The 115,343-nt window shown below is 55.2% G+C and carries 95 protein-coding genes, 16 tRNA genes, 2 other RNA genes and 2 pseudogenes; 20 read left to right on the top strand and 95 right to left on the bottom strand.

The features are described 5' to 3' along the window. Window positions 1-30 precede the first annotated feature (30 nt). The 15 genes and pseudogenes from BLQ24_RS00570 to BLQ24_RS00505 form a co-directional block, all read right to left on the bottom strand. Window positions 31-1,323: a competence/damage-inducible protein A gene (locus BLQ24_RS00570; protein WP_090161512.1), complete on the bottom strand. Its 1,293-nt coding sequence runs from the start codon at window positions 1,321-1,323 to the stop codon at window positions 31-33. A gap of 95 nt (window positions 1,324-1,418) precedes the next feature. Continuing rightward, window positions 1,419-1,967, bottom strand: a complete 549-nt coding sequence (gene pgsA / locus BLQ24_RS00565) for a CDP-diacylglycerol--glycerol-3-phosphate 3-phosphatidyltransferase (protein ID WP_090161509.1) — start codon at window positions 1,965-1,967, stop codon at window positions 1,419-1,421. 3 nt (window positions 1,968-1,970) lie between these two features. Next, a complete protein-coding gene (gene rimO, locus BLQ24_RS00560; RefSeq protein WP_090161507.1) occupies window positions 1,971-3,296 on the bottom strand; it encodes a 30S ribosomal protein S12 methylthiotransferase RimO in 1,326 nt (441 codons plus the stop codon). Between the two features lie 51 nt (window positions 3,297-3,347). Further along, window positions 3,348-4,793: pseudogene (locus tag BLQ24_RS10460) on the bottom strand (DNA translocase FtsK); the annotation flags it as partial. Between the two features lie 1,014 nt (window positions 4,794-5,807). Further along, a pseudogene (locus BLQ24_RS10455) lies at window positions 5,808-6,275 on the bottom strand (DNA translocase FtsK 4TM domain-containing protein); the annotation flags it as partial. A 275-nt stretch (window positions 6,276-6,550) separates the two neighbouring features. Continuing rightward, entirely contained in the window at window positions 6,551-7,645 is a 1,095-nt protein-coding gene (gene asd, locus BLQ24_RS00550) for an aspartate-semialdehyde dehydrogenase (protein ID WP_090161503.1), read from the bottom strand. Between the two features lie 181 nt (window positions 7,646-7,826). After that, window positions 7,827-8,015 (bottom strand): 50S ribosomal protein L32, encoded by a 189-nt coding sequence (rpmF, locus tag BLQ24_RS00545; RefSeq protein ID WP_090161500.1) that lies wholly within the window; start codon window positions 8,013-8,015, stop codon window positions 7,827-7,829. A gap of 102 nt (window positions 8,016-8,117) precedes the next feature. Continuing rightward, window positions 8,118-9,251 carry a tRNA(Met) cytidine acetate ligase gene (locus BLQ24_RS00540; RefSeq protein WP_090161497.1) on the bottom strand — a complete coding sequence of 378 codons (1,134 nt, stop codon included), beginning with the start codon at window positions 9,249-9,251 and terminating at the stop codon, window positions 8,118-8,120. Then, window positions 9,248-9,820: an ATP synthase subunit B family protein gene (locus BLQ24_RS00535; RefSeq protein ID WP_090161494.1), complete on the bottom strand. Its 573-nt coding sequence runs from the start codon at window positions 9,818-9,820 to the stop codon at window positions 9,248-9,250. The genes BLQ24_RS00540 and BLQ24_RS00535 overlap by 4 nt, the downstream gene beginning before the upstream one ends. Window positions 9,821-9,888: 68 nt before the next feature. Continuing rightward, the gene (gene coaD, locus BLQ24_RS00530; protein ID WP_090161491.1) at window positions 9,889-10,401 is read right to left on the bottom strand and encodes a pantetheine-phosphate adenylyltransferase; all 513 of its coding nucleotides are present in this window, start codon (window positions 10,399-10,401) and stop codon (window positions 9,889-9,891) included. Then, window positions 10,370-10,951, bottom strand: coding sequence for a 16S rRNA (guanine(966)-N(2))-methyltransferase RsmD (gene rsmD, locus BLQ24_RS00525; RefSeq protein WP_090161488.1), 582 nt, complete (start codon window positions 10,949-10,951; stop codon window positions 10,370-10,372). Before rsmD ends, coaD begins: the two co-directional genes overlap by 32 nt. 73 nt (window positions 10,952-11,024) lie before the next feature. Then, window positions 11,025-13,070 carry an ATP-dependent DNA helicase RecG gene (gene recG, locus BLQ24_RS00520; RefSeq protein WP_090161485.1) on the bottom strand — a complete coding sequence of 682 codons (2,046 nt, stop codon included), beginning with the start codon at window positions 13,068-13,070 and terminating at the stop codon, window positions 11,025-11,027. Beyond that, entirely contained in the window at window positions 13,054-13,458 is a 405-nt protein-coding gene (locus tag BLQ24_RS00515) for an Asp23/Gls24 family envelope stress response protein (RefSeq protein WP_090161481.1), read from the bottom strand. The genes recG and BLQ24_RS00515 overlap by 17 nt, the downstream gene beginning before the upstream one ends. 122 nt (window positions 13,459-13,580) lie before the next feature. Continuing rightward, window positions 13,581-13,772 (bottom strand): 50S ribosomal protein L28, encoded by a 192-nt coding sequence (gene rpmB, locus BLQ24_RS00510; protein ID WP_090161478.1) that lies wholly within the window; start codon window positions 13,770-13,772, stop codon window positions 13,581-13,583. A 140-nt stretch (window positions 13,773-13,912) separates the two neighbouring features. Continuing rightward, on the bottom strand, window positions 13,913-14,470 hold the full coding sequence (locus BLQ24_RS00505; protein WP_176755837.1) for a GNAT family N-acetyltransferase: 558 nt from the start codon (window positions 14,468-14,470) through the stop codon (window positions 13,913-13,915). Between the two features lie 329 nt (window positions 14,471-14,799). Between BLQ24_RS00505 and BLQ24_RS00500 the strand changes: the two genes are divergently transcribed. Next, complete coding sequence (locus BLQ24_RS00500; protein ID WP_090161472.1) at window positions 14,800-16,272, top strand: zinc-binding metallopeptidase family protein; 1,473 nt, start codon at window positions 14,800-14,802, stop codon at window positions 16,270-16,272. A gap of 1 nt (window position 16,273) precedes the next feature. Further along, a complete protein-coding gene (locus BLQ24_RS00495; RefSeq protein ID WP_176755836.1) occupies window positions 16,274-19,762 on the top strand; it encodes a DEAD/DEAH box helicase in 3,489 nt (1,162 codons plus the stop codon). A 192-nt stretch (window positions 19,763-19,954) separates the two neighbouring features. Here BLQ24_RS00495 and BLQ24_RS00490 read toward each other — a convergent pair whose 3' ends face one another. Then, a complete protein-coding gene (locus BLQ24_RS00490) occupies window positions 19,955-20,860 on the bottom strand; it encodes a glycoside hydrolase family 25 protein (RefSeq protein ID WP_090161465.1) in 906 nt (301 codons plus the stop codon). Window positions 20,861-21,154: 294 nt separating this feature from the next. On the opposite strand from BLQ24_RS00490, the gene BLQ24_RS00485 reads away from it, so the two are divergent. The 3 genes from BLQ24_RS00485 to htpG all read left to right on the top strand — a co-directional run bounded on the left by BLQ24_RS00485 (window position 21,155) and on the right by htpG (window position 25,043). Then, window positions 21,155-21,228 (top strand) — tRNA-Arg (locus BLQ24_RS00485). A 178-nt stretch (window positions 21,229-21,406) separates the two neighbouring features. Beyond that, window positions 21,407-22,840 carry a L,D-transpeptidase family protein gene (locus BLQ24_RS00480; RefSeq protein ID WP_090161463.1) on the top strand — a complete coding sequence of 478 codons (1,434 nt, stop codon included), beginning with the start codon at window positions 21,407-21,409 and terminating at the stop codon, window positions 22,838-22,840. A 196-nt stretch (window positions 22,841-23,036) separates the two neighbouring features. Continuing rightward, the gene (htpG, locus tag BLQ24_RS00475; protein WP_090161460.1) at window positions 23,037-25,043 is read left to right on the top strand and encodes a molecular chaperone HtpG; all 2,007 of its coding nucleotides are present in this window, start codon (window positions 23,037-23,039) and stop codon (window positions 25,041-25,043) included. A 130-nt stretch (window positions 25,044-25,173) separates the two neighbouring features. Here htpG and BLQ24_RS00470 read toward each other — a convergent pair whose 3' ends face one another. Further along, window positions 25,174-26,190: an alpha-hydroxy-acid oxidizing protein gene (locus BLQ24_RS00470; protein ID WP_090161706.1), complete on the bottom strand. Its 1,017-nt coding sequence runs from the start codon at window positions 26,188-26,190 to the stop codon at window positions 25,174-25,176. 154 nt (window positions 26,191-26,344) lie between these two features. Continuing rightward, a complete protein-coding gene (locus BLQ24_RS00465) occupies window positions 26,345-26,695 on the bottom strand; it encodes a hypothetical protein (RefSeq protein ID WP_090161457.1) in 351 nt (116 codons plus the stop codon). Between the two features lie 255 nt (window positions 26,696-26,950). On the opposite strand from BLQ24_RS00465, the gene nadA reads away from it, so the two are divergent. From nadA to BLQ24_RS00445, 4 genes are read left to right on the top strand one after another with little or no spacing between them, the layout of a single operon-like run. Further along, window positions 26,951-27,880: a quinolinate synthase NadA gene (gene nadA / locus BLQ24_RS00460; RefSeq protein WP_090161454.1), complete on the top strand. Its 930-nt coding sequence runs from the start codon at window positions 26,951-26,953 to the stop codon at window positions 27,878-27,880. 1 nt (window position 27,881) lies between these two features. Continuing rightward, entirely contained in the window at window positions 27,882-29,270 is a 1,389-nt protein-coding gene (locus BLQ24_RS00455; RefSeq protein WP_090161451.1) for an L-aspartate oxidase, read from the top strand. Beyond that, window positions 29,245-30,102: a carboxylating nicotinate-nucleotide diphosphorylase gene (nadC, locus tag BLQ24_RS00450; protein ID WP_090161448.1), complete on the top strand. Its 858-nt coding sequence runs from the start codon at window positions 29,245-29,247 to the stop codon at window positions 30,100-30,102. Before BLQ24_RS00455 ends, nadC begins: the two co-directional genes overlap by 26 nt. Window positions 30,103-30,125: 23 nt before the next feature. Further along, window positions 30,126-30,680 (top strand): transcription repressor NadR, encoded by a 555-nt coding sequence (locus BLQ24_RS00445; protein WP_336433250.1) that lies wholly within the window; start codon window positions 30,126-30,128, stop codon window positions 30,678-30,680. Between the two features lie 27 nt (window positions 30,681-30,707). Here BLQ24_RS00445 and miaA read toward each other — a convergent pair whose 3' ends face one another. From miaA to murI, 46 genes are all read right to left on the bottom strand, one after another. Continuing rightward, window positions 30,708-31,736, bottom strand: a complete 1,029-nt coding sequence (gene miaA / locus BLQ24_RS00440; RefSeq protein ID WP_242869534.1) for a tRNA (adenosine(37)-N6)-dimethylallyltransferase MiaA — start codon at window positions 31,734-31,736, stop codon at window positions 30,708-30,710. A gap of 8 nt (window positions 31,737-31,744) precedes the next feature. Next, window positions 31,745-33,727: a DNA mismatch repair endonuclease MutL gene (mutL, locus tag BLQ24_RS00435; RefSeq protein WP_090161442.1), complete on the bottom strand. Its 1,983-nt coding sequence runs from the start codon at window positions 33,725-33,727 to the stop codon at window positions 31,745-31,747. 1 nt (window position 33,728) lies between these two features. Continuing rightward, window positions 33,729-36,353: a DNA mismatch repair protein MutS gene (mutS, locus tag BLQ24_RS00430; RefSeq protein ID WP_090161439.1), complete on the bottom strand. Its 2,625-nt coding sequence runs from the start codon at window positions 36,351-36,353 to the stop codon at window positions 33,729-33,731. 88 nt (window positions 36,354-36,441) lie between these two features. After that, window positions 36,442-37,641 carry a pyridoxal phosphate-dependent aminotransferase gene (locus tag BLQ24_RS00425; RefSeq protein WP_090161436.1) on the bottom strand — a complete coding sequence of 400 codons (1,200 nt, stop codon included), beginning with the start codon at window positions 37,639-37,641 and terminating at the stop codon, window positions 36,442-36,444. Between the two features lie 51 nt (window positions 37,642-37,692). Next, a complete protein-coding gene (locus BLQ24_RS00420) occupies window positions 37,693-38,523 on the bottom strand; it encodes a TlyA family RNA methyltransferase (protein WP_090161432.1) in 831 nt (276 codons plus the stop codon). A 6-nt stretch (window positions 38,524-38,529) separates the two neighbouring features. Next, window positions 38,530-40,383, bottom strand: a complete 1,854-nt coding sequence (gene dxs, locus BLQ24_RS00415) for a 1-deoxy-D-xylulose-5-phosphate synthase (protein ID WP_242869533.1) — start codon at window positions 40,381-40,383, stop codon at window positions 38,530-38,532. Window positions 40,384-40,390: 7 nt separating this feature from the next. After that, on the bottom strand, window positions 40,391-41,281 hold the full coding sequence (locus BLQ24_RS00410) for a polyprenyl synthetase family protein (protein ID WP_090161429.1): 891 nt from the start codon (window positions 41,279-41,281) through the stop codon (window positions 40,391-40,393). Between the two features lie 55 nt (window positions 41,282-41,336). After that, a complete protein-coding gene (gene xseB / locus BLQ24_RS00405; RefSeq protein ID WP_090161425.1) occupies window positions 41,337-41,603 on the bottom strand; it encodes an exodeoxyribonuclease VII small subunit in 267 nt (88 codons plus the stop codon). After that, window positions 41,596-42,819, bottom strand: a complete 1,224-nt coding sequence (xseA, locus tag BLQ24_RS00400; RefSeq protein ID WP_090161422.1) for an exodeoxyribonuclease VII large subunit — start codon at window positions 42,817-42,819, stop codon at window positions 41,596-41,598. Before xseA ends, xseB begins: the two co-directional genes overlap by 8 nt. Beyond that, on the bottom strand, window positions 42,782-43,855 hold the full coding sequence (locus BLQ24_RS00395) for a tRNA (adenosine(37)-N6)-threonylcarbamoyltransferase complex transferase subunit TsaD (protein ID WP_143004212.1): 1,074 nt from the start codon (window positions 43,853-43,855) through the stop codon (window positions 42,782-42,784). The genes xseA and BLQ24_RS00395 overlap by 38 nt, the downstream gene beginning before the upstream one ends. Window positions 43,856-43,857: 2 nt before the next feature. Next, window positions 43,858-44,265: a transcription antitermination factor NusB gene (gene nusB, locus BLQ24_RS00390; protein ID WP_090161420.1), complete on the bottom strand. Its 408-nt coding sequence runs from the start codon at window positions 44,263-44,265 to the stop codon at window positions 43,858-43,860. After that, entirely contained in the window at window positions 44,252-44,665 is a 414-nt protein-coding gene (locus BLQ24_RS00385) for an Asp23/Gls24 family envelope stress response protein (protein ID WP_090161417.1), read from the bottom strand. The genes nusB and BLQ24_RS00385 overlap by 14 nt, the downstream gene beginning before the upstream one ends. A gap of 2 nt (window positions 44,666-44,667) precedes the next feature. Further along, window positions 44,668-45,975 (bottom strand): hemolysin family protein, encoded by a 1,308-nt coding sequence (locus tag BLQ24_RS00380; RefSeq protein WP_090161414.1) that lies wholly within the window; start codon window positions 45,973-45,975, stop codon window positions 44,668-44,670. 3 nt (window positions 45,976-45,978) lie between these two features. Further along, window positions 45,979-47,208 (bottom strand): peptidase U32 family protein, encoded by a 1,230-nt coding sequence (locus BLQ24_RS00375; protein WP_090161700.1) that lies wholly within the window; start codon window positions 47,206-47,208, stop codon window positions 45,979-45,981. Window position 47,209: 1 nt separating this feature from the next. Further along, window positions 47,210-47,932, bottom strand: coding sequence for an O-methyltransferase (locus BLQ24_RS00370; protein WP_090161411.1), 723 nt, complete (start codon window positions 47,930-47,932; stop codon window positions 47,210-47,212). A 6-nt stretch (window positions 47,933-47,938) separates the two neighbouring features. After that, on the bottom strand, window positions 47,939-49,009 hold the full coding sequence (gene mltG / locus BLQ24_RS00365) for an endolytic transglycosylase MltG (RefSeq protein ID WP_090161408.1): 1,071 nt from the start codon (window positions 49,007-49,009) through the stop codon (window positions 47,939-47,941). A gap of 116 nt (window positions 49,010-49,125) precedes the next feature. Continuing rightward, window positions 49,126-49,689 carry an elongation factor P gene (gene efp / locus BLQ24_RS00360; protein ID WP_090161405.1) on the bottom strand — a complete coding sequence of 188 codons (564 nt, stop codon included), beginning with the start codon at window positions 49,687-49,689 and terminating at the stop codon, window positions 49,126-49,128. A 91-nt stretch (window positions 49,690-49,780) separates the two neighbouring features. Next, a complete protein-coding gene (locus BLQ24_RS00355) occupies window positions 49,781-50,125 on the bottom strand; it encodes a YlbF/YmcA family competence regulator (RefSeq protein WP_090161402.1) in 345 nt (114 codons plus the stop codon). Window positions 50,126-50,180: 55 nt separating this feature from the next. Further along, window positions 50,181-51,971, bottom strand: coding sequence for a ribonuclease J (locus BLQ24_RS00350; RefSeq protein WP_090161697.1), 1,791 nt, complete (start codon window positions 51,969-51,971; stop codon window positions 50,181-50,183). A 371-nt stretch (window positions 51,972-52,342) separates the two neighbouring features. After that, window positions 52,343-54,829: a leucine--tRNA ligase gene (gene leuS / locus BLQ24_RS00345; RefSeq protein WP_090161399.1), complete on the bottom strand. Its 2,487-nt coding sequence runs from the start codon at window positions 54,827-54,829 to the stop codon at window positions 52,343-52,345. 2 nt (window positions 54,830-54,831) lie between these two features. Further along, window positions 54,832-55,764 carry a bis(5'-nucleosyl)-tetraphosphatase (symmetrical) YqeK gene (gene yqeK / locus BLQ24_RS00340; protein WP_173558698.1) on the bottom strand — a complete coding sequence of 311 codons (933 nt, stop codon included), beginning with the start codon at window positions 55,762-55,764 and terminating at the stop codon, window positions 54,832-54,834. Next, window positions 55,727-56,350, bottom strand: coding sequence for a nicotinate (nicotinamide) nucleotide adenylyltransferase (nadD, locus tag BLQ24_RS00335; RefSeq protein WP_090161393.1), 624 nt, complete (start codon window positions 56,348-56,350; stop codon window positions 55,727-55,729). Before nadD ends, yqeK begins: the two co-directional genes overlap by 38 nt. 11 nt (window positions 56,351-56,361) lie before the next feature. Then, a complete protein-coding gene (aspS, locus tag BLQ24_RS00330) occupies window positions 56,362-58,131 on the bottom strand; it encodes an aspartate--tRNA ligase (RefSeq protein WP_090161390.1) in 1,770 nt (589 codons plus the stop codon). Window positions 58,132-58,217: 86 nt separating this feature from the next. Next, on the bottom strand, window positions 58,218-59,483 hold the full coding sequence (gene hisS / locus BLQ24_RS00325; RefSeq protein ID WP_090161388.1) for a histidine--tRNA ligase: 1,266 nt from the start codon (window positions 59,481-59,483) through the stop codon (window positions 58,218-58,220). A 16-nt stretch (window positions 59,484-59,499) separates the two neighbouring features. Continuing rightward, on the bottom strand, window positions 59,500-60,867 hold the full coding sequence (gene hemZ, locus BLQ24_RS00320; protein ID WP_090161385.1) for a coproporphyrinogen dehydrogenase HemZ: 1,368 nt from the start codon (window positions 60,865-60,867) through the stop codon (window positions 59,500-59,502). A 72-nt stretch (window positions 60,868-60,939) separates the two neighbouring features. After that, window positions 60,940-61,563, bottom strand: coding sequence for an MBL fold metallo-hydrolase (locus BLQ24_RS00315; protein WP_090161382.1), 624 nt, complete (start codon window positions 61,561-61,563; stop codon window positions 60,940-60,942). 18 nt (window positions 61,564-61,581) lie between these two features. Next, window positions 61,582-63,783, bottom strand: a complete 2,202-nt coding sequence (locus BLQ24_RS00310; RefSeq protein WP_090161379.1) for a RelA/SpoT family protein — start codon at window positions 63,781-63,783, stop codon at window positions 61,582-61,584. Window positions 63,784-63,899: 116 nt separating this feature from the next. Continuing rightward, complete coding sequence (secD, locus tag BLQ24_RS00305; RefSeq protein ID WP_090161376.1) at window positions 63,900-66,257, bottom strand: protein translocase subunit SecD; 2,358 nt, start codon at window positions 66,255-66,257, stop codon at window positions 63,900-63,902. Window positions 66,258-66,425: 168 nt separating this feature from the next. After that, the gene (yajC, locus tag BLQ24_RS00300; RefSeq protein WP_242869532.1) at window positions 66,426-66,887 is read right to left on the bottom strand and encodes a preprotein translocase subunit YajC; all 462 of its coding nucleotides are present in this window, start codon (window positions 66,885-66,887) and stop codon (window positions 66,426-66,428) included. A gap of 28 nt (window positions 66,888-66,915) precedes the next feature. Continuing rightward, a tRNA-Leu gene (locus BLQ24_RS00295) sits at window positions 66,916-66,999 on the bottom strand. A 31-nt stretch (window positions 67,000-67,030) separates the two neighbouring features. Continuing rightward, window positions 67,031-67,113, bottom strand: a tRNA-Leu gene (locus BLQ24_RS00290). 72 nt (window positions 67,114-67,185) lie between these two features. After that, window positions 67,186-67,800, bottom strand: a complete 615-nt coding sequence (gene coaE / locus BLQ24_RS00285; protein ID WP_090161373.1) for a dephospho-CoA kinase — start codon at window positions 67,798-67,800, stop codon at window positions 67,186-67,188. Between the two features lie 33 nt (window positions 67,801-67,833). Further along, window positions 67,834-70,518 carry a DNA polymerase I gene (gene polA / locus BLQ24_RS00280; protein WP_090161369.1) on the bottom strand — a complete coding sequence of 895 codons (2,685 nt, stop codon included), beginning with the start codon at window positions 70,516-70,518 and terminating at the stop codon, window positions 67,834-67,836. A gap of 86 nt (window positions 70,519-70,604) precedes the next feature. Further along, window positions 70,605-70,782, bottom strand: a non-coding RNA gene (ssrS, locus tag BLQ24_RS00275) — 6S RNA. 187 nt (window positions 70,783-70,969) lie between these two features. Then, window positions 70,970-71,701 (bottom strand): YebC/PmpR family DNA-binding transcriptional regulator, encoded by a 732-nt coding sequence (locus tag BLQ24_RS00270; RefSeq protein ID WP_090161366.1) that lies wholly within the window; start codon window positions 71,699-71,701, stop codon window positions 70,970-70,972. Window positions 71,702-71,806: 105 nt separating this feature from the next. Then, window positions 71,807-76,147, bottom strand: a complete 4,341-nt coding sequence (locus BLQ24_RS00265; RefSeq protein ID WP_090161362.1) for a 2-hydroxyacyl-CoA dehydratase — start codon at window positions 76,145-76,147, stop codon at window positions 71,807-71,809. Window positions 76,148-76,391: 244 nt separating this feature from the next. Then, window positions 76,392-76,736, bottom strand: an RNA gene (rnpB, locus tag BLQ24_RS00260) — RNase P RNA component class A. Window positions 76,737-76,748: 12 nt separating this feature from the next. Beyond that, on the bottom strand, window positions 76,749-77,558 hold the full coding sequence (locus BLQ24_RS00255) for a Nif3-like dinuclear metal center hexameric protein (RefSeq protein WP_090161359.1): 810 nt from the start codon (window positions 77,556-77,558) through the stop codon (window positions 76,749-76,751). Further along, window positions 77,555-78,313 carry a tRNA (adenine(22)-N(1))-methyltransferase gene (locus tag BLQ24_RS00250; RefSeq protein WP_090161356.1) on the bottom strand — a complete coding sequence of 253 codons (759 nt, stop codon included), beginning with the start codon at window positions 78,311-78,313 and terminating at the stop codon, window positions 77,555-77,557. The genes BLQ24_RS00255 and BLQ24_RS00250 overlap by 4 nt, the downstream gene beginning before the upstream one ends. 20 nt (window positions 78,314-78,333) lie before the next feature. Beyond that, window positions 78,334-79,650, bottom strand: coding sequence for an RNA polymerase sigma factor RpoD (rpoD, locus tag BLQ24_RS00245; protein ID WP_173558743.1), 1,317 nt, complete (start codon window positions 79,648-79,650; stop codon window positions 78,334-78,336). Window positions 79,651-79,668: 18 nt separating this feature from the next. Continuing rightward, the gene (dnaG, locus tag BLQ24_RS00240) at window positions 79,669-81,441 is read right to left on the bottom strand and encodes a DNA primase (RefSeq protein WP_090161352.1); all 1,773 of its coding nucleotides are present in this window, start codon (window positions 81,439-81,441) and stop codon (window positions 79,669-79,671) included. Between the two features lie 39 nt (window positions 81,442-81,480). Next, window positions 81,481-82,500, bottom strand: coding sequence for a deoxyguanosinetriphosphate triphosphohydrolase (locus BLQ24_RS00235; protein WP_090161351.1), 1,020 nt, complete (start codon window positions 82,498-82,500; stop codon window positions 81,481-81,483). Between the two features lie 35 nt (window positions 82,501-82,535). Beyond that, on the bottom strand, window positions 82,536-82,964 hold the full coding sequence (gene dut, locus BLQ24_RS00230; protein WP_090161348.1) for a dUTP diphosphatase: 429 nt from the start codon (window positions 82,962-82,964) through the stop codon (window positions 82,536-82,538). A gap of 7 nt (window positions 82,965-82,971) precedes the next feature. Continuing rightward, the gene (locus BLQ24_RS00225) at window positions 82,972-84,222 is read right to left on the bottom strand and encodes a M16 family metallopeptidase (RefSeq protein WP_090161346.1); all 1,251 of its coding nucleotides are present in this window, start codon (window positions 84,220-84,222) and stop codon (window positions 82,972-82,974) included. Between the two features lie 22 nt (window positions 84,223-84,244). Next, window positions 84,245-84,820 (bottom strand): hypothetical protein, encoded by a 576-nt coding sequence (locus BLQ24_RS00220; protein ID WP_090161344.1) that lies wholly within the window; start codon window positions 84,818-84,820, stop codon window positions 84,245-84,247. An 11-nt stretch (window positions 84,821-84,831) separates the two neighbouring features. Beyond that, the gene (murI, locus tag BLQ24_RS00215; protein ID WP_090161342.1) at window positions 84,832-85,650 is read right to left on the bottom strand and encodes a glutamate racemase; all 819 of its coding nucleotides are present in this window, start codon (window positions 85,648-85,650) and stop codon (window positions 84,832-84,834) included. A gap of 176 nt (window positions 85,651-85,826) precedes the next feature. On the opposite strand from murI, the gene pepF reads away from it, so the two are divergent. The 3 genes from pepF to BLQ24_RS00200 all read left to right on the top strand — a co-directional run bounded on the left by pepF (window position 85,827) and on the right by BLQ24_RS00200 (window position 89,438). Continuing rightward, entirely contained in the window at window positions 85,827-87,629 is a 1,803-nt protein-coding gene (pepF, locus tag BLQ24_RS00210) for an oligoendopeptidase F (protein WP_090161687.1), read from the top strand. A 70-nt stretch (window positions 87,630-87,699) separates the two neighbouring features. After that, on the top strand, window positions 87,700-88,539 hold the full coding sequence (locus tag BLQ24_RS00205) for an NAD(+)/NADH kinase (RefSeq protein WP_090161339.1): 840 nt from the start codon (window positions 87,700-87,702) through the stop codon (window positions 88,537-88,539). Continuing rightward, window positions 88,536-89,438, top strand: a complete 903-nt coding sequence (locus BLQ24_RS00200; protein WP_090161335.1) for an RluA family pseudouridine synthase — start codon at window positions 88,536-88,538, stop codon at window positions 89,436-89,438. The genes BLQ24_RS00205 and BLQ24_RS00200 overlap by 4 nt, the downstream gene beginning before the upstream one ends. A gap of 29 nt (window positions 89,439-89,467) precedes the next feature. Here the strand turns inward: BLQ24_RS00200 and BLQ24_RS00195 are convergent, their stop codons facing one another. Further along, complete coding sequence (locus BLQ24_RS00195) at window positions 89,468-90,310, bottom strand: DUF975 family protein (RefSeq protein WP_163427168.1); 843 nt, start codon at window positions 90,308-90,310, stop codon at window positions 89,468-89,470. A 113-nt stretch (window positions 90,311-90,423) separates the two neighbouring features. On the opposite strand from BLQ24_RS00195, the gene BLQ24_RS00190 reads away from it, so the two are divergent. Then, window positions 90,424-91,134 (top strand): thiamine diphosphokinase, encoded by a 711-nt coding sequence (locus BLQ24_RS00190; protein ID WP_090161330.1) that lies wholly within the window; start codon window positions 90,424-90,426, stop codon window positions 91,132-91,134. Between the two features lie 284 nt (window positions 91,135-91,418). Here the strand turns inward: BLQ24_RS00190 and ybaK are convergent, their stop codons facing one another. The 6 genes from ybaK to trmL form a co-directional block, all read right to left on the bottom strand. Next, window positions 91,419-91,913 (bottom strand): Cys-tRNA(Pro) deacylase, encoded by a 495-nt coding sequence (ybaK, locus tag BLQ24_RS00185; protein ID WP_090161327.1) that lies wholly within the window; start codon window positions 91,911-91,913, stop codon window positions 91,419-91,421. 10 nt (window positions 91,914-91,923) lie between these two features. Further along, entirely contained in the window at window positions 91,924-93,678 is a 1,755-nt protein-coding gene (locus tag BLQ24_RS00180) for a sodium/proton-translocating pyrophosphatase (protein ID WP_090161324.1), read from the bottom strand. Between the two features lie 88 nt (window positions 93,679-93,766). Continuing rightward, window positions 93,767-94,000 (bottom strand): preprotein translocase subunit SecG, encoded by a 234-nt coding sequence (gene secG, locus BLQ24_RS00175; protein WP_090161321.1) that lies wholly within the window; start codon window positions 93,998-94,000, stop codon window positions 93,767-93,769. A 69-nt stretch (window positions 94,001-94,069) separates the two neighbouring features. Next, window positions 94,070-96,004 carry a triose-phosphate isomerase gene (gene tpiA, locus BLQ24_RS00170; RefSeq protein ID WP_090161316.1) on the bottom strand — a complete coding sequence of 645 codons (1,935 nt, stop codon included), beginning with the start codon at window positions 96,002-96,004 and terminating at the stop codon, window positions 94,070-94,072. A 21-nt stretch (window positions 96,005-96,025) separates the two neighbouring features. After that, window positions 96,026-97,045 (bottom strand): type I glyceraldehyde-3-phosphate dehydrogenase, encoded by a 1,020-nt coding sequence (gap, locus tag BLQ24_RS00165; protein ID WP_090161311.1) that lies wholly within the window; start codon window positions 97,043-97,045, stop codon window positions 96,026-96,028. Between the two features lie 190 nt (window positions 97,046-97,235). Continuing rightward, window positions 97,236-97,706: a tRNA (uridine(34)/cytosine(34)/5-carboxymethylaminomethyluridine(34)-2'-O)-methyltransferase TrmL gene (trmL, locus tag BLQ24_RS00160; RefSeq protein ID WP_090161306.1), complete on the bottom strand. Its 471-nt coding sequence runs from the start codon at window positions 97,704-97,706 to the stop codon at window positions 97,236-97,238. A 216-nt stretch (window positions 97,707-97,922) separates the two neighbouring features. On the opposite strand from trmL, the gene BLQ24_RS00155 reads away from it, so the two are divergent. The 3 genes from BLQ24_RS00155 (at window position 97,923) to BLQ24_RS00145 (ending at window position 100,801) form a co-directional block, all read left to right on the top strand. Then, entirely contained in the window at window positions 97,923-98,456 is a 534-nt protein-coding gene (locus tag BLQ24_RS00155) for an SEC-C metal-binding domain-containing protein (protein WP_090161303.1), read from the top strand. 316 nt (window positions 98,457-98,772) lie between these two features. Continuing rightward, a complete protein-coding gene (locus BLQ24_RS00150; protein WP_090161300.1) occupies window positions 98,773-100,134 on the top strand; it encodes an ArsB/NhaD family transporter in 1,362 nt (453 codons plus the stop codon). Between the two features lie 61 nt (window positions 100,135-100,195). Beyond that, window positions 100,196-100,801, top strand: coding sequence for a cytidylate kinase-like family protein (locus BLQ24_RS00145; protein ID WP_090161297.1), 606 nt, complete (start codon window positions 100,196-100,198; stop codon window positions 100,799-100,801). Window positions 100,802-100,869: 68 nt separating this feature from the next. Here BLQ24_RS00145 and nth read toward each other — a convergent pair whose 3' ends face one another. Beyond that, window positions 100,870-101,496, bottom strand: coding sequence for an endonuclease III (nth, locus tag BLQ24_RS00140; RefSeq protein WP_090161294.1), 627 nt, complete (start codon window positions 101,494-101,496; stop codon window positions 100,870-100,872). A gap of 192 nt (window positions 101,497-101,688) precedes the next feature. Here nth and BLQ24_RS00135 point away from each other — a divergent pair, with 192 nt between their 5' ends. Then, window positions 101,689-102,402, top strand: coding sequence for a GntR family transcriptional regulator (locus BLQ24_RS00135; RefSeq protein WP_090161291.1), 714 nt, complete (start codon window positions 101,689-101,691; stop codon window positions 102,400-102,402). Between the two features lie 5 nt (window positions 102,403-102,407). Then, entirely contained in the window at window positions 102,408-103,202 is a 795-nt protein-coding gene (srtB, locus tag BLQ24_RS00130) for a class B sortase (RefSeq protein WP_090161288.1), read from the top strand. A 30-nt stretch (window positions 103,203-103,232) separates the two neighbouring features. On the opposite strand, the gene BLQ24_RS00125 is transcribed toward srtB, so the two are convergent. From BLQ24_RS00125 to BLQ24_RS00110, 4 genes are read right to left on the bottom strand one after another with little or no spacing between them, the layout of a single operon-like run. Next, entirely contained in the window at window positions 103,233-103,418 is a 186-nt protein-coding gene (locus BLQ24_RS00125; protein WP_090161285.1) for a hypothetical protein, read from the bottom strand. A gap of 17 nt (window positions 103,419-103,435) precedes the next feature. Then, complete coding sequence (locus BLQ24_RS00120) at window positions 103,436-104,188, bottom strand: nucleotide-binding protein (RefSeq protein WP_090161283.1); 753 nt, start codon at window positions 104,186-104,188, stop codon at window positions 103,436-103,438. A gap of 27 nt (window positions 104,189-104,215) precedes the next feature. Continuing rightward, window positions 104,216-105,475, bottom strand: coding sequence for a nitrogenase component 1 (locus BLQ24_RS00115; protein ID WP_090161277.1), 1,260 nt, complete (start codon window positions 105,473-105,475; stop codon window positions 104,216-104,218). Further along, entirely contained in the window at window positions 105,472-106,836 is a 1,365-nt protein-coding gene (locus BLQ24_RS00110; protein ID WP_090161274.1) for a nitrogenase component 1, read from the bottom strand. The genes BLQ24_RS00115 and BLQ24_RS00110 overlap by 4 nt, the downstream gene beginning before the upstream one ends. A gap of 180 nt (window positions 106,837-107,016) precedes the next feature. On the opposite strand from BLQ24_RS00110, the gene BLQ24_RS00105 reads away from it, so the two are divergent. Next, complete coding sequence (locus BLQ24_RS00105; protein ID WP_090161271.1) at window positions 107,017-107,580, top strand: NUDIX hydrolase; 564 nt, start codon at window positions 107,017-107,019, stop codon at window positions 107,578-107,580. On the opposite strand, the gene BLQ24_RS00100 is transcribed toward BLQ24_RS00105, so the two are convergent. Continuing rightward, complete coding sequence (locus BLQ24_RS00100) at window positions 107,556-108,836, bottom strand: glycosyltransferase family 4 protein (RefSeq protein WP_090161268.1); 1,281 nt, start codon at window positions 108,834-108,836, stop codon at window positions 107,556-107,558. The two genes, BLQ24_RS00105 and BLQ24_RS00100, sit on opposite strands and share 25 nt — an antisense overlap. A 152-nt stretch (window positions 108,837-108,988) precedes the next feature. Between BLQ24_RS00100 and BLQ24_RS00095 the strand changes: the two genes are divergently transcribed. After that, a complete protein-coding gene (locus BLQ24_RS00095; protein ID WP_090161265.1) occupies window positions 108,989-109,552 on the top strand; it encodes an HdeD family acid-resistance protein in 564 nt (187 codons plus the stop codon). A 115-nt stretch (window positions 109,553-109,667) separates the two neighbouring features. Here the strand turns inward: BLQ24_RS00095 and BLQ24_RS00090 are convergent, their stop codons facing one another. From BLQ24_RS00090 to BLQ24_RS00005, 18 genes are all read right to left on the bottom strand, one after another. Further along, entirely contained in the window at window positions 109,668-111,641 is a 1,974-nt protein-coding gene (locus tag BLQ24_RS00090) for a peptidoglycan amidohydrolase family protein (protein WP_173452012.1), read from the bottom strand. A 308-nt stretch (window positions 111,642-111,949) separates the two neighbouring features. Continuing rightward, window positions 111,950-112,198, bottom strand: a complete 249-nt coding sequence (locus BLQ24_RS10555) for a sigma factor (protein WP_090161260.1) — start codon at window positions 112,196-112,198, stop codon at window positions 111,950-111,952. Window positions 112,199-112,269: 71 nt separating this feature from the next. Next, complete coding sequence (locus BLQ24_RS00080) at window positions 112,270-112,617, bottom strand: arsenate reductase family protein (RefSeq protein WP_090161257.1); 348 nt, start codon at window positions 112,615-112,617, stop codon at window positions 112,270-112,272. Window positions 112,618-112,634: 17 nt separating this feature from the next. Then, window positions 112,635-113,486, bottom strand: a complete 852-nt coding sequence (locus BLQ24_RS00075; RefSeq protein WP_336433249.1) for a pirin family protein — start codon at window positions 113,484-113,486, stop codon at window positions 112,635-112,637. Next, window positions 113,483-113,935 (bottom strand): MarR family winged helix-turn-helix transcriptional regulator, encoded by a 453-nt coding sequence (locus BLQ24_RS00070; RefSeq protein ID WP_242869531.1) that lies wholly within the window; start codon window positions 113,933-113,935, stop codon window positions 113,483-113,485. The genes BLQ24_RS00075 and BLQ24_RS00070 overlap by 4 nt, the downstream gene beginning before the upstream one ends. A 150-nt stretch (window positions 113,936-114,085) precedes the next feature. Continuing rightward, window positions 114,086-114,158: transfer RNA gene (locus tag BLQ24_RS00065), tRNA-Phe, on the bottom strand. Window positions 114,159-114,177: 19 nt separating this feature from the next. Further along, a tRNA-Ile gene (locus BLQ24_RS00060) sits at window positions 114,178-114,254 on the bottom strand. A 12-nt stretch (window positions 114,255-114,266) separates the two neighbouring features. Beyond that, window positions 114,267-114,343, bottom strand: a tRNA-Pro gene (locus tag BLQ24_RS00055). A gap of 25 nt (window positions 114,344-114,368) precedes the next feature. After that, window positions 114,369-114,444: transfer RNA gene (locus BLQ24_RS00050), tRNA-Trp, on the bottom strand. A gap of 8 nt (window positions 114,445-114,452) precedes the next feature. After that, a tRNA-Ser gene (locus BLQ24_RS00045) sits at window positions 114,453-114,541 on the bottom strand. A gap of 32 nt (window positions 114,542-114,573) precedes the next feature. Then, window positions 114,574-114,659, bottom strand: a tRNA-Ser gene (locus tag BLQ24_RS00040). Window positions 114,660-114,691: 32 nt separating this feature from the next. Beyond that, window positions 114,692-114,767, bottom strand: a tRNA-Lys gene (locus BLQ24_RS00035). 5 nt (window positions 114,768-114,772) lie between these two features. Continuing rightward, window positions 114,773-114,844 (bottom strand) — tRNA-Gln (locus BLQ24_RS00030). A gap of 23 nt (window positions 114,845-114,867) precedes the next feature. Then, window positions 114,868-114,941 (bottom strand) — tRNA-Arg (locus BLQ24_RS00025). Window positions 114,942-114,954: 13 nt separating this feature from the next. After that, window positions 114,955-115,028, bottom strand: a tRNA-Gly gene (locus BLQ24_RS00020). Window positions 115,029-115,033: 5 nt separating this feature from the next. Further along, a tRNA-Gly gene (locus BLQ24_RS00015) sits at window positions 115,034-115,108 on the bottom strand. 4 nt (window positions 115,109-115,112) lie between these two features. Next, a tRNA-Tyr gene (locus tag BLQ24_RS00010) sits at window positions 115,113-115,197 on the bottom strand. A 14-nt stretch (window positions 115,198-115,211) separates the two neighbouring features. Continuing rightward, window positions 115,212-115,286 (bottom strand) — tRNA-Thr (locus BLQ24_RS00005). Window positions 115,287-115,343 lie beyond the last annotated feature (57 nt).

The following is a 115,343-nucleotide window of genomic DNA, read 5'->3' as shown; positions in this document are numbered from 1 at the left end:
ATCATACCACCGGCCCCGTGAATTGTCAAATTATTCCAGCTGAATATCTTTTCCCTCCGGATCCGTGAAATTTTCCTGCATCACCGGCCTTCCGTCAATGAGTCGGTTGACCGTGTCCAGCATCATGAGAACGGCGTACTTCCGGTTCCATTCCCGGCTGAAGTTCGGCGTCAGCAGTTTCTTCACCAGCGTTTTCCCCTGATACCGGCACCCGATATAGATGAGCCCCACCGGCTTCTCCGGCGTTCCGCCCCCCGGACCCGCAATCCCGGTGACTGAAACGCACACATCGCTTCCGGTTTTTTTCTGAAGACCTTCGGCCATCTGCCGGGCCACTTCCGGGCTGACGGCGGTCTCCCGCTCCAGCGTATCTTCCCGAACGCCCAGCTCTTCGATTTTTGCCCGGCAGGTGTAGGTCACAATCCCCCGCTCGAATACTTCGGAGATGCCCGGCACATCTGTCAGAGTTCCGGCAAACAGGCCGCCGGTGCAGGACTCCGCACAGGAAATCGTGATGTGCCGGTCAATCAGTTTACGGCCCACCACCTGTACGAGATCTTCGTCTTCCTCACTGTAAATATTGTCCCCCAGCCGTTCCCGGACTCTCCGGACCATCGCCTCCACTGCGTTCTTCGCTTCCTCCAGGGTCCGCCGCTTGGAGGCCACCCGAACGCTGCACTCGGCCATCTTTGCATATGTGGCAATGGTCGGATCCGTCTGGGCATCGATCAGATCCATGAGTTTTGTCTCCACCAGGGACTCTCCCTTCCCGAAGATGCGCAGCACCTTATAATAGATCACACTGTCCTGCTGCTTCGCCAGGTACGGATAGACGCACCGGCGAAACATCTCTGTCATTTCATACGGCGGCCCCGGCAGGCAGATGACGGTGGTCCCGTTCTTTTCCACTGCAAATCCCGGCGCCGTGCCGATTTCCGTCTGGAAAACCGTCGCATGTTCCGGCAGCAGATACTGCTTGTAATTATTCGTTGTGAACCGGTGTTTCCGGGCCTGCTGAATCTCCATGAGGATGTGTTTCGCTTCCTCGTCCTCCACCAGCTTCTCTCCCAGGAAATCACTGACCGTTTCCTTCGTCATATCATCCTCTGTGGGTCCCAAACCGCCGGTGGTGATGATCAGATCGCAGTCCTCTGCAGCCAATCCCAGAATCTCCCGCAGTCTGCCGTCGTTATCGCCCACGGTATAACGGTAAAGTACGTCTATTCCCAGCATATTCAACTGACGGGAAATATATACGGCATTCGTATCGGTGATCTGCCCCATCAGGAGTTCTGTTCCGACACTGATCACGGCACATTTCATTGATCACTTTCCTCCTTCTTCCAAACGAGAAACAACAGCAGAGGCAGAGCAGACGCAGTCTTCATGGACCGGTCCCGCTCTGCCCGAGAGAATTGTTATTCTGATTCCCGGAACACCCGGATGTTCTTCACTACATATTCAATACCGGAGTAGACAGTCATGATAATGGATGCCCACAGCAGCGCATAGGCAATCAGGCGTACCGGAGTGTACAGCCCGCTTTTCTCCGGCACCCCGTGGAAGAGCATGAGCATGATCACGGCAAACATCTGCAGAACCGTCTTGATCTTCCCGCTCATGGCTGCCGCAATGACGGTTCCTTCCGAAGCGGCCACTGTGCGCATACCGGCGATGGTGAACTCTCTGGCGAGAATGACGATGAGCATCCACGCCGGGATGGTCCGGTCGCCGATCATCAGGCAGAACGCAGAGTACACCAGGATCTTATCCGCCAGCGGATCCATGATTTTCCCGAAATTAGTCACCAGATGGTATTTCCGGGCGATTTTCCCGTCCAGCATATCCGTCAGGGATGCGGCGCAGAACAGCACCAGCGCAGGGATGTAATATCCCAGAATGTAGCACACAATGAAGAACGGAACTGCGATGATCCGCCCCATAGTCAGTTTATTCGGTAGATTCATTCCTTACACCTCTCTGCCTTCCAGATCATAGTCAAAGGCATCGAGAATCTCTACGGTGACGATGTCTCCCGGCTCATGATCGCGTACTGCCGAAAATATCACGGAATTGTCGATTTCCGGCGCATCCATCCGGGTGCGGCCCACATAGGATTCGCCGTCCTCGTCCAGACGGTCCACCATGACTTCCAGCTTCTTTCCGATGAGCGCCTGATTGTGTTCCAGGGAAATCTGCATCTGTTCCACCATCAGGGCATCCAGACGTTCTTCCTTCACCGCCTCCGGAATCTGATCCGTCCGCTCCGCCGCCGGTGTACCTTCTTCCCTGGAATAGGTGAATGCGCCCAGCCGTTCGAACCGCTGCTGTGCAACAAACTGCTGCAGCTCAGCGAAGTCTTCCTCTGTCTCTCCCGGGAAACCCACAATCAGGGTCGTCCGGATTGTAATGTCCGGCATCGCCGTCCGCAGTTTCCGGATCGTTTCGTCGATGGATGCCCGGGAGGAATGGCGGTTCATGTCCCGGAGCACCCGGTCACTGGCGTGCTGCAGAGGAATGTCGATGTAATGACAGATTTTCGGTTCTTCGGCCATGACCCGGATCAGCTCGTCCGTGATGTTATCCTCGTAGGCGTACATGATGCGGATCCATTCGATGCCGTCGATCCGGCAAAGCTCCTTCAGGAGTCCGGCCAGCATCGGGCGGCCTTCGATGTCCTTCCCGTAATAACTGGTGTCCTGTGCGATCAGGATCAGTTCTTTCGTTCCAGCCTGTGCCAGGCGGTTCGCCTCCCTGAGGATGCTCGCCTTCGACCTGCTGCGGTAATTTCCCCGGATGTGCGGAATGATGCAGTAGGCACACCGGTTGTCACAGCCTTCCGCAATTCTCAGATACGCTGTGTACGGATTCTCCGGCAGTTTCCGGTTCTCTTCCTCCTCTTCGAAAGCCTTTCGATCATATTCTCCCACGGAGCGGAACCGTTCCCCGGTCTCTTCCAGTTCATCCAGCAGCCCCGGCAGTTTTTCATAATCGTTCACACCCAGAAATCCGTCCGCTTCCGGAATTTCCTCAAATAGTTCCGCCGCATACCGCTGCACCATGCAGCCGGATACAATCAGTTTCTTTCCCGCCTCACGGAACCGGGCCATATCGAATATCTCGCTGATGGATTCCTTCTTCGCATCGTCAATAAATCCGCAGGTGTTCACCACAATGGCGTCCGCCTCCGCCGGATCCGTTACGACCTCGTGACCGTGCCGTTCCAGCATCCCCATAGCCATTTCGGAATCACCGAAATTCTTCGCACACCCCAGCGTGTCGAAATATACTTTCATACGTATTCGTCCACCTCTCTGTTTCTATTCTGTCCGGCATCCGCTGTTCCTTCATGACAGGCTGCCGGTTTCCTCCTTCATTCTCTCCAGTTCATCCTCTGTCAGGAGAACCTTCCGCGGGCGGCTCCCGTCCTGGGGACCGATGACCCCCCGTTCTTCCATCATATCCATGATGCTTGCCGCATGGTTATAGCCGATGCGGAAGCGGCGCTGCAGCATGGAAGTAGACGCCTTCCCCGCCTGCACCACACATTCGATTGCTTCCGGCAGCAGTTCGTCCTCGTCTTCTCCCAGACCGCCTCCGGCCGGACCGTTCTCGATCGTGTCCATCACTTCATCATTATACCCCGTCTTGAGATTCTGGTCTTTCACGAATTCGATAATCCGGTTCACTTCCTCGTCAGAAATGAAGGTGCCCTGCACACGAAGCGGCTTGCCTCTTCCCAGCGGATTGAAGAGCATATCACCCTTTCCCACCAGCTTCTCGGCGCCGCCCATATCCAGAATCGTCCGGGAATCAATCTGAGAGGAAACGGCGAAGGCAATTCTGGACGGGATATTGGCCTTGATCAGACCGGTGATGACATCCACCGACGGACGCTGGGTGGCGACGATCAGATGCATACCGGCAGCCCGGGCCATCTGCGCGAGGCGGGCGATGGATTCCTCCACCTGGCTCGGTGCAGCCATCATCAGATCTGCCAGCTCGTCAATGATGATCACCACCTGGGACATGATCTCGTCATCCCGTTTCTCTTTCTTCATTTTCTTGTTGAAGGATTTCAGATCCCGCACATTCTCGTCCGCAAAGGACTTATACCGGTTCGTCATCTCTGCCACGGCCCAGTTCAGCGCCGCCGCAGCTTTCGCCGGATCTGTCACCACCGGAATCAGCAGGTGCGGAATGCCGTTATAGTGTCCCAGTTCCACCACTTTCGGATCAATCAGCACCAGTTTCACCTCGTCCGGGTCCGCCCGGTACAGGATACTGGCAATGATGCTGTTGATGCACACAGACTTTCCGGATCCTGTGGAACCGGCAATCAGAAGATGGGGCATCCCTTTCAGGTCAGCAACAATATTATTCCCGGAAATGTCCTTTCCTACTGCGAAAGCAATCTTCGATTTTTCATCCCGGAACTCCGGAGAATCGATGACTTCCCGGATCCGGACCATATTCGTCTTGTCATTCTGCACTTCGATGCCGACCGCGGCCTTTCCCGGAATCGGCGCTTCGATACGGATACTCTTCGCCCGGAGATTCAGGGCAATATCATTGGACAGGCTGACGATCTTACTCACCTTCACACCCGTGTTCGGCTGAATCTCATAGCGGGTGACCGCCGGACCCTGGGTCACCTGAATAACCCGGGCGTCCACGTTGAAGCTCTGGAGAGTATGTTCCAGTGTCACCGCTTTCTCATGCAGCTCCTCGCTCAGACCGGAATTATCCACCTGATCCGGAGGATCCAGCAGGTTGACTGGCGGTTTCCGGTAGGTCTCTCTGCCGGTCAGCACTTTCTTCAGGCCGGCAGCTGCCGCACCGGCCGTGGCTGCCGCAGTCCCCGCATCCAGAACCGATTTCTTCCGGCTCCCTTCATAGGTGGATACCGCAACTCTTCCGCTTCCCCCGTCTTCCGGCTCCGGATTCTCCTGTCCGGCACCGCTTCGCACCGCATCCTCCCGGGTCTTCTGAAGCCGTCCGTCCCGGTCGTCCGGGAAATCACGAAAATCCAGGACCTCGTCCTCTGTGGTGTCCCCTGACAGTCCGAACAGATCCCGGTGTTCCGGCTCAGATGCGGTGGATGAGGTCCGGGAATCCGCCGGAAGATCCGGTTCAGCAGAAAGGGAAACCGGCTCCGCCGAAGTCGGATTATCCAGGCCGTAACCCTGGGACGGAGAAGAGGGACCTTCTCCATCCAGACCGAAGCCCCCGGCCGGAGCAGACGGGCCCGCCCCATCCAGGCCGTACCCCGCAGACGAAGTGGACGGACCTTCTCCATCCAGGCCGTACCCGGAAGCAGCAGAAGAGCCTGCACCGTCCAGATCCCGGCCATCCGCAGCGGGTACAGATTCTGCAAACGGGTCATTGTCCGTCAGGAAATCAAGCACGTTGCTTTTCTGACCGCCGACGCCGTACAGACTTTGTCCATCCTTACTCTTCAAAAAAGTATTGATGTTCCCGTCATGGGGCATACGGTCCACCGGATCCGCCACCGGCGCCGGCGTCTCCGGGATCACAATCCGGATATTGTCGTTATAATCGAACTCCTCCAGCGGCATAGTGTCCGCAGAAGATTTCTTCCCGCTCTTCGGCGGCTTGTTCCTTCCGGCCTGTTTCCCTTCCGGGTCATTCTCCCCCTTCCGGGTAATTCCCATACTCCGGTCGAACTCCCCGGCCCGGATCCGGGCTGCCTCTGCCCGGCGCTTCGCCTCTTCCTCCCGGGCCATCTGCTCCCGGAGCTCCTTCATGATGCGCTTCTCTTCCCTGCGGTTTCCCACCTTCACCAGAAACTGGGACAGCTTCGTGTTCAGCAGCAAAAGCAGTGAAATGGCGATCATCAGTATTCCGAAAATATAAAGTCCGGCTTTCCCGATGATATTCACCAGGAATGTACCCAGAGTCATGCCGAACAGACCGCCGTTCTCCAGCTTCGTTCCACCAGTATAGAACTGCCGCAGGTCGTAGGCCAGATCCGCATCCGCCAGGAAACGGCCGGAATTCATGAGACAAAGAAGAAGCAGAAGAGCGATCGAAACCGCGAAAGTCCGCTTCGACACATGATTCGACATCCGGGTCACAAACAGAATCCCCAGAAGAATCAGGTACCAGGGGAAGAACAGACCCACGGCTCCGAAGATCCCCTTCAGAATGACCCCCAGCTCGTTCCCGTATACCCCTGCCGCATGAAACTGCACACTGGCAAAGATGAAGGCGCCCACAGCAATACAAACCAGACCCCAGATGATGTCTTTCATCCGTTTCGATGCCTGCCGCTTCTCCTGCATAGCCCGGATTTCTTCTTTCTTCTCCGTCTCCCGGGGGGATTCGGCCTTCGTCTTCTTCCGGCCTTCCGACTGCTTCTTCCCGGCCTGCTTCTTCGTATCTAGTTCTTTCGTTTCCTTCTTCTTAGCCAATCTTTTCCTCCAAAAAAACAGCAGAGTACTCTTGCCCGGAACCCTCGCCCCGGGCAGGATGCACTCTGCTTATTATATGCAGTTCCGGCTGATATTTCAACCGTTTCGTGGTCAGGCTACTTGCAGGTAATGTATCCCTTCTCCACCAGTGCTTCTGCGGACAGAACCGCACCGCCGGCTGCGCCTCTGACAGTGTTATGCGCCAGACCCACCAGCTTCCAGTCAAAGATCGTGTCTTCTCTCAGACGGCCGAAGGAGACGCCGAATCCATTCTCATAGTAGACATCCTGGGTAACCTGCGGTCTGTCATCCTCTGTGAGATACTGAATAAACTGCTTCGGAGCACTCGGCAGATCCGCCTCCTGCGGGAATCCCCGGAAGTTCACCAGTCTGTCAATCAGTTCCTCTTTCGTCGGTTTCTTCGCAAAGTCAACGAAAATAGTGGCCGTATGACCTTCCAGCACCGGCACACGGATGCACTGGCTGGTGATCAGCGGACCCTCTGCATTGACAATCTCACCGTTCTCCACATGGCCGAAAATCTTCAGCGGTTCCTTCTCACTCTTCTCTTCCTCGCCGCCGATATATGGAATGATGTTGCCCACCATCTCCGGCCAGTCCTGAAAATTCTTTCCGGCACCGGAAATCGCCTGATATGTGGAGACCACAACCTTCGTCGGTTCGAATTCCTTCCAGGCATACAGAGCCGGAACGTAGCACTGAATGGAGCAGTTCGGCTTCACAGCAATGAATCCCTTCTCTGTGCCGAGACGCTTCTTCTGGGCCGGGATCACAGCGTAGTGATCATCGTTGATCTCCGGTACAACCATCGGCACATCCTTCGTCCAGCGATGAGCGCTGTTGTTGGAGACCACCGGCGTCTCGGTCTTCGCGTACTCTTCCTCAATGGCCCGGATCTCATCCTTGGACATATTGACAGCGCTGAATACGAAGTCCACGTCCTTCGCAACGTTTTCCACGTCGGAGACATCCTGCACCACGATCTTCTTCACCGCCTCCGGCATCGGCGTCTGGAGTTTCCATCTGCCGGCCATGGATTCTTCATAGGTTTTTCCGGCGCTGTGGCTGGACGCAGCAATCGTGGTGACCTCAAACCACGGATGATTCTCCAGCAGTGTGATGAATCTCTGGCCGACCATGCCGGTGCCGCCCAGAATGCCGACCTTCAGCTTCCTGTCAAGTTTCTTCATATCTCGGAAATCCTCCTTTTAGACTATATCAACAAATTTGTTTATCATTTTACTATCCAACGCACAAATTATCAACAATAGTCTCAAAGAAAATGGAAATATCCATAAAAAATACAATTTATTGCAAAAAAGAAAAAGACAGATGCGTTCGCTGCATCTGTCAGAATTCCAAAGCCTGTGGTTATGCCTCTGCTTCGTTCTTCAGTACATTCTTCCCATCGTAGTAGTTGCAGTTCGGGCATACTCTATGCGGAAGTTTCGGCTGATGACACTGCGGGCAAATAGAAATTCCCGGCGCCACCTTCTTCATGTTAGGTGCTCTTCTGGAATCTCTGTGAGCTTTCGATGTTCTTCTCTTTGGTACTGCCATTGTCTTACCTCCTTCCACTGTTTCTCATATCTCTAAAAAACAGAATTTTCGTCAACGGTGTTTAGTATATACTGCCGATGAAGTCGTGTCAACATTATTTTTTCATATTTTGTTACTCGGGCGGTCCGGAGCCACAATATACGGATGTTTTATAAAGTCCGAAGACCGGTACAGGTCATTTCCCCAGATCAGATTGTACAGATCGGAAGCCAGAATATCCACAGAGAGCAGTCTCCGGATCGCCGGGTACCGGTCAGCCTCCCGGTTGATATTCGTCAGAATCGGAATGCCGGTCACTTCTGCGGCCTGCCGCAGGAATGCGGTACCTGCTTCTCCCGCCGCCAGCACTCTGGCATACAGCACCCCGCTCTCCAGATCCGCTTTCGTGACACCCAGCAACGTCTGGGCAATCATCCGGCTGATTCTGGTCCGGGTATACACCTTCGATTTCACACAGTCAATCAGTTCATCCACGTTGCCGGTGTCTCTGATCCGTTTCTTCAGAAGGTGTCCCAGACCGCCTCCCGCCGAGGCGACATTCTCCAGAACCGATTCTTCCGTCTCCAGGATCTTCGCCGCAGCCAGGTGAAAATACGCAGCTTCTGCCTGACGGAATCGTTCGGGCTGCCGCATGCGCATCTTCTCCCGCAGCATCGTTCCGGTTTCGTGATGTCCGCTCCCCCGGCGGCGTACGGTGAACAGTTCCATCGTCCTTGCGCAGGAAGCATATTCCAGCCCCAGGATGTTGTTCGGTTCCGCCAGTTCCTCCAGAGAGAATCCTGCGTGAAGGTCCCGGGCAGCCTTTTCCCGGGCGGATGGATAGGACATTCCCTTCCTCGTCAGTTCCGCCGTCAAGGCATTTACCTGCTCACGATGCTCCCGAAAAAAAGAAGCGGCGGAGCGGAACCATTCCGCTTCACCGGATTCACTGCCGAAGGCAAGCAGGTCCACAATGCCCGTTCCTTCCAGAATGCCCACACCGGCCGAGGCGAAATACGGTGCACTGGCACAGGCATAGACGGCGGGCAGTTCCAGCACCAGATCCACACCGCTCCGAACCGCTTTCTCTGCCCGGGTCCACTTGTCTTCCGCTGCCGGATATCCACGCTGGGTGAAATCACCGCTCATTACCGCAACCACCCTGTCCGCACCCGCCTCTTCCCGGACCCGCTGAATCAGATACCGGTGTCCGTCGTGGAAGGGATTAAACTCTGCTATGATTCCTGCTGTTTTCACTCCTTGTCATCATCTCCGTCCTGGGACTTGCTGTCATACATCCACTCTTCCCCGTTCTGGGTTCTGGATGCCATCTGCTTCAGTTCATCCCGGTTCTTCTCCAGTACACTGTCAATGCCGTTGAACGTATTTTCCAGACTGTTATACATTTCGACGAAGTATGTATTATTCAGCTGATCCATCTTACCCTGCATATCGTAGAGCATACGGTCCAGATAGTCATACGTACGCATCTTCAGTTCTCTGGAGTAGTCCTCCGCTTCCTGGGTGATGCGTTCCGCCCGCTTCTTCGCCTTCAGTGTGATGTCGTTGTCATCCACCAGGAAATCAGCCTGCTTCTTCGCTTCTACAATCAGTTTCTTATATTCCGATTTCGCATCGTCCAGAATGCGGTTCTGCTCGTCCTTCAGCCATTTCGCCTGCTTCATGTCGTCCGGAAGACTGCGGCGGATATCATTGACCAGCTCCATCACCTCTTCCTTGTCCACCATAACCTTCCCGGTTAACGGAACATTCGAAGCGGTGTCCATGATATCTTCCAGTTCATCCAATAAATCCAATACGGTCATGCTTACCTCCCACTGGTATATCTCTTCATGCTCATCAAGTCCAGCGGGACAAGCGAGCAGACTGTTAATCAATTCTGATGGAATTTCGCTTTCATCGCCCGGAGTACTGCATCCGGCACCAGACCTTCTCCGTTTCCGCCCAGAGAGATCACTTCCTTCGCCATGGTGGAACTCAGGAACCCGTAGGCGGGGTCCGTCATGAGATAGACCGTTTCCGCCCGGTCAAACAGACGGGCATTCATATGATCCATACTGATTTCATAGTTGAAATCAGTAGAATTCCGGAGTCCGCGGATCACTGCACAGAAGCCCTGTTCATTCACATAATCCGCCAGAAGACCGCTGAACCGGTCCACCTGAACATGCGGAATATCCGCCGTCACAAGGCGGATCAGCTCCTCCCGCTCTTCAGTGGTGAAAAGGCTGTTTTTCTGCGGATTGACAATCACGCCCACCACCAGTTCGTCGAACATCGGCGCAGCGCGGCGGATGAGATCCAGATGTCCGTTCGTAATCGGGTCGAAGGATCCGGTGAACAATGCCCTGCGGCTATTTTTCTGCTCCTGCTCCCCCTTCAACATTCTCCTCCGCTTTCCGTCTGTAAATTGAAACACTGGTTTTCCCGTACTTCCGGACACGGTCCAGAACGAATCCGCCGACAGTTTCCGGCATCGGTGTTCTGGAATCATGCTCCGTTAATATTATACCGTCTGGGGCCAGTAAATCAAGCGTGTCAATCTGTTCCAGACAGTTTTCGTACAGCCCTGCCCGGTACGGCGGATCGATGAGAAACACATCGATTTTCTCATTCAGGCGATTCAGCACCTTCTTGTAATCCCCCGGAATCACAACAGCCTTCTCCTCTGCACCCACGTGGGCCAGGTTATGGTGAATCATGCGGATGCTGTCCCGGGAATTATCTCCGAAATAACAGAGCCTGGCCCCTCTGGACAGCGCCTCGATGCCCAGGCTTCCGGTTCCCGCAAACAGGTCACAGAACACCGCATCGTAGGTGTCATTCATCAGCAGATTGAAAACCGCTTCTTTCACCTTGTCCGAGGTCGGTCTGACATCGTAGTTTTCCGGCGTCTCCAGTTTCCGCCCCCGGTATTCTCCCGTAATTACTCTCATTAATATATCTCCTCGTTTCTATTCTGTTCGTCCCGCCTCTGTTCATCCCGTCGGGACAGTTTCCTCTTCACAGCTACATTTCCAGCCGTTCCAGTCCGTGGAACATCTTCCGCACCCGGATCCAAAGTTCCTCATGTTCCGGAAGCGTCAGGGAAGGATCTTCTTCCAGGATTTCTTCCGCTGCCCTGCCCGCCTTCTCCAGCACATCCCGGTGACGCACCAGATCACTGATCATCCGTTCCGGCAGGCCATGCTGCCGGGTGCCGAATAATTCTCCTGGCCCTCTGAGGCGCAGGTCCTCCTCCGCAATCCGGAATCCGTCAGAGGATTCTTTCATGATCTTCGCCCGTTCCAGCGCAATTTCACTCTCTCCCCGCAGAACCAGAAAGCAGTAGGACTTGAGGCTGCCTCTTCCGACCCGTCCCCGGAGCTGATGCATCTGGGCCAGTCCGAACCTTTCGCAGTTCTCCAGCACCATAACCGTGGCATTCCGCACATTGATTCCCACTTCGATGACGACGGTGGAAACCAGAAGCCGGATTCTCCCTTCTGCGAAATCCTCCATAATGCGGTTCTTTTCTTCCGATTTCATGGCGCCGTGCAGCAGTCCCACCCGGAAGTCCGGAAAACGGTCGCTCAGTTCCCGGTAGAGTTCCTCCGCCGACTTGGCTTCAACAGTATCCGATTCTTCGATCAGGGGTGCCACCACATAGGCCTGCCGGCCCTCCGCCAGCCGTTCCCCTACGAAGTCATACATTTTCTGTCGTTTTCCCTCCGAACGGATCACATACGTATCAATCTTCTTCCGCCCTTCCGGCATCGTGCGGATCGAAGAAACGTCCAGATTCCCGAACAGAATCACTGCCAGCGTCCTTGGAATCGGCGTTGCGGTCATGATCATCACATTCGGATGCTTTCCCTTCTCCGAAAGCAGCTGGCGCTGGCTGACACCGAAGCGGTGTTGTTCGTCCGTAACCACCAGCCCCAGATCACGGAACCTGACCCCCGGTTCCAGAACGGCGTGCGTGCCGATCAGGACATCGATTTCCCCGGAAGCGAGCTTTTCCAGCACCGCAGCCTTCTGCCCCGCCTTCAGGCTTCCGGTCAGAAGCCCCACCCGAATTCCGTACCGGGCGAAGTCTTCCCCCACAGAGTCTGCGTGCTGCCGGGCCAGGATCTCGGTAGGAGCCATCATGACCGCCTGGTATCCCGCTTTCACGGCGGCGAACATGGCGGTCTCCGCCACAACGGTCTTCCCGGATCCCACGTCCCCCTGAATCAGCCGGTTCATCGGCCGGTCCAGGGACAGATCTTCTCCGATCGCCTGCCAGGCTTCTCTCTGCCCTTCCGTCAACCGGAACGAAAGCCCCCGGATGAATTCCGCCCCCGGGGCCGGATCAATGACGATGCCGTTCTCCCGGGGAAGGACGCCGTCCCGGAGGTAATGCATGCCGGTCTCCAGCGTGAATAGTTCATCGAACACCACCCGGTAGCGGGCCATCTGCAGGTACTTCGTGTTTTCCGGAAAGTGCATATTCATAAGTGCGAACCGGGCATCCGCCAGATGATACCGCTGCCGGAGCGGCGCAGGCAGCCATTCCGGCACATCCTCCAGGGCATCCAGGGCCTGCCGGGTCAATTTCCGGATTTCCTTCTGAGACAGCCCTGCGGTGAGGCTGTATACAGGAAGAATGCCGCGGATATCCCTGGGATCTCCCTGCCGGTGAAACTCCGGATGGATCATCTGCAGGCGGTCCCGGTTCCTGGTCACCCGGCCATAAAAAGAATATCTGGCCCCGGGCTGAAACAGGTTCTCCAGATACCGCCCGTTGAAGAACAGCATTTCCATGGTTCCGGTGCTGTCCTCCACAAGAATGGAAAGAGGGGCTTTCCGGGAGAAACGGGAACCGTGATACCGTCTGGAACGAACGATTCCGACCACCAGGCAGTCCGTTTCCGGTTCCGCATCCCGAATTTGCGTTTCCAGCCGCCGGTCCTCATATTTCCGGGGGAAATAGTGGACCAGGTCATGGACATCCCGAATCCCGGCATTTTCCAGTACAGCGGCCTTCTTCGGGCCGACGCCCTTCAGGACGGTGATGCTATCGGTCAGATTCATACCGGTACACCGTCTTTGTATTCCGCCGGGCCACCTGTTTCGACCTGACCCCTGCAATATCCACTGTGATCTGAATCGGTTCCTCCGGCAGGAATTCCCGCACCCGCTCACAGATATAGTCGGACACCTTCCGGGTCACCGCCCGGATACTGGCGCCAAATTTCATGATCACACTGAACTCAATCTTCACTGTCCCCTCTTCCGAATAGACCCGGATGCTTTTCATGACTTCCGGGTCCGTGAAATGAAGAACCCGGTCCAGCAGATTACCGCCCCGGGCTGTGGGCCAGATGACGCCTGCACATCCCGGCTGATTCAGCGCCGCCTCCACGATTTCTGCGAATACATTCTTCGAAATTGCGATCATGCCGAGATCTGTTTCTTTCATTAATATCACGTTATCACCTCGAACCGTTCCGTTTTCTTTCCCGATTATACATGAATCTGCACAAAAAGAAAAACTGTCATATCGGCGTCTCCCCCGATATGACAGTCCGTGATCTTACGAAACTAGATGGCACGGTTGACCTTGCCGGCTCTCATGCACTTCGTGCACACATTGGCTCTTCTGATCGTACCGTTATCATTGATTCTGATCGTCTGGATGTTGGCATTCCACTTTCTTCTAGAATGTCTATTAGAATGGGATACCTTATTTCCGGAAACCTGACCCTTTCCGCAAACTTCACACTTTCTGGACATCTCCCGCACCTCCTGTCTTCCTATAGTAAGCACCGGATCACTCCGGCGCAATATACTCATCACACGCATGACAGTATAGCACATAGAACGGCGGGTGTCCAAGTTTTTTTCACGATTCTCCGGGAAATATTTCCGAAGGCCTATTTCTCGTGAATTTTCTCGTAATACTCCGCCCGGAGCAGGGACATAACATAGAGGTCCAGATACTTTCCCTTCTGCTTCCCGGCATGGCGGCGCACCCCTTCATCCTTGCAGCCCAGTTTCAGACACATCTGTGCCGACGGCATGTCCTGCTTCAGATGATAGAACGTAATCCGTTCCATATGGAGATTAATGAAGGCGTACTGCAGGATCGCCCGCATCGCCTCTTCTCCCAGACCTATGCCCCGGAGGTGCCGGTCCGCAATATAGATCATGTGACAATCCAGAGAATCCGTCCGGCGGTCGATGTTCGTCAGAACCATTCTGCCCACCGGCCGGTCCGTCTCCTTACTGACAATCGTGAACTGCAGTACACTCTCGCTGCTGTTATTCATAACGAAATCTGTAACAATTTCCTTGTAACTGTGATCCCTGTAATAAATGAAGTTTTCCGTGACCGTCTCGTCCTGTTCCCATTTCGCGAAATAGTCGCAGTCCTCGAAAGTTGTCCCACGGAGAATCAGATTCTTCGATTCAATTATTTTCGTTCCGCCCATGCTCTCACCTGTTTCTGCATCCGGCCCGCCTGTGATTCCCCAACGGACCGGGATCATTATAAATAAAAACGAATAAAAACAAATATAATAAAATATTCTAATTTATATAAATATAGCACCCTGTCGAGCGAGATGCAACCACTACCGGGCACAGTCCGTCAAGCCCCCTTCCCCTGCCTTCGCCCTAAGAGAGAACAACCGGGGGCTTCCGCCCCTTCCGCAGGATTTTTTTGAATTCAACACACAGATGTGATAAGATATTGCGTGCCGAATTGCGGCGGCCCCCGGGGCGCCGATAGAAGCGGAACAGAAACGGAGAAGAAACGACTATGTTGAAGAGAATCCTCAGCCTTACACTGGCAGCCTGCATGACACTCTCCGCCATCGGGCTCACTTCCTGTGGAAAGCAGCAGCCGATCGAGGAACATAAGGAAGATATTAATCAAAAAATCGAACTGAAAGTGGATGCGTACCGCACAGACCTGGCGGACTCTTCCGGTGCCATGAACAGCAACACCGGCATCCGCAACTATCTGCGCAGCTGGGCCGAATCCAAGGGTGTTCCTTACACCGTGGACCGGAGCGGAAATGTCATCATGACGGTGAAGGCATCTGCCTACTACCGGAAGGCGGATCCCGTAGTTGTGGTGTGCCCGTATGACAGCAGCCAGAGCCAGCAGTACATGGCGCCGATGGCGATGGCGCTGTATCTGGCAAAGAACAACGAGCAGACCGGCCGCCTGACGGTTATCTTTGCCCGGGAAAACAAGCATGACTTTTCCGGAATCCGAGGCCTCAGCTCGAAGTACTTCACGAAGGACACCAGAGTTATCTGCCTGAACGGCAGCGGAAAGAGCCAGTTCTCCATGAACACCGGCGCCCAGATGGCATTTCATTTCACCCAGAAGATCCGCTACACGAAGCCGGAATACCAGAAGGCTTACCGCATCAGCCTGTCCGGCCTCCCGGGCGGCCAGGTCAACTCAGATGTGGAATCCCAGATCAATCCAGCCGTCCGGCTCCGTTCCCTTCTGACCAGCCTCCAGAGCTCCAGCATCGGTTATGATCTGGCGGATTTCCGGTCCGGTGACGGCGGCTACCTGCTGCCGAAGAATGCATCCATGACCGTCGTCATCGATCAGGACAAGGAACAGAAGTTCATCGACAAGATGACCTCCCTCACAGAGTCCTTCAATGAAGACAAGAGCAACTCCCATCCGGGAGCGGAATTCACCTTCACGAAGGTGAAACGGCCGTCCCGGGTCATCCGTCCCCAGGACACGAACCGGTTCGTCAGCTTTGTCTACACCCTGCTGAACGGAAAATATCTCCAGGAAGAGGACGGAACCATGAAGGCGGTCAACGGAATTACCTCCGTCAGCACAGATGCGCATCAGATTGAAATTCAGTCTGTGGCGTACAGCCTGACCATGCTCTCCATGAACGAGATCGTGAAGGACGAGAAGGCACTCAGCAAGCTCTCAGATCTCGCATTCCGCTTCGGAGCCAGCATTCCTGCCTGGAGCGGCGATCCGGAATCCGAATTTGCGGATCAGATCAGCCGGGCCTACCGCAGATACACCGGAAAATCCCTGACCCTGTCGGACTCCATCACATCCACCTCTGCCAATTTCATTCGTTCGAAGAGCAGCCGTGCGAAGGTGATATCCATCACCCTGAACGACGATGTATTGAAAACCTGCACCGGAACAATCATTCAGTACCTGACCGGACTGGAGCACACCGAACTGGGTCTGGGTCTGACGAAATCAGACAATGAGGACCAGACGGAGAACAATTGAGATGGAAGAGAAAAATAAGAACAACAGAACAATCCCCCTGCAGGCATTGAACGCCCTGCAGGAGGAGGAATCCATGCGCCGGGAAGAGCACGCAGAAAGCTCTTCTTCCGGCGCTTCGTTCCATTCGGAAGAATATCAGTATTTCTTTCCGGACGAATTCGAGAAGGGACTTCACATCAGCGAGGCGGAACGGGAAAACGCCCGCCGCCTGATCCGGCGGGGCGAGATCCGTCTCCGCCAGTTTTATACCGGCACAGAAACCTTCTCCCGTACCAATGAGGTGCTGGGGGAAGCACTGTTCACTCTGTCCGATCCTTCGGGCTATCCGGTTCCCTATAACCTGGATATGATATTCAGCCGCACGAAGGTGATTATGTCCCGCTGCAGTATGCCGGACTGCAATCCAAGGGAGGATTCCCGTTCCTATCTGCACCGCACCCTGTGCGTCCATGAAGCGGCCGGACTTCTCCTGGCGGAAGACTATCTCCGGGAACATCCCGAACTGGACGCTACCACACCGGACATGTCCCGTTTCATGCGGGATGTGGAAAGCCTGCGGGGCACAACCCTGCGGCATCCAGAAGACAGCCGCAGGGTAATTCTGCGGATGGAACCGCTTCTCTCCCTCCTGAGCTCCGGTACCCTTCTACTTTCGTTCCGGATCGGCGCCTCCCGGATGTACAAGATCCGGGATCTGGAGGAATTCCTGAACAATATGACCCGTCGGCAGGAAATGGCCTTCGGAAAAAAAACAGTGCTGAAGATGTCGCCGGACTATCTGGATGAGACGTCCCTCCGGTGGTACCGGTTCTTCGTCGCTGCCCGGAAGGCAGATCAGAGCCTCCGGGACAGCCTGGCGGATGCCGGAAGACGGCTCCCGGAGAAACCGGATTCCATCGTTCTTTCCGGATATACCCTGGACAATTTCCTTCGCACTGCAGAGGGCCGGACAATGCAATTGAAAGAACCCGGGGAGGGAAGCAGGCAGATCACCGTAAGCGGGGAACCTTATTCCCCTCACCTGGATCTGAAACCGGACATCCATTCGGAGACCGGCGCACTGGAGGGTGTCATCCTGTCCGGCCGCCTTCCCTGGCTCTTCACCGGCGCCGAAACAGCCTGCTGTCTGGCAGGGGATAAACTGTATATCCTGAAGGAAGAGATGCAGGAAGGTCTGGAGTCTCTCTACCAGGCCGCCTCCTACCAGTACCGGCTGAACATGCGGGTCGGGAGAATCCGGATGGGCGAGTTCTACCACAAGATCCTGCCCGCACTCCGTCAGATTGCCGATATCCATGAGGAGGATCCGGACCTGATCAACGGTTACCTGCCGCCGGAACCGGTACTGACCGTTTACCTGGATTACGACAACGGGCTTGTCCTCTGCCGCCCGGAAGCGGCATACGGCAGAGAAGTATTCTCCATGACGGACCTGATCGACTGGAACGAGAAAACCTCCGCGGCGGGAACCCAGGACCAGTACAGGGACCGGGATTCCGAGAAACGAGTCCTCAGACAGCTGGAGACGTATTTCCCGCACTACGACCGGACTCTCCGGATCCTGTACAATGATGCAGACGACGATCTGCTTTTCGAACTGCTGGACCACGGTCTGGACGAACTGCTCTCCCTGTGTGAAGTCCGCACCACAGATGCCTTCCGCCGCCTGGGTATGCAGAAACCGGTGAAATTTCAGATGGGCATCTCCCTGGAGAGCAATCTGATGAATCTCTCGGTCACCTCCCGGGATGTGGATGAGGAAGAGCTCCTGAACATTCTGGATCAGTACCGCAAAAAGAAACGATTCGTCCGCCTCCGCAACGGCAATTTCCTGAAGCTGGAGAACAACGAATCGGTGGACCGGCTTTCCCGGATGATGGAGGAACTCCACCTCTCCCTCCGGGATATGACCGCCGGAAAGATGCATATTCCTGCCTACCGTTCCCTCTATCTGGACAAAATGCTGGAGGGACAGGCCGATATCTACGCAGACAGAGACCGGCACTTCCGGAAACTGATCCAGGAATTCAAGACTGTCAGTGATTCGGAATACGACGTGCCCGGAGAACTGGAAAGCATCGTCCGCCCATACCAGGCCCGGGGTTACCAGTGGCTCCGGACCCTGGATCATTACGGGTTCGGCGGCATACTGGCCGATGAAATGGGTCTGGGAAAATCACTCCAGACCCTGGCCGTTCTGAAAGCCACAGCGGAAGAAGAGGCAGAAGACGAGACTCGGCCGAAACTCTCCCTCATCGTCTGCCCTGCCTCTCTGGTGTACAACTGGCTGGAGGAGGTGCGGAAATTCACCCCGGACCTGCGGGCCGCCGTGATCACCGGCACCGCATCCGCCCGGGCCGGGCAGCTTAGGGAGATCCGGGAGAAACAGAATCAGGATATCCTGATCACCTCCTATGACCTGCTGAAACGGGATATTCAAGAATACAGCGACTTCCGGTTCCGGTTTGAAATCATCGACGAGGCCCAGTACATCAAGAATCATTCCACTGCTGCGTCGAAATCCGTGAAACTGATCCATGCCGACACCCGGTATGCTCTGACCGGCACCCCGGTCGAAAACCGTCTGTCGGAGCTTTGGTCCATTTTCGATTACCTGATGCCGGGATTTCTGTACGACTACAGCAGTTTCCGGGACGAACTGGAGAAGCCGATAATGAAACAGGGGGAGGAAGCTGCCCTGGAGCGGCTGCGCCGCATGGTGGCGCCTTTCATCCTCCGGCGCTGCAAGAAGGACGTTCTGACGGATCTGCCGGAAAAGATCGAAGAGACCCACTTCGCCGGCATGGATTCCCGGCAGCGGAAACTGTACGATGCCCAGGTGGTTCAGATGCGGAATACCATCAGGAGCCAGGATGACAGTGACTTCAGCCGGAGAAAAATCGAAATTCTGGCGGAACTCATGCGTCTCCGGCAGATCTGCTGCGACCCGGATCTGTGCTTCAGTAATTACCGGGGCGGTTCCTGCAAAACCGAAATGTGCATGGATCTGATCCGGAACCTGATCGACGGCGGTCACAAGACCCTGCTCTTTTCCCAGTTCACCTCCATGCTAAAGATTCTTCAGACGAAACTGGACGCAGCCGGAATCCCGTACTATCTGATCACCGGCAAAACGCCGAAGGAAACCCGCCTGAAGCTGGTCAACCAGTTCAACCGGGACGAGACACCGCTGTTCCTGATTTCCCTGAAAGCAGGAGGCACCGGCCTGAACCTGACCGGTGCCGACAGTGTCATTCACTATGACCCGTGGTGGAATACCGCAGCAGAGGATCAGGCCACCGACCGGGCACACCGGATCGGCCAGACGAATGTGGTCACAGTATACAAGCTGGTGGTAAAGGACACAATCGAAGAAAAAATCATTGACCTGCAGAACCGGAAGGCCCGTCTGGCAGAGGACATTCTGAGCGGAGATGCCGTCAGCAGCAGCACCCTCACCCGGGAGGAGCTGCTGGAGATCCTGCGTTAATTCGGTTCGTCTGCATCGCCTGCAGCAGATTTTCGTATACGAATCATGGTTGTATATTACGGAAGGGTGCGGAATCCGTAAAAAAACGAATTCCGCACCCTTCAACATCACACCGATTTTTTCCAGCCCCATATACCCCGTCATGGGCCGCTGCACCTGTCATTTTTTGTCCATCAAACCCGAGGCATGGTATCATCCCCGGGGAATCATCATCACGTTCATATCCGTCCGGCCGGAGATCCCCGCAAGACGCCCGGCAGAGGAATACTGCCACATCTTGTAGATGTAAGGATACCCCGTTTCCGCTGTATAATGCGCCAGCCACACCGGATAGGCTGTCAGCCGGCTCAGATCCACATTATTCTGCAGCCAGGCCGGGTTCCCGTAGATCATCGGCTCATAGCCCTGCTGCTTCACGTACTTACAGAAGGCATCGGTAATGCGGGTGGCCTCCTCTGCACTCAGGCTCCCCTGGTGGCTGCTCTCTGACACCTCCAGATCGAAGGTTACCGTATAATCGATATCGTAACCTTTCAGCGCCCGGACCACATATCTCGCCTCTTCCACGGCTTCCTTCGTGTTCGCCGCCATAGAATAGAAATAGACGCCCACTTTCAGTCCCGCCTGTTTCGCACCGGTGAGGTTTCTGCGGAAATACGGGTCCTCATAGATCCGGCCGGCGGTGGATCCCCGGTATCCCACGCGGACAAAGGCAAATTTCACACCGGTCGATGCCACCTGATTCCAGTTGATTTTCCCCTGATGAGAGGAAACATCGATGCCCACTTCCGAAACGTACCGGGCATCCCGATAATACCGAAGACCATTTCGGAAATAGAACGATTCGCTCTGATAGGGATTCTCCCGGATCGTCTTTTTCGGATCCGGTCCGTCATAGTGGTACTGCATGCAGGACCGAAGCGTCCCGAAAAGCAGCAGCACCAGAAGAAGTGCAATCCCGCCCCGGAACCACCGGTTCTGGAACAGCAGAGCGAAGAAATGCCGGATGGACGATGTCCCCCGGTTTCTCCGCCCTGCAGGTTTTCGTTTTCGATGATACAGATTCCCTTTCGATGAATAACCTTTTCTCTGTTTCATGGAAATCAGATTTCTTCCTTCTCTTCCTCATCACCGGCGATCTCATTCACCGCCGCCGCAAACAGGGCGGCGCTCAGCGTGCAGAGACTCAAGACAATCCATTTCATTTTCTTGTTCATCGGTCCTACCTCCCGTTTCTCACCTTTTCCCGCAGACGATCGTTCTTTCCTTTTTTCTCGTATTATACATTTCAGGCAGGAGAATTGCAATCATCGCAGAAAATACTTGTTTCCTCCCAAAAGCTGTGTTAATATAACACTGTTGCATCGGTCAGCCGGTGCGAAAACCGAATATGCGGCTATAGCTCAGCAGGATAGAGTAGCACACTCCGAATGTGAAGGTCGCGAGTTCGAATCTCGCTAGCCGCATTCTTTTAGGAACCGCCAACTCGTTGCATGACAACGGTTCGGCGGTTTCTTCGTTATGCCAGGGGCCGGGCATCTCCCCCCTCCGGCAAGATGATTATTGAAACAGAAGAGCGGGTACTGTATACTATGAGGATGTCAGTCCGGATCGAATACCGGACGGTTAGAGAGGTTTAGAGAAATGAATAATACAACGAAATCGTCCCAGTATGACAGACCGAAGCGCCGAAAGAACGCCGCCGTTCTGGTGGTTGTTCTGCTTCTTGCCCTGGCCTGCCTCATTTTTTTCCGCCATTATACAGACCGGGATACCTTCCTGCCGGGCAGTGAGATCGACGGCGTCAATGTATCCGGTATGACCGCTTCCCAGGCGGCAGACAAGCTGAAGACCACCTGGAAAAGCCGGGAGCTGAAGGTCAGGCAGAACGGCAAGGTGGTGGCCCGGTTCAGCTACCGGGACTACGACTATGAAGACGTAGAATCTGCTGTGGCGAAGGCGATGAATCCCGGCACAGGAACGTCCCTGGCCCGGGCATTTAATTCGTCGAAACGTCACATGACGGTGGAATCGAAGCCGAAGATTGACGAGGAGAAATTCAACGCCATCTTCTATAACATGAGCATTGTCAAGGATGCGAAATACACTGCGAAAAGCAAGGACGCATACGTGGATCTGTCTGACCCGAAGTTTACCATCCATAAGGAAGTGTACGGTGACGAACTGGATAAGCAGGCACTGAAGCGGGCCATTATGAAGGCAGTCAGCGAAGGCAGAACCACGTTCCGCTACACGGCCAGCGACTACTACATCGAGCCGGAATTGAAATCCACCAGCCGGACCCTGCTTCTGGAACAGAACTTTGCGAAAGAATACCTGAGTCAGAAGATCACCTATGAAGGCCTGGTGAAGGATTATACCATCACCCCGAAAGAACTGAGTACCATGCTCGAACGGAAGAACGGGAAAGCGGTAGTGAACGAAAGCGCCGCAGCGAAATTCGTCGCCAATACCGTTTCTACCCGGATGTCCACCGTGGGCATGCAGCGTAAGCTCAAGTCCGCAGGAGGCGGAACCTACATTGTCGCCGGCGGAAATTACGGTGCTTCTGTGGATGTGAAGAAAGAAACGAAACAGCTGATCCGGGATCTGAAGGCCGGAAAGGATGTGAAACGTGCGCCGGTCTACACCGGAAAGGTGAAGAAGGTCACCAAGGGAAACAGCGATATCGGCGACAGCTACGTGGAAGTGGATGTGGGCAGACAGACGGTCTACTGCGTCATCAAAGGAAAAAAGGTTCTGACCTCCAGTGTCGTCACCGGCAATGTGGCGGAAGGTCATGCCACCCCGTACGGCGTCTGCTACCTGGCATATAAGGAGACGGATGCCACACTGAAGGGGAAGAATGCGGATGGTTCCGACTATGAGTCCCATGTGGATTACTGGATGCCGTTCAACGGCGGCGTCGGGCTTCACGATGCGCCGTGGAGGGGTGCCTTCGGCGGAAGTATTTACAGGACCTCCGGCAGCCACGGCTGTGTCAATATGCCGCCGGCCAATGCGAAGAAACTGTATCACTATGTGTACGCCGGAATTCCGGTCATCGTTCATCCGTAGGAAACAGCAGCATAAGAGGACGAACGCTCCTTTGGGCGCACAGATCCGGAAACGGATCGTGCGCCCGATTCTTTTTGTCATAATCCCCCTCCCCTGTTGACATTTCACGTCGACAGAGTATACTGGAAACTGCGGGTTGGCACTCATTCACGAAGAGTGCTAACAGAGAATAACAGAGCGACGGAGGTATTGACATATGGCGAAGAAACAATTCAAGACAGAATCCAAGAAACTGCTGGATATGATGATCAACTCGATTTATACGAACCGGGAGATCTTCATCCGGGAACTGATCAGCAATGCCAGCGATGCGCTGGACAAGCGGTATTATCACGATCTGGAATCCGGCACCAGCGGCGTGACCCGGGAGGATTACACCATCCGGATCACCCCGGACAAGGACGCACGCACCCTCACCATCAGCGACAACGGCATCGGCATGACGAAGGAGGAACTGGAGTCCAACCTGGGCACCATTGCGAAGAGCGGCAGCCTGGACTTCAAGAATGCCCATCAGACCGGCGATGAATCCGGAGCGGAAGATGCCGGATCAGAAGAAGGTTCCCGGGAGTCGAAGGAAAAGAATGTCACCGACATCATCGGACAGTTCGGCGTCGGCTTCTATTCCGCCTTCATGGTCGCAGACAAGGTCACCGTCACATCCCGGGTGCAGAACGCTTCGAATGCGTACGCATGGGAATCTTCCGGCACCGACGGCTACACTGTGGAAGAGGCGGAGAAAGCCGATGCGGGCACAGATGTGGTGCTCCATCTGAAAGCAGATACCGACGCTGAAAACTACAGTCAGTACCTGGAGGAATATGAGATCCGCAGTCTGATCCGCAAGTATTCCGACTATATCCATTACCCGATCACCATGATGGTGACGAAATCCCGGCCGGTGGAGAAGGCCGAGGAGGAGCAGGCACAGGATCAGAAGGACGAAGACCAGAACAAACCGCCGGAAATGGAGACATACCAGGAACTGGATACACTGAACTCCATGGAGCCGATCTGGAAGAAGGCGAAGAGTCAGGTCACAGATGAAGAGTACAACGAATACTACAAGGGGAAATTCTCGGACTATGAAGACCCTTGCCGGGTGATCCGCACCTCCGTGGAAGGTGTGTCCAGCTACACAGCCCTGCTGTTCATCCCGAACCACACACCGTTCAATTATTACACGAAGGACTACGAAAAGGGTCTGCAGCTGTATTCTTCCGGTGTTTTGATCATGGACAAGTGCAAGGACCTCCTGCCGGATTACTTCAATTTCGTCAGAGGTCTGGTGGACTCCCAGGATCTGAGCCTGAATATCTCCCGTGAGACCCTGCAGCAGGACCGGCAGCTGAAGAATATCGCGAAGAATCTCCAGAAGAAGATCAAGGCAGATCTGGCGGATTTCATGAAGAATGACCGGGACGGTTATGAGAAGTTCTTCGAAAACTTCGGCAGAAGTCTGAAATACGGCATTTACGAGGGCTACGGCATGACGAAGGATCTGCTGGCAGACCTCCTGCTCTTCTACAGCAGCACCGAAAAGAAAATGATCTCCCTGGACGAATACATTGCGAAGATGGGAGAAGACCAGAAGTATATCTACTATGCACCGGGTGAAACCGTGGAGAAGGTGGATATGCTGCCTCAGGTGGAGGCTGCGAAGGCAAAGGGCTATGAAGTGCTCTACCTCACCGACGAAATGGACGAATTCGTCGTGAAGATGATGCATGATTACAAGGAAAAGGAATTCCTCTCTGTGTCCGAAGCAGACATGAGTGAAGAGGAGACAGAAGAAGAGAAGAAAGCGCTGGAGGAACTGAAGGAGAAGAACAAGGATCTGCTCGCTTTCATTCAGTCCACTCTGGGCGATGCGGTTTCTGAAGTCAGACTGTCCCGCCGGCTTGGAGACGCTTCCGTCACCCTCACATCCAAGGGCGGCATCTCTATCGAAATGGAAAAGACCCTGAATCAGATGCCGATGAACCAGGGCGTGAAGGCGGAGAAGATTCTGGAGCTGAACCCGGATCACGCCGTGATGAAGAAGATGCAGGATTCCTTCGGAGACGGCACAGATGAATCCGGAAAGGAACTGACGGCGGTATACGCCCGCCTGCTCTATGATCAGGCGGCCATGATCTCCGGACTCTCCATTCAGGATCCTGCCAGAATGGCACAGGACATCGATACCTTGATCACGAAGTAACACACCTTCGAAACAAACACACATGAAAAGCGGAGCCTTCCGCCCGGACCACGTCTGACGTCCGGGCGGAAGGCTCCGCTTCGTATTCGTTCGATCTGTGCTTCGATCCATTAAACCGGCTCCGCAGAATCTACCACACCATATCGCTGCTGATGTCACTCAGCTTATCGGCACCGCACATCTGCATGGTGTCTTCCAGTTCTCCGCCAAGCTTCTCGATATAGGTCTTCACTCCTTCAGCACCGCCGCCGTAGACCGCTGTCACAAACGGCCGGGCAATCAGAACGGCGTCTGCACCCATGGCCAGAGCCTTGAAAACATCAATACCTGTGCGGATTCCGCCGTCCACCAGCACCTTCATGGAACCGTCCACCGCTTCCACAATTTCTTCCAGCACGTCCGCCGTCGCCTGGCAGCTGTCCAGTACCCGGCCGCCGTGGTTGGACACGATGATCGCAGAAGCACCCGCTTCTTTCGCCTTCAGCGCACCCTTCGCGGTCATGATGCCCTTCACAATGAACGGAACACCGGCATCCTCCACGATCTCCTTCAGTTCCTCCACGGACTTGCGCCCTGCCGGCGGCTGGAAGCCCTTCAGGAACGGCAGACCGGCAGCGTCCACATCCATGGCGCATGCAAATGCGCCGGAAGCCTTCACCAGTTCCATTTTCTGTTTCACAACACCCACGCTCCACGGCTTCACCGTCGGGATGCCCAGACCATCTGCCTTCCGGATCGCTTCTGTTGCGGCAACCATGACGTTATCATCCATGCCGTCACCGGTGAATGCGGCAATGCCGTTCTCCGCACAGGCAGAAACCAGTACATCGTTATAGGTGACATCTGTGTACTTGTCGCTGTAGTGCAGATTCACCGCTCCCACCGGACCGGCGAAGATCGGATAACGGAATTTCCGGCCGAACAGTTCCAGACTGGTGTCGATGTCCGCATTGGCGAACAGCGTATCCATATTCACATTGTAATTCTGCCAGGCCTCAAAATTCCGGATCGCTGTGTCTCCCACAGCCCCCTTCGCTCCCGGTCCCGGAATCTTATTTCCGCAGGCCTTTCCGTTGCATACCGGACACGCCTTGCAACTCGGTCCGATGCATTTTCTCGCATTTTCTAATACTTCTTCGTAATTCATTTCTCCTCCTAACAACCAGGCTGTTTTTTTCAGCATTTCATTCATCGTATCACCCGCAGTCCGGGATTTCAACCGTTCCTTCTGGAAGGTACTGTAAAAATTTCAAAAACCACTGCAGGAACCGATCTCCGCCTGAAGTGCGATTCTGCTGCCTCTACTGCTCCGGCGTCTCTTCTTTCTCTTCCGCCTCCGGTTTCGCCTCGGAAGGAGCAGAGACAGCCGGACGCTCTTCCTTTCCGAGAATCAGCTCCCGGCAGTATGCCATGGCAGATGAAATCGAATAGAGCACCAGTGAGAACAGAATATAGGTGCCGCTGCCGTTCACCAGCGCCATCATCACCTGCTGCCAGTTTTCGGCCCGGGACTGCCCCTGCTGCTCATAGGCCGCCTTCAGCGTAATCCAGTTCCGGAAGAAGGCGAACAGCGCATACAGCGCCGTTATGGCCGCCGCAATATACAGAACCGTCTCCAGCGTTGTCCTTTTCCGGGATTGATCTTTCTTCATACGAATAAACCTCTTTTCCTCTTCAGTAATCAATTCACGATTTTCATTATATCACCTCTGCCTGACCCCGCCCAGACGGACCTGCTATTTTCTTCCCTTCCGGAAATCAGAAATATCCGTCAGCTGTTAACACTTTTCATTACATCTGTCTTGTCAGGTTGTGGAATCAGTGTTACCATAATACCCATGGACGCGCCCCGGACCCGGCGTCTGCGGGCATAGCTGTGTTAGAAAAAGGATGAAGAGGTTTATATCATGAACGAGGAACTGATCAGGGAAATCCAGGAACTGAAGAAGGAGAAGGATGCGGTGATTCTGGCCCACTACTATGTGGACGGATCCATTCAGGAAATTGCGGACTACGTAGGCGATTCTTTCGCACTGGCGAAAGCTGCCGTGGAGGATCCACGGAAAACCATTGTTTTCTGCGGTGTCACCTTCATGGGACAGAGCGCCAGTATCCTGAATCCGGACAAGACAGTGCTGGTCCCGGCGGATGATGCCGTCTGTCCCATGGCCCTGATGGTGGACCCGGCGGAAATCCGGGAAATGAGAGAGAAATATGAGGACCTGGCGGTGGTCTGCTACATCAACTCCATGGCAGAGACGAAAGCTCTGGTGGATGTCTGTGTCACCTCCTCCAATGCGGTGAAAATCGTGCGCAGTCTGCCTCAGAAAAACATATACTTCATTCCGGATCAGAACCTGGGAAGCTATATTGCGGAGCAGGTGCCGGAGAAGAATATCATGCTGGGATACGGCTTCTGCCATGTTCACCACTATATGGACCCGGAAGATGTGAAGGCACTGAAGAAGGCCCATCCGAAGGCAAAAATTCTGGCCCATCCGGAATGCAACCGTTCCATCATCGAACTGGCCGACTATGTGGGCAGCACGAAGGGAATCATCCGATACTCCGCAGAGAGCCCGGAAACAGAATTCATCATCTGCACCGAATCCGGCGTGGAGCATGAACTCCGCCGTCTTTCCCCGGAGAAAAAGTTCTATTTCGCCGCCAACCAGATCTGCCCGAATATGAAGAAACTGACCCTGGAAAAGGTCAGGGACTGTCTGAAAAACGGCGCCCCGGTCTCCAAGGTGGACGAGGAAACGAGAACGAAGGCACTGATTCCGCTGAACCGCATGCTGGAGCTGGGCAGCGCCCCGGAGAAGAAGGAGAACTAACATGGCACAGAAAACGGCAAGTTCCGATGTTCTCATCGTCGGAACCGGCGTGGCAGGTCTGTACTGCGCACTGAATCTTCCCCTGAACCGGAAGATCACCATCATTGCGAAATCCGATCTGGAAGATTGTGATTCTTACCTGGCCCAGGGGGGCATCTGCATGCTCCGGGACGACGAGGACTACGACAATTATTTCGAAGACACCATGCATGCAGGTCATTACATCAACGACCCGGAGTCCGTGGAGATCATGATACGCGGTTCCCAGGACGTCATCCGGGACCTGATCGAATTCGGCGTCGACTTCGAACGAAACGAAGACGGCTCCCTGAAATTCACCCGGGAAGGGGCCCATTCCGCTCCCCGGATCCTGTTCCACCAGGACATCACCGGAAAGGCCATCACTTCCGTCCTGCTGGAAACCGTGAAACGGCTTCCGAATGTCACCATTCTGGACCATGTGACCATGACCGACATCATCACCACCAAGGCGCCGGGGGGCGCTGTGGTATGTCAGGGCATCATCGCCAAGGCCCCGAAGGACACCCCGGTGGCGAAGAAATACGGTAAACTGGAAACAACCGACGGTCAGATGCTCTTCCCGATGACTGCCCGGGAAGTGGTGTGGGCCTGCGGCGGCATCGGCGGCCTGTTCGACCATTCCACCAACTTCCCCCAGCTGACCGGGGATGCCCTGGCCATTGCGCTGCGCCACGGCATCGAACTCCGGGATCCGGATTACATTCAGATCCATCCGACCACCCTCTTCACAGAGAAGCCGGGCCGTTCCTTCCTGATTTCCGAATCCGTCCGGGGCGAAGGCGGCATTCTGCTGAATGAAAACGGCGAACGGTTCGTCAACGAACTCCTGGCCAGGGATGTGGTCAGCAAGGCCATTCTGCAGGAAATGAAGGAAACCGGAAAGAAACATGTCTGGCTTTCCATGAAAAACATTCCGACGGACATGATCACTTCCCACTTCAAGCACATTTACGAACGCTGCCTGGAAGAAGGTTTTGACTGTACGAAAGAACCGATCCCCGTGGTCCCGGCCCAGCACTACTTCATGGGGGGCGTGAAGGTGGACCACATGAGCCGGACCACCATGCCCCAGCTTTTTGCCGCCGGAGAAACCAGCTGCAACGGCGTGCACGGCGGAAACCGTCTGGCCAGCAACTCCCTCCTGGAAGGGCTGGTCTTCGCCAAGCGGGCGGCCCTGACCATCGCCCGGGAGCTGCCGAACACCATGCTTCTCCGGAACGTGGAGAACCATGTAGACCTGACGCTGTACCAGGACGCCTGTGCACTGACAAAGGAATACAAAGAAAGCGTTCTGGCAGAAATAGAAAGGATGCGGAAATACCATGAACAACATCACCATGAAGCTTAATGCGGATCCCCTCATTCTCTCCGCACTGCGGGAAGACATCAACAGTGAGGATCTGTCTGCCAATGCGGTTATCCCGGAGCACACGCCGGGAGAAGTGGATCTGATTGCGAAACAGGACGGCATCATCTGCGGTCTTCCGGTCTTTTCCCGTACCTTCGAATTGCTGGATCCGGAAACCTGCTCCACCTTCTCTGTCAGCGACGGAGATCCGGTGACGGCGGGACAGAAAATCGGCCGGGTCCGGGGGGACATCCGGGTTCTGCTGAGCGGAGAGCGCACCGCTCTGAACTACCTGCAGCGGATGAGCGGCATCGCCACATATACAAACACCGTTGTGAAACTGCTTCAGGGAACGAAAACGAAACTGCTGGACACCCGGAAAACCACCCCGAACATGCGGATTTTTGAAAAATACGCCGTGAAAACCGGCGGCGGATACAACCACCGCTACAATCTGTCCGGGGGTGTCATGCTGAAGGATAATCATATCGATGCGGCCGGCAGCATTACCGAAGCAGTGAGACGGGCACGGGAGTACGCACCGTTTGTCCTGAAAATCGAAGTAGAAGTCGAAAACATCGACATGGTGCGGGAGGCCGTATCCGCCGGAGCCGACATCATCATGCTGGATAACATGGACCACGAACAGATGGCGGAAGCGATCCACATCATTGACGGTCGGGCAGAAGTGGAATGTTCCGGCAATATTACGAAGGAAAACATCAAGAAACTGACTGACCTGGGTGTGGACTACATTTCCAGCGGCGCACTGACCCACTCTGCACCGATTCTGGACCTGTCCATGAAAAATCTGCGCAAGATCAGCGAATAGCGAAAGAGGGAATCCCATTGACAGTGAAGAACGGAGAAGAACGAAGGAATAAACTGCTGGGCATCCTGTCCCGGGCGGAAGAACCGATTTCCGGAAGCCGTCTGTCCAAGATGCTGAACGTGAGCCGTCAGGTCATCGTCACGGACATCGCCCTGCTCCGCACCTCCCATCCGGATCTGATTGCCACCAGCACGGGATACGTGCTGATGGGCGCATCCGGATGCCGGCGGATTTTCAAGGTGAACCACACCGATGAACAACTCGGAGACGAATTGAAAAGCATTGTGGATCTGGGCGGCACAATACTGGACGTATTCATAGAACACAGGGTCTACGGCACCATTCGCAAACCCCTCAACATCTGCTCCCGCCGGGACGTCGGGCGCTTCATGGAGGACATCGGAACCGGCGTATCCACGCCGCTGAAAAACATCACCCACGGCTACCATTACCACACGGTGGAGGCCAGGAGCCCGGAAGTGCTGGATGAAATTCAGAACATGCTCCGGGAAAAGGGATACCTGATCAGCACCTCTGACGCTCCCACCTACTACGAACCGAAGAAATATAATCAGTAAAGGGCCGGCGCGGAAAACAGGAAGGTATCAATCATGATTTCCGGTCAGAATCACACCGACCCGGTTCAGGATCGCCCGGATGCAGTCTTCGTCGCTGTCGTATTCCGAAATGTTGAACCAGATCATGTCCGGGAACCGGCGGAGCCAGGTCATCTGCCTTTTGGCAAGATGGCGGGTGTTCTGTTTCACCAGACGGACGGCGTCCTCCTTCGTGCATTCTCCGTTCAGGAAGGAGATGATTTCCTTGTATCCGATCCCCTTCATGGAGATATCATCCGCCGTCAGTCCCTGTTCCAGCAGACCCCGGACCTCTTCCACCAGACCTTCCTCCATGAGGAGATCCACCCGGCGGTCGATCCTGTCGTAGAGTTCCTCCCGGTTTCGGGCCAGCCCGATCAGGATCCGTCCATACTCTTCCACAGGCCGAAGTTCCCGGGAAATGTCCCGGATATGGCCGCCCGCTTCTGCCGCTTCCAGCGCACGGATCACTTTCTTTCTATTGTTCGGATGAATGCGTCCGGCTGCCTCCGGATCTTTCCGGCGCAGCAGTTCATAGACTGCGGCATTCCCTTCCCGGTCCGCCAGCTCATAGAGCCGCTGACGAAATGACGGGTCCTCCGGCGGCCGGCTGAAATCCATGTCATACAGCAGCGAATTCAGGTACAGGCCGGTGCCTCCCGCAATGACCGGCAGAAGCCCCCTGCCTGCAATATCCCGGATGGCTTCCTTCGCCAGATGCTGATACCGGGCCACGGAGAAGTCCTCCTTCGGATCAATGAGATCCACCAGCCAGTGCTTTGCTCTCGACTGCTCCTCTTCAGTAGGCTTCGCACTGCCGATATCCATATACTTATAAAGCTGCATGGAATCGCAGGATACAATTTCCCCGTGAAATGCCCGGGCGCATTCGATGGCGAATTTTGTCTTTCCTACAGCGGTGGGCCCGCATACCGCCAGGATATTCAGGGACCCCGGCCGGAACATTTCCGGCCGGTCCAGTGGCGACCAGGGTTTTCCCGAGTAGCAGGCTGTGCTTCGTGTGATTCGGCTGTTCATAATGCTCCTTACTGTACCCGTTTGAAAAATTTTTCGATCTCGTATTTCGTGAACCGGATGAAGGTCGGCCGGCCGTGGGGACAACTGAACGGATTTCTGCATCGTTTCAGCTGCTCCAGAAGTGCCTCCCGTTCCGGACCGGAGAGCGTATCATGGGCTTTCACGGCACTCTTGCAGGACTTGGTAATCAGCTTGTCGATCACCACTGTGTTCCGGGGTGTTTCATTCTCGTCCAGGCTGACCATGAATTCCTTCACGAAACCTTCCGCTTCCGTCATGCTCATGAACGTGGGAATCGTATCGATCCGATAGACCCGCGGGCCGAAGGGTTCGATCCGGTATCCCATCTCCCGGAGGGGTTCCAGCCAGTCATATTCCGATGACTCCAGATCCACCGGCGCCTCCAGGATCAGAGGCAGGAGAAGCTGCTGCCCCGGCTTTTCACTGTCCAGATACTCCCCCACCAGCCGTTCATAGAACACCCGTTCATGGGCGGCGTGCTGGTCAATCATGTAGAAACTGTTTTCATCCACACAGGTGATATAGGTATCGAAAATACAGCCGGTGATGGTCAGGTCATCGAAGGAAAACGGGTGCCGTTTCTCCGGTTCCAGATCGAAGTCGTGAATGTTTTTCCACGCCGGGGCGGCCGGCTGCGGTTCCGGGCTTTCCCGCCTGGATTCAGGGCTATCCCCACGGCGCTGCTCCTGCCTGCGGGCAGCATCCTCCCGGAGTGCATCCGGAATTCTGCGATAGAGATCCTGCTCCGCCGGATCCGGCCGGAGATCCGGTTTCGGTTCGGCCGGTCCCTTCCGGCTGCTCCGGCGGCCGGAAAGATCCCGAACATCGCTCGCTTCAGAGCCGCTTCTCTCTTCCCGGACGAACATCCTCTGTTCTGTCTGTTCCCGGCGGGAGGCCAGAAGCGTCCGGAGATCTGCCTCCTCCTGAACGCCTTCCGATGTTTTTTTGTCCTGCCGGCGGAAATAATCCGATGCCTGAATCACGGCGTCATCGGTGGCCAGCGCCTGGCGGACCGCCTCGCTGATCACCCGGATCACCGGCTTGTCGTCATGGAATCGGACCTCTTTTTTGTTCGGATGAATATTCACGTCCACAGTGCCCGGGTTCGTGCGAAGGTGTAGGAACACCACCGGGAAGCGGCCCTCGAACAGCCGTTCCCGGTACCCCTGGGTCACCCCTTTTTCCATCACCCGGGAATCCACCACCCGGCCGTTGACATAATAGTACTGGTTCCGGCGGTTCGGCCGGTTGAGAGACGGACGGGAAATGCAGCCGGTCACCCGGAAGCCCTCCGCCTCCCGGTCCACCTCCACCAGATCCCGGTATTCCGAAAGCTGGTATACCGCCAGCACCGCCTGTTTCATGCTGCCATTCCCCGAGGTGGTGAAAATCGTCCGGCCGTTATTGATCATCTGGAACCGGATCCCGGGATACACCACCGACAGTTCCGAAACCAGATCGATGATCCGGGTGCTTTCTACGCCGTCTGATTTCAAAAATTCCCGGCGGGCCGGCGTATTATAGAACAGGTCCGTCACAACCATGGTGGTGCCGTCGGGACAGCCCACCGCTGATTTCTCGATCACTGTGCCGCCGTGGATCACCAGCCGGCATCCCGTTTTCCGGTCCCCCGGCTTCGTCACCAGAGTGGTCCTTGTCACCGCTGCAATGCTGGCCAGAGCCTCCCCCCGGAAACCCAGACTCTCGACAGCATCCAAATCCTCCGCCCGGGAAATTTTCGACGTGGCGTGCCGGAGGAATGCCGTCTCCGTTTCCTCCGGCTCAATGCCGCACCCGTCGTCCGTCACCCGGATGAATGTTTTTCCGCCGTTTCGGATCTCCACGGTGATGTTTTCCGCTCCGGCGTCCACCGCATTCTCCGTAAGCTCCTTCACAATGGACACCGGCCGGTCGATGACTTCTCCTGCTGCGATTTTGTCGGATACTTTTTTTGATAATACCTTGATCATATTACTGCTCCCGGATCAGTTCCTGCAGATCTTCCAGTTCCCGGATGGCCTGGGACGGTGTGAGGTTCATGAGATCCAGATTCTTCAGGCGCTCCACCGCCGGATTGATGGTCTCTGTGAACAGGGACATCTGCTGCTCCCTCGGTTCCTTTTCCCCTGCCGCTTCATCTGTCATGGCATCCCGGACTTCCTCCGTCCGGCTCTCTTCCTCCAGCCGGGCCAGTTTCGACCGGGCATTTTCCAGAAGCACCAGCGGCACCCCGGCCAGCTTCGCCACGTGGATGCCGTAACTCCGGCTGGCGGAGCCCGCCACGATTCTGTGCAGGAAAATGATATCCCCGTTCTCCTCTGACACATCCACGCTGAGGTTCCGCACGCCCTCCAGTTTCTCTTCCAGTACGGTCAGCTCATGATAATGGGTGGCGAACAGTGTCCGGATGTGCCGCTCCCGGCAGCAGAGGTACTCCACCGCCGCCCAGGCAATGGACAGACCGTCGTACGTGCTGGTGCCCCGTCCGATTTCGTCGAGAATGATCAGGCTCCGTTCCTTTGCGTTCCGCAGGATGTATGCCAGCTCACTCATTTCCACAAAAAACGTCGACTGTCCCTGGGCCAGGTTGTCCGATGCGCCGATCCGGGTGAAAATGCGGTCCACCACGCCGATTTCTGCACGCTCCGCCGGCACGAAGCACCCCACCTGGGCCATGAGGACAATCAGCGCAGTCTGCCGCATATAGGTGGATTTTCCGGACATATTCGGTCCGGTGATGATCAGCATGGAAGAATCTTTGTCATTCATTCTGGTATCATTGGAGACGAACATACCGTCCTCCGTCATCTGCTCGATCACCGGATGGCGCCCTTTGTCTATCACAATTTCCATCCCGTCATTCACCACGGGACGATTATAGTTCAGCTGGTCACTCACCGCCGCAAAGGCGTTCAGCACGTCCGTCATGGCAATGGCCCGGGAAGTGCGCTGGATCGGACCGATGAATGCCTGGATCTTTCCCCTGAGCTCCGTGAAGAGATCATATTCCAGCTGGTTGATCTTCGCCTCGGAATTCAGCACCAGGCCCTCAGTTTCCTTCAGTTCCGGGGTGACGAAACGTTCTCCGCCCACCAGGGTCTGCTTCCGGATGTAGTTGTCCGGCACCATGTCCAGATTGGAGCGGCTGACCTCGATGTAATAGCCGAAGACCTTGTTGAATCCCACCTTCAGATGACTGATGCCGGTCCGCTCCTTCTCCTGGGCTTCCAGCCCCGCAATCCATGTCTTCGCATCCCGGATGGAGAGTTCCAGCTCATCCAGCTCCTTCGAGTAGCCCGGCCGGATGATGCCTCCCTCCTTCACCGTCATCGGCGGCTCCTCCACAATCGCCCGGGTGATCATTTCCTGCACCTCGTGCAGGTCCTCCATGTCCCGGGCCAGGGTGGACAAAAGTTCACCGGGCAGACCGCTCAGACAGGCCTTTACCTCCGGCAGCACCCGCACCGAATTTCTCAGTGCAATCATGTCCTTCCCGTTGGCGTTCCCCGAAGCGATGCGTCCCGCCAGCCGCTCGAAATCGTAGACCTGTTTCAGCGCTTCGGTCAGGTCGTTCCTCGTCAGGGGGTCGTTCACCAGGGCTTCCACCGCATCCAGTCTGCGGTTGATCGCCGCCGCATCGTTCAGCGGTTCCCGGAGCATCTGTTTCATCAGCCGGGCCCCCATGGCGGTCCGGGTCCGGTCCAGCACGCCCAGAAGAGAGCCCTGTTTCTTCTTTTCGTACAGGGTCTCCGTGATTTCCAGATTGCGGATGGTGGAACGGTCCAGAGCCATGGCACTGCCGATCTCATAGAACCGGCATTCTGTGATCTGCTTCAGGTCCTGCATCTGGGTTTCCAGCAGAAAGGCCAGAAGCGTGCCCAAGGACAGGAGACAGCAGTCCCTGCCGTCCAGCCCCAGCGCCGTCAGAGAAACACTTCCGAACTGGGCACGGATGGCATCCCGGGCGGCATTCTCCGAAAAATAGGAGTCCGGCAGAACCCGGATGTACCCGCCTGTGAGATTCCCCATTTTCTTCTCGTCATGGGCATCCGCCAGGCTCTGGCTGATCAGAATTTCCTTCGGACTGATCCGGACCAGTTCATTCAGCATATCCTCGTAGAGAGCGGAGCCGTACCGTTTCTCGGTGGTGCACAGTTCACCGGTAGAGATGTCGCAGTACGTGACGGACATACCGTTCTGGTCCAGATAAGCCGCAGCCAGATAATTATTTTCCCGCTCGTTCAGCACGGCTTCCGATGTGACCGTACCGGGCGTCACGACCCGGATCACCCCCCGTTTCACCATACCCTTCGTGTGGGCGGGATCTTCCAGCTGTTCACAGACTGCCACCTTGTATCCCATCTCCACCAGCTTCACGATATAGGTGTCCGCCGCATGAAATGGAATCCCGCACATCGGGGCTTTCTCTTCCAGTCCGCAGGCCTTCCCGGTCAGGGTCAGCTCCAGCAGACGGGAGACAAGGATCGCATCATCGAAGAACATTTCATAGAAGTCCCCCAGACGGAAGAACAGTATGCTGTCCGGGTATTCTTCATGGATGTCCATGTACTGCTGCATCATCGGTGATAATTTCATAACTTCGTCAGTGCCTTTCTTCCAAAAAACCGGCGGCAGAGCATCCGCTCCGCCGCCGCTTCCTTCTTCTGTATTTTCCCTCTACGGATTACTTCGCCTTCTTCGCCTTGTAAGCTTCCAGACCCAGTCCGATCAGCTCTGCCGCTCTCTTCAGATCTTCCTTCTTCAGGATGTAAGCGATTCTGATCTCATCCTTTCCGATGTTCGGTGTGGCATAGAATCCGCTGGCCGGTGCGAACATAACGGTCTCGCCGTTATCGTCGAACTCTGTCAGCAGGAACATCAGGAAGTCTTCCGCATCCTCTACCGGCAGTTTCACTGTCATGTAGAATGCACCGCCCGGCTTCTTGCAGACGACGCCAGGAATCTTCATCAGTGCTTCGTGGATCGTATCTCTTCTGGAGCAGTACTCTTCGTTAACTGCCTTATAGTAAGAATCATCTACCGTGTAGAGCGCTGCTGCGCCGACCTGGTCGATGGTGGAGGAGCACAGTCTGCCCTGCGCCATCTTCATGATGCCGCTCATGAACTCTTCGTTCTTGGAAACGATGCAGCCGATACGGGCACCGCAGGCAGAGAATCTCTTGGATACGGAGTCTACAACGATGACTCTGTCCGCATATTCCGGCAGCTGCAGGAAGGACGCCAGCTTGCGGCCGTCGTATACGAATTCTCTGTATACTTCGTCTGCCAGAACCCACAGGTCATGATCCTTCGCAAATTCGCAGATCACCTTCATGTCTTCCAGGGTCAGAACGTTACCGGTCGGGTTGCCCGGTGTGATGCATGCGATCGCCTTCGTGTTCGGCGTGAGGCTCTTCTCCAGCAGCTCTCTCTTCGCATATACATATCCGTCCTCCGCACTGGTTGTGATCGGCGCAACGCTGCCGCCTGCTTCCAGAGCGAAGGTGTTATAGTTCGTGTAGAACGGCTCGGCCATCATAACCTGGTCGCCGTCATTCAGCATATTCAGGAAAGCCAGCAGAAGCGCTTCAGAACCGCCTGTGGTGACGATGATGTCCTTTCTCTCCAGCTCTGCGCCGATCTTTCCGAAATATTTAATAATCGCATCCTGCAGTTCCGGAAGACCGCCTGACTCACCGTAAGCGATAACCTTCGGCTGGTATGCTCTGATGGCATCCATGAATGCGGCTGGTGTCTCGATATCCGGCTGGCCGATGTTCAGGTGGTAAACCTTCTTCCCGGCTTCCTGGGCCGCAATGGCAATCGGATTGAATTTCCGGATCGGTGAGAACTGCATTTTCTGTACTCTTTTCGAAAGCTCCATTTCTAAACTCCTTTCTTTCGAAGAACAACAGACTCCTCTTACACACTGATATTACAGATTCTGGGCTTCCGCCACAACATTCTTAATACCAGTTAAATTATATCTCAAATCCGCATCTTTTCCAACACAGTTTTCTGAATAACCTTTCATGAGATACATAAGAAATTCTACATTCCCTTTCGCACCCTTCACCGGAGAGCAGGTGAGACCCAGAGGTGTGAACCCGTTGTCCGCCGCATACCCTGCGGCCTTCCGGATCACTTCCTCGTGAACCGCCGGATCCCGGACAACCCCTTTCGTGTTTCGCATCTCTTCTTTTCCGGCCTCGAACTGGGGCTTCACCAGACACACCAGCCGGCCCTGATCCTTCAGCACTTTTTTTGCCACCGGCAGAATCAGTTTCAGGGAAATGAAGGAAACGTCGATGCTGACGAAATCCACCGGTTCCCCGATGCGCTCCGGCTCCAGATACCGGACATTGCATTTCTCAATGTTGATGACCCGGGGATCGGTCCGGAGTTTCCAGGCCAGCTGTCCGTACCCCACATCCACCGCATACACTTTCTTCGCACCGTTCTGCAGCATACAGTCCGTGAATCCGCCGGTGGAGGCCCCGATGTCCATGCAGGTCAGGCCGGTCAGATCAATGCCGAAGGATTCAATGGATTTCTCCAGCTTGTATCCGCCCCGGCTCACATAAGGACAGACATCTTCTTTTACATCGATCTCCGCCTCCACGTCGATTTTCGTTCCGGCCTTGTCACTCCGCTGTCCGTCCACGAATACCGTGCCGGCCATGATGGACGCCTTCGCCCTTTCCCGGGATTCGAAGAATCCACGTTCGACCAGCAGCACGTCCAGCCGCTCTTTCTTCCCTGCCATCCGCCTCTAATCTTCCTTTCTGTTATCTTCCCGGATCCGTTCCGCCACTCCCGCAGCATCCAGTCCGTATTTCTGATATAAATCCGCCGGGGCACCCTGTTCGATGAACCGGTCCGGCCAGCCGAACCCGGTCACCTTCCAGAAAGCCGGCGTATGTGCCTTCATATACTGTCCGTACCCGCCGGTGAGAACGCCGTCCTCCAGCGTGTAGATCCGCTTCGTATTCCGGGGCAGCAGGCTCAGATCCAGCGGTTTCACGGATTTCACGCTGACCAGACCCAGGGAAATCCCCTGCTCCTCCAGGATCCGGCAGACCTCCCGGCCGGTGTCCAGCATGGCGCCCACCGCCCACAGGTCCCCGTCTTTTCCCGAACGGATCCGTACATTTCCGCCGCTGTACACCCGGTGCTCCTCCGGATCGATCCGGCAGTTTCCTCTGGGATACCGGATCGCCGTCGGATGGGAACAGGAAGCCGCCGCTTCCACCATTGCCTCCAGATCATTTCCGTCCGCAGGGGCGAAAATCCTCATATTCGGCATCGGGAGCAGGTATGCGAGGTCGAAGACACCGTGATGGGTCTCCCCGTCTGCTCCCACAATGCCGGCCCGGTCAATGCCGAAAACCACCGGCAGATCCTGAAGACACACGTCCTCCAGAATCTGGTCATACGCCCGCTGCAGGAAGGTGGAATAGATTGCGGCGAACGGCTTCTTCCCGGCCTTTGCCAGCCCCGCACTGAATGTCACAGCGTGGGCCTCTGCGATTCCCACGTCGAAGAATCGCTTCGGGAAACGCCGGGAGAATTCACCGAAACCGGTGGCGCTGCCCATGGCAGCGGTAATGGCGCAGATTCCGCTGTCCCGCTCCGCCAGGGAGAGAACGGTTTTCCCGAAGACCCCGGACCAGCCGGTGCCTCCGGCGGAAAGGGGCCGGCCGGTGTCAATGTCGAAAGGGCCGATTCCGTGGAACTTGTCCGGATTCTGCTCCGCATTGCGGTAGCCCTTCCCCTTCTTCGTCACAACGTGAACCAGCACCGGTCCCGGCACACTGGCAGCCTGCCGGAGGACCTGAATATCCTCACCGATGTCATTGCCGTCCACCGGTCCCAGGTAGGTGAAGCCCAGCTCCTCGAACATGATTCCGCCGGAAATCAGGGCATACTTCATCCATTCCTTGGTGTCGGAAATGGTGTGGGAGAGATTCTTTCCCACTACCGGAATGCCGGAAATAACCTTCTTCGTGTTCTTCTTCAGACTGCGGTAGCGGCTGCTGGTCCGAAGCTTGTTGAGATGCTTCGACACACCGCCGATGTTCTTGGAGATCGACATGCCGTTATCGTTCAGCACGATAATCACATGGGACCCGGACGCCCCCACATTGTTCATGGCCTCATAGACCATTCCGCCGGTGAGCGCCCCGTCTCCGATGACTGCCACCACTTCCTCCGTGCCACAGTCGATGTCTCTGGCCGCCGCATATCCTGCCGCCGCCGAGATCGAAGTGCTGGAATGCCCGGTGTCGAATGCGTCGTGTTCACTCTCCGAGGCCTTCGGGAATCCGCTCATCCCGCCGGTCTGCCGGAGATGATCGAATCCGGAGGCCCGGCCGGTCAGAATCTTGTGCACATACGCCTGATGGCCCACGTCCCAGATAATCCGGTCCTTCGGACTGTTGAACACCCGGTGCAGCGCAATCGTCAGCTCCACCACCCCCAGATTGGAGGCCAGATGACCGCCGGTGACCGACACCTTCTCCAGCAGGAAATCCCGGATCTGGTAAGAGAGCAGCTCCAGTTCCGCCCGGTTCATTTTCTTCAGATCCTTCGGAAAATCATAGTCTTCTATCTTCTGATGCATCATGATTGCCTCATTTCGTGCGTTTTTCCAGTTTCCGGACCAGAATCCGGAAGAAGTCGCCAGAGCTGCCCCACTTCTCCAGTGCAGATACCGCATCTTCCGTCAGTTCGTGGAGACGGCTCCGGGATGCCTCCATTCCGTACATGGAAACCCAGGTCAGCTTGTCATTCTGCGCATCCTGTCCCACAGACTTGCCCAGGGTTTTCTCATCTCCCACCACGTCCAGAATATCATCTGCCACCTGGAACGCCATACCCAGATCATAGGCATATCGTTCCATGTCATTCTGCAGTGCCTCTTCCGCATCCCCCAGGAACAGCCCGGCCCGGATGGCGCCGATGATCATGGCTGCCGTCTTGTTCTCATGAATGAAGGTCAGAAGCGGCGCAGAAGGCCGCTCGCTTTCGGAAGCCAGGTCAGCGGTCTGTCCCGCCACCATGCCCCGGACGCCTGCTCCCCGGGCGATGGCATCCGCCGCCCGGACCCGGCGCCGGAGGGCCTCCGGGTCCTGCTGATGGGCCAGCATATCCCCCAGCATGATCTCGAAAGCGGCGGACAGAAGTCCGTCTCCCGCCAGTGTCGCCATGCCTGCTCCATATACCATGTGATTCGTGGGTCTTCCCCGCCGGAGAGCATCATCGTCCATGGCCGGCAGGTCATCGTGAATCAGCGAGTAGGTGTGAATGAATTCGATCGCCGACGCATAAGGCAGTGCTTCTTCCGCAGTCCCGCCTGCCATTTCCGCCGCCGCCAGCAGCATCACCGGACGGATCCGTTTCCCGCCGCTGAGCAGACTGTATTTCATGGATTCCTCCAGGGTTTCCGCATAGGCGCCGATGGCGGGCATCGGATCGGTCAGATGCTGTTCCGTCAACGCCAGATATTCTTCGAATGTTCTCATGTCATTTCCTTCTTCCTGCGCCGGTCCCTTCCGGCTGTTCTCCGCCTTCCGGATTCTACCGGTCTGTTTCTTCCGGCCCGATGCGGTACGTTTCGATCTGCTGCTTCGCATCATGAAGAATATCGGTACAGATCCGGTAGTAATGCATACCCTCTTCATAGCAGCGGATGGATTCCTCCAGACCGGTGGACGGATCCTGCATCCGGTCCGCCAGTTCCTTCAGTTTCTGATAAGCGGTTTCGAAGCGCCCGCCGTCCTTCTCCGGTTTCTTCCCGGCGGCTTCTTCCCGGCCGTCCGTTTCGATCATCATCTGTTCACTCATTATTTCGCTCCTGTTCTGACCGGCTTTCCGGCTGTCCGGCGCTGCCCGGCGCCGCCTCCGCTACCTGCTCTAAAGCCTCCGGCAAATCAATGCGAAGGGCTTTCATCTCTGCGCTTCCCCTCGCCAGCCGGACCCGGTAGACCCCGCCGGTCTGAAGCTCTCCGGCATCCGTCATCACCCGGCCCGCTTCGTCCTCCAGAATCGAATACCCGTTCTCCAGAATCTTCCGGGGATCATTGAGCTCCAGCTGCATGCGGAGCTTTTCCACGTCTTTCTGTCTCCGGTCAATCCGGTTCTCCAGCGCACTTCGCATGGACCGGATCAGATTGTCGATGCGGAGTTCCTGAAACATCACCCCGTTGTCCAGCTGCCGTTCAATCAGACTCCGCCGCTTTTCCAATTCCTCTTCCAGCTGGTCCAGATCCGGAACGGCGATGACCGCCGCTTTCGTCGGCGTCTCCGCCCGGACATCAGCCGCCATGTCCGAAATGGTGAAGTCAATCTCGTGCCCCACCGCAGAAATCACGGGAATCTCCGACCCATAGATGGCCCGGGCGACCACTTCCTCATTGAACGCCCACAGATCCTCCGGGGAACCGCCGCCCCGGCCCACAATCAGCACATCCAGATACGGGAATTTCTCGTTGGCTGTGCGGATGGCCCGGGCAATCTGCCCCGCTGCGGCATCCCCCTGCACCAGAACCGGAAACACTGTCACGCTCACGTGATTATTCCGGGGCTTGATATTCTTCATCATATCCCGGATCGCCGCCCCGGTCTCCGAAGTGACAATCCCGATGTGATCCGGAAAAAACGGCAGCGGCTTCTTCTTCGCCGGGTCGAACAGACCCTCGGCGCTCAGTTTCTGCTTCATCTCCTCGAAGGCCAGCTGCAGACTGCCTGCTCCCTCCGTCTCCAGGCTGCGGACATAGAGGGAGTAGGATCCCCCCTTCTGATAGACACTGACAGAACCGACGATGGTCACTTCCATTCCGTCTGCCACCCGGAACCGAAGATCCGCAGCCAGTTCCCGGTTCAGAAAACAATTCACCCGGGCCCGGGCATCCACCAGAGAGAAATACACGTGACCGCTCTGATGATATTTCACCCCGGAAGTCTCCCCCTTCACTGTCACATTCCCCAGCAGCGGGTCCGTCACCAGCACCCGGGAAATATACTCATTCAGCTGTGATACGCTGATCGGTTTCAGCGGCATATCTCTTCCCTCCCAGCAATGCTGTTCCCACGGCGTTGTCCGGTGCCATCTCCGGTCGTCCGAAACAGATCCGGGGAATCTTCCTGTCCCTGCCTGCCCGGCGTTTCAGTTCTTCTTCCAGGTGCTGCCGGATCCATGTGCTGGAACTGACGCCGCCGGCAAAAAGAAATGCGTCTGCGTTCGTCTCTTCTGCAATCTGCAGCGTCATCACTGCAATGGCCCGGGTAATGCGGCGGAAAAGCAGACGGATCAGCGCCGTTTCCTTCGCCGGGTCGCCGGCCGCTTCCTTCGCCAGCCGGGACGCCTGGGTCTCCAGCCCGGAGAGATTGCAGAATCCGCCCCGGACCCGGACGCCGGTCAGTGCACTGTCCGGGATTCCTTCCCCGGCTGCCCGGGTGAAAGGAACGGACTCCCGTTTTTCTTTGTCTGATGCCAGCCGGTCCATCTCCTCCCCGCAGGGGAAATGCATGCCCAGGGTTACGCCCACCCGGTCCAGCACCTGGCCGAAAGCGATGTCCTTCGTTCCTCCCACGATCCGGTACCGGTCCCTCGGCTCAGTGCAGTCCTGATCCGCCAGTACGGCTTCCGTTGTCCCGCCGGAGAAATGAAAACACACGAACCGGGGGCAGTCCTGCAGCACTGTGCCGTGCCGGGCCGCCTCGATATGTCCCTCCTGATGGGAGCATTCATACAGCGGCACCCCCAGGGACGAAGCCGCCGCTTCCGCCGCCAGTTTTCCAGCCAGAAAAACCGGCATATAGGATCCCTCCACCGGCCGGGGACGGGTGGATACGGAAACCGCCGTAACCCGTCCCTCCGGATGAGCGGCCCGGGCCTCCCCGAACAGTTCCCGCAGCATTCCCGGAAGGGCGTTCAGATGCTGAAAGAGCGCGTCCTGCTGTCTCAGTCCCCGCTCTCCCTGCTTCACTTCCAGAAACCGCCTCCGGTCTCCGATCACGCTGCCGGACACCGTAGTCAGCGCTGCGGAAGTCTTATAATTGCTTGTGTCAATACCCAGAATCCATTTTTGTTCCACGATTACTGCTGTCCTTTCGATGCCGCAATATTTCCGAGGATGGCGTTGATGAATTTCGGGGCGTTGTCGGTACCGTATTTCTTCGCCAGATCCACAGCCTCGTTGATGGCTACAGCATCCGGAACTTCTTCCATATAAAGGATCTCGAAGGTTGCCAGACGCAGAATGGCCAGATCGGTCTTCGCCATGCGGCGGACAGACCAGCGGCGGCTGAATGCGGAAATCTGTTCGTCAGCCTTCTCCCGTTCCGTGCAGTACAGGGAATACAGTGTCTTCGCATATTCCTCCTGCTCATTCAGATGGGCCGCCTGTTTCAGATAATGAGCCGCATTTTCGGGATCCTCTTCCCCTGCGATATCCATCTGATAGAGGACTTTCATCATAAATTCTCTGGCATCAGTTCTGTTCATGCTTTTCTATCCTTTCTTCCTGCTCGCCCTCGGAAGCTTCCGTTTCTCCGGGCATGTCCACACCCTGCACATGGATGTTAATCTCCTTCAGATGCACGCCGCAGCGGCTCATGCAGGCCTCCCGCACCCGGGTCTGGGCATCCCAGGATACCTGCGGAATATTATAACCGTAAATCACACTGAGATACAGATCTGCCGTCAAATTTCTTCCGCTTTCAGACAAACGGATTCCCCGGGATTTCGCACCGGGCCAGGAAATGCTCTCCGTGATGGTCTCTGTCAGCCGGGGGATCATCCGACTGACACCCTTCGTTCCCAGGGCCGCCTTTTCCACAGTTTCCATAATCAGCTCCCGGTCCGGTTCCGCCGGCGTCATATTCTTCGTCGATTCCGTGCTCATGGTTATTTCTCTTCTTCGTCTTCTTCCGATTGTTCCGCCGGCGTCAAAATCTCGAATTTCACCTTTTCGATCCGCCGCTCCTGGACGGACAGGATCGTGAAACGGTATCCCTCCGACTCGATGGTCCGGTTGACATACCCGTCCTTCGGGATTTCGCCGATCAGATCGATAATGTATCCGCCAATGGTTTCGCTGTTCTCCGACTCCAGCCCGCTGCCGGTTTCTTCGTTCAGATCGTCCAGGGATACAGTGCCGTCCACCAGATAGGTATTCTGGTCGATCTTCGTGATGACATCCTCCGCCTCATCATATTCGTCGCTGATGTCCCCCACAATTTCCTCGATAATGTCCTCCATGGTGACAATCCCGCTGAATCCGCCGTATTCATCAATCAGCACGGCGATGTGCTGATTTGCCTGCTGCAGCTCCATGAACAGAGAGGCGATCTTCTTCGTCTCCGGCACGAAAATCGGTTCCCGCAGAATATCCCGGATTTCCACGTTTTCGAATCCCACAGATACCGCTTTCATCATGTAATCCTTGATGTTCAAAATGCCGATGATGTTATCCGATTCATCTTCACATACCGGGACACGGGAATACCGGAGTTCCAGAAATTCGTCCATGTACTCCGAAGGTTCGTCACTGAGGTCGATCATGAACACATCCGTCCGGGGGGTCATGATTTCATAGGCCAGTTCATCGTCAAAACGAAAGATACTGCCGATCATCCGACGGCCCTCTTCCATGATGGCACCGCTCTCCTGTCCTTCTTCCAGCATGGACATCACATCTTCCTCGGAGAATTCCGACTCGTCCACGTTCGTGTCCTGGCGGAAAATCCGAAGGAACAGATTCGCCGCCAGAGAGAGAAGGGCTGTTACCGGCAGCAGCAGTCCGTCCAGAATGGTCTGCATACCGATGAACTTCAGAGAAAGAGACTCACTGTGCTGCCGTCCGATCTTGAACGGAAACAAAAAACCAAAGGCCACGTAGCACGCCAGGTAGATCACCAGCAGCAGGCTTCTGCGCCACAGGATTTCCGATGCGGCTGCATTCCAGATCAGCAGAGTTCCTGCCGCCGTGAATGCGGTGATCAGGAGACGGTTCGTCAGCTTCGACCGGGTCGGCCGGTCCAGCAGGCGGGCGAGTTTCTCCGCCTTTCCCTTGGAATTTCCTTCTTCTTCCGTCAGTTTCTGTTTCAGCTTGCTCCGGCTGACGGATTCCATGGCGCTCTCGTCCAGCACGATGATCCCGTTCAGGATCAGCAGCAGACAGGCAGAAAGTGTCATATACAACGGTATGTCCATTTACTATCCTTCCTTCTTTCTGAGAATGTATCCCGGCTTCACCGGCTCCGCCATGTGCATGGCCAGAATCTGCTGGGCGTGGGGAGCGGATTCCAGTTTCTCTCCGCTTTCCCAGTCCGCCAGGTCGGTGATTGTCATCGGGAAGAAACTGATGTCCGGACCGAACACTTCAATATGGTCTCCCACATTCATCTTGTTTCTCTGCTCCACTTTCGCAATTCCGGTCTCTTCATTATATGACAGAACCTTGCCGATAAAACTGTATTCTTTCGTATACCGGCTGGTTCGGTAATTCTGTTCCTCATGGCCCGGCTTTCCGTAATAGAACCCGGTGGTGAATTCCCGGTGGCTGGCTTTCAAAAGTTCCTCCATCCACTCTTCCCGGAACACATAATTATCCGGATCCTCGTAATATGCATCGATGGCCTGACGGTATGCGTGAACCACCGTGGCCACATAGAAAATGCTCTTCATCCGGCCTTCGATCTTCGCACTGTCAATGCCGGCATGGACCAGGTCCGGAATATGCCGGATCATGCAGAGGTCCTTGGAATTCATGATGTAGGAACCCCGGTCATCTTCCTCGATGGGAAAGAATTCTCCCGGCCGTTTTTCTTCCACCAGGGAGTACCGGTAACGGCAGGGATGGGCGCACATGCCCCGGTTGGAATCTCTTCCGGTCATAAAATTACTGAGCAGACACCGTCCCGAGTAGGAAATGCACATGGCGCCGTGTACGAAAGCTTCCAGCTCCACGTCCTGGGGAAGATGATCCCGCACACTCCGGATTTCTTCCAAAGAAAGTTCCCTGGCCATCACCAGACGCTTCACGCCGGCGGATGCCCAGAACGCACCGGTTCTCCAGTTGGTCAGATTCGCCTGGGTGGAGAGATGGATCTCTGCGTCCGGAATCGTTTCCCGCACCATGGCAATGATCCCCGGATCCGCAATCAGGAAGGCATCGATGTCCAGATCCCGGATCTGCCGGAGATAATCATACAGCGGATCGATGTCCTCGTTGTGGGCGTATATATTGATGGTCAGGTAGCAGCGCTTCCCCCGTTCATGGGCATATGCCAGCCCCTCCTTCATTTCTTCCAGGTTCAGATTTCCGGCACCTGCCCGGAGGGAGAACATCTCTCCGCCGAAGTAAACCGCATCCGCCCCATAGCGGATGGCAGTCTTCAGTTTTTCTAAGTCGCCGGCCGGTGCCAGCAGTTCAATCTTCTTCATTTCAGTCATTACTATCCTTCTGTATTGTCTGTATTCTCTTCCCGTCCCGCTCCATTCCGCCCTCCTGCTCCGGATGATACACAGAAGCGGCCAGTCCGTCTCCCACCGCCATTAACGCAGAAGTGAACTGCGGGTCCCGGAAAATATACTCCACATAATCCCGCATTTTCCGGATATTCGCCTCATGCTTGTCCTTCGGATCGAAATCCGCCGAAAGGGTCATGCCATGCTGAAAAATATTATCGGAAACAATCAGCGCCCCCGGCCGGCAGACGGTGAGCGCCGCATCCAGAAAGCGCCGGTAGTGGCTCTTCGAAGCGTCCAGAAATACGAAGTCCACGTCCCGGAGCCCTTCGTCCCGGAGCTTTTCGGTCACTTCCTGGCCGTCCCCCAGCCGGAAATGGACCCGGTCCGAAAGCCCGGCCCGCCGGATGTTCCGCTCCGCTGCACGGAACGTATTCTCGTCGTACTCTGCGGACCACACATGGGCGCCGGGACATTTCCAGGCAAAAAACGAGGCGCTGTATCCGATCGCCCCGCCGATCTCCAGGATCTTCGAGGGCCTGATCAGCTCCAGCAGCAGCGCCAGAACCTGCTCTGTTTCCTTCAGGATAATCGGAACACGGGCGGATTCTCCCAGCCGGCGAAACGGAAGCAGGCGGTCATCGACCGCCTCATACTTCCCGTTAATAAACTCTGTCACCCGCACATCAATCAGATCCATACCGGCCTACTTCTTCGATACCGCACTGTGGTATTTACTGGAATTCTTCAGGAACGTGGCGTAATCCTCCGAGAACACGGAAGAGCCGTCCAGCTTGTCGCTGACAACGAAATACAGGTACTTCGTTTTCGCCGGATGGAGCGCCGCACGGATCGACTGCGCTCCCGGGCTGCAGATCGGCGAAGGCGGAAGCCCGGCGTTCTTGTATGTATTGAACTTCGAATCCACCTTCAGATCGTCATAGAGAATCTTATCCGGATTCTTTCCCCGCAGCTTCAGCACATACTGTACAGTGGAATCCATCTGCAGCGGCATGTTCTTCTTCAGCCGGTTGTAAATCACGCTGGCGATCTTCGGCTTGTCCTTCTCATTTCCGCTCTCTCGTTCGATGATGGAAGCGATGGTCAGAATCTCCTGTTCACTGTACCCCATTCCCTTCGCTCTGGCACGGTCGGCGTCGGTGAAAGTCCGCTGATATCCCTTCAGCATCGTGCGGACGATCTCTTCTTCCCCGGCGTTGAGCGGGACGGTATAGGTATCCGGGAACAGATAGCCTTCCAGCCTGTTCTTTCCCTTCTGGGCATTCTTCAGGAACGGGAATTCACCGGAGAAATCCTTCGTCTGCACCACCTGAACGAATTTCTTCCGGTTCACCAGACCTTCTTTCGCCAGTTTCTTCGCCACCTCGTATTCATTGTATCCTTCCGGAATCGTGAAACGTTCTGTGGTGACCTTTCCCTCGGCGATGATTCCGGCAATTTCATTCATGCTCATAGACGGAGAAAGGGAGTATGTGCCCGCCTGGAAACTGGCGCCCAGATGCTTCAGCTTCGAGTAGAGCCGGAATGTCTTCGCCGAACGGATCAATCCCTTGCCGGCCAGCGTCCTGCCGATACTGTCTGTGGTGGACCCGGAAGGCACTTCCACCACCACCGTTTTCCGGTCAGAACGGTTCACCGGGCCGGTCATCATCTGGAAATGAACCACACATCCGCCCGCCAGTGCGATGATCACCAAGAGGATGATCAGCAGACCGGCGTGTCCTTTTTTTTGTTTTTTTCTCCTGTAATCGCTCATAAATACCCCCTGCAGAGCAGAAGGGGCTGCCGCGGCCCGTCCGGCGTCTGTCCGCCGGGCGGGCGACGATCCCCGCCCGCAGGCGGGGCGCAGCAGCCCCTTCCTCGTTTTCCAAATTATTCCTTGGATCTTCCGAGATACTCACCGGTTCTCGTGTCAATCTGAATCTTCTCGCCCTCTTCAATGAAGATCGGAACCTGAACCACCGTTCCGGTTTCCACGGTAGCAGCCTTCGTCACGTTCGTAGCCGTATCTCCCTTCACACCCGGTTCGGTCTCTGTGACAACCAGGTCAACGAAGTTCGCAGCGTCCACTTCGAACGGCTTGCCCTCGTAGAAGCGGATCGTAACCTCGTCATTTTCTCTGATCCACTTGATTGCATCTTCCACTTCTTCGTAACCCAGCGGAATCTGCTCGAAAGTCTCCTCGTCCATGAAGTAATACAGCTCTCCGTCGTTGTACAGATACTGCATCGTCTTCGTGTCAATATGGGCCTGGTTGAACTTCTCACTCGGGTTGAACGCTTCTTCTCTCGTCGCTCCCGTAATGATGTTTCTGTACTTCGTTCTGACAAACGCAGCACCCTTACCCGGCTTGACATGCTGGAAATCGAGAACTACATGTGGTTCTCCGTTCAGTTCGAAAGTCATGCCCTTTCTGAAATCGCCTGCTGTAATCATTGGTATCGTCTCACTTTCCTTATTCATTACAAGCTGGAAGGACCGGGAAGTCCCCCTGCAGCCATCTTCCGTAATACATCAACACATTATATCAGATTTTCATCAAGTTGCCAATATCAACTGTTTCACCGATAATCTTCACCACATCGCTCATCATCAGAGTGAAACGCATGGCGTTCTGCAGATACTGGGCTGCCTGCGGATTCGTCATGAGGACAGCGGAAAGCTGCTGGAGCTGCTGCATCATTTCCTGATCCGGCCCCTCCCCCATCATCTGTTTCGCCTGCATCTTCATCTGCAGCTGCTGAAATTCCTGCACCATCTTGGCCGTGCCCGGGTCCTGGTCAATGACCTTCTGCATCTCATGAAACTGCCGGTATTCCTCCGACTCTTCAATGGCCCGCTTCAGATTGTGCGCTTCTTCATATACATTCATTCTTCTGCTCCTCTGCGTGTATTCTTCCTGCCCGTTCCGTACACACTCAACTCTGCTACACGTCCAGGAAAATCGGCAGAATCAGCGGGCTTCTCCGGGATTTACTGAAAATAAATTTCCTCATATCATCCCGCACGTCGTTTTTCAGCTTCGACCAGTCCTGGAACCCGCCGGCCAGACTGTGCTGGATCGACTGGGCAGCCTTCTTACGCAGACTTTCGATCAGGTCTTCGTTCTCCTTCACATAGACGAATCCCCGGGATACGATTTCCGGTCCGGAAACAAGACGGGCCTTCTTCGTGTCCACCGCAGCCGTCACAATAATCAATCCCGATTCCGAAAGGAGTTTTCTGTCCTTCAGAACAATGCTTCCGATATCGCCCACGCCCAGACCGTCCACCATGACGTCCTCGGCACTGACGACGCTCTTGAACTTCACCGCCCGGCGCTTGTCCACCGTCAGCTGATCGCCGTTGCTCAGTACGAAAATATTGTCTTTCTTCATGCCCAGACTCATGGCCAGCTGTTCATGCATGATCAGATGCCGGTGCTCACCGTGGGCCGGCATGAAGAACTTCGGACGGATCAGCGAGTGCATCAGTTTCAGGTCTTCCTGACAGGCGTGACCGGAAACATGGATGTTTGCATTTCCGTTGTAAATGACATTGACCTCTTTCTCGTAAAGCTTGTTCACGACCCGGGACACGGACTTTTCATTGCCCGGAACCGGAGAGGAGGAAAGGATGACTGTGTCCCCCTTCTTCAGCTTGATATTGCGGTGAACATCCTCTGCCATCCTGGCCAGCGCCGACAAAGGTTCCCCCTGGCTGCCGGTCGTAATAATGGTCAGCTCCTCATCCGGGATATTCCGGATATCCTTCAGTTCCACCATGGATCCGGAAGGGAATTTCAGATATCCCAGTTCCACCGCCAGACCCACAACATTTTCCATACTCCGGCCGGATACAGCGAATTTCCGTCCGTTCTTCACCGAGAGTTCGATAATCTTCTGGATCCGGTTCACGTTGGAGGAGAATGTGGCAATGATAATCCGGTTCTTCGCTTCCTGGAAAATACCGGACAGCGTTTCCCCCACAACCCGCTCCGACGGCGTATAGCCCGCCCGGAGTACGTTCGTGCTGTCACAGAGCATCAGATCCACGCCGGCGTCACCGATTTCTCCCAGTCTGCCGAAATCGATCGGATCATTGTCCACCGGCGTATAGTCGATCTTGAAGTCGCCGGTATGGAAAATCTTTGCTGCCGGCGTCTCCACCAGATACGCCACCGAGTCTGCCACCGAGTGGGTGGTGTGGATCGCCTCCACGTGAAAATCTCCCAGGTTGAAGGTGTCTCCCGCATGGATGGTGCGCAGATCCCCCTTGATGCCGTGTTCTTCCAGTTTATTCCGGATGAGCCCCACCGACAGTCTGGTACCGTATACCGGCACGCTGATCTGCTTCAGAAGGTACGGCACACCGCCGATATGGTCCTCATGGCCGTGGGTGATCACAACCCCCCGCACTTTCTTGGCATTTTCAATCAGATAAGTGAAGTCCGGGATGACCACATCCACACCGTACATGTCGTCTTCCGGGAAGGACATGCCGCAGTCGATGACCATGATCTGGTCCTTGTACTCCAGTGCGGTACAGTTCTTTCCGATTTCGTCCAGACCGCCCAGCGGAATGACTTTCACGTTCTCCGCCTTCGGCCGGGCTTTCCGGCTTCTGGCCTGCTGGCTGCTGTTTTTCGGCTGCTGCGGCCGGTGCTGCGGCCGGGACTTATGCTGTTTTTCTACCAGTCCCAGTTCTCTTCCCACCTTCTCCGCCGTGGATTCCGGCATGGTACGGGAGATGAGATCTCTGGAATGATGGAATTTTCCCCCGGCGTTCTTCCGCTTCTGGACCTCCCCGCCCCGAGGATGTCCCGGAAGCGGTGCCGCCGCTTTCAGATTCCGGTTATTTCTTCCGTTTGGTTTCGTCTGATGAAGGGACCTGGAGCCTGCTGCCGGCAGCTCCCTCTGTTTCCCTTCCGTTCCCGGAGCGGCGTTTTTCTTTCCGCCCGCTGCTCCGTTCTTTCTGTTTCCGTTTCGGGACTGATTCCCTCTGGCTGCGCCATTCTGGCGGCCCCGGCCGACATTCCCGGAGACATTTCTCCGGGATGCCTTCTCTGCCGCGCCGCTGCTTGTGTTTCCTTGTCTCATTATACCCTTTCTTACTTAACAACGAAGTTGACAAGTTTTCCAGGGACAGCGATTGTCTTCACAATATTCGCTCCGTCCAGCAGTTCCTGAACCCGCGGATCCGCCTTCACCGCTTCTGCCAGCTCTTCCCGGGACAGCCCTGCATCAACGTCCAGCTTATGCTTCAGCTTTCCGTTGATCTGCACAATGACCTCTGCCGTATCCAGCTTCAGAGCGGCTTCATCGCAAACCGGCCACGGATGATGATCCAGTGTGCCTTCTCTGCCCATACTCTGCCAGAGTTCCTCGCAGATATGCGGTGCAAACGGGGACAGCAGTACCACTACCTGGCTCACTGCTTCTCCGTACAGACCGCTGTTTACCTGATCCGAACCGTTCACCTTGTACAGATGGTTGACGAGTTCCATGATCGAACTGATCGCAGTATTGAATGCAAATCTTCCGTCGATATCGTCCGTCACCTTCTTGATGGTTCTGTTCAGAATGTGATTCAGTTCCTTGTCTTCTTTCGTTTTGATTTCTACCGTCTTCTTCTCTGTGCCGTTCGTTTCAACATAATCATAAACGAGACGCCATACACGGTTGAGGAAACGGTAGCTCCCCTCAACACCCTCGTCAGACCAGTTCAGTTCCTTCTCCGGCGGCGCCGCAAACATGATGAACAGTCTTGCGGTATCCGCACCGTACTTCTTCAGGATCTCTTCCGGGCTGACGACATTTCCGACAGACTTCGACATTTTCTTGAATACACCGTTTTCGTCTGCCTTGTTGACCATGCCCTGTGTCAGCAGATTCTCAAACGGTTCATCCTGGCTGGTGAGTCCCAGATCATGCAGAACCATCATGAAGAACCGTGCGTACAGCAGGTGCAGGATCGCATGTTCTACACCGCCGATGTACTGGTCCACATTCATCCAGTAATCCGCTTTTTCTTTGTTGAACGCTTCCTGATCATTCTTCGGATCCGTATACCGGAGATAATACCAGGAAGAGTCCAGGAAAGTATCCATCGTGTCCACTTCCCGTCTCGCCTTTCTGCCGCAGCGCGGACAGGTGCATTCCGTGAATGTGGCAGAAGTTGTGATCGGGGATTCTCCCTTTCCGGTAAACTCCACGTCCGTCGGCAGCAGGACCGGAAGGTTTTCTTCCTTCTCCGGAACCCAGCCGCATTCGTCACAGTGGATCATCGGAATCGGCGTACCCCAGTAGCGCTGTCTGGAAATGAGCCAGTCCCGCAGCTTGTAGTTCACCGTTTTCTTGCCGATGCCCCGTTCTTCCAGCCACTCAATCATCTTTTCGATGGCATCCCGGTTGTTCATACCGTCGAACTGTCCGGAATGAATCATCGTTCCCTCAGCGGCGAATGCCTTCGTCAGATGATTCACATCAATTTCCGGATCATCCGTATCCACAACCGGAATGATGTCCAGGCCGAACTTCTCTGCGAACTCGAAGTCTCTCTGGTCATGGGCCGGTACCGCCATGATGGCTCCGGTACCGTAGCTGATCAGTACATAATCTGAGATCCAGATCGGGATCTTCTTCCCATTGACCGGATTGATGGCATACTGACCGATGAATTCACCGGTCTTCTCTCTCGTGGTGGAAGTACGGTCAATATCACTGACTTTCATACATTCTTCAATGTACTCCGTGACCGGTTTCTCATACACCGTGCCCTTCACCAGGTCCCTGACATAAGGGTGCTCCGGCGCCAGAACCATATAAGTCGCACCGAAGAGCGTATCCGCTCTCGTTGTGAATACGGTCAGCGTCTTGTCCGTGCCGTCAATTTTGAAGTCCACGTTGGCGCCCACGGATCTGCCGATCCAGTTCTTCTGCATGACTTTCACCTTGTTCGGCCAGCCCGGCAGATCATCCAGATTGTTCAGCAGTCTGTCTGCGTAGTCTGTGATCTTCAGATACCACTGCGAAAGACTTTTCTTCGTCACCGGTGTCTTACAGCGCTCACACTTTCCGTCAACAACCTGTTCATTGGCCAGAACGGTCTGACAGCTCGGGCACCAGTTTACGAGATTTTCTTTTTTATATGCAAGACCTTTATTGTAGAACTGAATAAAGATCCACTGCATCCACTTGTAATACTCCGGGCTGCAGGTCTGAACCTCCCGGTCCCAGTCGTAGGAGAAGCCCAATCGGCGGAGTTCCGCTTCCATTTCATGAATGTTGTCCCAGGTCCATTCTGCCGGCGGAATATTGTGTTTAATCGCCGCATTCTCCGCAGGAAGACCGAAAGAGTCGAAGCCGATGCAGTGCAGGACATTGTATCCCTGCATCGTCTTGAACCGGGCAATGACGTCCGCAATGGAATAGTTGCGGACATGACCCATGTGCAGCTTGCCGGAAGGGTACGGGAACATCTCCAGGTCATAATACTTCTTCTTGGAAGGATCCTCTGTGACCCGGAACGTCTTGTTCTCTTCCCAGTATTTCTGCCATTTTTTTTCGATCTCACTGAACTGATATCTTTCTTCCATGATTATTCTTCTCCCTCCAGGTCCAGAGGCACCTGCTCACAGTCACCCCATACACTTTCCAGATTATACTTCTCCCGCATTCCCTTCGTGAAGACGTTGACGACGATATCGCCGAAGTCCAGCAGAATCCATCCGGTGTTATGCCAGCCTTCGCTGCCCCGGAGCTCCTGTCCCAGTTCTGCGAACCGGTCCTCCACATTGTCTGCCAGTGCTTCCGTCTGACGGTCCGATCCGCCTTCTGCAATAACGATGTAGTCAGCGAAGGAAGACTTTCCGGTCACATTCAGCGCGATGATATTCTCGCCCCGACGTTCGTCCAGTGCCTTCGCCGCTTCCTTTACGAGAGTCAAATTATCCATCTTCGTACTCATGATCCTTTCTTCGTAATATTCCTTCGCCCGCAGCGTATCCTCGTCCAGCGGACTCGCCTGCTCCCGCACATACGTCACGGTCCGGGCCAGGGAGAACAGGCACGCTTCGTCCAAGTCCCGGAATGCCAGTTCCCGGAGTTTCTCCACGCCGGGATAGTCCCTGTTCGGCTCACAAGCATCCGCCAGATAGAGAATCTGTTCCAGCACCGACATACCCGGTCTTCCCGTGGTGTGGAACCGGACTGCGTTCAGCAGATCCGGATCCCTGAAGCCCAGTTCCCGCTCCATGAAAGCGGCCGCCACCTTGGAATGCGCCAGATTCCGGTTCCCCAGATAACGGTCTCCCAGTCCGTAACGCCGGACCAGGTCGTCCAGATCCCGCTCCTTGAACATGTCGTGATAGAGTGCCGCGATTTCCGCCTTCTCCGGATCCGCCCCGAATTTCTCCGCCATGCGGATGGCTGTTTCCCGCACACCCCGGATGTGCTTCCGCCGTTTCTCTGAGATGTGCTTCTTCAGGAAATCTTCAATGTATAATTTCCGTTCTGTATAATCCTTGTTCAATAATATACCTTTCAACTGATTCCGGCACCAGACCTTTCAGGGAAAGGCCCTCCGATGCCCGCTTTCTGATTTCCGTAGAGGAGATATCCAGCTCCGGATTATGAATCCGGAGGATCCTCGCACCATACCTGCTGCGGTAGAACGCCAGTTTTTCTTCCCACTCCTCCGTCCGGTACCCCGGGCGGGGCGCCAGGATGAAATGCTGCGCCCGAAGCAGTTCTTCTCCCCGGTACCAGGTATCCAGCTGCAAAAAAGAATCGGTCCCCACGATAAACCAGTATGTCACGTCAGGATGTTCCATTTCCAGGTAGTTCAGTGTATCGATCGTATAGGAAACCCTGTCGTCTGTAATTTCCCGATCCGAAACCGCCAGTTTCGGATCGGTTGCCGCCGCCAGCCTGACCATGGCCAGTCGGTGAACGTCCGCCGTTTTCGTTTTGCCCACCTTGAAAGGGCTCACCCGGGCCGGCATCAACAGAACCTTCTCCAGATCCGCCTCCCGGAGCGCCGCCGTTGCAATGGCGAGATGCCCCAGGTGGACCGGATCAAAGCTGCCGCCCAGAATGCCTATGTTCTGACCTGCCATGGCGCCTCCGGTTACTCGATGACGGTGATTCCCAGCTCTTCCAGCTGTGCGTCGTCCACGGTGTTCGGTGCATCACTTACCAGGCACTGGGCGTTCTGGTTCTTAGGGAAGGCCATAACCTCCCGGATGCTTTCCTCACCGGTCAGAAGCATGATCATCCGGTCCAGGCCGTAAGCCAGACCCGCATGCGGCGGTGTGCCGTACTTGAAGGCCTCCAACAGGAATCCGAATTTCCGCTGGCTCTCTTCCTTGGAGATACCCAGAATGTCGAACATCTTCTGCTGCAGCGCCCGGTCATGGATACGAACACTGCCGCCGCCCATTTCCACGCCGTTGAGGACGATGTCATACGCATCTGCCTTCACCGCCAGCGGATCCGTGTCGAGGAGAGGAATATCTTCCTCCTTCGGATGGGTGAACGGATGATGCATCGCCGTAATCTCCCCTTCTTCGTTCTTTTCGAACATCGGGAAATCCACAACCCACAGCAGATTGAATTTCGTGTTGTCCAGAAGTCCCAGAATACCAGCGATCCGGCGGCGCAGGAAACCCAGGCTGTCAAATACCACTTTCGGCTGGTCCGCCACGATCAGAATCAGATCCTGCGGCTTCGCATCAAACACGGAAGCAATTTCTGCGAATTCTTCCTGTGTGAAGAACTTGTTGACTGAGGACTTGAAGCCGTCCTCCTCCACGCGGATCCACACCACGCCCCGGGCGCCGTACGCCTTCGTCTCTTCCGTCAGCTTATCAATGTTTTTCCGGCTGAATTCCGGGGAGCCGCCGTCAATGCAGATGCCTCTCACATCGCCGCCCTGATCCAGAGCATCCCGGAACACCTTGAACTCCGTGCCCTTCACGGCTTTCGTGTCGTTGAGGCACTTCAATTCGAAACCGAATCTTGTATCCGGCTTGTCCGATCCGTACCGCTCCATTGCTTCGTCGTAGCGGATGCGCGGCAGCGGCAGTGAAATTTCCACTCCCATCATTTCCCGGAAGAGTTTCTGCAGGAAACCCTCCTGAATGGCGATGACATCGTCCTGATCCACGAAGGACATTTCCAGATCCATCTGGGTGAATTCCGGCTGACGGTCCGCTCTCAGGTCCTCATCCCGGAAACACTTCACGATCTGGAAGTACCGGTCCGTGCCGCCCACCATCAGGAGCTGCTTGAACAGCTGCGGAGACTGAGGCAGTGCGTAGAAGTGACCCTTATTCACCCGGCTCGGAACCAGGTAGTCTCTGGCCCCCTCCGGTGTGGAACGAACCAGCATCGGGGTTTCCACCTCTGTGAATCCCTGCTGGTCGAAATAATCCCGGGCCAGCTTGCAGACGTTGTGCCGGAAGGTCAGATTCCGCTGCATCTTCAGTTTCCGGAGATCCAGATAGCGGTACTTCAGTCTGAGATTCATATCGACGTTGTCGTCGTCCTTGATGTAGATCGGCGGTGTCTCTGCAGCGGAGTACAGCACCAGATCGGTGGCCAGTACCTCGATGTCACCGGTAGGCAGATCCGGGTTCTTGGAAGAACGTTCTCTCACCGTTCCGGAGACGCCGATTACGTATTCACTTCGCAGCGACTCCGCCAGCTGAAAGGTCTCTTCCGGAATTGTGTCGTCAAAAACGATCTGCGTGATTCCGGTCTTGTCCCTCAGGTCTGCAAAAATCAGACTGCCGAGACTTCTCTGCTTGGCGACCCAGCCGTTGAGTGTGACTGTTTCGCCGATATTCTCCTTCGTGAGAACACCGCACATGTGGGTTCTCTTCAATAACTTGGACATGATTGCTCCTTCATATCAGTAATAACTTCTATTATTTATCCGGCAGGATCGGGCAGAGTCCGGCGGGCACCCCCGCCGGGAAATGTCTAACAGCCCAGATTCTCCCGGATGGTGTCGATCAGATCTTCCAGACGGACTTCCTGCTGTGCATGGGCATCCATGTCCTTCAGCTGGACAATCCCCTTCTCGATTTCCTCATCGCCGATCATGACGGTGTACTTCGCATGAAGACGGTTCGCATACTTGAACTGTCCCTTCACCTTCCGGGCCAGTGTATCCATTTCCCCCCGCACGCCGGCCTGTCTCAGCCGGTGCAGAATGGACAGGCCTTCCCGCTTCGCCTGATCCCCCATAAACGCGATGAACACGTCCGTCCGGTCCGGCTCCGGGATCACATAACCATTCTCCTCCATCAGAAGCAGAAGACGCTCGATGCCAAGACCGAATCCGACCCCCGGCACCTCCGGCCCGCCGATTTCCTCAATCAGGTGATCATACCGGCCGCCGCCGCACACGGTGGACTGGGCGCCGATGCCCGTGGACACAAACTCGAAGGCCGTCTTCGTGTAATAATCCAGCCCCCGGACAATCAGCGGGTTGACAGTGTATTCCATCCCCATGGCGTCCAGATTCGCCTTCAGATCCTCGAAAGCGGTCCGGCAGCTGTCGCACAGGTTGTCAATCATCATCGGTGCGCCTTCTGCAATCTGCTGGTCGATTTCCGACTTACTGTCCAGAATCCGCATCGGATTCCGGTCGAACCGGTCTTTCGACGTCTCCGACAGTTCGTCGAAACGGGGCCGCAGGAAATCCTGCAGCTTCTTCCGGTAACGGGCCCTGCATTCCGGGCAGCCCACACTGTTGATCTCCAGGCGGGTATTCTTCACACCCATCTCCTGCAGAAAATCACCGGCAAAACAGATCACCTCCGCATCGGACAGCATGTCCGGGGTGCCGAAAACCTCAATGCCGAACTGATGGAATTCTCTCAGACGTCCCGCCTGCGGCTTCTCATACCGGAAGCACGGCGTCTCATAGAACATTTTCACCGGCTGCACTTCTGCGAACAGCTTATTCTCCACAAACGCCCGGACTGCCGGAGAAGTCCCCTCCGGTTTCAGCGTCAGACTCCGGTGTCCCCGGTCATCGAAGGTGTACATTTCCTTCTCCACAATGTCCGTGGAATCGCCCACGCCCCGGTTGAACAGTTCCGTGTGTTCGAACATCGGTGTCCGGATCTCCCGGAAGCCGTACTTTTCGCACATGGCTCTGAATTTCTTTTCTACAAACTGCCATTTATAAATTTGATCCGGCAGTATATCCTTCGTTCCTCTCGGTGCTGCTGTCAGCATGATGCCTCCTGTTTCCTTATTCGTGTTCTATGAAAAATCCCTCGTCCTTACGCCGGCACATCTCATCGATCCGATCGATGTACTGTGTGTAATTTGTCACATTCGGGACTCTCACCAGCTTATTCATGGACGGGTAATACAACTTCGAAATACCCCCCGCCCCCAGCGCCAGAATGCTCTGATGCTCGTCCATAATCCGGACATTGTACAGATTCGCCAGATCATCCCGGCAGTATCCGGTGTTTTCGAAGTACCCGGCCATATGCTTCTGCCTGTAAAGATAATACGGCAAAAAACCGGCATCTTCAAGCATCCGACGGCTGTCCGCCAGCATTTCCGCCACAATGTCCGCCACCCGGTAATGATAGCTCCGGTCGATGCCGATCAGCCGGGAGGCCTTCTTCACCGCCAGCGTATGGACGGTGATATTGTTCGCCCCCAGATCCAGCACCGTTTCCAGGGTCTTCCGGAAGTCCTCCGGCTGTTCCCCCGGCAGGCCGGTGATGAGATCCGCATTGATCACGTCGAAATCCCGTTCCTTCGCCATGCTGAAGGCCCGGACGATATCCTCCGGCGAGTGGCTTCTGCCGATCCGGTCCAGGGTCTCCTGCTTCATGGACTGGGGATTGATGCTGATCCGGTTCACGTTGTGCTGTTTCAGCACGTCCAGTTTCTCCCCGGTAATCGTGTCCGGCCGCCCCGCTTCCACGGTGAATTCCCGCAGGCTGCCCGGGTCGAAGGACGCTTCGCAGGCGGACAAAAGCTCATCCAGCTGCCGTTCGTTCAAAGTAGTCGGTGTGCCGCCGCCGATATAGACAGATTCCGGCAGGAGATTCTGCTCCTTCATCTTCTCTCCGCAGAACCGGATCTCCCGGAGCAGCGCCGGAAGATACCGGGCCACTTCCTCATCCGGAACCTGGTTGGAGGCGAAGGAACAGTACAGACACCGGGTCGGACAGAACGGAATGCCGATGTAGATCCCGATCTCGTTCTTCCGGGGCTCCCCGCACACCTTCTCCTGGTACTCGTACATGGATGTGATCAATTCCGCCTTCTCCGCCGTCAGAAAATATTCTTTCTGAAGACGGGCCCGGACCAGGTCCATGCTGCCCATCTCATGGTACAGCTCTCCGGCCAGTTTCACCGGACGGACACCGGTCAGGATGCCCCAGTCCGGCCGCTTCCCTGTCAGCGCACTGAGATCCCGGAAAATCTCCCGCTTGATCTCATCCCGGTCGTCGGAACCCTGCAGGTTGATATGAAGGCACTCATCATTCCGGACGCCGTCGTCCTCCACCACTTCATACCGGTCCGGCGGAAGGAATTCATCGATGAGCTCCTTCATCAGTTGTATTTTCGGATAATCATGTATCTTGATTTTCATAGTATGCCTTCTGCGTTTTCTGTTTCAGTGTCTTCCGGCCTTCTTACGGTACCCGCTGCGGCATCCGCCGCCTTACATCCGGGCGAAGGGATTGTGCCTCTTCTCGAAGCCGATGGTGGTACCGTCCATATGCCCCGGCTCCACCACGGTATCTTCTGGCAGAAGAAACAGCACATCATGAAGAGACTTCAGAATCTCCTCGTAACTGCCTCCCGGAAAATCCGTCCTGCCGATGCTGCCGTGGAACAGGGTGTCACCCGGGAAACAGACATTTCCCACCACAATGGCCTGGCCCCCCGGCGTATGCCCCGGGGTCAGCAGGAAACGGATCTCCATATTTCCGATCCGCATGGTTTCCCCGTCCTCCACATAGCGGTCACACTTCACCGTAATCGGTTTCCCGTTAATCAGCACCGAAGAATTCTTCGTGGGATTCATCAGGAATTCCTTCTCCACGATGTTGGCCACCACCTGAATATCCGGATAATGCTCCCGGAATGCTTCAATGCCCCCGATATGATCCCCGTGGCCGTGGGTCAGCAGAATATACCCCACATGAAGGCCTTTCTCTTCGGCCAGCTCACAGAGTTTCTCAGAGAATCCGCCCGGATCCACGATGAACGCCTCCTTCGTCTCGTCGTACACGAGGTAAGTGTTCACCGCCAGCGGGCCTGTGTGAAATTTCCTGTATTCCATATGATTTATTCTCTCCTGTTATGACTTCGTTCGGTAGAAATTCTCTACCCCCGGAATTTCCCGCAGGGTCCGGGTGATTTTCCCGATCTGATCGGTGCCGGTAATGGACAGGGTCAGTTCCAGGCGCAGCATGCCGTCGCTGGAAGTCTTTCCGTTCAATCCCTCGATGTTGACATCCATCTCATCACAGGCCCGGGAAATTTCTGCCATAAGGCCCCGCCGGTCATGGCTGATCAGCATGAATTCGGCGGCATATTCCTTCCCCGGCTCCGGTTCTTCCCACTCCACCGGGATCAGCCGGGCCCGCTCGGACTCCGGCAGGGAGACAATATTGGTGCAGTCCGTCCGGTGAACGGAAATCCCTCTGCCCTTTGTAATAAAACCGATAATGTCATCCCCCGGCACCGGCGTGCAGCACCGGGCCACATGAATCATCAGGTTGTCCGTGCCCTTCACGGTAATGCCGGCGTCGCCGCTGCTGCGCTTCTTCCCGTTCCGGTTGACGTTCTTCGCCTTCTTCAGCAGCTCGTCTTCCTTCTCCTGCTTTCTTCTGAGTTCCTGCTTCTGATCGTCCTCATACTGATCAAACAGGAGTTTCGCAAATTTACTCAGAATGGTGCCGCCCTGGGAGATCTGCTTGTAGGCATCATCCAGGTCGATGAAATTGAGCTTCTTCACCGCCTTGTTCAGGTAATTGTTCCGGATAATCAGCTGAGGGTCGAGGTTCCGGCGGCGGACGAACTTGTCCAGCGCATCCTTTCCCTTCGCCACATCATCCCCTTTGTTCTGACGCTTCAGGAACTGACGGATCTTCGTTCTGGCCTGGGGACTTTTCACGATCTTCAGCCAGTCGATGCTCGGTCCGGAGGAATTGGAGGAAGTGACGATCTCGACGATATCACCGCTCTTCAGTTCATGGTCGATGGTGACCATCTTTCCGTTCACCTTCGCACCGATGCACTTGCATCCCACATCGGTGTGAACCTTGAAAGCGAAGTCCAGGGGCGTGGATCCCGCCGGCAGCTCCATGACTTCCCCCTTCGGAGTGAAGACAAACACCTTGGAGGAGAAGAGATCCATCTTCAGCGTCTCCATGAACTCGTTCGGGTCCTTCAGGTCCTTCTGCCATTCCAGGGTCTGACGGAGCCAGGCCAGTTTCATATCATCCCGGTCCGCACCTCCGCTGGTGTCTCCGGTTTTATATTTCCAGTGGGCAGCGATACCGTATTCCGCCACCCGGTGCATCTCGAAAGTCCGGATCTGTATTTCAAATGGAACACCGTTTTCTCCCAGCACAGTGGTGTGCAGTGACTGGTACATATTCGGCTTCGGCATGGCGATATAGTCCTTGAACCGGCCCGGAATCGGTTTCCACATGGTGTGCACCTGACCCAGCACAGCGTAGCAGTCCCGGACAGTCTTCACGATCACCCGGACGGCGATCAGGTCGAAGATCTCATCCAGCTGCTTGTGCTGGTTCATCATTTTCTTATATATACTGTAGAGCTGCTTGGAGCGGCCCGTGATTTCGTAATCCATATCCAGCAGATCCAGGGAGGACCGGATGTCATCCATGACTTTTCCGATGAACTGTTCCCGTTCTGCTTTCTTCGCACTGACTTCCCTCTCCAGTTTCGCATAGGCTTCCGGATGAAGATATTTCAGTGCAATGTTCTCCAGTTCATTCTTCACGGTATAGATACCGAGACGGTCCGCCAGCGGGGCATAAATCTCCAGAGTCTCTCTCGATTTCTCCACAACCTTTTCCGGTTTCATGAATTCGATGGTCCGCATGTTGTGCAGACGGTCCGCCAGCTTGATAATCAGAACGCGGATGTCCTTGGACATAGCCAGGAACATTTTCCGAAGGCTCTCCGCATGAGCCACTTCTTTCGAGTCGAACTTCAGTCCGCTCAGTTTCGTAACACCGTCCACGAGAAGCGCCACTTCTTCGCCAAAATCTTCCACCAGCTGTTCTCTGGTGTAAGCCGTGTCTTCCACCACATCATGAAGAAGACCGCCCACCAGTGTCTCATCGTCCATCCCCAGCTGGGCGAGGATGACTGCCACGGCGATCGGGTGAATCAGGTACGGCTCCCCGCTCTTTCTGAGCTGCCCCGCATGCAGACTCTTCGCCAGATCATATGCGCGGCCGATCAGTTCGGTGTCGTAATTCTTGTATTGCAGGATTTCGTCGAGAAATTTCGCTTTCGTTTTCATCGGCACTCCTCGGTTACAACCGATTCTTACAGTTAGAGCGGATGCCCCGGCGAATGCCGGGGCGTCCGATTTCATTTCTATTAGGGCAAACGGACCGAAAGGGACCGCACCGCTTCTTACTTCTTCTTCGACTTCTTATGTCTCGGTTTCTTCTTCGGCGCCGAATTCTTCACCGGTGCTCCCTTGGAAGCATTCTGTTCTTCTGCCTTCTCCTCCAGCTGCTTCTGCGCTTTCTTCTGGGCCTTCTTCGCCTCGATGCGCTCCTTCGCCTTCTGCTGCTGCTGATACCGGGAACGCTCCGCAGAACGGTTGAACTCATAGTACAGCGGCGAGCAGAGGAAGATGGATGAGTAAGTACCGCAGAGCACACCCACCATCAGCGGCAGAACGAACTGAGCCAGCGTTCCGGAAACCATGACGAGCAGCGGAATGATCGAAACCACTGTGGTCAGGGACGTCATGATAGAACGGTTCAGCGTCTGGTTGATACTTGTATCCAGCACTTCTCCCACCGGCGTATTTCTCATAATGTGACGATTCTCCCGGACACGGTCGAAGATAACGATGGTGTCGTTGATGGAGTAACCGACAATCGTCAGGATTGCGGCGATGAACGGGTTGTTCACAGTAACACCGAAAATCGCATAGAATGCGATCATCACCAGTACGTCATGACCGATGCCGGCGATGGCCGCTACACCGTACTTCCAGGTCTTGAACCGGAAGATAATATACAGCAGCATGAAGAACGCAGCGATCAGAATCGACTTGATCGCATTGTTGCGGATCTCCTTTCCGACAGTTGCACCGAATTCCTGGGAAGAAATGATGGACTTCTCTCCCAGGCCGTAGGCGCTGCGGAGCTTGTCCGTAACCGCTTTCCGCTGCGGTGTTGTCAGACCTTTCGTTGTCTTGATGATGACATTCTTCTGTCCCTCACCGGAATACACGATGGAAGGATCCAGCTTGAATTCGCTGATGGTCTTCTCCACCTTCGGGATGGAAACCTTCTGTCCCATATTCATCTCAATGGATGTGCCGCCGGTGAAGTCAATGCCGTAATTGAATCCCCGTACACCGAGGAAGACCAGTCCGCACAGGATCACTGCTGCACTGGCGCAGTAGAAGATCTTCCGATGCTGTATGAAGCGGAACTGCTTCTTCACGAAGTTCCGCGGCGTACCGTCGTTGTTGCATCCGAAGAAGCGGTACCGGGCGAACTTGCTTTCCGCCAGCGTTCCCACCATGATCTGGGAAATGACAACGGCGGTGAAAATAGATGCAAGGATACTGATCATCAGCGTGACAGCGAATCCCTTAACCGTTGTGGAGCCCAGCTGATACAGCACGATCGTGGCAATCAGCGTGGTGATCTGAGAATCCAGCACGGTGGTCAGCGCATGCTTGAATCCGGTGCTCACCGCCACCCGGATCGAACGTCCCTGACCGATTTCTTCCTTGATACGGGAGAAAATAATGACGTTGGCGTCCACGGCCATACCGATACCGAGAACGATACCGGCGATACCCGGCAGCGTCAGAACAGCACCCATGCCGGCCATCACCCAGAGTACAATCAGAACGTACAGCGCCAGCGCCACGTCTGCGATGAGGCCCAGCACATTATACATGAACAGCATCAGCAGGAAGACCAGGCCGAGGCCGATGGCGCCTGCCACAATGGACTTGTCCAGCGCATTCGCACCGATGGATGCGGACTCAACAGAAGACTGTGCTTCCGTCAGGGATACCGGCAGTGCGCCGCCCCGGATCAGAGCCGCCGTCTGGGATGCTTCCTCTTCACTGAAGCCACCGTTTCTCGTGATCTCACAGGAATCATTGTCGATCTTCTCCCGGACCGTCGGGGCCGTCAGGATGTCGTCATCCAGCTTGATAACGATTGCCGTCGGATCCACCTTCTGCCCGCGCTCTTCCACAGTAGCATTTACATTGCCGGATGCGGCTCTCTCGGTTGCCTGCGCGAACTTGGACTGGCCGGCGCCAGTAAATTTCATCGTGATCTTGTAGCCGCCGTTCTGGCTGTCCACTGCTGCCGCGGCGTTCTTCACGTCGCTTCCGGACAACACTTCCGTCCCGTCCGCCAGAGTGAACTTCAGCTTCGCTGTCTTGCCGATCCGTTTGATCGCCGTGTCTGCGTCTTTCACACCCGGCATCTCAATCCGGAGACGGTTGGTTCCCTCGATGGAAACCGTCGCTTCGGAAATACCCATGGCATTGACACGCTTGTTGATAACCTCCCGTGTCTGCTCCATGACGGTCTTCGTCTTCGAAGGGCTCATCCCCTTCGTATCCGCCTGCATAACGACGAAAACACCGCCGTTGATGTCCAGACCATAATTCAGTGTGTCCTTGATTTTCTTCACAGGACCCATGCCGAAGATCGAAGCGCACCATCCGAGGATGACGACAGCAATAATGACGACACTCAATACTTTTCTAACTTGTGACTTCATAATGCTCCTTCAATTTTCTGAAATAACGAACAATAAATTATTTAAAATCATACCCGTATATAATACTACGAAAGATGTTGGCATTCAAGTGTTCCGGGGGATTTCACCCGTTCTCTCCGGGACAAAAAGAACGCCGCACCTTCCGGTGCGGCGCCCCTGCTCGTTCGCCTATTTCTCTTCCTTCTCTGCCGGCTGTTCCGGTGTCTGCGCTTCTTCGTCTTCCTTCTTCTTCAGAATGCGGATGGAATTCTTCTTTCCGTTCTTCTCCTCTTCCGCCTTCTCTTCTCTGGAAGCAGCACTCTTCTTCTCAGAAGCCTTCTCTCCGGCGCCGAGAACCGTGGATACGGACCACTTCATCACTTCGAACTTCACCTTGTCTGCGCCAACAGCGATGACCAGAGATTCCTCTCTGACTTTCACAACCTTGCCGACGATGCCGCCGATCGTAATAATGTCGTCCCCCACCTTGATCGCGTTGCGCATCTCCTGGGTTTCCTTGTCCTTCTTCCGCTGCGGGCGGATCATGAAAAAGTACATGATGACAATGAAAACGATGAGAATGCCGAAGGACATGAAACCACCCGTCGCATTAGACTGTGCCTTCGCAAGCAGAATACTCTGATTCAACATTACTTTCCTCCTCTAATGAAAATGAAAATGCCGGCGATGGGGGTCGAACCCATACGGTGTTGCCACCACAGGATTTTGAATCCTGCACGTCTGCCAATTCCATCACGCCGGCAGAATGACCTGATTGAAAAGGATAAAAAAAATGGTGCGGCTGACTGGATTTGAACCAGCACGGTTACCCATACGGCCCTCAACCGTACGCGTCTGCCAATTCCGCCACAGCCGCACGACAGGATGTCATGCATCCGCTGCCAAAACACTGTGTGCTCAGCAACAACACTATCACTATACCCTGACCTCAGCGGTTTGTCAAACCCTTTCCCTGATGTTCTTCCAGAAGTGCATCAATCTGACGCTGAAGTCCCGGGAGATCTCCGGAATTATCGATCACCCGGTCTGCCCGCCGGCGCTTCTCCGCCTCCGGCATCTGGCTTTCCATCCGGGCAATCACCTGCTCACGGTCCGCACCGTCCCGTTTTATCACCCGCCGGATGCGGATTTCCCGCTCCGCTGTGACATACCAGACCTGGTCACACATTACCTCCGATCCGGTCTCATACAGCAGCGGCACATCCAGAAACAGGACAGACGCCTCTCCCGCTTCCCGGAAAGCCCGGATCCTGTCCCCGGCGATTTCCTTCACCTTCACAGTGACAATAGACTGCAGCAGGCGGTTCTTCGACGGATCATGGAAAACGATCTCTGCCAGTTTCCTCCGGTTCAGATCACCCCCCGATGTGAAAATCCCGCTGCCGAAGGCCGCCCCCAGTTCCTTCAGAATCGGGCTCCCCGCTCCGGTGAGCTGACGGGAAATCCCGTCAGCATCAATGATTTCATACCCCAGGCTGCGTAGATAATTCGAGACCGTGGACTTCCCGCTGCCGATTCCTCCTGTTATTCCGATTACATCCATATTCTATGATCCTTCTTCTCTGGTTCTTGGTCCCTAATCCTTCAGTTCGTACCAGGATTTTCCCTGATTCATATCCACCAGAAGCGCCACCTTCATTTCGGCCGCCTGTTCCATGCACTCCCGAAGCAGGGTCTTCACCTGTTCTTCTTCTCCTTCGGCAGTCTGAATGATCAGCTCGTCGTGAATCTGCAGCACCAGGCGGGAGGAAAGATTCTCCCGGCGGATTCGTTCATACACCCGGATCATCGCGATCTTGATAATATCCGCCGCCGTCCCCTGGATCGGACTGTTCATCGCCAGTCTTTCTCCCAGATTCCGGGTCATGAAATTCGGGGACTGAATTTCCCGTATATAACGCCGCCGCCCGAACAGCGTCCGAGCATATCCCTTCTCCCGGCAGGACTGAATCGCTTCATCCATGAACGCCTTCACCTTCGGATGCTTGGCGAAATAGTCGTCAATGTACTGCTCCGCCTGCTTTCGGGTCACATGAATCTCTTCAGACAGTCCGAATCCGCTCATGCCGTAAATCACGCCGAAATTCACCGCTTTCGCCCGGCTCCGGTCTTCGGAAGTAACTTCGTTATACGCCTTGTTGAACACCCTGGCCGCTGTAGTCCGGTGAATATCCTCACCGTTATTGAAGGCGCCGATCAGATTCTCATCTCCTGAGAGATGGGCCAGGATCCGAAGCTCAATCTGGGAATAGTCGGCACCGATGAATTCATATCCTGTTCCGGCGACGAATGCCTTCCTGAGCTGCCGCCCCAGGGCCTGCCGAACCGGGATATTCTGCAGATTCGGCTCTGTGCAGCTCAGACGTCCCGTTGCCGCCACAGTCTGCTGGAAATGGGCACGAATTCTTCCGTCCGGCCCGATCAGAGGTCTCAGTCCTTCCACATAAGTGCTCCGCAGTTTCGTCAGCGTCCGGTACTGCAGAATCAGACGGACGACCGGATACTTCGGACGGAGTTTCTCCAGCACATCCGCACTGGTGCTGTATCCCCTCTTCGTCTTCTTTCCGGCCGGCAGTCCCAGCTTTTCGAAGAGAATATCCCCCAGCTGCTTCGGGGAATTGATGTTGAAAACTTCCCCGCAGAGTTCGTAAATTCCTTCTTCCAGTCCGTCCACTTCGGCGGAGAGTGCCTCTCCGATTCGTTCCAGCACATCAGACTGTGCCTGAATCCCCACCGCTTTCATGGAAGCCAGCACGGCGATCAGCGGAAATTCGATCTCTTCGGCCAGTTTCTGAAGACCCGGATCCTCCGCCAGTGCTTTCTCCTGTCTCTTCCGGATCCGGCAAAGCGCCCGGCAGAGGACGAATCCGTAATCGGCATATGCCTCATCCGAGGAGCCGAAGAGATCGGTCTGTCCGGATGCTTCCCGGAATGCCTCCTCCGTCTGCAGCTCTGCATGAAGATACTGGACCGAGAGGACCGAAGGAGAATAATCCGACCGGGACGGATCCAGCACATATTCCGCCACCTGTGTGTCAAAGGCCGTCACCGGATGGTCCATTCCCTTTCGCAGAAGCGTATAATAATCCGAAACCAGATCGGAGCCCGTGAACCGGAAGTTCTTCTCGTTGAACAGCCGGATTAACATCTCTTCCCGCTCCGGCGCACCGTCAAAGGACACATACCAGTATTCCTTCCCCGCCAGAAGGGCCGCACCGTGATCCAGGGGCGGATTCACATGATCGTGATTGCCGAACACCTTCAGAACCACCTCGGTCCCCGGCTCCAGCTTCTCCAGCAACTTCAGATCCTCGTCCGTTCGGATCAGGTGACGGAGGAAGGCGGATTCCTCCGCCTCTTCCTCTTCTTCCGCTCCGGCACCGGTGATCATTCCCATCTCCGTGAAACGCTTCAGGAAACGGCTGAATTCCAGTTTCGTGAACAGGTCCATCAGCTTCCCGCTGTCCGGCTCCCCGATTTTCAGATCCGCCGGCGATACATCCAGCGGTACATTCGTCCTGATTTCCGCCAGTTTCCTGCTCATGAGAGCCAGCTGAGCGTTTTCCTCCACTTTTTGACGCAGCTTCGCCCCGGAAATCTCATCTGTATGGGCCAGCAGATTCTCCACCGAGCCGAACTGCTTCAGCAGCTTGATCCCCGTCTTCTCACCGACCCCCGGAATCCCCGGCAGATTGTCCGACTGGTCGCCCATGAGACCCTTCAGATCAATGAACTGCTCTGGTGTGAGTTCATATCGCTCTTTCATCTTCTCCGGATCATACAGATCGAACTCCGAAATACCCTTCCGGGTGATCAGTACATGGGTTCTATCGGACGTCAGCTGCAGCGCATCCTTGTCCCCGGTGATAATCAGCGGCTCCAGGCCCTCTGCCTCACTCATCTTCGCAACGGTGCCGATGATATCATCCGCCTCGAAACCGTCTGTTTCCAGATTCCTGATTCCCATGGCTCCCAGGATCTCCTTCATAACCGGCATTTCCATGGCCAGTTCCGCCGGCATTTTCCGCCGCCCCGCCTTGTACTCGTCGTACGCTTCATGCCGGAAGGTGGGCGTCTTCCGGTCCCATGCCACCGCCATGTATCCCGGATCATAATCATCGAAGATCTTCAGCAGCATATTCAGGAATCCGAAGATTCCCTGGGTATACATGCCCTCCTTCGTAATCATCGGGCGCTGCATGGCATAGTACGCACGGTTGATCAGACTGTTTCCGTCAATTATGACGATCCGGTTCTCCATAGAAATCCTTTCCGCTTCGGGATCCGTATCCCTGTACTCAAAAAACCCGCCCGCCTTCCGGCAGACGGGTTCCCCGTTTCGTGAAAAAATGGCCCGAAATCACCGTCAGAGCCTAATTGACGCCTATCGTGATGATAGGTGGGTACCCTGTCTGCGCACCGCGTCTTCCGTCCGGGACGGCATGACAATCCTCGCAGAACTTCGGGTTCCCGTTAATGAGCTGTAGGTTCAATTAACAGCCCTTAACGCATGTTCCAGGTCAGTTATCATTATATATGACGTTTCCTGATAATACAATATTGACAAAAAAAGAATTGCGGTTCCACCGTCATTCCCCTGCTCCCCGGGGCGAGAGGGCTGATTTTCATCCGGGGCGGACAAAAAAAGCGGGGCCGCCGCCGAACGAAGAAAATCAATCGTCCGGCAGGCAGCCCCTCTGTAATCGTCCGGATTAGTCTTCCAGCTCCTGTACGTCCACCGCACAGTTCGTATGCACTTTCTGGACGTCGTCGTTATCTTCCAGCGCATCCAGCAGCTTCTTCAACTTCCGCTGATCCTTCTCGTCCGGCGTGCTTTCCATGGACGGAACCTGCTCCACTTCCGACTCCACCAGTTCGTATCCGGCTTTTCTCAGCGCGTCATCCACGTCGTTATATGCAGACGGATCTGTCTGGATTTCGAAACTGTCTTCATGTGTGATCATGTCATCCGCACCGGCTTCCAGTGCCGTTTCCATCAGCTCGTCCTCGTCGATGTCATCGGTCTTCTCGATTACGATGACGCCCTTCCGGGAGAACATATAGGAAACACATCCCGGCGTGCCCACATTTCCGCCGTGCTTGTCGAACATGGATTTCACCGCAGAAGTCGTCCGGTTCGTGTTGTCTGTCAGGCACTCAACGATGACCGCCACGCCGCCGGCGCCGTATCCTTCGAATGTCAGCTCTTCATAAGAAGCTCCTTCCAGTTCACCGGTACCTTTCTTGATCGCACGGTCGATGTTCGCATTCGGCATACCGATGCTCTTCGCCTTTTCGATCGCTGTACGGAGGCTCGCATTGTAATTCGGGTCACCGCCGTCCTTCGCGGCTACGATGATCGCCTTCGCATACTTCGTGAACATAGCAGCTCTCTTAGAGTCCTGAGCAGCCTTTCTTCCTGCAATTGTACCGTGTCTTCCCATGGAAACACCCTTCCTTCTTCAGATATGATTCAAATTGATTAATTGTGCATATACAACTTGCTAATTATAACGCCAAGAGAGGTGATTTGCAAGGATTTTCTCTGATTATTCCCCTGCTGCCCGGACACGAAGAGCCGCTTCCGCCGCCCTTTCTTCCGCCGCCTCCCGGGCCTCTCTCTCCTGACGCAGGAGAGCAGTGTTTCGTTCCGCTTCTTCCGGCGGCATACTCTCGGCCAGGTTCTTCTGAGCAGTACTCATCATCAGCTTGATCCGGTTCAGCTGGTTGACGCTGCTGGCGCCCGGGTCGAAATCGATGGCAGCAATGTTCGCCTTCGGATTCATCTTCCGGATCTGCTTCAGCATTCCCTTCCCCACCACGTGGTTCGGCAGACAGCCGAACGGCTGCAGGCAGACGATGTTTTCACAGTCATGATGGATCAGCTCAACCATTTCACCGGTCAGCAGCCAGCCCTCACCGCACTGGTTGCCGATGGACAGCACCTCTGACGCCGCTTCCGCTGTCTGTTCGATGTGTGCCGGCTCAGTGAAATGAACACTGTCCCGCAGTGCCTCCCGCATCGGTTTCCGGAGCCATTCCACGGCACGGATCAGCATGACGTTGATATTCTTCTCTTTCTTCGTGCCGGACAGATGCTCGTAATTGAACTTCTTGTTATAGAATCCGTACAGGAAGAAATCCACCATATCCAGAACCACGGCTTCTCCGCCTTCCTTCTCGATGGTGCCGACGATGTCGTTGTTGGCATTCGGGTGATATTTCACCAGAATTTCTCCGACCACGCCCACCTTCGGTTTCTTCACATCCCGGAGCGGAATCCGGTCGAATTCTTCCACCATACCCCGGATGTTTTCCCGGTACTTTCTCTTACTGAAGTGCAAAGTATTCCGGATAATCCGGTCGTACCAACTGTCCAGCACCGCCTGGGCCTCACCCGGATTCTTCTCATACGGGCGGGTGGCATACAGCAGCCGCATGGCCAGGTCACCGTAGATGGCACCCACAGCCAGCTGGAATCCCATCTTCGCCGTGATCTTGAATCCCGGATTCTTCTCCAGACCTACATAATTGAAAGAAACAACAGGTACCTGTTCCATGTCCAGATCCTTGAGCGCTTTCCGGAGCAGGGACACATAGTTGCTGGCCCGGCATCCGCCCCCGGTCTGGGACATGAATACCGCCGTATGATTCAGATCATACTTTCCGGACTTCAGAGCAGAAATGATCTGTCCCAGGGTGACAATGGTCGGGTAGCAGGCATCGTTGTTGATGTACTTCAAGCCTTCGTCCACAGAATGAACATCCACCTCCGGCAGCAGCTCGGCGTGGTAGCCGGCGTTCCGGATGACCTCCTTCAGATAGTTGAAGTGGATCGGAGACATCTGAGGAATGAGAATTGTATATGTATCCTTCATTTCCTTCGTGAACAGTTTCCGTTCGTAATTTTCCTCACACTTCTCCGCATGGATGCCGTTTCTGTCCCGCTCTTCCACCGCCGCTTTCAGGGAACGGACACGGATTTTCGCAGAGCCCAGGTTGGAAACCTCATCGATTTTCAGCACTGTGTACAGCTTGTTGTTCCGGCGCAGAATCTCTTCCACCTGGTCGGTGGTCACGGCGTCCAGGCCGCATCCGAAAGAATTCAGCTGGATCAGTTCCACATCATCCCGCCGGCTCACGAACTGAGCCGCCTTGTACAGCCGGGAATGGTAGACCCACTGGTCCAGAACCCGGAGCGGTCTTTCCAATTCCGCCTTCTGAGCCACAGAATCCTCGGACAGCACGACGAAATCAAAGGAACTGATCATCTTGTCCATGCCGTGGTTGATTTCCGGGTCCACATGATACGGCCGTCCGGAGAGGACGATCGCCTTCTTGTGATGCTCCTTTGCATACTTCAGCGCATACTCTCCCTGCTTCCGCACATCATCATGATACTGCTTCATTTCCCGTCGGCCGGCAGCCACTGCACCCCGGATCTCCTCCTCCGGAATATGATAAGGCGCAAATGTTCTGGTCAGTTCCCGCACCAGAGCCTGATCGTCGTCAAACGGCAGGAACGGATGCAGGAAACGGACATTGTGTTCTGCGAAAACATCGTCCAGATTGTTGGCGATTACTTCCGGATACGTTGCCACAATCGGGCAGTTGAAATGATTCGGCGCACTCGGATCTTCGTTCCGTTCGAAATTCAAGCTCGGATAGAAGATGAACTGATATCCGTGGTTCACCAGCCACTGCACATGGCCGTGTACCAGTTTCGCCGGATAGCATGCCGTATCCGAAGAAATTGTTTCGATGCCCAGCTCGTAGATTTTCTTCGTGGAAGCCGGGGACAGCTCCACCCTGAATTTCAGATTCGTAAAGAACCGGAACCAGAACGGGTAGTCCTCGTACATGTTCAGAACCCGTGGAATAGCCACAGTTCCCCGCTCCGCCTTCACTTCATCCAGCGGATGATACCCAAACAGACGTTGGAACTTATACTGGTACAGGTTCGGCAGCTCGTTCTTCTTCGCTGTGTTCCCGGCACCTTTCTCGCAGCGGTTTCCCGTGATGAAACGCTGTCCGTCGCTGAACATATTGATGGTCAGCAGGCACTGATTCTCACAGCCGTGGCATCTTCCGTTATTGTGCTTCATCTGGAAATGATCCAGCTCTTCCCGGCTCAGGATGGAAGACTTCGTTCCTTCCACATAGTTTTCCTGTGCGATAATGGCACAGCCGTAGGCACCCATCAGTCCGGCGATGTCCGGCCGGATCACGTCCTTTCCGATAATCTGTTCGAAGCTGCGGAGCACCGCATCATTCAGGAAAGTTCCTCCCTGTACAACGATATGATCTCCGGTCTCGTCCGGATTCCGCATTTTGATTACCTTGTACAGCGCATTCCGGATGACGGAATAGGACAGCCCTGCGGAAATATCCGCAATGGAGGCGCCTTCCTTCTGGGCCTGCTTCACCTTGGAATTCATAAACACCGTACAGCGGGTTCCCAGATCCACCGGGCTCTCCGAGTGCAGCGCTTCCTGGGCGAACGCCCGGGTATCCAGATTCACGGACTTGGCGTAAGTTTCCAGGAAAGAGCCGCAGCCCGCCGAGCAGGCTTCATTCAGCATGATGCTGTAGATCGCCCCGTCCTTGATCTTCATGCATTTCATATCCTGTCCGCCGATGTCCAGAATGAAATCCACGTCCGGACGGAAGTAAGCGGCCGCCTTATAGTGGGCCATGGTCTCAATCTCTCCCATGTCCGCCCGGAAGCCGGCCTTGATCAGCCCTTCGCCGTATCCTGTGACGCAGGTATTGGCAATATACGCCCCCTTCGGCAGCTTCTGGTACAGGTCGATCAGAATCTGACGCACCACTTCCGCCGGATTGCCCTCATTGCTGCGATACTCTTCAAACAGCAGACACCGGTCGCTGTCCATCAGCGTCGCCTTCGTTGTGGTGGAACCGGCGTCAATCCCCAGGAAGGTCATCCCTCTCGCTTTCCGGATATCCTTCCGCTTCACTTTATCCTTATTGTGACGAGCCACAAACCGCTCATACTCCTCTTCCGTCCGGAACAGAGGTTCCATGTGCTGCGTGTCCGAAAGCAGGGCCTGATCCGCATGGGCGATGCGGTCCAGAATCTCCGTTAGCATACAGGTTTTCTCGCCGGCAGCCAGCATGGCAGCACCGATCGCCACGAAGAACTTGGACTTTTCGCCCGGGAAAATCACTTCGTCCTCAGACAGTTCCAGTGTGTCGATGAACCGTTTTCTGAGCTCCGACATGAATGTCAGCGGGCCTCCCAGGAACGCCACATTGCCCCGGATCGGATGGCCGCAGGCCAGGCCGCTGATGGTCTGATTCACCACCGCCTGGAAGATGGACGCTGCCAGATCTTCCACCCGGGCGCCGTCATTAATCAGCGGCTGAATATCCGACTTGGCGAACACACCGCACCGGGCTGCGATCGGATAAATGATCTTATAATCCTTCGCCGCCTCATTCAGTCCGTTGGCGTCTGTATTCAGCAGGATTCCCATCTGATCGATGAACGCACCGGTGCCCCCTGCACAGGATCCGTTCATTCTCTGTTCAATCGTCTGGCCGTAGAACGTGATTTTCGCATCCTCTCCCCCCAGCTCGATGACACAGTCTGTCTGGGGAATCAGCGTTTCCACCGCCTTCGAACAGGTAATGACCTCCTGTTCGAACCGGATGCCCACCAGCTTCGCAAAGGACAGACCGCCGGACCCGGTGATCACCGGCTGAATCGGCACATCTCCCACTTCCCGGTACAGATCCTCTATCAGTTCCTGTACCTTGTTGAAAACGTCCGACATATGACGTTCATATCTTGAGTAGATCATCTCACCGCTGTCGTCCAGCAGTACCAGCTTCACGGTTGTCGATCCGATATCAATTCCTAATCTCATTCTCTAATATAACTCCTGTTACTTGTTCCGCTATTTTGCTTCAGTAAGTATACTTTTTCCTTAACACATGAATCCATATACACATTCCCGGATTCGTCAAAACACGAAAAGCCGCCCTTTCGTGTTAAGAACGCGTCAGAAAAAGGGAAGCGAAAATCTCCTGTTTCCATAAAAAATACTTCCGCTGCGGACCCTCTGCGGATCCGCTTTCGGAAGCTTTTCTTTCGATTTCCTGATTCAGAAAATGTGGGACAGGTCTGTAAGCCGGGTTCTGTATTAGACAGTCATCTATCTAGACGCAACATCTCTGCGCGTTCATGCGGTCCACCTCTCGGACGGCGACGGGCCGCCGCCTTCTCGTCCTCCGACCTTGCTCCGGATGGGGTTTACACGGCCGCTGTGTCTCCACAGCGCCGGTGAGCTCTTACCTCACCATTTCAACCTTGCCACGGCATGATCCGTTTCGGCGGTGTGTTTCTGTTGCACTTTCCCTATAGTTACCTACGCCGGACGTTATCCGGCATCCTCGCCCTGCGGAGCCCGGACTTTCCTCATGGATTTCACTCCACGCGACTGTCTGGCCTGCCCACGAGTGGTTATTCTAACATGAAAACGGGTTGATATCAACGGCTGATTTCACGATCCGAAGCGTTTTTCCGGCATCTGCCGCTGCATCTTCCAGCTTCCGGGCCATATTCGGCACGAAAATCTTCTCCGTTCCGTAATGGCCGGCATCCATCACTGCGATCCCCTTCGCCTGGGCGAACTGCGCATCGTGATATTTCAGATCACCGGTGATGAACAGATCACAGCCTTCCGCCAGCGCCTCTTCCAGAAAAGATGCGCCGGACCCGGTACACCATCCCGCCTTCGTCACCATCCGTTCCGGACTGCCGCACAGACGGATGAAGGACGGGTCGATCTCCAGTTTTTCTGCTGCATTCCGGCGGAACGCCCCCAGCGTTACGGCAGGTTCAATGCGGCCGGTTCTGAAGAAAGGCTCCTCTCCCGGCTGCCTCACCTCTTTCAGTCCCAGAACTTCTCCCAGGTAATCGTTATTGCCGCCCGCCAGTTTGTCAAATGAAGTGTGGCAGCTGTACACACTGATATTCTTCCGGATCAGTTCCAGCACAAAGGCCCCGGCAGGGTCCTCCTCCGTGATCTTCTTCATGCCGCCGAAAAGCAGCGGATGATGAGTCAGAATCACATGCGCCCCGGCCTTCTCCGCTTCCAGAATCACATCGCCGGTCACTTCCAATGCCACCAGCACAGTGTCCGCGGGATTGGACGGCGTCTTCACCTGCCACCCGCAGTTGTCCCAGTCCTCCTGGATTCCGGAGGGACAGATCCCCTCAATCAGTCCTTCCAGATCCTTCTTCGTCATCAGATTCTTTTCATCTCTGTTCGTCATGATTCTTTCACCAGCCTTTCTTCCAATTCCCGGATCCGTCGGATCCGGGTTTCTTCCAGCTCAGCCTGCCGGTCTGCACACATCCGGGCATTTTCCCGGATTGCGGCCAGTACCTGTTCATGTTTCTCCCGGCGGAGACGAAGATACTCCGTCCCGAGGGATTCCCCGACGGAAAGCAGTGCATCCGGGTAATCCAGCTCGGCGGTCAGCACGGGATCCAGTCCGTACACTTTCCCACGGGTCCCGGGTTCCGTGACATCCCCCGGCGGTACGGCGGTGATGATTTCACACAAAAAACGATGTTCCCGCACGATCTGTTCCCGGGTAATCCGGAAGCCCCGGTCCAGCAGGAAGGCTCGGAGCCTTCCCGGGTTATTCCGCGGCTGCAGAATGAACCGGCCGAAGCTCCCGGTCTTCTCCGGATCTGCGCCCAGTATTTCTGTCATGAGAATACCTCCCATGCCGGCGATTACCACCACATCCACTTCTCCCGGCTTCAGAACGGACAGTCCGTCTCCCAGACGGAGTTCTGTCCTCCCCTCCAGTTCTGCATTTCCTTCCCCCTGCGCCGATCGGAGATCCGTTTCGGCCTTTGTCAGTGAACCGTCACTGATGTCTGTCATAATCACATGCGGGCAGATCCCCGATTCCGCCAGGAAAATCGGCAAAAAACCATGGTCGGTTCCGATGTCCGCCATGGTTTCCCCTGCCCTGATGCCATCTGCAATCATCTGCAGTCTGTCTGTCAGTTTCATATCCTTCGTTCTCTCCCGGATTATTCCAGATAATCCTTCAGTTTCTTCGAGCGGCTCGGATGACGCAGCTTACGCAGCGCCTTCGCCTCGATCTGGCGAATCCGCTCTCTGGTCACATCGAATTCCTTTCCCACTTCTTCCAGCGTCCGGGATCTGCCGTCGTCCAGCCCGAACCTGAGCCGAAGGACCTTCTGCTCCCGGTCGGTCAGTGTGCCCAGCACCTCCACCAGCTGTTCCTTCAGCATGGAAAATGCCGCCGCTTCCGCCGGTGCCGGCACGTCGTCGTCCGGAATGAAATCACCCAGATGGCTGTCTTCCTCTTCGCCGATCGGGGTTTCCAGGGATACCGGTTCCTGGGCAATCTTCTGGATTTCCCGGACCTTGTCCACCGGAATGCCCATACGGGCGGAAATTTCTTCCGGCGTCGGTTCCCGTCCCAGTTCCTGAAGCAGTTTCCGGGATTCCCGGATCAGCTTGTTGATGGTCTCCACCATGTGCACCGGAATACGGATCGTTCTGGCCTGATCCGCAATGGAACGGGTGATGGCCTGACGGATCCACCAGGTGGCGTAGGTGGAGAACTTGTATCCCTTTCGATAGTCGAACTTGTCCACGGCCTTGATCAGGCCCAGGTTGCCCTCCTGAATCAGATCCAGGAACAGCATTCCCCTGCCCACGTAGCGCTTCGCAATGCTGACAACCAGACGGAGATTCGCCTCACAGAGTTTCTTCTTCGCCTCTTCGTCCCCCGCTTCCATGCGCTGGGCCAGCTCCACTTCCTCCTCTGCCGTCAGCAGAGGCACCTTGCCGATTTCCTTCAGGTACATACGCACCGGGTCGTCCACCGAGATTCCCTTCGGCACCGTGGCATCCACGTCGATCTCGCCCGTCTTCGTCAGAACGACGCCGTCGTCCTTTCCGTCTTCGTCGTCCGTCTGATCATCATCACTGTCCGGGATCGTGATTCCCTTGTCAATCAGCGACATGACGATGTCATCCATGGCTTCCGAATCGATCTTGTCCACGCTGAATGACTCGATGAAATCCGAGATCTCAGAATGGGTCAGTGTGTTCTTCTGGCTTCCCTTCTTCTCTTCCGCCTTCTTCACGAGCTGATAGATCAGGACGTTTTTCATCTTGTCCAGTTCTTCTTTCGAAAGGTTGGATGTGTAGTCGTCATCCTTTTCTTTCGGCTCGTTCTCCACTTCCTTCTTCCTGGAGTTCTTCGAAGACCTCTTCGTCGTTTTCTTCGGTGCGGCTGCCTTCTTCCCCGCCTCTTTCGAAACGACGTCCCTCTCTGCTTCTTCTGTTAAGATTGTCTTCTTCTCTTCGCTCATATTCCCCGATCCTTCTGATTAATGATTGTGTGCGTTTCTCAGTTCTCTCTGAATCCGAACCAGCTCAGCCGTGAGGTTTCTGGTCTGTTCCTCATTTTCCTCGTCCGCCATGGACAGGATGTTAATGAGCTCTTTCTCACGCTGCTTCAGCCGGTTCCTCTTCCAGGAACGGACACACTCCTCGAAAATTTTCTGTTCCTGCTCTCTATCGATCATCACATTCCGCAGGATATTCTGTAATGCGGCACAATCCGCCTCCGTCAATCCGTCCAGTATCGCATTCGTATCGATCTTCCCGGTTCGTTCCATTTCATTCCGGGCTGCTTCGTATACATGAACCGACAGCGGATGGGACAGTATGCCGTCGTAATTTTCCATTTCCCGCAGCAGGGCTCCGTCACTGAGGAACAGTTTCACCAGCGTCTTCTCCAGTGCCGGCACTTCCCGCAGAACTTCGGTTTCCTGCGCAGCACGTTCGTCCAGGCGCCGCCCCCGGAACCGGTCGTCCCGGGCCTCTCCGCCCCTGACTTCCGCCACCTCCCGGGTCAGCGCACCCACCGACACATGCATATCGGCGGCCACCCGGCTGCGGTATTCTTCCTGCTCCACCGGATCCAACGACGCAATAATCCGCGCCGCTTCCTTCAGATATCCGACCCTGCCTTCACTGGAGGCGAGATCGAAATGCCGTTTCGCAGAATCCAGCTTATAATCCGCATAGGGAAGGGCTCCGTCGATGAGTTCCAGAAATCCTTCCTTCCCGTGCACCTTCACATATTCATCCGGGTCCTTTCCATCCGTCACATGCAGCACCCGGACCCGCATCTGTTCCGCCTTCAGGATTTCAATTCCGCGCAGCGCCGCCTTCCGGCCCGCTGCATCCGCATCATAGGACAGAACCACGTCATTCGTATATCGGTGCAGCAGCCGGGCCTGGTTCTCCGTCAACGCCGTTCCCAGGGACGCCGAGACATTCTCCACCCCGCTCTGATACAGGGAAATAGCATCCATGTATCCTTCCACCAGGATCAGGAATCCTTCCTTCCCCGCCGCCTGCCGGGACAAATTCAGCCCGTACAGGTTATTCTTCTTCAGAAACACCTTGCTTTCCGGCGAATTCAGATACTTCGCCCGGGCGTCCTTCTCCAGGGCCCGGCCGCCGAATCCAATCACCTTCCCGTTGGTGTTGATAATCGGGAACATGACACGATTGCGAAATCTATCATGAATTTTACCCCGGCTCCGGGATACTAAACCCAGTTCCAGCATTATTTCATCCCGGACGCCGTTTGATTTCAGGTAACGGTACAGACTGTCCCACTCTCCGTCCGCATAGCCGATTCCGAATTTCTTCAGAATCCGGGGGGTGATCTCTCTTCCCTTCATATAGGAATAGCCCGGATTCGGTCCTCCGGTGAATGCCCGATAGAAATACCGGGCAGCCATCTGGTTCACGTCGTAGTACTCCTTCAGATTCTGATCACGGTATCCGCTGCGCCGTTCCAGTTTCACACCGTACTCTTCCGCCAGTTTCTCAACCGCTTCTCCGAATCCCAGGTTGTAATACCGCATCATGAATTCGATGACGTCCCCCCGGGCGCCGCATCCGAAGCATGTGAAATACTGCCTGGTATCCGAGACCGTGAAGGAAGGCGTCTTCTCATTGTGAAACGGACAGAGCCCTTTGAAATAGGATCCGGCCCGCTTCAGCTTCACGGCGCGGCCGACCACATCCACGATGTTCACCTGATTTTTCAGGTTCTCCACGGAAGCCTTCGTAAATGATGCCATGGCGTTTCAGTGATCCTCCTTTCTCTTCCTTCTGTCCGCTCACACCTGTGCCCCCGGGCCCGCCGGCCCGAACAGGCGTGCATATGTCGTCAGTGCGAAACGATCTGTCATACCGGCAATGTGGTCTTTCACCGCCTCGGCAAGCCCGTCCTCCGGGATCAGCTTCCGGTATTCCGCCGGCAATTCAGAAGGGTGATGCAGATAATAGTCATACAGCGAGGTAATGACCGTATCCACCTTCATCAGATCCTCTTCCCGCTTCACCGCCGGACTGTTGTAAACCTGCCGGAACATGTAGTTCCGAAGACGGTCCATTTCCGCCATATGTTCTTCGTCCATGCGGACAAAAGGTTTCCCGTCGCTGTTTCGGATCACAGCGGAGATCATACTGTCAATCCGTTCTCCGTGCCCGCTGCCGAACAGGCGGACCGGTTCCGGCGGAAGGTCCGCCTCTGTAATGACGCCGCTTCGCACGGCGTCATCAATGTCGTGATTGATATACGCAATCCGGTCACTGATTTTTACAATCTGGCCCTCCAGGGTGGCAGGCTTCCGATCTCCCGGATGATTCAGAATGCCGTCCCGCACCTCGAAAGTCAGGTTCATCCCCTGTTTCCCCCGATGAGATTCCAGCCGGTCCACCACCCGGAGACTCTGCTCATTATGGCGGAATCCGCCGGGATGAATCCGGTTCAGAATCATTTCTCCGTTATGACCGAACGGTGTGTGTCCCAGATCATGCCCCAGGGCAATAGCTTCTGTCAGGTCCTCATTCAGGTTCAGCGCCCGGGCCAGGGTTCTGGCCACCTGACTCACTTCCAGTGTATGGGTCAGACGGGTCCGGTAGTGATCCCCTTCCGGAGAAAGGAACACCTGGGTCTTGTGCATCAGGCGCCGGAAAGCTTTCGAATGAATGATCCGGTCCCGGTCCCGCTGAAATACCGTACGATACGGGCACTCCTCCTCCCGTTCTCTGCGTCCCCTGCTTTCGGCCGCTTTCGAAGCCTCCGGCCGGAGCCATTCCTTCTCCCGCTGTTCCAGATTCTCCCGCAGCAGCATATGAAATCACCCCTTCTCCGATACGCATACGTCTTCTATACGCCGGTGTGTCCGAAGCCGCCGGCTCCCCGTTCCGTTTCGGACAGTTCCTCCGCAGGCACCAGCTCCACCTGCTCGATACGATTGATCACAACCTGGGCGATGCGCTCCCCGTTCCGGATGACGAAGGGCTCACTGCCCCAGTTGATCAGCGGCACCTTCACTTCGCCCCGGTAATCTGCATCCACTGTACCGATCCCGTTCACCAGACCGATACCGTACTTCACCGCCAGGCCGCTGCGGGCCCGGACCTGGGCCTCATATCCCTCCGGCACTTCGAAAAACAGCCCCGTCGGCACCAGCATGCGCATGCCCGGTTCCAGGGTGACCGGTTCCTCCAGATATGCTGCGATGTCGAAGCCGGCGGCACCTTTCGTCTCATATGCCGGAACCCTTCCGCTCCGGCTGATGATCTTCATTTCCATTATGAACCTACTCCTCCATCACACTTTTCCGATTTACCTTCACGCCGCTGGCCACCGATACGGAATAGCGGGAGAAGTCACAGATCAGTTTCTTCACTTCTTCCAGAGACGCTGCGGTCACGTTATTATATCCCTCCAGAACTTCCTCTTCATTAAACACCCGGTCCAGAAGCAGGTAATTCTTTCCGTTCACGATCATTCTGGCGGAAGTGCTTTCCTGACTGAATGCGTAGGAAGATTTCATCTGCTCCACAGCAGAGCGGACCTCTTCCTCTTCCACCGGCTTCGATGCCAGAATATCCAGCTCTTCCCGGATTCCTTCCACCGCCGCTTTCACCTGGTCATTAGCCACACCGGCGTAGATCTCGAAATAGCCTGCGTCCCGGAAGGATCCTGTGGTGGAGTAAACAGAATATGCCAGCCCCTTCCGCTCCCGGATGTTCTGGAACAGCCGGGAACTCATGGAACCGCCCAGAAGCTGGCTCAGAACGGACATCGCATAGGAACGGGGATCCGCCAGACTCACTCCCCGGGTCCCGATACAGATATGGCTCTGCTTGATGTCCCTCTTCACACTGTGGTATTCCGGTGCAGGCGAACCCACACTTCGCTCCCGGGCCGGCCCGGTCTTCCCCAGGGACAGCATCGTACCCTGGAAATAATCGCACACTTCCTCCGGATCGAAGTTGCCGGCCACGGAAATGACCATGTTGTCCCGGACGTAATGGGTTCTGACGTACTCTGCCATGACGTTGTGGGTGATCCGGTTCAGACTCGTTCTGGTCCCGACGACCGAGTTCCCCAGAGGCTCCCTCCGGAACAGCGCTTCGATCAGCTTGTCATGGGCCACATCCTCCGGAGAATCCTCTCCCATCTTGATTTCCTCTCCGATCACCTTCCGTTCCCGGTCCATTTCTTCCTTCGCAAACAGTGAATGTTCCATCATATCCACCAGAACGTCCGCCGCTTCCCGGTAATGATCCGAAACAGTCTTCACATAGTAGCAGGTCGCTTCCTTCCCGGTAAACGCATTCATGGCCCCGCCGATCCGGTCCACATCTCCGGCGATCTGCCGGGCCGTCCGGTTCTCCGTCCCTTTGAACATCATATGCTCCACGAAGTGGGAGATTCCGGCATACTTCTTCTCTTCATCCACTGCCCCGGTTTTCACCCAGATACCGATGGCAACGGAATGCACCGCCGGCATCTCCTCCATCACCATCCGGACGCCGTTCGAAAGTGTTCTCGTTGTTATCATTCTGAAATCTTATCCTTTCGTTCTATTCTTCGTCTCCCTCTCCGTCTCCTTCATCTCCGCGCACCAGGTCCCCGTAGGACATGATATATTCGTCCAGGTCATAATCCAGGACATTCTGAAAATCGAAACGGTAGGTATCGCCGGTGAACGGTTCTTCCCGCACCAGCAGAAGCGCATCCCGGACCGGAAGAGTCCGGTTCTCGTCGGTCATCTCATTGACGCATTCCGCTTCTGAAGAAGTATTGTACCACTCCCGAAATTTTTCAATCTCGTCTGCCAGCTGCACCAGGATCTCGTTCCGTTCTTCCCGGTCCTCCTGCCGCCCGGCCGTTTCGGCCATACCGGTCAGGGAGCGGCGGATCGTCTGCAGTAATGTGAACAGATCCACTTCACTGTCCGGCACCGAACGATCCACTTCATCGAAGTACCCGTCCATCAGTTCGGTGAAGGTGTTCATGTCCACCTCCTGCAGCAGCTCGAAAATTTCATCCGTCCCGATCTCCGCTTCCGACTCCAGAAGTTCCGACATATTCTCGAAGTACTGGAAGTCTTCGCCGTCTTTCATATCCAGCAGCTCGTACAGTTCCTGTTTCTCCATATTCCTCTCCTCTATAGATCCAAATTCTTGAACCGGATATTCAATCGTTCCACATCATCCCCCAGCAGAAGGCGGATCATATTCAAAAAATTATCCGACAAATCGCTGGCATAGAAGATATTCTCTCTGTCATTCCCCGGTCCTGCCAGCATATCCCTTCTCTCCAGTTCGATCTTCAAAGCGGTGGCTGCCTCTTCGGAAGAACTGATGAGTTTCACGCCCGGATACAGCCTCTTCAGATTCCCACTGATCAGCGGATAGTGGGTGCAGGCCAGCACCAGCGTATCGATACTGTGCTTCTCGATGAAATCGTCCAGGTAGTACCGGATCGTCAGATCCATGATTTCGTGGTCAATGATTCCCTCTTCGATCAGAGGGACGAATGCCGGGCAGGCGATCTGGTAGAGGTGTTTCATGCCCGGATTCTTCTCTCGGATCCGTTTCAGGTAGGATTCACTGCGCACGGTGGCTTTCGTGGCCATGATGCCGATCCGATCCGTTTCCCGGCAGTCCCGGGCCACCACCTTCGCCGTCGGCCGGATCGTCCCGATCATCGGGATATGCGGGTATTTCCGCTGCAGATCATCCAGCGCCACGGCACTGATCGTATTACAGGCCGCCACCATCATTTTCACATCATTTTCCACCATGAAACTGCCGATCTGCTCCGTAAACTGACGGATTGTCCCGGCAGCTTTCGATCCGTAGGGCGTTCTGGCGGTATCCCCGAAGAAGATGATCCGCTCATCCGGAAGCATCCGCATGATATACGGGACACTGGTCAGTCCGCCGACTCCGGAATCGAATACACCAATATATCTGTTATCCATTCCTTGCGTTGTTCCTTTCAATGCATACTCAGTTTATTATACAGCAACCGGCGGAGAAATGAAACACTCTCCCATTCTTCTCACCGGACACGATTGAAAAACAGTGCCGGGTGGAATAAAATAGACTACATATGCAGTTTGCAGATGATGAAGCAACCTACCGAAGGGAGAACTATATGGCAGAAAAAGTCAAACAGAGATCGGAAAACGATCCGAAATATCAATGGAACATCGAAGCAATGTACTCCTCCGATGCCGACTGGGAGAAGGACCTGAAGGACGCCCTTTCCGGCGCAGAGGATTTCACGAAATACCGGGACCATCTGGCAGACAGTGCGAAAACCTTGGCGGACGCATTGATCGACAGCGACGCCGTCAGCCTGAAGATGGAGCGGGTCTTCGTCTACGCCCGCATGAAGCTGGATGAGGACAACCGGGTTTCGAAGCAGCAGGATATGCTGAACCGAGCTGTGTCGGCGGCTTCGAAGATCAGTGCCATGATGAGTTTCCTGACTCCGGAGCTCATTCAGATCCCGGAGGAGACTCTGCAGGAATTCATGAAGACAGATGCCCGCCTCGAGCAGTATGACTATGTGCTCAGACAGGCCGTACGGGAGAAGGCCCATGTCCTCTCCAAGGCCGAAGAAAACATTCTGGCGCAGCTGGGAGAAGTCCTTGGTGCGCCGGATCAGATCTTCACCATGCTGAATGACGCTGACCTGAAGTTCGGTACGATCCGGGATGAACAGGGTGAGGAAACCGAACTGACCCACGGAAACTACATCAAGTTCATGCGCTCGAAGAAGAAGGAAGTCCGGGAGGCTGCGTATCGCCACTGCTACGACACCTACCGCTCCATGATCAACACCATCGCCGCCAATTATGCGGCGAACGTGAAGACCGACGTGATCACCGCCAGAATGCGGCATTACCCGTCCTCCCGGGCAGCGGCCCTGTCCGGCGGAAACATCCCGGAAGCGGTGTATGACAACCTGATCGACACCGTCAACGAAACGCTTCCGGTTCTCCACCGCTACATCGCCCTGCGGAAGGACCTCATGGGTCTGGATGAACTGAAAATGAGCGACGTCTACGTTCCTCTGGCGGAGATCGAGGATCCGAAGGTCAGTTTCGAGGAAGGAGTGGCACTCTGTGAGAAAGCACTCGCTCCTCTGGGAGAGGATTATCTCCGCCACTTCCGGGAAGGAATCGATGCCCGGTGGATCGACGTTTACGAGAACGAAGGCAAGACCAGCGGCGCCTACAGTTTCGGTTCCTACGACAGTATGCCGTATGTGCTGATGAACTATGACGGTACCCTGCAGGACGTTTTCACCATCATCCATGAAATGGGCCACTCCATGAATTCCTGGTACACCCGGAAAGCCCAGCCGTTCACCTACGGCAGCCATTCCATCTTCACGGCAGAAGTGGCCTCCACAGTGAATGAGACCCTGCTGATGCGCTTCCTGCTGGAACAGGAGAAAGACCCTGGCATGCGGCGCTACATCCTGAACATGTACATTGAAGCCTTCCGCTCCACCCTCTTCCGGCAGACCATGTTCGCCGAATTCGAACTCCTGTCCCACCGGCAGGTGGAAGACGGCGGCAGCCTCACTGCGGAATGGCTCTCCGATCAGTACGACCGGCTGAACACGAAGTACTTCGGCCCTGCCCTCACAGGTGATGACCGGATCCGTTACGAGTGGGCACGCATCCCGCACTTCTACCGGAGCTTCTACGTGTACCAGTACGCTACGGGCTACTCCGCGGCGAATGCCATTGCGGACAAAATTCTGACGGAGGGACCGGCCGCCCGGGACGCTTATCTGACTTTCCTGGCGTCCGGAGACAGCGACGACCCGGTGGAACTTCTGAAGATTGCCGGTGTGGACATGACCGAAAGAGAGCCGGTGAAACGGGCGATGAAAACATTCACAGAACTTGTTGAGGAGTTCCGCAGACTGAGCGGAAAATAGCACCCCGGGGGTCCGCCGAAAAGGCGGACCCCCGGATGCGGGAACAGGCCCCAGGGCCAAAGGAAAACCAATGGACAGAACCATATTCATCTATGCCAATCAGGCGGAGACTTCCCGGAAGATCGCCGCAGAATGTAAGGAGAAACTGCTTCATGCCGGACTCCGGGTCACCGACCAGCTCAGCCGGGACACGGATCTGATCATTTGTATCGGCGGAGACGGCACTTTTCTGGAGCTGATCCACGCCTACGATTTCCCTCAGACGCCGATCATCGGCATCAACACAGGACATCTGGGATTTTTCCAGGATCTTCTGCCGACACAGATCGACCAGTTCATCGAATACTACCTGCACCACCTGGATCACCTTCAGGTGGTGTCCACGGTGGAGTGTTCCATCTGGGCAGGCCATGAGATCTACAAGATGACAGGAATCAATGAAATGGTGGTGAAAGGTGAGCTGGGCGCCATCATTCACCTGAATGTCTTCTTCGGAGACGCCATGATTGAACGATTCAGCGGGGACGGCATCCTGGTATCCACCCCGGCGGGAAGCACCGCCTACAACTATTCCATCGGCGGCAGTATTGTGGATCCCCACCTGGAACTGCTTCAGATGACACCGATTGCGCCCATGAATACCACCGTATACCGGTCCTTCACCTCCAGTCTGATCCTCCCTTCCAATCAGCTGCTGACCCTGATCCCGGACATGCGTCAGGACCCGTACATCAATATCCAATCCGACGGATTCATACGGGAATTCAATGATGTGAAGAAGATCACCATCGGCTACTCCACGAAGAAGATCCATCTGGTGAAATTCAGCGGATATGAATTCTGGACCAAGGTAAAAGAAAAATTTCTCATCGGGAATGCAGACGGAAGCACAGAACAGGATTTGAAATGAGAGAATTCCGATTTACAGTGACGAAAGAAGATGAAGGACTGGGCGTGAAGAAACTGCTGCGGAAGCACTTCGATTTCTCCTCCCGGCTTTTTGCAAAGCTGAAGGCCCAGCGCCGGGTCCTGATGAACGGAGAACCCATTCAGGGCTGGATGGTTCCCCGGGAGGGGGATGTGGTGGTCGCCATGATGCCGGAGGAGGTCAGCCATTTCCCGGAGGAAGACATCCCGGTCATCCCCCTCTATGAAGATCAGGATCTGCTGATCATCAACAAGCCGGCCGGGTACACCGTGCATCCGACCCACGGCCACCAGAACCACACCATGGCGAACGGACTTCAGAAGTACATGCGGGAGAGCGGGGAAACCTATAAGATCCGGTTCGTGAACCGGCTGGACATGGATACCAGCGGACTTCTGGTGATCGGGAAGAACTCCCATGCCCAGGATGAAATGGTCCGGGCCATGAAGTCGGACCGGGTCCGGAAGTACTACAAGGCCCTGGTGATTGGTGAAGTGAACGAGGACGAATTCACCATCGATCTGCCCATCGGGAAACCCTCCGACAGCCGGGTACAGCGGGAAGTTATGCCCGCCGGTCAGGGACGTCCCTCCGTCACCCATGTGAAGGTACTGGAGCGTCTGAAGGGCTACACCCTGGTGATGCTCCGGCTGGAAACCGGAAGGACCCATCAGATCCGGGTGCATCTCTCCCACATCGGCTACCCGATCCTGGGAGACTATCTGTACGGCGGAGATGACCCCCGCCTCATGGACCGGCAGGCGCTGCATGCATTCCGGCTGGAATTCCCTCACCCGGTGACCCGGGAGCCGATCACCGTGGAGGCCCCGCTGCCGGATGACATTCAGACCGCATTAGAAAAAATCAGGGCAGCCGAATAGGCTGCCCTGATTTTCTTTTTTTGTCCCTTCTACCTCGGTTCTTCAAATCCGCCGCCGAACGGTTCTGCCCGGGTAACCAGACGCCCGGTCATAATATCATAGAATACCACCTGCGCCTCCTGCATATACGATGCCAGGAAACAGGTCGGAATGAGACCCACGATCTGTATCACAAACAGCGGAACCTTTCCGGTAATCCCCTGGGCGGCAAACAGGGACCCCAGCACCCCCGCCGGAATCTGCGCCAGAATGATCCATCCGATGAAAGAAAGATCCAGCAGGAACAGTGCCATCTTGTTCCCCATCGTCATCTGTTTGCTCTCCTCAATACACTGATGCGGCGACTTCCTCGGATCATCCGCCAGAATATAGAACGCCTGACTGTAGCGGTATGCGGCAATGATGCCCGGCACCACCAGCAGGAGAGACCACAGCATAATCCGGATCACCATACTCCAGGCCAGCAGCAGCACACTGCCGTAATACGAAAACCCGTCAAAAAGATGCCCCGGATTCGTATCCTTCTCCCGGAAGAAACGGATCATGAACAGCGACTGTCCGTAGACGAAAATCACGGCAACGAGAATTACATAGAAGAAACTCAGCATGGATACGGTTTCCTGCGCCGTATCCACCTGATACGGCATCTGAGACGGATCCACACGCACCGTTCCGAAATTAATAAACGTATCAAAAAATCCTACAATCCCGGTGGTCAGAAGCTGAAACAAAAACATCACCCCCGCCACCTGAAGCCAGTACCCTCGGAGATCATTCCTGGCCACCGCCCGGATTATTCCCGCCGGTTCCTGCACGACGCGGTATCCCGGCCCCGGTCCACCCGGAAAGCCGTTTCCGAACTGATTATCCATAATTATTTCCTTTCTTCCTGCTCTGTCTGACAGATTCATTATACCACACGCAGCCCCGGGAAATCGAATCTTTCCGCACCCTTCCCTTTTCCCGGCCCGGCAGGAGGGGTATAATGACAGGCGGAGGTCTGAAATACATGAATCATCTGAACAGGACAATAAACAACGGTTCCAGCGCTCTGATCGTCCTCAGCCACGTAGAAGGGCTCCGCTTCATCGACACCGGGAAGCTGGAATACGACACCGTGATCTGCGCCGACGCAGGATGGAAAATGGCGCAGAAGCTGGGTCTGACCCCGGACATCTGCATCGGGGACTATGACTCCTCGGAACAGCCGGCGGAAAGTCTGCCGGAGGATCTGATCCGGCTTCCGGCCGAGAAGGACATGACAGACAGCGAAGCCGCCCTGGATCTGGCTGTGGCCAGAGGGTTCCGCCGCATCACCATCATCGGCGGCCTGGGAGGACGGTTTGATCACACCATGGGAAACCTGGGACTGCTGGCGAAATACACCGGAAAAGTTGAGCGCATCTGTTTACAGGACGGATGGAACCGGATCTTTCTGGCGGATCCCGGCACACATATTGTCCGAAAGGACGGCTACTACTACCTCGGCACCGCCTCCTACGGCGAACAGGTAACCGGCCTCACCTACCGGGGCATGAAGTATCCCCTGGAGAACGCAGTGCTGACGAACCGGACTACCTACGGGGGATCCAACGAGATTCTGGGCGAAGAAGCCGAAATATCTTTCCGGACCGGCCGTCTTTTGATCAGCCAGTGCAATGATGTTCCTGCCGCTATCGTTGAGGCGGCGGATTAGACAAAAAACAGAAGGACCGGCGGCCGGCCAAGTCTGATACTTCGGGCAATTCCGCACCTGTGCCATACTAAACGATACCCGTATCTATGGACATTTCTTTTTGCACACCCTCCCCTATAAATGGACAATGTGTGTCAGACGGTTGGACACGGAGGAAACCGTAATTTCATATGCAAGCCCCCGCCCTGTCCCGTGATCAGCACGATAAGAAGAAAAATGGGCTGCCTGCCAATGGGAAAGTGACATGCTTTCCTCTGTCCGGCAGACAGCCCCGTTTTTTTGTCTCAAGATTTCACCAGGTCAGCGAAGTCCCCCTCACACAGCCCTGCCAGGGCCTCCGGATCCAGCTCCACAGAGAGCCCGAGCCTTCCGCCGCTGACACTGATGGTGTCGAACAGCTGGGCCGTCTCATCGATGGCGGTGGGAAAGAGTTTCTTCATGCCGACGGGGGAGCAGCCTCCGTGGACATACCCGGTGATCTTCACCAGATCTTTCAGGTGCAGCATTTCCAGTTTCTTGACGCCGAAATGCCGGGCGGCCTTCTTCAGGTCCAGCTCGTTGCACACCGGAATGGCACAGACGTAGAACTGAGCAGGCCCTGCGGTCAGTACCAGGGTCTTGAAGGAGCGCTCCGGCTCGATGCCGGTGGCCCGGGCCGCATCCATGCCGTCTGTGAATCCGTCAGAAACATCGTAAGTGTGTTCCCGATAGGGAATTCCTGCCGTTTCGATTATGCGGATCGCATTGGTTTTCGTTTCTTTTTCTTTCTTCTTGGCCACTTCGTCCTCCTTAGAGAATGCCGGTGCTGAATACGCTGACCAGAGCCAGTGTCACCACAGCCAGAGACTTCATCAGGATGTTGATGGATGTTCCCGACACCATCGCGTACCGGCGGCTGCTGTTGGCACAGACGACGGACATCATGATCGATGCCAGTGTGGCAGAGGCCACCAGGGCGCAGAGTGCCTCGGCCCCGAACAGAAAGCCTGACAGCACCGGGATCAGCATGGCGATGATGCCCGGAAACACCAGACTGCTGAACCGGCCGTTATCGAAGATACCGGTCAGTAATCCGCCCTTTTCCGTATTGCCGGCCTTCTTCCACGCCGCTGCCATGAGGGTGTCTGTGCTCCCCACCCGGCCGGAACGTGCTTCCAGTCCCGCATACAGGAACGGGAGCAGGATTCCCAGCAGAGCGCAGGTCATGACCCGGGGCTTCAGGAGATCCGCCTGGGCCAGATGAGCGTAATTCGCAAAGGACAGCATCATGGCGAAGGAAGTCAGCGCGGCGGTAATCACCGCACTGCCGCCGCCGCGGATGGTGGCGGCACCGTTCTGAAGCAGATTCGAAGCCCGTCCGGTCCGCACCGTCCCCGGTGCGCCGGTCAGATCCTGAATGGAGGAGGTACTGTAGGAAACAGACAGGAAGGCGCCTTCTGTCATTTTGACTACACTTACTGCCGCCATGCCGGCTGCCGCCAGCGCCACGCCGTAGCTTCCGGTAAACGTGCCGGCGATGTAAACCGTTCCTGCAATCAGCAGGATCAGCAGGATATTCAGGGCCATACTGGCTCCGATCCGCCGTTTCATCAGCTGGTAGGCATCCGCCTCCGTATCGTTCATTTCAGACACAACGTTATACCTCCGATTGATGGTCGCACTCAGAATCTCCGCCAGCACACCTGCCAGGATTCCTGCCAGGATCGCCCAGAAATAATACATGCTGGCCAGATAGCGCCAGCACAGAATGCCGGACACCGCTGCCGTCACCGCTGCCGTTCCGTACAGCCTGCGATTCATGGCGCGGACAGCAGCATTTTCGTCTGTCCGGACACGGAACGTCAGAACTGCCGGCAGAGTGACTGCCAGTCCCGCCGCAATGATGCCCAGCGGGAATACTACCGCCATCCTTTCCGAGAAGGAGGCTGTGACGCCCGCATCCCGGACGGCCGTATAAGCCAGCGTCATGACGGCGATCACGCTGCAGGCATAGGAATCCAGCAGATCGAATATGCCGGAAAAAGCCCGGTCCGCCGTTCGTCCCAGCAGCGCATTGGCAGAAATCCCCAGGCCGAAGCCTGCCATGGCACTGACCAGCGTTGAAATACCCAGCGCCCAGTAGATAAACACCATGATCAGAAGTCCGAATCCGGCGATGCCCAATCCCACGGCTGCCGCCGTTCGATAAATCAGCCGGTAAGCTTTCTCTCTGTCGCCGTAAGCTGCTTCGGAGGCGCGGACACTCCCCATGGCTTCCGCCTTGATCGCCAAAACCACGGAGAAAATGGACACCAGGGTGCCCACCAGGAACAGCGCTGCCGTAATATTTCCGACGAAGAAAAAGAGCATGAAGAAAATCACTCCCATAATCGGCACCCGGTAAACCAGTTCCTGCACAATGACCCGCACCGATCCCCGCCGAACGGACAGAGCGATATCCCGGACGCCGCTATCTTTGATTTTGTATTTCCGCTTCATGTGAAGCAGCAGCAGAACCGATGCCAGAATGGCAATCACCCCGATGACACAAGCTGCGTAACTCATATTTTCACCTGTTTCCCTGAAGATAACGAATAAAAAAACACGCGGCCCGTCCCGCGGGCCGCGATCGATTCAATTCATTCTGATATGACTATGCCGCAATCGCGTTGACCCAGACGGACAGAATAATGAGAACGACCGAGGACACGATCGTGATTCTGTGAAGCATCTTCTCATACGCATTCGCGCGCTTGGAACCGAAAAGCTGTTCAGCACCGCCGGCGATGGATCCGGACAGACCGTCACTCTTTCCCGGCTGAAGCAGAACACTCACTGTCAAAATGATGCTGTCAATTGCCAGAATGACCATAAGTGCTGTATACATGAAACTTTACCTCCCTTTAATTCATAGCAATTAAGTTTACCATGAATCCGGCAGGAAATCAAGGTGTCATTATTCCATATAGTTCAGGATCGCTGCGAACTGTTCCGGATCCAGGCTGGCGCCGCCTACCAGCGCACCGTCGATATCCGGCTTCGCCATAATCTCCTTCACATTCTTCGGCTTGACGCTGCCGCCGTACTGGATGATGACGGATTCGCTCACTGCTCCCCCGTAAATGCTTTTCATCATTTCCCGGATGAAGCCGCACATTTCTTCCGCCTGTTCCGGCGTGGCCGTCTTCCCGGTGCCGATGGCCCAGATCGGTTCATATGCAATCACCGTCTTCTTCGCCTGCTCCGGCGTCAGTCCGTCGAAATCTTTCTCTATCTGTCCGGAGACAACGGACTTTTCATTCCCGGCTTCTCTCTGTTCCAGATTCTCACCGACACACAGAATCGGAATGATGCCGCTCTCGGACAGCACCTTCTTCAGTTTCCGGTTCACGGTTTCGTCAGTCTCATTGAAATACTGTCTGCGCTCGGAATGACCGATCACACAGTATCCGACGCCCGCTTCCTTCAGCATCGGCAGGGAGATTTCACCGGTGAAAGCCCCCTCGTCTTCGAAGTGGACATTCTCCGCACCCACGCCGATATCGGTTCCCGCAAACATTTCGGTCAGAACCGGAATATCCAGGAATGGGGCACAGATGGCCGTCCGGACCCCCGGTTTCCGCGGGATCTGCCGGAACACTGCTGCGAACGCCTTCGCTTCGCTGATGGTCTTGAACATTTTCCAGTTTCCGCCGATAAACGGAACACGCAGCTCCGGGATCACCGCAATTCCCGGAAGCGTCTTTCCCTCCAGGTATTCCAGGGATGCGCCGCCTCCTGTGGAAATATGGGTCATCCGGTCACCGAGGCCGAACTGTTTCACCGCTGCAGCAGAATCACCGCCGCCGATAATGGTGACGGCATCACTCTCCGCCAGCGCCTCGGCGATCTTCCTGGTTCCGACGGCGAAATTCGGCATCTCGAAAACCCCCATCGGTCCGTTCCACACAACGGTAGCCGCCTCCCGGACAGCCTCGGAAAACAATTTTACCGTCTCCGGTCCGATATCCATTCCCATTCTGTCCTGCGGAATGGCATCAACCGGAACCACCTCTGAAGCGGCGTCGTTGTCAAACGCAGCTGCAACCCGGACATCCGCCGGCAGCAGGAACCGGACGTGCTTCTCTTCCGCTTCCCGCATCAGGTCGCCGGCCAGTTCCACGCCCTTCTCGTCCAGCAGAGACGTGCCGATCTCCAGGCCCTTCGCCTTCAGGAATGTGTACGCCATGCCGCCGCCCACGATCAGGGTGTCCACCTTCGACAACAGACTGCGGATCACACCGATCTTGTCCGCCACCTTGGCACCTCCCATGATGGCCACAAACGGACGCTTCGGGTTCTCTACCGCACTTCCCAGGAACTTCACTTCCTTCTCGATCAGGAAACCGGACACCGCCGGCAGATAATCTGCAATCCCCGCCGTGGATGCGTGCGCCCGGTGAGCAGTACCGAAGGCCTCCTGAACGAAAATCTCTGCCAGGGAGGCAAGTTCCCGGGCGAACCCCGGATCATTTTCCGTCTCCTCTTTCCGGAACCGGACATTCTCCAGCAGCATAATCTGCCCGTCCTCCAGTTCGGCCGCAGCCCGGCGGACGGCATCATCCACCACCGCCGGACTGCTGACGAAAACCACATCCTGCTTCAGATATTCGGAAAGTCTGTCCGCCACCGGCTTCATGGAAAACTCCATCTTCGGTTCCCCTTTCGGCCGGCCCATATGGGACATCAGGATAACTTTCGCGCCGTGATCCCGCAGATACTCGATCGTCGGAAGCGCCGCAGTAATTCTGGTATCATCCGTGATCTTTCCGTCCTGCATCGGTACATTGAAATCACATCTCGCGATGACCCGTTTTCCCTGTACATCGATGTCTCTCACTGTTTTCTTCATGCTTACACCTCCGCCGCAGCACTACTCTGCGTGGTCAACGGCATACATATGGCGGATCAGTTCCAGCGTTTTGCTGGAGTAACCGAACTCGTTGTCATAGTAGGAAACGAACTTGAACGTCGTGTCATTCAGCTGGATGCCTTCTACAGAGTCGAAAATGGAGGTGCAGGCATCTCCGACGAAGTCGGAGGAAACCACAGCGTCCTCCACGAACTCCAGCACGCCCTTCAGGTTCGTCTCAGAAGCTTCCTTCACCTTCGCACAGATATCCTCATAGGAGGTCGGTGTTTTCAGCACAACATTCAGGTCGACCAGGGAAACATCCGCCGTCGGAACACGGTAAGCGATACCGGTCATCGTTCCCTTCAGCTCCGGAATAACCAGACCCACAGCCTTCGCCGCACCGGTGGTTGTCGGGATGATGTTGCCGAATACGCTGCGGCCTCTTCTCCAGTCCTTCTCCGACTTGCCGTCCACCACGAACTGCTTCGCCGTCGCCGCATGAATCGTGGACATCAGACCTTCCTTGATACCGTAGTTGTCCTGCAGAACCTTACACAGCGGCGCCAGGCAGTTCGTGGTGCAGGAAGCATTAGAAACAATATTCATATCACTTCTGTAGTCATCGGAGTTGACACCGAATACGAATGTCGGGGTCACATCATCCTTCGCCGGAGCAGAAATGACGACCTTCTTCGCACCGCCGTTCAAATGAGCCATCGCCTTCTCGGTGGTGGTATAAGCGCCGGTTGCCTCCACGATGTACTCCGCACCGCACTCGCTCCACGGAATATCCTTCGCATCACTGAAGCTGTATACCGGCACTTTCTTTCCGTTAATGATCAGACCGTCCTCATACCGGTCGATCTCACCCGGGAATCTGCCGAACACCGTATCATACTTCAGCATGTACAGCATATAGTCGATATCCGCCTTCCGCTTGTTAATGCCTGCGATCTCCACATCCGGCATATTCAGCGATGCTCTGATTACAACTCTTGCGATTCTTCCAAATCCACTGATTCCGACTCTGATAGCCATTTCAAGTTCCTCCTGACTGAACAAATGACAGTAATAGTAGTTAACTGAGAATAATCGACAATCGAAGGCCGCACCCCCGGCGCAGCGCTCCGCAGCAACCCTCTGCCGCCCTTCGGGGCCATAACACAGTTATAATTATTATAACATTCCGGCTTTCTAACTTCAACAGCGCCCCGCAGCATCCGGCTCTCTACTTTAGTCCCGGAAATCCCAGCTGACGCAGCGCTTCAAACAGTACGATATTCGCCGAGTTTGCCAGATTAAAAGACCGAAGCCTCGTGTCCCTGCTCATGGGAATCCGGATAGAATCCTCCCTGTGGGCATCGATCAACTCTCTGGGCAGCCCCCGGGTCTCCCGGCCGAACAGCAGCATATCCTCATCGTGATATGTCACCTCCGTATAGTACCGGCTCCCCTTCGTCGTTACGAAGTACATCTGTCTGCCCCGATACTGTTCCATAAACGCATCCAGACTTTCGTGGACTTCCAGTTTCACAAACGGCCAGTAATCCAGCCCCGCCCGGCGCACCGCCCGGTCATCAATCCGAAACCCCAGTGGTTTCACCAGATGCAGCACAGAGTCCGTGGCCGCACAGGTCCTGGCGATATTTCCGGTGTTCGGCGGAATCTCCGGCTCGACGAATACGATATGAAGTGCCATTTTTCTACTCCTTTTACAAAAAACAACCGGAGAGGCGCTCGACGCCCCTTTTCTATGATAGTACAATCCGTTTTTTTGGCAACCGAAAGCCCTCTCCTTTTCCTTCTTTCTGCCGGAAATCATGGACATTCCCGGCCATTTCAATTATTATAATAAGGATTTCCATGTTTTCATGTGAATCGAAATGAATGAAACACACAGGAGGAGAAAAATATCATGAGTTTATATCAGGACTGGACGAAGCTGCTGAACGGACAGACGGAGAGCACCTTCCGCACATTCTGGGAGGAATATTCCAATGCGGAAATGTCCGTGTACGCTTGGATTCTGAGCCATCAGAACAGGAAACTGGAAGGCACCGTGGCAGAGCTGGCGAAGAAGTTCAATATCCGCGAGATCATGGTCATGGGATTCCTGGACGGCGTGAAATCCTCTCTGAAAGATCCCGACGTCCTGAATCTGGAGGCGGTCACACCGGATACCGCTCTGTCCATTGATCCGGACTTCGAACTGCTGTTCCGGAATATGCTGGGAGCTGACGCCCGTCACCTGTACTCCCTTCCGGAGTGGGATCAGGTCCTGTCCGCCGGGAAGAGAGAAGAAATCCGGAAGGATTTCAATCGTTCCCGCATCTACCATGCACCGAAGAAACCGGGCAGGAATGATCCGTGCCCTTGCGGCAGCGGGAAGAAATACAAGAACTGCTGTATGAAGAAAGATCAGGAAGCACAGCGGCTTTCCCAGGCGTAAGCCCGGGAAACGGGTTTTCGACCGATCCCGCAGAAAGACCTGTGAAGCGAAATGCACCGCTTCGCAGGTCTTTCTTTATTTTTTTCTGGTCCAGAACCGGGAAATGTATTTTTTTGAATTCATGCCAATAAATCTTTACGCTGTCTTTACGCGGCCACTTTCCTACGGTATAGTGTTCAGTGTAGTATCCTGTGGGGACCGGGCGGACTTCTGCCCGCTGTCCTGCACATGGGATCCTGCTGCGGATAAGTTTTCATACTTATCCGACGATTTATAATCCATGAGTTAGTCGATTGCACAAAGGAGGTAAGCAAGGATGACTGCTGCGCAGATTGCCGCACTCGTAATTTTTATTATCATGTTCCTGTTGATCGTGACCGAGAAGATCGATCGTCACATCGTATCCCTCACCGCCGGAGCGCTGATGCTGATTCTGGTATTCGGAATCATGATGCACTCCCCCGCCGACATTCTGAAGACACTGGCCTTCGCCGATCTGGCCAAGCCGGGTTTCTGGATCACGAACGGCACTGTCGCAGAGGAAGCCGGCGGCATCAACTGGGCGACGATTCTGTTCATCGGCGGAATGATGGTTATGGTGGAGGGAATGGCCAAGGCCGGATTCTTCCGCTGGCTGTGCCTGACGATCGCGAAGGCCGTTCACTACCGGCCCCTCAGGATCTTCGTCACTTTCATGTTCATGTCGGCAGTCCTTGCTATGTTCATTGACAGTATCACGGTGATCCTGTTTCTGGCCTCTGTCACCATCGAACTGGCCAATATGCTGAAATTCAACCCGATACCGGTGATTCTCTCGGAAATTTTCTGTGCGAATCTGGGCGGTTCCTCCACCATGTGCGGTGATCCGCCGAATATCATCATCGGCACTTCGCTGCATTATACATTCAGCGATTTCATCCTGAACAACGGGCCGATTGCCGGCGTCACGCTGCTGGTCATGGTTCTGTATTTTTATCTGGCGTTCCGTCATCATCTGTCTGCGGACCCGGAGACGACGGACGGAAAACCGGTCGTCTATCCTTCTCCGTCTGAAGCCATTCAGAACCGGCGGGAATTCGCCGTCAGCACGATCATATTCCTGGTCACTGTGGTCCTGCTGATCACCCATGCTCAGACCGGGCTCACTGTAGCCACGATCGGCGTGGGCGTCGCCGTTGTGACGCTGATTACGGCGCCCCATTACGCCAAGGCGATCCTTCGGGAGGTCGACTACAGAACGCTTCTGTTCTTCATCGGACTCTTCGTTGTGGTGAACGGTCTGGACCGAAGCGGTATTCTGCAGATGATCGCCAATCTGATTGCGAAACTGAGCGGAAATAATCCGATGCTGACCATCGGCATCGTCATCTGGCTCTCCGCCATCGCCAGCGCCTTCGTGGACAATATCCCGTTCGCCGCCACCATGGTGCCTGTGATCAAGACACTGTCCACTGCCATGGGCATTGATCTGACCACCCTCGCCTGGACGTTATCCCTGGGTACCGATGTGGGCGGCAGCGCCACACCGATCGGCGCCTCTGCCAATGTAGTGGGCATTTCCGTGGCGGCGAAGAACGGACACCTGATCACCTGGCGGAAGTACTGCAAATACGCAGCGCCGGCGACGATCATTTCTGTCGCCATGTTCACGGTTCTCATCTTCGTCCGTTACCTGTAGAGAAACGAAAATCCGAGCGGGAAATTGAGCCCGCGATAATGTCACGATCCGGGAGGTTGTTATGAGCAGACAGAGAATTATTTCCATCGGCAGACGGTTCGGCAGCGGCGGTCATGAGATTGCGAAAATCCTTGCAAAACGGCTGTCCCTTCCCCTCTATGATGCCAATATTCTGGCGGAAGTCGCCAAAAAAAACGATATGACTTACGAAGAGCTGATGCATTATGACGAACAGCGGATTCCCGCATTTCTGTCCAGGCCGGTTCGCAGTTTCTCCTCCTTCCTGGAGGTGAACGTGGCGGAGGCCCAGTTTCATGCAATCCGCCAGCATGCAGAGGCCGGAGAATCCTTCGTGATCGTTGGGCGCTGTGCAGACACCATTCTGGAATCCTATCCGGGGCTGATCTCCCTGTTTATCACAGCGGATGAATCAAGCCGCACGGCCCGGACCGCCGAACTCTACCATATTTCTGAGAAAAAGGCCGCTGCCATGAACCGGAAGGTAGATGCCCGCCGCCGTTCCTACCACGACTATTTCTGTGAGCGGAAATGGGGTCACGCTGATACCTATGACCTGGTTCTGAAAGAAAATACCGTGGGCATCGAGCACACGGCGGAATTGATCGAACGATACATCGCTTTCCGGGATGCAGTTGAACAGAACTGAGATAATGAGATGGAATGCGGGCGGACCCTCCCGGCCTTTGGCCGGAAGGGTCCGCCCGCTGCATTTTTCTACAGACCGTTTCGCTCACAGAAGTTCCTGACACAGCAGCGGCCGCACGCCGGCTTCCGTGCATGGCAGCACTGTCTTCCATGGAAAATGATTGCATGATGGGCGTCCGTCAGCCGATCCGGCGGCAGAATGCGGATCAGCTGTTCTTCCGTCTTCTTTACATCTTCCGCATGGGCCAGACCGATTCGATTGGCAACCCGGAACACATGGGTATCCACCGCAATGCGCTGTTCACCAAATCCGTCGGCCAGAACCACATTCGCTGTTTTCTGCCCCACCCCCGGCAGAGACATGAGCAGTTTCCGGTCCGCCGGGACTTGTCCGCCGAATTCCTCCTCCAGTTTCCGGGCCATGGCAATGATATTCTTCGCCTTATTCTTATATAATCCGATGCTGCGGATACAGTCCTCCACCTGTTCCCGGTCCGCTTCCGCCAGGGACGCCGCATCCGGAAACGCCTCATACAGGGCCGGGGCCACCATGTTCACCCGCTTGTCTGTGGTCTGGGCAGACAGCATGGTGGATACCAGCAGCTGAAATACATTTTCATGATCCAAAGCGCACCGGGCATCCGGATATTCTTCCTGCAGCCGGTCCAGTACCTGAGCCGCTGTCTTCTGATCCATTCTCTCCTCCTCTTTCCTGCACAGGGAAAATCCGGGGCTGTAACGGACCCGGACCCGCTGAATACGAAATACTGTATCATTATCCGCTCCGGTATTCAAGGGCGGATGCCCTGCCTCAGGTATGGTTTGACAAAAACACACTGCATCGATACAATATTAAATAACCACGTTTTATTATAGAAAGACTGACAGATGATAAGTAGAAAGGATCGGAAAAGCATGGCAGATCATCCGTATGACGAAACCCGAAAGAAAAACCAGCCGCTTTCCCGCAATCTCTTTGCCCGCGTAGAAGAAGATATTCTGACGGGGAAACTGGCCAGCGGCTCGAAACTCTCCGAAAAAAAAATCTGTGACGAATACAATGTGAGTCGAACGCCTGTCCGGGAAACAATGATGCGGCTGGAAGCGGAAGGCCTGGTGGAGACCATCCCGAATCGAGGCGCATTCGTCTCCGGTCTGTCCGGACGGGACGTTGGAGATCTCGCTGATATGAAGAACAGCATGGAAATTCTGGCGGTTCGCTGGGCGATTCAGCGTATTACAGAAGAAGAACTGGAGCAGCTTTCCGAAACCTATGATTATATGGTATTCTATACGAGAACAAATGACCTGGCGAAGATGATGGAAATCAACATGAATTTTCACCGAATCATTCACGCCGCAGCCCACGATCGGATCCTGCAGCACATGCTGGACCGTTTCCAGCGGTATTCCCGGTACACACAGCCGGAGATCTATTCCGGCGGCTATCTGGAAGAGGTTCTGGAGGAGCACAAGGCCATCTATCAGGCATTCATCACCCATGACCCGGAGGCAGGCGTACTGGCGATGCAGCAGCACAATCGGAATACCGGCCGCCGTATCGCAGATATCCATCTGCAGAATGCAAGAACGGAGCAGTGAAGGAAATGAGCAGAACCACAGACAGACAGTCCCGGACCAGAAAAAGAAAAAACCTCATTCTGGATATCCTGATCGTTCTGCTGGTTCTGATCATGGTGTTCTGCGGGGTCCGGATCATTCAGGCATTGTATTCCTATCACACCGGCACGAAAGCCTATCACGCATTACAGAAGGAAGCCGGCGTCACGGAAAAGAAGACCGGCAGCAGATCCGGCTCTTCCGAAGACGGCATCCGGGTGAACTGGTCGAAATTCAACCGGAAGTATCCGGATGTGAAAGCCTGGCTCTGGCAGAAGGATACGGTCATCAATTACCCGGTGGCCCAATCCTCCGACAATGCGTACTACCTGCACCGGCTTCTGAACGGAAAGTGGAACGGAAAAGGCACGCTGTTCATTGATTTCCGGAATACCCACCCCTTCACGAAGGATTTTCTGACCATCATATACGGTCACCGGATGCGGGACGGCAGTATGTTCTGGACACTAGCGGACTACCGGAAAGAGGCCTACCGGAAGGCGCATCCGGATATGTTCCTCAGCACGCCGAAAGGGGATTACCGCCTGCGGATTTTCGCAGCGGACACGATTCCGGCGAACAGCCCGAAATATCAGTTCGATTTCCCCGGCGCCGCCTCCCGGCGCACTTATCTGCGCTGGATCCGCTCCCATGCAGACATGTACGTTTCCGGCGTCTCCGTCACAGCCCGGGATCACATCGTGATGCTGAGTACCTGCACCTATGAATTCGCCAACGCCCGGGCAGTGGTTTTTGCGAAACTGGAACCTGTATCGAAGTAAATCTCTGAAATTGCGCCAATGCGCCGGAGGCTAATTCTGCCCCGGCGCATTGGCGATTCTTGTCTTCACATGTGTATTTCCGTCGAACGGATGGGCGTTCAGAATACAGTCGTACAGAATATTCAGCACCTCGTACTCCCGCATCCCCTCCAGTTCCTGAAGTGGAAACGGTTCTCCGAAGGACTGTTCATATTCCTTCAGCAATACTTCCAGCATAATCGATCTCCCTTCTTCTAACATGATTCTCCGATGATTTTCCGGGCCAGTTCGAAATATTTCTGTGATACCGGAAGATCCGGAGCACCTTCCACCACGGTCATGCCCTGGTTCTCATAATGGATGATGTCACCGCTCCTCGGGATATCCGCGATGATCTCCAGCCCGTTCGGCTCTGCGAAGGCCTGCACATTTTCATACTCATCCTCCACGTTCCGCCGGTTCAGTATTATCCCGGAAACATGGGCATACCCCCGGTCCCGGAAATTCTCCACCGCCTTGAAAATATTGTTGGCCGCATAGAGGGCCATCTTCTCACCGGAAGTGACGATGTATACATCACTGGCGTATCCTTCTCGGATCGGCGCTGCAAACCCGCCGCAGACCACATCTCCCAGCACATCAAACAGCACCACATCCGGCTGAATCCGCTGAAACACTTCCATCTCTTCAATCAGATCGAAGGTGGCGATAATGCCCCGGCCGGCGCAGCCCAGCCCCGGATTCGGACCTCCTGTTTCAATGCAGAATACGCCGCCGAAACCCGGCGCCCCGATCTCATCGAACCCTGGTGCCTCTTCATGCTCCCGGTAATAGTCCATCACCGGCACAATCTGTTTTCCGTGCAGCAGGTTGATGGTGGAATCCGCCTTCGGATCACAGCCGATCTGCACCACTTTCTTTCCCAGCATCGCCAGCGCCGCCGACAGATTGCTGGTGGTGGTGGACTTGCCGATGCCCCCTTTTCCGTATATCGCTATTTTTTTCATTTTTTCATGCTCCTTCTTCTGTCATTTTCAGTGGACTGTCCCCAGACTCCCGGTGATCCACGAACTGAAATCCGAACCGATGAAACGGGGGATCTGATCCCGGTAATGCCGGCCGGAATAAGCTTCGTGAGGCAGAGAAATAAATTTCTCCCGCTCTTCCGGCAGCAGCCGGGCGTAGATCGGATCCGCAATGATCCGCTTCGCTTTCCGGCAGTGCTCCCGAAGCGCATCTTCGATCGTGACCACTTTCACATCTTTCATCAGCACCCGGGGCGCATCCGGCATCGGACAGATCCGGGACACATGGAAAATACCCAGTTCCTTCTCCAGCAGACAGGCCAGGGAAGCCGTGAAAACCGGTTCACCGATCAGAAGCACATCCGTTTCCTCTGCATCCGGCGCTTTCTCCTCTTTCCAGGCATTCAGCACATAGAGCTCCGATCCCTTTCCGGAAGCCCCTTCATCCACCGGCAGGAAAATACCGCCCCCCTCTCCCAGGGCCGCTTCCCGGAGCGCCCGGAGCCAGGTCTTCGTTCCAGATTCCCCCATGGGAATTCCCGTCACAAACGGAATGCCATACCGCTCCTTCATATACTCCGCTGCGGGAATGCCCGTCGCGGAAACCACCGCATTCACATCCGCTTCGGCGGAATCTGCCAGATGTGCCAGCGTATCCCCCATCGCCCAGCAGCCGGTGAGTTCCATGTCATTCTCCCGGATCAGCCGTTTCATCTCCGTGACATTTCCAACCACCGAGAAATCCAGCGGCGTTACACCCAGGAGATTTACCCGGATCTTCTTTCTACCCGGCGCCCCACCGTCCCGGCGTTCTTCCGCAGGATCCTTCAAAAACCGCTTGGCCAGCTGCAGGAAGGCCTCCCCGGCCCCCGGCAGGTAACTGTGAATTCCGTCGGTTCGAAACCCCATGGACGGGATTCCGGTGTTTTTCTCAATCAGCCTGGCCACCGCCCGGAAGTCGGTTCCGATGGCATTGGGCATCGGACTCCCCCCCACGGCCACGAAAGCCGGCCGGGTCTCCCGGGCAACTTCCGACACATCCTCCACCAGCCTGGTATCGTTTCCAAAAATCGTGTCCACTTCCCGGAGACCCGAGATATACACCATGCTCGGCGTGTCATACCAGCGGGGCTCATTGTGGGTGCCGTAGGTGGAATTACATCCGGACGCATCGTGGATCACCACCAGCCCGCCCAGCTCGTAGAGTGCAGAACATATACCGAAAATATCCACTGAATATGTGGACAAGACTCTCTGTGCCTGTTTCATCCTCTGCACCCCCAAGCTTTCACTGTTATGATCGGTTTCACGTCTTTTTTTTGCCGGTAAGCTTCCTCCATCCAGTCCGCCAGAGTCACAATGCCCCGGTATCCATACAGACCGCTGTTTTCTACCATATTCACGAAATGATCCGTTCCGGTGAAGTAGGCCGCTTTCTGACCGATGGCCAGCACACCGCCAAGCCGGAAGGCGTCATCCCGGGGCAGGAGCCGCATCTTGTAATGGGAGATCGGACGGATCAGCAGCTGCGGCCACTTTTTGGCCAGAATTTTCCAGTCCTTCTCCTCCGATGCATTGAACTCATCGGCATACACCGCATAGACCCGGAATCCATGCTCCAGCAGGAGCCGGGCCAGCCCCAGGGGCCGCGCCGTGCAGGCACTGTCCACCGCAATCGGTATGTCACCGATGGTCTCCCGGAGCCGGACCAGCCGCTCCTCGGCTTCCCTGCGGCAGGAATCCAGATCCGGCATATCCGGCCCGTCCGGGTCCAGAGAAAGCGCCGCTCCCGTCTCCCGGAGAATCCGGCCGATCTCCGTCAGATCCCAGGAATACGGCGCATACACAGCCTTCTGTCCCATCCGCTTCGACAGGTCCAGAGCCGCCGGCTCCGCATTCTCCAGAAAATAGATATTTGCTTCCGACTCTCCCATAGCCTGATACTCGTCATAGGAGGACAGCGCCCCGAAATCATGAATTTCGTACCCGCCGGCCCGCAGCATCCGGACCAGTTCTGAAGAGGCGTCCACCGGAAAATAATTTACCACGAAATTGACGGCCCGCTTCCGGGGCTGCTCCCGCACCGCCCGGAGAAGCTGCCGCCGCCCCAGCACATCCGGACTGAATTTCCGGTTCAGTGTCGGCGTCATATACCCGTCAATGAAATCGATGTCCGGAAATCGTCTTCTGAGTTCCCGGTACACAACCTGCACATCGATGTGGAGGAAATGCTGGATGCAGCTGGTAAAGCCCTCCACACACCGGGGCTTCTTCTCCATCCCGTTCAGAATGTCCGTGATGCCCTCAATCATCATCTTTTCCAGATCGCCCTTCAGAATGTTCTCATTCGTCACCGTGACCTGGGAATACCGCTGTGCCCCGTTTTCCAGCTCATCCGCCGTCAGCACAACCCCCTGCAGACAGCAGGCGCAGCACACAAAGATCTGATGCAGCTCCGGAATCAGCATCGTAGAATGGGCAATGGTCCAGGTCCCCCTGGCCGGCGGCCCGTACTCCAGACCGATGTGAAACGGTTTCGGGAACCGGATCGACGAAACCGGGTATTCCGCCCCCTCCTTCGTCACATGGATCTTCGGGACGTCCGGATACATTTCTTTTTTGTCTATCATGGGAACAGTCTCCTTCTCGTCAGTATGCTTCTATTCTAACGCGATTTTTCTATTTTTCATACCCGGTTCTGCCGGGACTCCCATCCCCTCATGTTCCTATAGACAAAAAAATCCTGTGTGACCGGCCGGCGGATGGTAGAATAGAGGCAAAACCAGCAGTGTCACAACAGGAGGAACAGCGTGAAATACATCGGAATGAAGAAGGTTGCGGACGGCAGATTCATCGACCGCTACGATCTGGAATATGAAACAGCATCCGGAAAGAAGAAAGTATACGAAATGATCACCCGGGATCACGGCATGGCCACCCGGGAGGACCTGACAGAAAACGCCCCGGAGGCGGTCATTCTGATCGTCACCGACAGCACCGGGGAGCGCATCCTGATCAACCGGGAATTCCGGCTGGCGGCGGGCCGGTGGGTGTACAATTTCCCGGCGGGACTCATCGATCCGGGCGAAACCCCGGAAGAGGCCGCCGCCCGGGAACTGCGGGAGGAAACCGGCCTCCGACTGGATCAGATCGACGACCGGCTGGGAATCAGTTACGCTGCCGTCGGGTTCTGTAATGAAAAGAACATCACCATCGTGGGCCGGGCCTCCGGCAGCTTCCGGAAGAGCACATCCGACGAGGAAGAGATCGAACCGGGCTGGTACACGAAGGCGGAGGTGCGGGAACTGCTTCGGTCAGAGCCGTTTGCAGCCCGGACCCAGGCATTCTGCTACGCCTGGTCCAGGGAAGACTGATTCTCCGGGGCTGCGCCTGACGGCTGATTCTCCGGCGTCATGCCGTCCAAAGCCCGGCGGACCAGTCCTCTCCAGGTGATGGCGCTCACATCGGTGATACGGGTTTCCCCTGCCGCTGCCGCTTCCCTGAGAGCCTCTGCCAGCCTTTTTTCGAAACCCGGCAGTTCCTCCGGCACCGGCTCATCCGCATTACGCATGGAAGGGAGCTTCACATAGCGGATGTCCGCCCCCGGCGCATTCTCCTCCATCCAGGCACGGATCCCCGGGAGCTCCGTCACTACCACCCGGTCCCCGCAGGCCAAAGCCTCGATCACCACCAGCGGGATTCCGTCAAAAAAAGACGGAAGGACGAAAATCTGCGCCTCATTATAGAGCGCCGCCAGATCCGGCTGGGCCATCTTTCCCGGAAAGCGGATATTGTAGGGAGATGCCGCCGCCAGATCCCGGATCGCCTGATACTCTTCCTGATTCCCGGCCCCTCCGGCCAGATCGAGCACAATCCGGTCCGGCGCTAGTCCGGTTTCCGGCAGGCACCTTATCAGGCTCATCACACCTTTCTTCTCGGCAATCTTCCCGGCGAACACAATCCGGGTCACCCCCGCCGGGTCACCGAGCATCTCCCCCGGAATCAGAGTATCCCGCTTCCCGGTTCGGCGGAAGATCCGGTCATTATATCCCATGCCCACCGTGCAGATCTTCTCCGGGTCCACTCCATAAATCCCACAAACCCGGTCCGCCTGGGGCTTCTGGGGCACACAGATCCGGTCAAGTTTCCGGATCTGTTCCCGGATCTCCTCCCGCCACAGCGGATTCTTCTCCATCTGCCGCAGATCTGTGTTATGACAAAAACCGATGATTTTCCGGTCCGGAAACTCTCTTCGAACAATGGAAGTGAGCAGGTAGAGATGATGGCAGAGGATCAGATCCGGATTCAGCTCTTCCACCGCCCGGTGTACTGCTTCGGTGAACGCCTGCCGATAAGCCTTTGTCATTTCCTCTGTCATGTCGCAGTAGCGGGTGCTGGGATAAGGCATCTCGTCGGACATGCCGCAGATCGGGAACGGAACCTTCCCGGAATTGAAATACACCGGATAACACAATGTCCCTTCTGGCAGGACAATGTGGTCCTCTTCATATACGCCGCAGACCACCGCCTGCCGGTGCCCCTCCTCAGCCAGGGCTTTCACCACCTCGGTCAGATAGACCCCGCTGCCGGTGCTGTCCGGCTTCTGGGCAGAAATACTTAATATTCTCATAGGTCCTCCCTCGTTTTCGCCCGGCTGCCGGGCGGATCATTCGGTTTCACGGTAATGATTGTAGCAGATGCGGGGACCGGTATGCTATAATATTGGAATGCAGAAATCATGATTTGTATAGAAAATAGCTATGAAAAGGAGGTCCTCTATCAATGGATTATACAGAAGAACGAATTGCCCGGCTGAAGAGCCTGAAACGCTCGAAGCTTCTGGTTGCGGCGATCTGCATGGCCGCTGGCCTGATTCTGTTGATCTGGCCGAAGGTCACCATGCAGCTGGTCTGCCAGATTATCGGGATTTCTCTGCTGGCGGACGGCATCGCCACGGCGGTCATCGCCCTGGTGAAGAAGGAGGGATACACGAAACCGTTTCTGGTTGCCGGCGCCATCATCGCACTGGTGGGGGCCTGGATTTTCCTCAGACCGGACGCTCTGATCGAGCTGCTGCCGAAACTGGTGGGACTCGTGGTCCTGCTGGACGGCGTGGCGAATCTGTATGAATGTGTCACCGCCATTCGTCAGAAAACCGGGAAGATGCTGGTTCCGATCCTGATGGCGGTTCTGACCATCGGCCTGGGCTGCTTCCTGATCTTCCAGGCCATGGGCGTGGCGAAAACCGTGATCCGCCTCATCGGATTCATCATCCTCTATAACGGCGTATCCGACCTTTACATCGCTTCCCGCATCCGGACGAAAGATCCGGACCAGGCAGCATAATCCTGCTTGAATCAGGGAATCTGATTCTGCAGGGAAAAAAAGCAGGGTGCAGAAACGAGGATTTCGTTTTCGCACCCTGCAAAATTATGTCTTTTCTGATGATCACCCGAACCGGTTATTTCGTCCGCTTCATCACCGTTTCACTCCATTCGCCGTAGACGGAACCCCGGTAAGCTCGGATTTTCACCACATAGTTCTTCTTCCGGTTCAGTCCTGTCACTGTCGCTCCTGTCTTCGATGTTTTCACATACTTCCAGGTCTTCGTTCCGGTCTGGCGGATACCGAACTGGTATTTCACACCGCCTGCCAGCTTCGCCCAGCTCACCTTCATGGCCGCCGCCATCGGAGTCAGCCGAAGCTTCTCCGGGACGCCGGGGCGGATCCGGAAGGACTCCGTCACCTTTCCATTAAAATTCCCGGTGCCGATGATGCTGAACGTTTTCTTTCCGATGGAACTGCGGTTGCCGTACTTCAGTTTATAGGTGGCATCCTGTCCGTTATACTTCACATCCAGCAGATCCTGGGATACATTCGATCCGGTATACAGGTACTCATCCTGCACACCTTCAATCTGGCACTCGCCGATGTCCCGTGGCTGAATCCGGAAGGTCTGTGTCACCTTTCCGGAATAATTGCCGTAACCAACAATTGTGACGCTGCCGGTTCCTGCATTCACATTATTGTTATAATCCGTTCTGGCTGTGGTCTTCGGATCCTCATAATGGATCTCCGCCAGCAATGGCTCACCGGTATACGTGGCATCATCCACGCTCACTTTCCCGATCGGGCGTCGGCTGATGGTGAAACTGATCTTCGCCGAACCGAAGACCATGGTCTTCCCTTTCAGGGTCATGGACGCCTTCCCGGCATCCAGGTTGTTCGTGTACTTCACCGAATAATCCGTTCCCTCGGAAAGAGATCCGATGGCCAGCTCCGGTTCCACCTTCTCCCCGGTGTATACGAATTTCTTTTCCTTCAGCTTCGGCTTCACAGACGAAAGCTTGATCTTGGAAATGGAGAAATTCTTCGCTGCACTTCCGGTGTAATTACCGATGAATTTCACCGTCAATGTACCCTTCGTCTTGTTATTCACCGCAGAGAGCTGATAGTCCTGATTCCTCTTCAGTTTCTTCCCGTCCACCTTCACCGTCGGGCTCGGGGTGATGAGACGCCCGGTATACGGACGCGCCTTGATCGAAGCGATGGACGCACCGGCGCCGCTGCGTTTCCGGATACTGTAAGAGGATTTCACTGATCCTCTGTATCCGTTCTTTCCTTTCGCCGTCACAGTGACCTTTCCGGCATTGGTCAGATCGCCGCTGTACGTCAGTGTGTAGGAGGAGGAAGACACCCGTTCGCCGTTCTTCCCGTACACTTTCACCGGCTGCTTCACTGCTTTCCCGTCATAGGTCCGGCTGGATACAGTTAACTTCGCAAGTTTATTCGTAACCACCGGCTGCGTATTCTCCTGCGGCTTCGACGCTGTGCCGGAGGAAGTGTTTCCCGTATAGCGGAGAATTCCGTCCCAGGAGACCCCGCCGTAGTTATTGTAAAAGGCAGAGACGCTGACTTCCTTCCCGGTCTGATCTCCGGTCTCCGGATGACCGTAGGTCTGGTGTGCCGCCACATCCATGCCGTCGCCGATATACAGCTCTGTATGACGGTCCTGATCCACCAGAATGTCTCCCCTCTTCAGAAGCAGAGGGACAGAATGAGAGCCTGTGGCACCCAGATCATCCCAGTCGATCCAGGTGAATCCTTCCCGGGTATACACCGAGCGCATGGAAGTGACATTCGTGAATCCGCTGAGCCCGAAGCCTGCATTACGGAATGCCGACGTGACGAAAGATCCGCAGTCATAATCCGGCCCCCACCGGTTCGTCATAGAATAACCGGTAGCCGGGTCATTCGCCGCATCAATCGCCCACGCAATCGCCTTCTCCACCTTCGATGTGGTTTTCGCCTGCGCCTGCCTGACACCCAGGAACAGGACGACGGCTGCCATCGCTGCCAGCACAATCACTGCCCGCAGCAACTTAGTTGTCTTCGTTTCTGTGTGTTCTCTCATAATTCCCTGTGATCTCAACATCCACATATTTCTGCACAACCCACCTAAGCGAGTATGCCTCCGTAGATTACGCATAAAAAGTTATCGTCAACACGTTACTTAATACTCTTATGAAATATTAAGATAACAATTTCATTGTAGCATAGCCTCGTGTCAAGTCAACCGTATAAACGTTGAAAAACAAGCGTTTCCAGTGATTTTACCGTTCGAAAGTTTACCGTAATTAATATATCGTAAATATTAATTTTACATTGGAATTTCAACAAAAATTCCAGTTTAATGCATTTCGATTGTTTGGTACGAATTCCCGAACAAATATTCGTTATTTCTTAAATATTTTTTAAGACGGAGACAGAACATACAGTGCTGCATGAAAAAAGAGGGGTGGGTAGGACCCCCTCCTGCTCCGGCATGCTGCCCTGCCTGGCCTGTGTACGAAACTGGTCCATGGCAAGATTTCTGGCAATCGATGCCAGCCATGTATATTCCCCGGAGTCCCCGCGGTACTGCTGACTCTCCCTCACGTTCAATGCCTTAAAGAACGTTTTCTGTGTAATTTCCTTTCTATCCCGTTGCATCAGTTAGACGGATGAGATATCGTTTCGTTACAAAAAAACAATAAAAATGAGGTGAACGAATCGTTCACCCGCTACTCCGTTTCCCAGGACTTCCACACCGCCGGGCAGTATCCGCAGGCGGCCTTTTTTCCATTCCTCACCACCGGCTTCCGGAGAAGCTGCTGATTCTCCAGCAGCTTCCCGAATTTCGTCTCCTCCGGACTATATCGGATCAGAAGCAGTGCCTCCTGATCCTTCGCCTTCGGATCCAGCAGCTGCTCCAGCCCGCCCACAGCCTGCATTACGCTCTTCAGTTCCCCGGGACTCATTTCCTTCTCCCGAAGATCTACGAACTGAAACGGAATCCGCCGCTCCTTGAAATACCGCTGTGCCTTCTTCGTATCATTACTCTTCTTCGTTCCGAATATCTGAATGTTCATCGATGCACCCTTTCCTCTTATCGGTCACTATAATCCGCCGCCTCCTTGATGAAGGTCCCGTTTTCCAGATCATCGAATGCCTGCTGAAGTTCCTCCTGGGTGTTCATGACAATCGGACCGTACCATGCCACTGGTTCGTCCAGCTGGCGGGAACTGTAGAGCAGAAGCTCCGCAGCCTCTTCTCCTGTTTCCAGCAGCACTCGATCTCCTTCTCCTAATCTGGCTGCCGTCTTTTCATAAACCGGTGTACCGCTGACAGTCACATCCCCCCGCAGAGTGAACAGAAATGCGGCCCAGCCTTCCCGCACCGGGATCTCCACAGCGGCATGGGAATCCAGATGGATGTCATAAAAATCCAGCGGCAGATACCGGCCCTGCCACCCTTCATGATCCAGGTAGTTTCCGGTCACCAGACGAAGCCTGCCACCCTCCAGCGGGTATTCCTGAATCTCATCGTTGGTGATGCCGTGATACGCCGGCGCCGCCTTCATTTTCCATTCCGCCGGAAGGTTCAGCCAGAGCTGCGTACCCAGCATCCGTTCTCCGGAAGGCATCTCGGAATGTTCCGCACCGGATCCGGCCGTCAGCCACTGGGCCTCGCCGTCGTGAATCACCGCCTCTGTTCCCAGATGATCCCGGTGGGTCATCTGTCCCCTGCTGAGGAAGGTGACCGTCTCAATACCCCGGTGCGGATGGGGCGGAAATCCTGCGATATAATCCTCCGGATCCGAACTGTCGAAGGCGTCCAGCATCAGAAACGGATCATACCGATCCGTGGTTCGAATTCCCAGCACTCTGACCAGGCTGACGCCTGCCCCGTCCCGGGCTTTCTGTCCCCTGGTCTGATCGATTACCTTTCTGTTCATCATGTATTCTCCTTTTCTCCATTCTTCTTTCGATGCGCCCGGTATTTCCCGATCGCACTGCACAGTTCTTTTTTGTCTTCCGCCGAAAGCGGCGAAAGCAGCTCCGTGAGCCTCCGGTTATTTTCCGGACAAACCCGGTCAATCAATTCCCGGCCCCGGTCCGTCAGGGACAGAATGTACTTCCGCCGGTCGCAGCTGTCCTGCTCCCTTACGATATACCCCTGCTTCTCCAGATTTCCGGCAATCACCGGAATGGTTCCGTCGGAACTGAGCACCAGCGCTTTCACCTGGCCTACCGTGAGAGGGCCCTTCGTGCGCAGCGCTTCCAAAACAGCGAACTGTCCAAGCGTCAGGCCGAATCCACTGCAGATCTGCCGGGTCTCCCGGTCCATATCACTGACCATGCGGTGCAGCCCGATCACAATCGATGAATCCTCTGATTTCAGTTTCAATTCTCCCCCTCCTGTCTGCTTCTGATCTGATGATCTGAATTATATCTTTAGTTAGAGGTATTGTCAACAAAAAATAACCGGGGAAGCGTTCTCCCGGTTGCAGCAAAACAAAACCACCCGTCCGGAAAACCCGAACAGGCGGTTCGCAAGTGCTCAGACTCGGAATTGAACCAAGGACACGTAGATTTTCAGTCTACTGCTCTACCAACTGAGCTATCTGAGCATATTCTATTTCACGAAATTGGTGGGCCACCGGGGGCTTGAACCCAGGACCTGCCGGTTATGAGCCGGATGCTCTGACCAACTGAGCTAGTGGCCCAAATGATGATGATGGTCGGGGTGGCAGGATTTGAACCCGCGGCCCACTGGTCCCAAACCAGTTGCGCTACCAAACTGCGCTACACCCCGAAATGAGCCATGGCTCATAAAAAATTGGCAGGGGCAGAAGGATTTGAACCCTCGACACGTGGTTTTGGAGACCACTGCTCTACCAACTGAGCTATACCCCTACAAAAAACGGAGAAGGCGAGATTCGAACTCGCGCGGCCCTAAACGAACCCTAACGGTTTAGCAAACCGTCCTCTTCAGCCACTTGAGTACTTCTCCATGCTGTAATTCGGACAATCGTCAAATCATTATGGCGGAGAGGGTGGGATTCGAACCCACGGATCTTACGATCACCGGTTTTCAAGACCGGCACCATCAACCGCTCGGACACCTCTCCTGATCGGCCCAGGCATCCCGCTTTTTATCAAATGGTGACCCATCCGAGATTCGAACTCGGGACACCTTGATTAAAAGTCAAGTGCTCTGCCACCTGAGCTAATGGGTCATACACTGGGGTAGCAGGAATCGAACCTACGCATGAGGGAGTCAAAGTCCCTCGCCTTACCACTTGGCTATACCCCACTATCCCCGGGTAAAAAATATAATGAGCCCGCAGAGATTCGAACTCTGGACACACGGCTTAGAAGGCCGTTGCTCTATCCAGCTGAGCTACGAGCCCATATTGAAAAAAATGGAGCGGATGATGAGAATCGAACTCACGCCATCAGCTTGGAAGGCTGAGGTTCTACCATTGAACTACATCCGCACAATTGGAGCGGAAGACGAGATTCGAACTCGCGACCCTCGCCTTGGCAAGGCGATGCTCTACCCCTGAGCCACTTCCGCAAATTGGTCGAGGGAGATGGATTCGAACCATCGTAAGCTCAGCTAACGGATTTACAGTCCGCCCCCTTTAGCCACTCGGGCATCCCTCGACATTCTATGAAATTGGAGCTGGCGGAGGGAATCGAACCCCCAACCTGCTGATTACAAATCAGCTGCTCTACCGTTGAGCCACGCCAGCATATTGGCGACCAAGACGAGGCTCGAACTCGTGACCTCCAGCGTGACAGGCTGGCAT

The sequence above is a fragment of the Eubacterium pyruvativorans genome, assembly GCF_900102225.1.
Lineage (GTDB): Bacteria > Bacillota > Clostridia > Peptostreptococcales > Anaerovoracaceae > Aminicella > Aminicella pyruvativorans.
This window is presented reverse-complemented; position numbering and strand designations above follow the sequence as displayed.

What these genes read in the sequence shown, in the direction of transcription:
- BLQ24_RS00350 (WP_090161697.1), bottom strand. Translation starts at nt 51,971, where the DNA reads ATGCCGGAATCCACGGCGGAGAAGGTGGGAAGAGAACTGGGACTGGTA.
- coaE (WP_090161373.1), bottom strand. Translation starts at nt 67,800, where the DNA reads ATGGATGTAATCGGAATAACAGGAGGAATCGGCAGCGGGAAGTCCACG.
- rpmB (WP_090161478.1), bottom strand. Translation starts at nt 13,772, where the DNA reads ATGTCCAGAAAGTGTGAAGTTTGCGGAAAGGGTCAGGTTTCCGGAAAT.
- rsmD (WP_090161488.1), bottom strand. Translation starts at nt 10,951, where the DNA reads ATGAGAGTAATTACGGGAGAATACCGGGGGCGGAAACTGGAGACGCCG.
- BLQ24_RS00095 (WP_090161265.1), top strand. Translation starts at nt 108,989, where the DNA reads ATGGATTATACAGAAGAACGAATTGCCCGGCTGAAGAGCCTGAAACGC.
- gap (WP_090161311.1), bottom strand. Translation starts at nt 97,045, where the DNA reads ATGGCTATCAGAGTCGGAATCAGTGGATTTGGAAGAATCGCAAGAGTT.
- recG (WP_090161485.1), bottom strand. Translation starts at nt 13,070, where the DNA reads ATGAATCTGACCGATAGCATCACCGTCCTGAAGGGCGTCGGCCCGAAG.
- BLQ24_RS00155 (WP_090161303.1), top strand. Translation starts at nt 97,923, where the DNA reads ATGAGTTTATATCAGGACTGGACGAAGCTGCTGAACGGACAGACGGAG.
- BLQ24_RS00235 (WP_090161351.1), bottom strand. Translation starts at nt 82,500, where the DNA reads ATGCTGCTGCGGGAGAATCTGGAACAGCGGGAGAAGGAATGGCTCCGG.
- rpoD (WP_173558743.1), bottom strand. Translation starts at nt 79,650, where the DNA reads ATGAGCGAAGAGAAGAAGACAATCTTAACAGAAGAAGCAGAGAGGGAC.
- BLQ24_RS00490 (WP_090161465.1), bottom strand. Translation starts at nt 20,860, where the DNA reads ATGAAACAGAGAAAAGGTTATTCATCGAAAGGGAATCTGTATCATCGA.
- mltG (WP_090161408.1), bottom strand. Translation starts at nt 49,009, where the DNA reads ATGAGCGATTACAGGAGAAAAAAACAAAAAAAAGGACACGCCGGTCTG.
- BLQ24_RS00370 (WP_090161411.1), bottom strand. Translation starts at nt 47,932, where the DNA reads ATGGATCTGATTGATGTGCGGGTGACAGAGTTTATTAACGGGAAGTAT.
- BLQ24_RS00135 (WP_090161291.1), top strand. Translation starts at nt 101,689, where the DNA reads ATGATAAGTAGAAAGGATCGGAAAAGCATGGCAGATCATCCGTATGAC.
- BLQ24_RS00190 (WP_090161330.1), top strand. Translation starts at nt 90,424, where the DNA reads ATGACAGGCGGAGGTCTGAAATACATGAATCATCTGAACAGGACAATA.
- BLQ24_RS00075 (WP_336433249.1), bottom strand. Translation starts at nt 113,486, where the DNA reads ATGATGAACAGAAAGGTAATCGATCAGACCAGGGGACAGAAAGCCCGG.
- secG (WP_090161321.1), bottom strand. Translation starts at nt 94,000, where the DNA reads ATGTATACAGCACTTATGGTCATTCTGGCAATTGACAGCATCATTTTG.
- polA (WP_090161369.1), bottom strand. Translation starts at nt 70,518, where the DNA reads ATGGAGAACCGGATCGTCATAATTGACGGAAACAGTCTGATCAACCGT.
- BLQ24_RS00120 (WP_090161283.1), bottom strand. Translation starts at nt 104,188, where the DNA reads ATGAAAAAAATAGCGATATACGGAAAAGGGGGCATCGGCAAGTCCACC.
- BLQ24_RS00465 (WP_090161457.1), bottom strand. Translation starts at nt 26,695, where the DNA reads ATGAAGAAAGATCAATCCCGGAAAAGGACAACGCTGGAGACGGTTCTG.
- asd (WP_090161503.1), bottom strand. Translation starts at nt 7,645, where the DNA reads ATGAAGAAACTTGACAGGAAGCTGAAGGTCGGCATTCTGGGCGGCACC.
- BLQ24_RS00410 (WP_090161429.1), bottom strand. Translation starts at nt 41,281, where the DNA reads ATGAGAACATTCGAAGAATATCTGGCGTTGACGGAACAGCATCTGACC.
- dut (WP_090161348.1), bottom strand. Translation starts at nt 82,964, where the DNA reads ATGGAAATGAAGATCATCAGCCGGAGCGGAAGGGTTCCGGCATATGAG.
- BLQ24_RS00265 (WP_090161362.1), bottom strand. Translation starts at nt 76,147, where the DNA reads ATGAGATTAGGAATTGATATCGGATCGACAACCGTGAAGCTGGTACTG.
- efp (WP_090161405.1), bottom strand. Translation starts at nt 49,689, where the DNA reads ATGATTACAGCAGGCGATTTCAGAAAGGGCATGACTTTCGAACTGAAC.
- BLQ24_RS00505 (WP_176755837.1), bottom strand. Translation starts at nt 14,470, where the DNA reads ATGGGCGGAACGAAAATAATTGAATCGAAGAATCTGATTCTCCGTGGG.
- BLQ24_RS00310 (WP_090161379.1), bottom strand. Translation starts at nt 63,783, where the DNA reads ATGAAAACGAAAGCGAAATTTCTCGACGAAATCCTGCAATACAAGAAT.
- BLQ24_RS00200 (WP_090161335.1), top strand. Translation starts at nt 88,536, where the DNA reads ATGAGAGAATTCCGATTTACAGTGACGAAAGAAGATGAAGGACTGGGC.
- mutL (WP_090161442.1), bottom strand. Translation starts at nt 33,727, where the DNA reads ATGATCAAGGTATTATCAAAAAAAGTATCCGACAAAATCGCAGCAGGA.
- mutS (WP_090161439.1), bottom strand. Translation starts at nt 36,353, where the DNA reads ATGAAATTATCACCGATGATGCAGCAGTACATGGACATCCATGAAGAA.
- BLQ24_RS00420 (WP_090161432.1), bottom strand. Translation starts at nt 38,523, where the DNA reads ATGGCAGGGAAGAAAGAGCGGCTGGACGTGCTGCTGGTCGAACGTGGA.
- BLQ24_RS00380 (WP_090161414.1), bottom strand. Translation starts at nt 45,975, where the DNA reads ATGGACATACCGTTGTATATGACACTTTCTGCCTGTCTGCTGCTGATC.
- BLQ24_RS00500 (WP_090161472.1), top strand. Translation starts at nt 14,800, where the DNA reads ATGTTGAAGAGAATCCTCAGCCTTACACTGGCAGCCTGCATGACACTC.
- nth (WP_090161294.1), bottom strand. Translation starts at nt 101,496, where the DNA reads ATGGATCAGAAGACAGCGGCTCAGGTACTGGACCGGCTGCAGGAAGAA.
- BLQ24_RS00425 (WP_090161436.1), bottom strand. Translation starts at nt 37,641, where the DNA reads ATGGAGCTTTCGAAAAGAGTACAGAAAATGCAGTTCTCACCGATCCGG.
- dxs (WP_242869533.1), bottom strand. Translation starts at nt 40,383, where the DNA reads ATGATGCATCAGAAGATAGAAGACTATGATTTTCCGAAGGATCTGAAG.
- xseB (WP_090161425.1), bottom strand. Translation starts at nt 41,603, where the DNA reads ATGAGTGAACAGATGATGATCGAAACGGACGGCCGGGAAGAAGCCGCC.
- BLQ24_RS00115 (WP_090161277.1), bottom strand. Translation starts at nt 105,475, where the DNA reads ATGAAACAGGCACAGAGAGTCTTGTCCACATATTCAGTGGATATTTTC.
- BLQ24_RS00315 (WP_090161382.1), bottom strand. Translation starts at nt 61,563, where the DNA reads ATGGAATACAGGAAATTTCACACAGGCCCGCTGGCGGTGAACACTTAC.
- BLQ24_RS00100 (WP_090161268.1), bottom strand. Translation starts at nt 108,836, where the DNA reads ATGAGAATATTAAGTATTTCTGCCCAGAAGCCGGACAGCACCGGCAGC.
- BLQ24_RS00455 (WP_090161451.1), top strand. Translation starts at nt 27,882, where the DNA reads ATGGCACAGAAAACGGCAAGTTCCGATGTTCTCATCGTCGGAACCGGC.
- tpiA (WP_090161316.1), bottom strand. Translation starts at nt 96,004, where the DNA reads ATGAAGAAAACAGTGAGAGACATCGATGTACAGGGAAAACGGGTCATC.
- coaD (WP_090161491.1), bottom strand. Translation starts at nt 10,401, where the DNA reads ATGTTGAAGGGGGAGCAGGAGCAGAAAAATAGCCGCAGGGCATTGTTC.
- BLQ24_RS00480 (WP_090161463.1), top strand. Translation starts at nt 21,407, where the DNA reads ATGAATAATACAACGAAATCGTCCCAGTATGACAGACCGAAGCGCCGA.
- nadC (WP_090161448.1), top strand. Translation starts at nt 29,245, where the DNA reads ATGAACAACATCACCATGAAGCTTAATGCGGATCCCCTCATTCTCTCC.
- BLQ24_RS00180 (WP_090161324.1), bottom strand. Translation starts at nt 93,678, where the DNA reads ATGAGTTACGCAGCTTGTGTCATCGGGGTGATTGCCATTCTGGCATCG.
- BLQ24_RS00225 (WP_090161346.1), bottom strand. Translation starts at nt 84,222, where the DNA reads ATGATAACAACGAGAACACTTTCGAACGGCGTCCGGATGGTGATGGAG.
- BLQ24_RS00110 (WP_090161274.1), bottom strand. Translation starts at nt 106,836, where the DNA reads ATGATAGACAAAAAAGAAATGTATCCGGACGTCCCGAAGATCCATGTG.
- BLQ24_RS00220 (WP_090161344.1), bottom strand. Translation starts at nt 84,820, where the DNA reads ATGGAGAAACAGGAACTGTACGAGCTGCTGGATATGAAAGACGGCGAA.
- BLQ24_RS00255 (WP_090161359.1), bottom strand. Translation starts at nt 77,558, where the DNA reads ATGACGAACAGAGATGAAAAGAATCTGATGACGAAGAAGGATCTGGAA.
- murI (WP_090161342.1), bottom strand. Translation starts at nt 85,650, where the DNA reads ATGGATAACAGATATATTGGTGTATTCGATTCCGGAGTCGGCGGACTG.
- BLQ24_RS00205 (WP_090161339.1), top strand. Translation starts at nt 87,700, where the DNA reads ATGGACAGAACCATATTCATCTATGCCAATCAGGCGGAGACTTCCCGG.
- BLQ24_RS00570 (WP_090161512.1), bottom strand. Translation starts at nt 1,323, where the DNA reads ATGAAATGTGCCGTGATCAGTGTCGGAACAGAACTCCTGATGGGGCAG.
- aspS (WP_090161390.1), bottom strand. Translation starts at nt 58,131, where the DNA reads ATGTCCAAGTTATTGAAGAGAACCCACATGTGCGGTGTTCTCACGAAG.
- rpmF (WP_090161500.1), bottom strand. Translation starts at nt 8,015, where the DNA reads ATGGCAGTACCAAAGAGAAGAACATCGAAAGCTCACAGAGATTCCAGA.
- pepF (WP_090161687.1), top strand. Translation starts at nt 85,827, where the DNA reads ATGGCAGAAAAAGTCAAACAGAGATCGGAAAACGATCCGAAATATCAA.
- BLQ24_RS10555 (WP_090161260.1), bottom strand. Translation starts at nt 112,198, where the DNA reads ATGCAACGGGATAGAAAGGAAATTACACAGAAAACGTTCTTTAAGGCA.
- BLQ24_RS00375 (WP_090161700.1), bottom strand. Translation starts at nt 47,208, where the DNA reads ATGAAGAAGATTGAACTGCTGGCACCGGCCGGCGACTTAGAAAAACTG.
- BLQ24_RS00080 (WP_090161257.1), bottom strand. Translation starts at nt 112,617, where the DNA reads ATGAACATTCAGATATTCGGAACGAAGAAGAGTAATGATACGAAGAAG.
- htpG (WP_090161460.1), top strand. Translation starts at nt 23,037, where the DNA reads ATGGCGAAGAAACAATTCAAGACAGAATCCAAGAAACTGCTGGATATG.
- trmL (WP_090161306.1), bottom strand. Translation starts at nt 97,706, where the DNA reads ATGGCACTTCATATCGTATTCGTCGAGCCGGAGATTCCGCCGAACACC.
- BLQ24_RS00125 (WP_090161285.1), bottom strand. Translation starts at nt 103,418, where the DNA reads ATGCTGGAAGTATTGCTGAAGGAATATGAACAGTCCTTCGGAGAACCG.
- nusB (WP_090161420.1), bottom strand. Translation starts at nt 44,265, where the DNA reads ATGAACAGAACTGATGCCAGAGAATTTATGATGAAAGTCCTCTATCAG.
- BLQ24_RS00250 (WP_090161356.1), bottom strand. Translation starts at nt 78,313, where the DNA reads ATGAAACTGACAGACAGACTGCAGATGATTGCAGATGGCATCAGGGCA.
- yajC (WP_242869532.1), bottom strand. Translation starts at nt 66,887, where the DNA reads ATGTTGAATCAGAGTATTCTGCTTGCGAAGGCACAGTCTAATGCGACG.
- hisS (WP_090161388.1), bottom strand. Translation starts at nt 59,483, where the DNA reads ATGCTGACAGCAGCACCGAGAGGAACGAAGGATATACTGCCGGATCAA.
- BLQ24_RS00535 (WP_090161494.1), bottom strand. Translation starts at nt 9,820, where the DNA reads ATGACCGTATTGGATTTATTGGATGAACTGGAAGATATCATGGACACC.
- xseA (WP_090161422.1), bottom strand. Translation starts at nt 42,819, where the DNA reads ATGCCGCTGAAACCGATCAGCGTATCACAGCTGAATGAGTATATTTCC.
- BLQ24_RS00195 (WP_163427168.1), bottom strand. Translation starts at nt 90,310, where the DNA reads ATGGATAATCAGTTCGGAAACGGCTTTCCGGGTGGACCGGGGCCGGGA.
- leuS (WP_090161399.1), bottom strand. Translation starts at nt 54,829, where the DNA reads ATGGAAGAAAGATATCAGTTCAGTGAGATCGAAAAAAAATGGCAGAAA.
- BLQ24_RS00270 (WP_090161366.1), bottom strand. Translation starts at nt 71,701, where the DNA reads ATGGGAAGACACGGTACAATTGCAGGAAGAAAGGCTGCTCAGGACTCT.
- pgsA (WP_090161509.1), bottom strand. Translation starts at nt 1,967, where the DNA reads ATGAATCTACCGAATAAACTGACTATGGGGCGGATCATCGCAGTTCCG.
- nadA (WP_090161454.1), top strand. Translation starts at nt 26,951, where the DNA reads ATGAACGAGGAACTGATCAGGGAAATCCAGGAACTGAAGAAGGAGAAG.
- BLQ24_RS00355 (WP_090161402.1), bottom strand. Translation starts at nt 50,125, where the DNA reads ATGAATGTATATGAAGAAGCGCACAATCTGAAGCGGGCCATTGAAGAG.
- BLQ24_RS00090 (WP_173452012.1), bottom strand. Translation starts at nt 111,641, where the DNA reads ATGTTGAGATCACAGGGAATTATGAGAGAACACACAGAAACGAAGACA.
- BLQ24_RS00495 (WP_176755836.1), top strand. Translation starts at nt 16,274, where the DNA reads ATGGAAGAGAAAAATAAGAACAACAGAACAATCCCCCTGCAGGCATTG.
- srtB (WP_090161288.1), top strand. Translation starts at nt 102,408, where the DNA reads ATGAGCAGAACCACAGACAGACAGTCCCGGACCAGAAAAAGAAAAAAC.
- BLQ24_RS00145 (WP_090161297.1), top strand. Translation starts at nt 100,196, where the DNA reads ATGAGCAGACAGAGAATTATTTCCATCGGCAGACGGTTCGGCAGCGGC.
- nadD (WP_090161393.1), bottom strand. Translation starts at nt 56,350, where the DNA reads ATGGCAGGTCAGAACATAGGCATTCTGGGCGGCAGCTTTGATCCGGTC.
- BLQ24_RS00515 (WP_090161481.1), bottom strand. Translation starts at nt 13,458, where the DNA reads ATGAAAGAAACAGATCTCGGCATGATCGCAATTTCGAAGAATGTATTC.
- BLQ24_RS00150 (WP_090161300.1), top strand. Translation starts at nt 98,773, where the DNA reads ATGACTGCTGCGCAGATTGCCGCACTCGTAATTTTTATTATCATGTTC.
- hemZ (WP_090161385.1), bottom strand. Translation starts at nt 60,867, where the DNA reads ATGAAAATCAAGATACATGATTATCCGAAAATACAACTGATGAAGGAG.
- dnaG (WP_090161352.1), bottom strand. Translation starts at nt 81,441, where the DNA reads ATGGCATCATTTACGAAGGCTTCCGTGGAGAACCTGAAAAATCAGGTG.
- BLQ24_RS00470 (WP_090161706.1), bottom strand. Translation starts at nt 26,190, where the DNA reads ATGAATTACGAAGAAGTATTAGAAAATGCGAGAAAATGCATCGGACCG.
- rimO (WP_090161507.1), bottom strand. Translation starts at nt 3,296, where the DNA reads ATGAAAGTATATTTCGACACGCTGGGGTGTGCGAAGAATTTCGGTGAT.
- BLQ24_RS00385 (WP_090161417.1), bottom strand. Translation starts at nt 44,665, where the DNA reads ATGAGCACGGAATCGACGAAGAATATGACGCCGGCGGAACCGGACCGG.
- secD (WP_090161376.1), bottom strand. Translation starts at nt 66,257, where the DNA reads ATGAAGTCACAAGTTAGAAAAGTATTGAGTGTCGTCATTATTGCTGTC.
- miaA (WP_242869534.1), bottom strand. Translation starts at nt 31,736, where the DNA reads ATGAACAGCCGAATCACACGAAGCACAGCCTGCTACTCGGGAAAACCC.